The 113,639-nt window shown below is 65.3% G+C and carries 106 protein-coding genes, 1 pseudogene, 1 CRISPR repeat array and 2 riboswitches (2 of these 110 running past the window's edge); of the genes and pseudogenes, 74 read left to right on the top strand and 33 right to left on the bottom strand.

The window, feature by feature from the left end:
* The 4 genes from thiO to BM357_RS01050 all read right to left on the bottom strand — a co-directional run.
* Nucleotides 1-381 carry the beginning of a glycine oxidase ThiO gene (gene thiO / locus BM357_RS01035; protein ID WP_074948709.1) on the bottom strand. Its footprint begins 870 nt before the window's first position, so 381 of the gene's 1,251 nt are visible here — the first part of the coding sequence; the start codon lies at nt 379-381; the stop codon falls past the left edge of the window.
* Nucleotides 365-1,021, bottom strand: coding sequence for a thiamine phosphate synthase (thiE, locus tag BM357_RS01040; RefSeq protein ID WP_074948711.1), 657 nt, complete (start codon nt 1,019-1,021; stop codon nt 365-367). Before thiE ends, thiO begins: the two co-directional genes overlap by 17 nt.
* Before the next feature lie 152 nt (nt 1,022-1,173).
* On the bottom strand, nt 1,174-1,737 hold the full coding sequence (locus BM357_RS01045; RefSeq protein ID WP_074948713.1) for a DUF6199 family natural product biosynthesis protein: 564 nt from the start codon (nt 1,735-1,737) through the stop codon (nt 1,174-1,176).
* Nucleotides 1,738-1,890: 153 nt separating this feature from the next.
* Nucleotides 1,891-2,841: an SPL family radical SAM protein gene (locus BM357_RS01050; protein WP_074948715.1), complete on the bottom strand. Its 951-nt coding sequence runs from the start codon at nt 2,839-2,841 to the stop codon at nt 1,891-1,893.
* A 207-nt stretch (nt 2,842-3,048) separates the two neighbouring features.
* Here BM357_RS01050 and BM357_RS01055 point away from each other — a divergent pair, with 207 nt between their 5' ends.
* Together BM357_RS01055 and BM357_RS01060 are read left to right on the top strand one after the other, a co-directional pair.
* Nucleotides 3,049-3,261 (top strand): hypothetical protein, encoded by a 213-nt coding sequence (locus BM357_RS01055; protein ID WP_074948716.1) that lies wholly within the window; start codon nt 3,049-3,051, stop codon nt 3,259-3,261.
* 39 nt (nt 3,262-3,300) lie between these two features.
* Nucleotides 3,301-4,332, top strand: a complete 1,032-nt coding sequence (locus BM357_RS01060; protein WP_074949237.1) for a ThiF family adenylyltransferase — start codon at nt 3,301-3,303, stop codon at nt 4,330-4,332.
* A gap of 48 nt (nt 4,333-4,380) precedes the next feature.
* Here the strand turns inward: BM357_RS01060 and BM357_RS20420 are convergent, their stop codons facing one another.
* The 5 genes from BM357_RS20420 to BM357_RS01080 all read right to left on the bottom strand — a co-directional run bounded on the left by BM357_RS20420 (nt 4,381) and on the right by BM357_RS01080 (nt 10,984).
* Nucleotides 4,381-4,512, bottom strand: coding sequence for a hypothetical protein (locus BM357_RS20420; protein ID WP_281245544.1), 132 nt, complete (start codon nt 4,510-4,512; stop codon nt 4,381-4,383).
* 102 nt (nt 4,513-4,614) lie between these two features.
* Complete coding sequence (mnmA, locus tag BM357_RS01065) at nt 4,615-5,838, bottom strand: tRNA 2-thiouridine(34) synthase MnmA (RefSeq protein ID WP_083430052.1); 1,224 nt, start codon at nt 5,836-5,838, stop codon at nt 4,615-4,617.
* An 813-nt stretch (nt 5,839-6,651) separates the two neighbouring features.
* A complete protein-coding gene (gene aceB, locus BM357_RS01070; protein ID WP_074948717.1) occupies nt 6,652-8,253 on the bottom strand; it encodes a malate synthase A in 1,602 nt (533 codons plus the stop codon).
* A gap of 333 nt (nt 8,254-8,586) precedes the next feature.
* Complete coding sequence (locus BM357_RS20140) at nt 8,587-9,108, bottom strand: hypothetical protein (RefSeq protein ID WP_245783787.1); 522 nt, start codon at nt 9,106-9,108, stop codon at nt 8,587-8,589.
* Nucleotides 9,109-9,331: 223 nt separating this feature from the next.
* Nucleotides 9,332-10,984 (bottom strand): L-lactate permease, encoded by a 1,653-nt coding sequence (locus BM357_RS01080; RefSeq protein WP_074948718.1) that lies wholly within the window; start codon nt 10,982-10,984, stop codon nt 9,332-9,334.
* Nucleotides 10,985-11,113: 129 nt separating this feature from the next.
* Here BM357_RS01080 and BM357_RS01085 point away from each other — a divergent pair, with 129 nt between their 5' ends.
* The 12 genes from BM357_RS01085 to BM357_RS01140 all read left to right on the top strand — a co-directional run bounded on the left by BM357_RS01085 (nt 11,114) and on the right by BM357_RS01140 (nt 28,744).
* Entirely contained in the window at nt 11,114-12,433 is a 1,320-nt protein-coding gene (locus tag BM357_RS01085; RefSeq protein ID WP_175511392.1) for an FAD-binding oxidoreductase, read from the top strand.
* Between the two features lies 1 nt (nt 12,434).
* On the top strand, nt 12,435-13,772 hold the full coding sequence (locus tag BM357_RS01090; protein WP_074948720.1) for a (Fe-S)-binding protein: 1,338 nt from the start codon (nt 12,435-12,437) through the stop codon (nt 13,770-13,772).
* The gene (locus BM357_RS01095) at nt 13,769-15,271 is read left to right on the top strand and encodes an FAD-linked oxidase C-terminal domain-containing protein (RefSeq protein WP_074948721.1); all 1,503 of its coding nucleotides are present in this window, start codon (nt 13,769-13,771) and stop codon (nt 15,269-15,271) included. The genes BM357_RS01090 and BM357_RS01095 overlap by 4 nt, the downstream gene beginning before the upstream one ends.
* 10 nt (nt 15,272-15,281) lie before the next feature.
* Nucleotides 15,282-16,067, top strand: coding sequence for an IclR family transcriptional regulator (locus BM357_RS01100; RefSeq protein ID WP_074948722.1), 786 nt, complete (start codon nt 15,282-15,284; stop codon nt 16,065-16,067).
* A gap of 633 nt (nt 16,068-16,700) precedes the next feature.
* Complete coding sequence (gene cas3g, locus BM357_RS01105; RefSeq protein ID WP_083430054.1) at nt 16,701-19,295, top strand: type I-G CRISPR-associated helicase/endonuclease Cas3g; 2,595 nt, start codon at nt 16,701-16,703, stop codon at nt 19,293-19,295.
* Entirely contained in the window at nt 19,292-21,535 is a 2,244-nt protein-coding gene (gene cas8g1, locus BM357_RS01110; protein WP_074948723.1) for a type I-G CRISPR-associated protein Cas8g1/Csx17, read from the top strand. The genes cas3g and cas8g1 overlap by 4 nt, the downstream gene beginning before the upstream one ends.
* On the top strand, nt 21,522-22,475 hold the full coding sequence (gene cas7g, locus BM357_RS01115; protein ID WP_074948724.1) for a type I-G CRISPR-associated RAMP protein Csb1/Cas7g: 954 nt from the start codon (nt 21,522-21,524) through the stop codon (nt 22,473-22,475). Before cas8g1 ends, cas7g begins: the two co-directional genes overlap by 14 nt.
* A gap of 41 nt (nt 22,476-22,516) precedes the next feature.
* Complete coding sequence (csb2, locus tag BM357_RS01120; RefSeq protein WP_074948725.1) at nt 22,517-24,079, top strand: type I-G CRISPR-associated protein Csb2; 1,563 nt, start codon at nt 22,517-22,519, stop codon at nt 24,077-24,079.
* 399 nt (nt 24,080-24,478) lie between these two features.
* Nucleotides 24,479-25,480: direct repeats of the CRISPR family, unit length 37 nt; unit sequence GTTGATCCGCAGGCGGAGCCTGCGGCCCCATTGAAGC.
* Nucleotides 25,481-25,989: 509 nt separating this feature from the next.
* Nucleotides 25,990-26,613 (top strand): CRISPR-associated protein Cas4, encoded by a 624-nt coding sequence (gene cas4, locus BM357_RS01125; RefSeq protein WP_074948726.1) that lies wholly within the window; start codon nt 25,990-25,992, stop codon nt 26,611-26,613.
* On the top strand, nt 26,610-27,647 hold the full coding sequence (gene cas1c / locus BM357_RS01130; protein WP_074948728.1) for a type I-C CRISPR-associated endonuclease Cas1c: 1,038 nt from the start codon (nt 26,610-26,612) through the stop codon (nt 27,645-27,647). The genes cas4 and cas1c overlap by 4 nt, the downstream gene beginning before the upstream one ends.
* Nucleotides 27,648-27,662: 15 nt before the next feature.
* On the top strand, nt 27,663-27,953 hold the full coding sequence (cas2, locus tag BM357_RS01135; protein WP_074948742.1) for a CRISPR-associated endonuclease Cas2: 291 nt from the start codon (nt 27,663-27,665) through the stop codon (nt 27,951-27,953).
* A gap of 215 nt (nt 27,954-28,168) precedes the next feature.
* Nucleotides 28,169-28,744: a CcdC family protein gene (locus BM357_RS01140; protein ID WP_074948745.1), complete on the top strand. Its 576-nt coding sequence runs from the start codon at nt 28,169-28,171 to the stop codon at nt 28,742-28,744.
* 198 nt (nt 28,745-28,942) lie between these two features.
* Here BM357_RS01140 and ric read toward each other — a convergent pair whose 3' ends face one another.
* On the bottom strand, nt 28,943-29,662 hold the full coding sequence (gene ric / locus BM357_RS01145) for an iron-sulfur cluster repair di-iron protein (RefSeq protein WP_074948747.1): 720 nt from the start codon (nt 29,660-29,662) through the stop codon (nt 28,943-28,945).
* A gap of 178 nt (nt 29,663-29,840) precedes the next feature.
* On the opposite strand from ric, the gene BM357_RS01150 reads away from it, so the two are divergent.
* The 3 genes from BM357_RS01150 to BM357_RS19615 all read left to right on the top strand — a co-directional run bounded on the left by BM357_RS01150 (nt 29,841) and on the right by BM357_RS19615 (nt 31,883).
* Entirely contained in the window at nt 29,841-30,788 is a 948-nt protein-coding gene (locus tag BM357_RS01150; protein ID WP_139234499.1) for an NAD(P)-dependent oxidoreductase, read from the top strand.
* A gap of 132 nt (nt 30,789-30,920) precedes the next feature.
* Nucleotides 30,921-31,054: riboswitch (cyclic di-AMP (ydaO/yuaA leader) on the top strand.
* A 108-nt stretch (nt 31,055-31,162) separates the two neighbouring features.
* Nucleotides 31,163-31,750: a hypothetical protein gene (locus BM357_RS01155; RefSeq protein ID WP_074948751.1), complete on the top strand. Its 588-nt coding sequence runs from the start codon at nt 31,163-31,165 to the stop codon at nt 31,748-31,750.
* Nucleotides 31,722-31,883, top strand: coding sequence for a hypothetical protein (locus tag BM357_RS19615; protein ID WP_175511393.1), 162 nt, complete (start codon nt 31,722-31,724; stop codon nt 31,881-31,883). Before BM357_RS01155 ends, BM357_RS19615 begins: the two co-directional genes overlap by 29 nt.
* On the opposite strand, the gene BM357_RS01160 is transcribed toward BM357_RS19615, so the two are convergent.
* Nucleotides 31,844-32,614 (bottom strand): HAD family hydrolase, encoded by a 771-nt coding sequence (locus BM357_RS01160; protein WP_175511394.1) that lies wholly within the window; start codon nt 32,612-32,614, stop codon nt 31,844-31,846. The genes BM357_RS19615 and BM357_RS01160 overlap by 40 nt on opposite strands.
* On the opposite strand from BM357_RS01160, the gene gnd reads away from it, so the two are divergent.
* Nucleotides 32,573-33,469: a phosphogluconate dehydrogenase (NAD(+)-dependent, decarboxylating) gene (gene gnd, locus BM357_RS01165; RefSeq protein WP_074948755.1), complete on the top strand. Its 897-nt coding sequence runs from the start codon at nt 32,573-32,575 to the stop codon at nt 33,467-33,469. The genes BM357_RS01160 and gnd overlap by 42 nt on opposite strands.
* A 66-nt stretch (nt 33,470-33,535) precedes the next feature.
* Nucleotides 33,536-33,790, top strand: a complete 255-nt coding sequence (locus BM357_RS01170; RefSeq protein ID WP_175511395.1) for a hypothetical protein — start codon at nt 33,536-33,538, stop codon at nt 33,788-33,790.
* Between the two features lie 30 nt (nt 33,791-33,820).
* Here the strand turns inward: BM357_RS01170 and BM357_RS01175 are convergent, their stop codons facing one another.
* The 3 genes from BM357_RS01175 to BM357_RS01185 all read right to left on the bottom strand — a co-directional run bounded on the left by BM357_RS01175 (nt 33,821) and on the right by BM357_RS01185 (nt 36,550).
* Nucleotides 33,821-34,474, bottom strand: a complete 654-nt coding sequence (locus tag BM357_RS01175; RefSeq protein WP_074948756.1) for a cyclase family protein — start codon at nt 34,472-34,474, stop codon at nt 33,821-33,823.
* A 78-nt stretch (nt 34,475-34,552) separates the two neighbouring features.
* A complete protein-coding gene (gene zwf, locus BM357_RS01180) occupies nt 34,553-36,124 on the bottom strand; it encodes a glucose-6-phosphate dehydrogenase (RefSeq protein WP_074948758.1) in 1,572 nt (523 codons plus the stop codon).
* A gap of 102 nt (nt 36,125-36,226) precedes the next feature.
* Nucleotides 36,227-36,550, bottom strand: coding sequence for a hypothetical protein (locus BM357_RS01185; RefSeq protein WP_074948759.1), 324 nt, complete (start codon nt 36,548-36,550; stop codon nt 36,227-36,229).
* 118 nt (nt 36,551-36,668) lie between these two features.
* Between BM357_RS01185 and BM357_RS01190 the strand changes: the two genes are divergently transcribed.
* The 9 genes from BM357_RS01190 (at nt 36,669) to BM357_RS01225 (ending at nt 45,912) form a co-directional block, all read left to right on the top strand.
* On the top strand, nt 36,669-37,499 hold the full coding sequence (locus BM357_RS01190; RefSeq protein ID WP_074948761.1) for a sulfurtransferase: 831 nt from the start codon (nt 36,669-36,671) through the stop codon (nt 37,497-37,499).
* Between the two features lie 135 nt (nt 37,500-37,634).
* Nucleotides 37,635-38,708, top strand: coding sequence for a phosphodiester glycosidase family protein (locus BM357_RS01195; protein ID WP_139234500.1), 1,074 nt, complete (start codon nt 37,635-37,637; stop codon nt 38,706-38,708).
* A 486-nt stretch (nt 38,709-39,194) separates the two neighbouring features.
* Complete coding sequence (locus BM357_RS19135) at nt 39,195-39,581, top strand: hypothetical protein (RefSeq protein ID WP_139234501.1); 387 nt, start codon at nt 39,195-39,197, stop codon at nt 39,579-39,581.
* Nucleotides 39,571-39,966, top strand: coding sequence for a type II toxin-antitoxin system PemK/MazF family toxin (locus BM357_RS20625; RefSeq protein WP_175511396.1), 396 nt, complete (start codon nt 39,571-39,573; stop codon nt 39,964-39,966). Before BM357_RS19135 ends, BM357_RS20625 begins: the two co-directional genes overlap by 11 nt.
* 361 nt (nt 39,967-40,327) lie before the next feature.
* Entirely contained in the window at nt 40,328-41,845 is a 1,518-nt protein-coding gene (locus BM357_RS01205) for a carboxypeptidase M32 (protein ID WP_281245545.1), read from the top strand.
* 65 nt (nt 41,846-41,910) lie between these two features.
* The gene (locus BM357_RS01210; RefSeq protein WP_074948767.1) at nt 41,911-42,249 is read left to right on the top strand and encodes a thioredoxin family protein; all 339 of its coding nucleotides are present in this window, start codon (nt 41,911-41,913) and stop codon (nt 42,247-42,249) included.
* Nucleotides 42,246-43,466: an acyl-CoA dehydrogenase family protein gene (locus BM357_RS01215; protein WP_074948769.1), complete on the top strand. Its 1,221-nt coding sequence runs from the start codon at nt 42,246-42,248 to the stop codon at nt 43,464-43,466. Before BM357_RS01210 ends, BM357_RS01215 begins: the two co-directional genes overlap by 4 nt.
* A 65-nt stretch (nt 43,467-43,531) precedes the next feature.
* Nucleotides 43,532-44,161 (top strand): DsbA family oxidoreductase, encoded by a 630-nt coding sequence (locus BM357_RS01220; protein ID WP_074948771.1) that lies wholly within the window; start codon nt 43,532-43,534, stop codon nt 44,159-44,161.
* 167 nt (nt 44,162-44,328) lie between these two features.
* Entirely contained in the window at nt 44,329-45,912 is a 1,584-nt protein-coding gene (locus BM357_RS01225; protein WP_425426467.1) for an acetate--CoA ligase, read from the top strand.
* Between the two features lie 52 nt (nt 45,913-45,964).
* On the opposite strand, the gene BM357_RS01230 is transcribed toward BM357_RS01225, so the two are convergent.
* The 3 genes from BM357_RS01230 to BM357_RS01240 are packed head-to-tail and all read right to left on the bottom strand — an operon-like array spanning nt 45,965 to nt 48,680.
* Nucleotides 45,965-47,158 (bottom strand): glycosyltransferase family protein, encoded by a 1,194-nt coding sequence (locus tag BM357_RS01230; RefSeq protein ID WP_074948775.1) that lies wholly within the window; start codon nt 47,156-47,158, stop codon nt 45,965-45,967.
* A 12-nt stretch (nt 47,159-47,170) separates the two neighbouring features.
* Nucleotides 47,171-47,929, bottom strand: a complete 759-nt coding sequence (locus BM357_RS01235; RefSeq protein WP_074948777.1) for a CDP-alcohol phosphatidyltransferase family protein — start codon at nt 47,927-47,929, stop codon at nt 47,171-47,173.
* Complete coding sequence (locus BM357_RS01240) at nt 47,922-48,680, bottom strand: phosphocholine cytidylyltransferase family protein (RefSeq protein WP_245783788.1); 759 nt, start codon at nt 48,678-48,680, stop codon at nt 47,922-47,924. The genes BM357_RS01235 and BM357_RS01240 overlap by 8 nt, the downstream gene beginning before the upstream one ends.
* Nucleotides 48,681-48,881: 201 nt before the next feature.
* Nucleotides 48,882-49,001: riboswitch (SAM riboswitch) on the top strand.
* A gap of 139 nt (nt 49,002-49,140) precedes the next feature.
* Between BM357_RS01240 and BM357_RS01245 the strand changes: the two genes are divergently transcribed.
* Nucleotides 49,141-50,439: a bifunctional o-acetylhomoserine/o-acetylserine sulfhydrylase gene (locus BM357_RS01245; protein ID WP_074948779.1), complete on the top strand. Its 1,299-nt coding sequence runs from the start codon at nt 49,141-49,143 to the stop codon at nt 50,437-50,439.
* A 35-nt stretch (nt 50,440-50,474) separates the two neighbouring features.
* Nucleotides 50,475-51,653 carry a homoserine O-acetyltransferase MetX gene (gene metX, locus BM357_RS01250; protein WP_083430058.1) on the top strand — a complete coding sequence of 393 codons (1,179 nt, stop codon included), beginning with the start codon at nt 50,475-50,477 and terminating at the stop codon, nt 51,651-51,653.
* A gap of 3 nt (nt 51,654-51,656) precedes the next feature.
* On the opposite strand, the gene BM357_RS01255 is transcribed toward metX, so the two are convergent.
* Together BM357_RS01255 and BM357_RS01260 are read right to left on the bottom strand one after the other, a co-directional pair.
* A complete protein-coding gene (locus BM357_RS01255) occupies nt 51,657-52,073 on the bottom strand; it encodes a hypothetical protein (RefSeq protein WP_139234504.1) in 417 nt (138 codons plus the stop codon).
* 26 nt (nt 52,074-52,099) lie between these two features.
* Nucleotides 52,100-52,789, bottom strand: a complete 690-nt coding sequence (locus BM357_RS01260; protein WP_074948783.1) for a peptidylprolyl isomerase — start codon at nt 52,787-52,789, stop codon at nt 52,100-52,102.
* Nucleotides 52,790-53,131: 342 nt separating this feature from the next.
* Between BM357_RS01260 and BM357_RS01265 the strand changes: the two genes are divergently transcribed.
* Complete coding sequence (locus tag BM357_RS01265; RefSeq protein ID WP_074948785.1) at nt 53,132-54,943, top strand: AMP-dependent synthetase/ligase; 1,812 nt, start codon at nt 53,132-53,134, stop codon at nt 54,941-54,943.
* A gap of 72 nt (nt 54,944-55,015) precedes the next feature.
* On the opposite strand, the gene folE is transcribed toward BM357_RS01265, so the two are convergent.
* Nucleotides 55,016-55,615, bottom strand: a complete 600-nt coding sequence (gene folE, locus BM357_RS01270) for a GTP cyclohydrolase I FolE (protein WP_074948787.1) — start codon at nt 55,613-55,615, stop codon at nt 55,016-55,018.
* A gap of 225 nt (nt 55,616-55,840) precedes the next feature.
* Here folE and BM357_RS01275 point away from each other — a divergent pair, with 225 nt between their 5' ends.
* The 4 genes from BM357_RS01275 (at nt 55,841) to BM357_RS01290 (ending at nt 60,216) form a co-directional block, all read left to right on the top strand.
* Nucleotides 55,841-57,982: an ATP-dependent helicase gene (locus BM357_RS01275; protein WP_074948789.1), complete on the top strand. Its 2,142-nt coding sequence runs from the start codon at nt 55,841-55,843 to the stop codon at nt 57,980-57,982.
* A 102-nt stretch (nt 57,983-58,084) separates the two neighbouring features.
* On the top strand, nt 58,085-58,681 hold the full coding sequence (locus BM357_RS01280) for a hypothetical protein (protein WP_074948791.1): 597 nt from the start codon (nt 58,085-58,087) through the stop codon (nt 58,679-58,681).
* A 156-nt stretch (nt 58,682-58,837) separates the two neighbouring features.
* Entirely contained in the window at nt 58,838-59,542 is a 705-nt protein-coding gene (locus BM357_RS01285) for a GNAT family N-acetyltransferase (protein ID WP_074948793.1), read from the top strand.
* 110 nt (nt 59,543-59,652) lie between these two features.
* Nucleotides 59,653-60,216, top strand: a complete 564-nt coding sequence (locus BM357_RS01290; RefSeq protein ID WP_074948795.1) for a DNA-3-methyladenine glycosylase I — start codon at nt 59,653-59,655, stop codon at nt 60,214-60,216.
* Here the strand turns inward: BM357_RS01290 and BM357_RS01295 are convergent.
* Nucleotides 60,190-60,789, bottom strand: coding sequence for a hypothetical protein (locus tag BM357_RS01295; RefSeq protein ID WP_074948797.1), 600 nt, complete (start codon nt 60,787-60,789; stop codon nt 60,190-60,192). The genes BM357_RS01290 and BM357_RS01295 overlap by 27 nt on opposite strands.
* A 200-nt stretch (nt 60,790-60,989) precedes the next feature.
* Between BM357_RS01295 and BM357_RS01300 the strand changes: the two genes are divergently transcribed.
* The 4 genes from BM357_RS01300 (at nt 60,990) to BM357_RS01315 (ending at nt 64,751) form a co-directional block, all read left to right on the top strand.
* Nucleotides 60,990-61,220: a NifU family protein gene (locus BM357_RS01300; RefSeq protein ID WP_074948798.1), complete on the top strand. Its 231-nt coding sequence runs from the start codon at nt 60,990-60,992 to the stop codon at nt 61,218-61,220.
* A gap of 270 nt (nt 61,221-61,490) precedes the next feature.
* Complete coding sequence (locus BM357_RS01305) at nt 61,491-62,453, top strand: RluA family pseudouridine synthase (RefSeq protein WP_074948800.1); 963 nt, start codon at nt 61,491-61,493, stop codon at nt 62,451-62,453.
* Nucleotides 62,450-63,334, top strand: coding sequence for a YihY/virulence factor BrkB family protein (locus BM357_RS01310; RefSeq protein WP_074949250.1), 885 nt, complete (start codon nt 62,450-62,452; stop codon nt 63,332-63,334). The genes BM357_RS01305 and BM357_RS01310 overlap by 4 nt, the downstream gene beginning before the upstream one ends.
* Before the next feature lie 94 nt (nt 63,335-63,428).
* The gene (locus BM357_RS01315) at nt 63,429-64,751 is read left to right on the top strand and encodes an MFS transporter (protein WP_083430060.1); all 1,323 of its coding nucleotides are present in this window, start codon (nt 63,429-63,431) and stop codon (nt 64,749-64,751) included.
* A gap of 96 nt (nt 64,752-64,847) precedes the next feature.
* On the opposite strand, the gene BM357_RS01320 is transcribed toward BM357_RS01315, so the two are convergent.
* Nucleotides 64,848-65,300: an OsmC family protein gene (locus BM357_RS01320; RefSeq protein ID WP_074948802.1), complete on the bottom strand. Its 453-nt coding sequence runs from the start codon at nt 65,298-65,300 to the stop codon at nt 64,848-64,850.
* Nucleotides 65,301-65,412: 112 nt separating this feature from the next.
* Here BM357_RS01320 and BM357_RS01325 point away from each other — a divergent pair, with 112 nt between their 5' ends.
* Together BM357_RS01325 and folB are read left to right on the top strand one after the other, a co-directional pair.
* A complete protein-coding gene (locus BM357_RS01325; protein ID WP_074948804.1) occupies nt 65,413-66,237 on the top strand; it encodes a glycosyltransferase family 2 protein in 825 nt (274 codons plus the stop codon).
* 27 nt (nt 66,238-66,264) lie between these two features.
* Nucleotides 66,265-66,657, top strand: a complete 393-nt coding sequence (folB, locus tag BM357_RS01330; RefSeq protein WP_074948806.1) for a dihydroneopterin aldolase — start codon at nt 66,265-66,267, stop codon at nt 66,655-66,657.
* Here the strand turns inward: folB and BM357_RS01335 are convergent.
* On the bottom strand, nt 66,639-67,697 hold the full coding sequence (locus BM357_RS01335; RefSeq protein WP_074948808.1) for a tetraprenyl-beta-curcumene synthase family protein: 1,059 nt from the start codon (nt 67,695-67,697) through the stop codon (nt 66,639-66,641). The genes folB and BM357_RS01335 overlap by 19 nt on opposite strands.
* Nucleotides 67,698-67,755: 58 nt before the next feature.
* A complete protein-coding gene (locus tag BM357_RS01340) occupies nt 67,756-68,184 on the bottom strand; it encodes a hypothetical protein (protein WP_074948810.1) in 429 nt (142 codons plus the stop codon).
* A 232-nt stretch (nt 68,185-68,416) separates the two neighbouring features.
* Here BM357_RS01340 and BM357_RS01345 point away from each other — a divergent pair, with 232 nt between their 5' ends.
* Genes BM357_RS01345 through BM357_RS01360 form a run of 4 tightly spaced genes read left to right on the top strand, consistent with a single transcriptional unit; the run spans nt 68,417 to nt 75,473 of the window.
* Nucleotides 68,417-69,940 carry a dynamin family protein gene (locus BM357_RS01345; RefSeq protein ID WP_074948812.1) on the top strand — a complete coding sequence of 508 codons (1,524 nt, stop codon included), beginning with the start codon at nt 68,417-68,419 and terminating at the stop codon, nt 69,938-69,940.
* Nucleotides 69,927-71,987 (top strand): dynamin family protein, encoded by a 2,061-nt coding sequence (locus BM357_RS01350; protein ID WP_074948814.1) that lies wholly within the window; start codon nt 69,927-69,929, stop codon nt 71,985-71,987. The genes BM357_RS01345 and BM357_RS01350 overlap by 14 nt, the downstream gene beginning before the upstream one ends.
* A gap of 18 nt (nt 71,988-72,005) precedes the next feature.
* The gene (locus BM357_RS01355; RefSeq protein ID WP_074948816.1) at nt 72,006-74,132 is read left to right on the top strand and encodes an alpha/beta hydrolase family protein; all 2,127 of its coding nucleotides are present in this window, start codon (nt 72,006-72,008) and stop codon (nt 74,130-74,132) included.
* Nucleotides 74,133-74,144: 12 nt separating this feature from the next.
* Nucleotides 74,145-75,473 (top strand): S1C family serine protease, encoded by a 1,329-nt coding sequence (locus tag BM357_RS01360; protein ID WP_281245546.1) that lies wholly within the window; start codon nt 74,145-74,147, stop codon nt 75,471-75,473.
* Here the strand turns inward: BM357_RS01360 and BM357_RS01365 are convergent.
* Nucleotides 75,436-78,075, bottom strand: coding sequence for a YfhO family protein (locus BM357_RS01365; RefSeq protein ID WP_074948820.1), 2,640 nt, complete (start codon nt 78,073-78,075; stop codon nt 75,436-75,438). The genes BM357_RS01360 and BM357_RS01365 overlap by 38 nt on opposite strands.
* A gap of 105 nt (nt 78,076-78,180) precedes the next feature.
* On the opposite strand from BM357_RS01365, the gene BM357_RS01370 reads away from it, so the two are divergent.
* Nucleotides 78,181-78,723 (top strand): RNA polymerase sigma factor, encoded by a 543-nt coding sequence (locus tag BM357_RS01370; RefSeq protein ID WP_074948821.1) that lies wholly within the window; start codon nt 78,181-78,183, stop codon nt 78,721-78,723.
* Nucleotides 78,701-80,185: a hypothetical protein gene (locus BM357_RS19140; RefSeq protein ID WP_139234505.1), complete on the top strand. Its 1,485-nt coding sequence runs from the start codon at nt 78,701-78,703 to the stop codon at nt 80,183-80,185. Before BM357_RS01370 ends, BM357_RS19140 begins: the two co-directional genes overlap by 23 nt.
* 95 nt (nt 80,186-80,280) lie before the next feature.
* Here the strand turns inward: BM357_RS19140 and sigK are convergent, their stop codons facing one another.
* Nucleotides 80,281-81,027 carry an RNA polymerase sporulation sigma factor SigK gene (gene sigK / locus BM357_RS01380; protein ID WP_425426471.1) on the bottom strand — a complete coding sequence of 249 codons (747 nt, stop codon included), beginning with the start codon at nt 81,025-81,027 and terminating at the stop codon, nt 80,281-80,283.
* Between the two features lie 548 nt (nt 81,028-81,575).
* Here sigK and BM357_RS01385 point away from each other — a divergent pair.
* The 4 genes from BM357_RS01385 to BM357_RS01400 all read left to right on the top strand — a co-directional run bounded on the left by BM357_RS01385 (nt 81,576) and on the right by BM357_RS01400 (nt 86,114).
* On the top strand, nt 81,576-82,589 hold the full coding sequence (locus BM357_RS01385; protein ID WP_074948824.1) for an LLM class flavin-dependent oxidoreductase: 1,014 nt from the start codon (nt 81,576-81,578) through the stop codon (nt 82,587-82,589).
* Between the two features lie 153 nt (nt 82,590-82,742).
* Entirely contained in the window at nt 82,743-83,714 is a 972-nt protein-coding gene (locus tag BM357_RS01390) for an aliphatic sulfonate ABC transporter substrate-binding protein (protein WP_245783800.1), read from the top strand.
* Nucleotides 83,715-83,748: 34 nt separating this feature from the next.
* The gene (locus tag BM357_RS01395) at nt 83,749-84,633 is read left to right on the top strand and encodes a VOC family protein (protein WP_074948826.1); all 885 of its coding nucleotides are present in this window, start codon (nt 83,749-83,751) and stop codon (nt 84,631-84,633) included.
* Between the two features lie 110 nt (nt 84,634-84,743).
* A complete protein-coding gene (locus tag BM357_RS01400) occupies nt 84,744-86,114 on the top strand; it encodes a glycosyltransferase family 2 protein (RefSeq protein WP_074948828.1) in 1,371 nt (456 codons plus the stop codon).
* Nucleotides 86,115-86,255: 141 nt separating this feature from the next.
* On the opposite strand, the pseudogene BM357_RS20630 reads toward BM357_RS01400, so the two are convergent.
* Nucleotides 86,256-86,822 (bottom strand): annotated as a pseudogene (locus tag BM357_RS20630) (SGNH/GDSL hydrolase family protein); the annotation flags it as partial.
* A 384-nt stretch (nt 86,823-87,206) separates the two neighbouring features.
* On the opposite strand from BM357_RS20630, the gene BM357_RS01410 reads away from it, so the two are divergent.
* Together BM357_RS01410 and BM357_RS01415 are read left to right on the top strand one after the other, a co-directional pair.
* On the top strand, nt 87,207-89,321 hold the full coding sequence (locus BM357_RS01410; protein ID WP_074949258.1) for a prolyl oligopeptidase family serine peptidase: 2,115 nt from the start codon (nt 87,207-87,209) through the stop codon (nt 89,319-89,321).
* Nucleotides 89,322-89,329: 8 nt separating this feature from the next.
* Nucleotides 89,330-90,037: a sulfite oxidase-like oxidoreductase gene (locus BM357_RS01415; RefSeq protein WP_074949260.1), complete on the top strand. Its 708-nt coding sequence runs from the start codon at nt 89,330-89,332 to the stop codon at nt 90,035-90,037.
* Here the strand turns inward: BM357_RS01415 and rnz are convergent.
* From rnz to BM357_RS01435, 4 genes are all read right to left on the bottom strand, one after another.
* Nucleotides 89,982-90,944, bottom strand: coding sequence for a ribonuclease Z (gene rnz / locus BM357_RS01420; protein WP_074948830.1), 963 nt, complete (start codon nt 90,942-90,944; stop codon nt 89,982-89,984). The genes BM357_RS01415 and rnz overlap by 56 nt on opposite strands.
* 38 nt (nt 90,945-90,982) lie before the next feature.
* The gene (gene iadA, locus BM357_RS01425; RefSeq protein ID WP_074948832.1) at nt 90,983-92,320 is read right to left on the bottom strand and encodes a beta-aspartyl-peptidase; all 1,338 of its coding nucleotides are present in this window, start codon (nt 92,318-92,320) and stop codon (nt 90,983-90,985) included.
* Between the two features lie 254 nt (nt 92,321-92,574).
* Complete coding sequence (locus tag BM357_RS01430; RefSeq protein WP_074948834.1) at nt 92,575-93,186, bottom strand: superoxide dismutase; 612 nt, start codon at nt 93,184-93,186, stop codon at nt 92,575-92,577.
* 94 nt (nt 93,187-93,280) lie between these two features.
* Complete coding sequence (locus BM357_RS01435; protein ID WP_074948836.1) at nt 93,281-94,357, bottom strand: quinone-dependent dihydroorotate dehydrogenase; 1,077 nt, start codon at nt 94,355-94,357, stop codon at nt 93,281-93,283.
* A 213-nt stretch (nt 94,358-94,570) separates the two neighbouring features.
* Here BM357_RS01435 and BM357_RS01440 point away from each other — a divergent pair, with 213 nt between their 5' ends.
* The 14 genes from BM357_RS01440 to BM357_RS01505 all read left to right on the top strand — a co-directional run bounded on the left by BM357_RS01440 (nt 94,571) and on the right by BM357_RS01505 (nt 106,520).
* Complete coding sequence (locus tag BM357_RS01440) at nt 94,571-96,178, top strand: APC family permease (protein WP_074948838.1); 1,608 nt, start codon at nt 94,571-94,573, stop codon at nt 96,176-96,178.
* 202 nt (nt 96,179-96,380) lie between these two features.
* Complete coding sequence (locus tag BM357_RS01445; RefSeq protein WP_245783789.1) at nt 96,381-96,929, top strand: sigma-70 family RNA polymerase sigma factor; 549 nt, start codon at nt 96,381-96,383, stop codon at nt 96,927-96,929.
* Nucleotides 96,916-97,890, top strand: a complete 975-nt coding sequence (locus BM357_RS01450; protein ID WP_074948842.1) for a hypothetical protein — start codon at nt 96,916-96,918, stop codon at nt 97,888-97,890. Before BM357_RS01445 ends, BM357_RS01450 begins: the two co-directional genes overlap by 14 nt.
* 15 nt (nt 97,891-97,905) lie before the next feature.
* Nucleotides 97,906-98,175, top strand: a complete 270-nt coding sequence (locus BM357_RS01455) for a hypothetical protein (RefSeq protein WP_074948844.1) — start codon at nt 97,906-97,908, stop codon at nt 98,173-98,175.
* A 155-nt stretch (nt 98,176-98,330) separates the two neighbouring features.
* Complete coding sequence (gene ald / locus BM357_RS01460; protein WP_074948846.1) at nt 98,331-99,446, top strand: alanine dehydrogenase; 1,116 nt, start codon at nt 98,331-98,333, stop codon at nt 99,444-99,446.
* A 72-nt stretch (nt 99,447-99,518) separates the two neighbouring features.
* Nucleotides 99,519-99,893 carry a cupredoxin domain-containing protein gene (locus BM357_RS01465; RefSeq protein WP_074948848.1) on the top strand — a complete coding sequence of 125 codons (375 nt, stop codon included), beginning with the start codon at nt 99,519-99,521 and terminating at the stop codon, nt 99,891-99,893.
* Nucleotides 99,894-99,964: 71 nt separating this feature from the next.
* On the top strand, nt 99,965-100,276 hold the full coding sequence (locus BM357_RS01470; RefSeq protein WP_074948850.1) for a metal-sulfur cluster assembly factor: 312 nt from the start codon (nt 99,965-99,967) through the stop codon (nt 100,274-100,276).
* Nucleotides 100,277-100,424: 148 nt separating this feature from the next.
* Nucleotides 100,425-101,210: a Fe-S cluster assembly ATPase SufC gene (gene sufC, locus BM357_RS01475; protein WP_074948852.1), complete on the top strand. Its 786-nt coding sequence runs from the start codon at nt 100,425-100,427 to the stop codon at nt 101,208-101,210.
* A gap of 13 nt (nt 101,211-101,223) precedes the next feature.
* A complete protein-coding gene (locus BM357_RS01480) occupies nt 101,224-102,510 on the top strand; it encodes a SufB/SufD family protein (protein WP_074948854.1) in 1,287 nt (428 codons plus the stop codon).
* On the top strand, nt 102,507-103,739 hold the full coding sequence (locus BM357_RS01485) for a cysteine desulfurase (protein WP_074948856.1): 1,233 nt from the start codon (nt 102,507-102,509) through the stop codon (nt 103,737-103,739). The genes BM357_RS01480 and BM357_RS01485 overlap by 4 nt, the downstream gene beginning before the upstream one ends.
* Nucleotides 103,726-104,166 carry a Fe-S cluster assembly sulfur transfer protein SufU gene (gene sufU, locus BM357_RS01490; protein WP_074948858.1) on the top strand — a complete coding sequence of 147 codons (441 nt, stop codon included), beginning with the start codon at nt 103,726-103,728 and terminating at the stop codon, nt 104,164-104,166. Before BM357_RS01485 ends, sufU begins: the two co-directional genes overlap by 14 nt.
* A 69-nt stretch (nt 104,167-104,235) precedes the next feature.
* Nucleotides 104,236-105,633: a Fe-S cluster assembly protein SufB gene (sufB, locus tag BM357_RS01495; protein WP_074948860.1), complete on the top strand. Its 1,398-nt coding sequence runs from the start codon at nt 104,236-104,238 to the stop codon at nt 105,631-105,633.
* A gap of 13 nt (nt 105,634-105,646) precedes the next feature.
* Nucleotides 105,647-105,952, top strand: a complete 306-nt coding sequence (locus BM357_RS01500; RefSeq protein WP_074948862.1) for a non-heme iron oxygenase ferredoxin subunit — start codon at nt 105,647-105,649, stop codon at nt 105,950-105,952.
* 115 nt (nt 105,953-106,067) lie between these two features.
* The gene (locus tag BM357_RS01505) at nt 106,068-106,520 is read left to right on the top strand and encodes an RrF2 family transcriptional regulator (protein WP_245783790.1); all 453 of its coding nucleotides are present in this window, start codon (nt 106,068-106,070) and stop codon (nt 106,518-106,520) included.
* An 83-nt stretch (nt 106,521-106,603) separates the two neighbouring features.
* Here BM357_RS01505 and BM357_RS01510 read toward each other — a convergent pair whose 3' ends face one another.
* Nucleotides 106,604-106,891 carry a hypothetical protein gene (locus BM357_RS01510; RefSeq protein ID WP_074948864.1) on the bottom strand — a complete coding sequence of 96 codons (288 nt, stop codon included), beginning with the start codon at nt 106,889-106,891 and terminating at the stop codon, nt 106,604-106,606.
* A 169-nt stretch (nt 106,892-107,060) separates the two neighbouring features.
* On the opposite strand from BM357_RS01510, the gene BM357_RS01515 reads away from it, so the two are divergent.
* From BM357_RS01515 to BM357_RS01535, 5 genes are all read left to right on the top strand, one after another.
* The gene (locus BM357_RS01515) at nt 107,061-107,600 is read left to right on the top strand and encodes a peroxiredoxin (RefSeq protein WP_074948866.1); all 540 of its coding nucleotides are present in this window, start codon (nt 107,061-107,063) and stop codon (nt 107,598-107,600) included.
* Between the two features lie 156 nt (nt 107,601-107,756).
* On the top strand, nt 107,757-108,218 hold the full coding sequence (locus BM357_RS01520) for a TlpA family protein disulfide reductase (protein ID WP_083430066.1): 462 nt from the start codon (nt 107,757-107,759) through the stop codon (nt 108,216-108,218).
* Nucleotides 108,219-108,387: 169 nt separating this feature from the next.
* A complete protein-coding gene (locus BM357_RS01525; RefSeq protein WP_281245551.1) occupies nt 108,388-108,984 on the top strand; it encodes a fatty acid metabolism transcriptional regulator FadR in 597 nt (198 codons plus the stop codon).
* Between the two features lie 16 nt (nt 108,985-109,000).
* Entirely contained in the window at nt 109,001-109,771 is a 771-nt protein-coding gene (locus tag BM357_RS01530) for an electron transfer flavoprotein subunit beta/FixA family protein (RefSeq protein ID WP_074948870.1), read from the top strand.
* 22 nt (nt 109,772-109,793) lie between these two features.
* Entirely contained in the window at nt 109,794-110,771 is a 978-nt protein-coding gene (locus tag BM357_RS01535) for an electron transfer flavoprotein subunit alpha/FixB family protein (protein WP_074948872.1), read from the top strand.
* 48 nt (nt 110,772-110,819) lie between these two features.
* Here BM357_RS01535 and BM357_RS20425 read toward each other — a convergent pair whose 3' ends face one another.
* A complete protein-coding gene (locus tag BM357_RS20425; protein WP_269320505.1) occupies nt 110,820-110,954 on the bottom strand; it encodes a hypothetical protein in 135 nt (44 codons plus the stop codon).
* A 309-nt stretch (nt 110,955-111,263) separates the two neighbouring features.
* Between BM357_RS20425 and BM357_RS01540 the strand changes: the two genes are divergently transcribed.
* Both BM357_RS01540 and BM357_RS01545 read left to right on the top strand, forming a co-directional pair.
* The gene (locus BM357_RS01540) at nt 111,264-111,530 is read left to right on the top strand and encodes a hypothetical protein (RefSeq protein ID WP_139234506.1); all 267 of its coding nucleotides are present in this window, start codon (nt 111,264-111,266) and stop codon (nt 111,528-111,530) included.
* A 116-nt stretch (nt 111,531-111,646) separates the two neighbouring features.
* On the top strand, nt 111,647-113,639 hold the 5' portion of the coding sequence (locus BM357_RS01545) for a S9 family peptidase (protein WP_074948876.1). It continues 113 nt past the right edge of the window; only the first 1,993 of its 2,106 coding nucleotides appear in the window; it begins with the start codon at nt 111,647-111,649; its stop codon lies beyond the right edge, outside the window.

A 113,639-nucleotide genomic window follows, 5' to 3' on the forward strand; every position in this document is an offset into this window, starting at 1 on the left:
CGGATCCATCCACTCGGCCCGCCCGCCCTGCGCCGTCTGCCAGGCCATGGCGCGCCGGAGCGCCTCTGCCTCCTCCGGGCGGAGAGCGATCTGCAGGATGCCGTTGTGCACGTACTGGATGTCGATCCCGGTCTCCTCCAGCAATGCTGCGGCGAACGCGGGGTACATTCCGCGGCTCTCCAGGCACAATTCGTAGAACGGCCCCGGTGCGCCCACCTCCAACTGGGCGCCGAGCATCCCGGCCGCCGCGCCCGACGCCTCGCCGCCGATGCGTCCGCGCTCCAGCAGCAGCACCCGTCGTCCAGCCTGCGCCAGGCGCCAGGCGACGGTGCAGCCGATGGCCCCGCCGCCCAACACGATGGTGTCATATCCCCGGCTCATCCGGTCTCCCCCTCTCGGCTCGCATCTGCGCCACGATGCGCGCGGCCGCCGCCCGCGGGTCGGGCTGGTTCAGGACCGCCCCGATGACCGCGACGCCGCGGCACCCCGTGGCGAGGACGGCGGAGACGTTGGTGTGATCAATTCCGCCGATGGCAATCACCGGAATGTTGACCGCCTCCACCACCCGCCGTAAGGCGTACACCCCGCGCGGCGGAACCCCCGGGTGGGACTCGCTGGCATACACGTGGCCGAAGGTGACGTAATCGGCCCCCGCCGCCTCGGCGGCCACGGCTTCTTCGAGGGAGTGCACAGAACAGCCGATGACCCCTGGCCAGCCGCTCTCTTTCGCGATTCGCCGCACCACCGCCACCGGCAGCGACTTTGCCGCCAGATGCACCCCGTCCGCGCCGATGGCGATGGCGATGTCGATCCGGTCGTTCACAAACAGCTTCGGCCGCACTCCGGCTTCCTCGCATCGGGCCCGCACCTCCAGGCACAGGTCGTACACCTCGGCGGCGGGGGCTTTCTTCTCGCGGATTTGGAGGACGTGCGCGCCGCCTTGCGCGGCCAGCGCCAAGGCCTCCGGCAGGGGCAGGGTGTGCCGATGGCGATCGCTCACGACGTGCAGAACCGGTTCCACACCACCCCTCCTCCGTCTTTCGGTTGGTCTGCATGAAAAACGCCGCACCCAAAGCGGGGTGCGGCGGGCTTCCACTCTGAACCCAGCAAACGCAACCGGTGCAGGTTGTCTGTGAGGATCGATCCGTAGGCTATCACGCACCGGCGACGACGTCAACTCAGGCTGTGGCCGAGCACCTGGTCAATCCAGTCGTGCAGTTCGCCGCTGAAACCGGCGAAAGCGGGCGCCGTCGGAGCGTTCCCGACGGCGATGCCGATTTCGCTGTCCGGGTCCAGTTGCATGAGGGTCACTTGAAAGCCGTCCTTGCAGGTGATGGTGACGGAGCCGAACGTTTGGAACGACCCGGAGTCCGCGTGGAAGCGGGTGGGGGACAGGTCTCGAATGTCCCGATCCAGGGCGTCGAGCTCCTCCGGTGTCATCTCCACGGCCTGTCCGGAAGACGTCCGGACGGAGGCGATGTTCCCCGCGGCCAGATGGCTCTGCACCGGCTGCCAGGCGGCGTCGTCGCTCGCCTCGGCCCGGGATTGAATCCCGCTCACCAAGAGGACCGCCAGCCCGGCAATTCCCGCGAGGCTCCCCAGGAAGCGTGACACGCCGAGGTACAGGTCACTCGGTTCGGCATCGCGAAGCTTCCAACCGACGGACAGGAACCAACAGAATCGCGGAAACAGGGCGTGCACTCCGCCCACGATCAACAGCAGCAAGCCGATGCCCAAGTCGGATCACTCCTCGGAGGGTCACCGGTCCGCCTTGCCCCGAGTACCGCGACGCACACGTGACGTACAGAGGTCCAAAGGGGGCCCGTCGCTCCCCCGGATGTCGGACGTCCCGGCAACGAATGGCCGTTCTGCTCCCAGAATATCAGAAGATTACAATCCGAGGGAGAGTTGGATCCCCTCTTCCGGGCGGCCGGGTGGCGAAACTTTCGGCGCGACCTTCGGGATCCGCTCGGGCACGCCGTGGCGGACGGTGAGGTGGTGGATGCGGTCGAGGAGCGGATCGACATAGGCGGCGGGCGGGTACGCGCGCGTGTACAGCCGCCGCAGGGCCGGCAGGTGCTTCGGATAGTGCGCGCCGACGACGGAGAAGAACCACCGCTTGACGTCGGGCGTCAGGCGCAGCACGGATGGGACCACGAAACGGGCGCCGTGCGCGACCGCCGCTTGGATGACCGCCTCCAGGGCGGGCGTGCTGTCGGTGAGACAGGGCAGGATGGGGGCGAGGAAGATCCCTGCGTTCAGTCCGTGATTGACCAGCGTCTGCACGGTCTCCAAGCGCTTTTGCGGGTGGGGGGTCGCCGGCTCGAGCCGCCGCCAGATCTCCTTGTCAAGCGTGTGGACGCTGAGGTGGATGGAGCGGACGTCCATCTCGCGCAACAGGTCGAGATCCCGCAGGATCAGCGGCGAGCGGGTGGTGATGGACACAGGAACCCGGTAGCGGGCGAGCACCTCCAGGCAAGCGCGGGTCCGCTTCGCCCGAGCTTCCACCGGCTGATACGGGTCCGTGGCGGTGCCGATGGCGAGCACCCCGATCTCCTCGTGCAACGCCGACAACCGTCCGCCGTGGCGGCGCAGCATGCGCCGCAATTGGTCCTCGAGGGCTTCGGCGGCGTTTTCCTTGACGAGGATGTGCGTCCGGAACGAGTCGTCCGCCTCCATGCCGAGGTACACGTGCGTCTCCCGGGCGTAGCAGAAACTGCAGCCGTGGGCGCAGCCCCGGTACGGATTGAGCGACCAGCGAAACGGCATGCCGGGACTGTTGACCCGGTTCATCACCTGTTTGGACGTGATGGGCTCAAACTGCGGTGCGTCCACCGGCATCGGCTCACTTTCCTGAATCAGATCCAGAACGTATGTTCGTATGTGTAGTGTACCACCCGCGGGGAGCGGCATGCAAGGGAGGCGGGCGCGGCCGAGAAACAGGGATACCCGGACGGCAAGAACCCGCGGCCCCGGGTCGGGTTTCCGGTCATGGTGTGCGCGCCGTGATGGGACGCGGTAAGATAGAGGCGAACTGGAGGGATGGCGATGACCATCGCGCTCGATGATCTGGAACAGCGGTGCTGGGAGTGTAACGGGTCTGGCCGCGTGCCGGCCGTGGACGGTGAACGGACGGCCGGCGAGCGGAATGACGGCGAGCGAATTGACGGCGAGCGGGTTTGCCCGAAATGCGGGGGCAAGGGCGTCGTGCTGACCGCCCTCGGTCAGACGCTGCTGGATTTCATCCGCCGCCACCTCTGACAGGCGGCTGAAGTGGCGACAGGGAGGGATGGGGTGGTGATGGACAGCATGGATCTGCGGCAGGGGCGGTACTCGCGCCAGGTGTTGTTCCGGCCCATCGGGGAGGCGGGCCAGCGGCGGCTGATGCAGGCGAGGGCCGCGGTGATCGGCATGGGAGCGCTCGGTACGGCCATCGCCGCGCAGTTGGTGCGCGCCGGCGTCGGGTTCGTGCGCCTGGTGGATCGGGACATCGTCGAGCCGTCCAATCTGCAGCGGCAGTCGCTGTACGACGAGCGGGACGCGGAGGTCGCGCTGCCGAAGGCGGAGGCGGCCGCCGCCAAGTTGAGGCAGGCGAACGGGGACGTGCGGATCGATCCGGTCGTCACCGACCTCACCTGGCGCAACGCGGAAGATCTCTTGGCGGATGTGGACGTCATCCTGGACGGAACGGACAACTTCCAGGTCCGGTACCTGATCAACGACGTGGCGGTCAAGCACGGTATCCCGTGGGCGTACGGTGGGGCGGTCAGCTCCTACGGGACGGCGGCGTTCATCCGCCCGGGCGAGACGCCCTGCCTGGTCTGCCTGTTCGGGCCGGACCCGGGCGGGGGGCACGACACGTGCGACACGGTCGGGGTGATTGCGCCCGTGGTCTCCATCATCGCGTCCCTGCAGGTGGCGGAGGCGTTGAAATACCTGACGGGCAATGTGGATGCGCTCCACCCGGGGCTCGTGCATGTGGACGTGTGGCACAACGCCTTTCGATCCGTCTCCTTCGGCCCCCGCCGCCCGGATTGCCCGTGTTGCGCCGGACGTACGTTTGCGTCGCTGGAGGCGCGCACGGACGGCTTGACGGTGTCGATGTGCGGCCGCCACACCATCCAGGTGCGCCCGGAGCGGCCGGGTGTGGGGATGGAGCGGATCGCCGAGCGATTGCGCCAAGTGGGGGAGGTGCGGATGAATCCGCACCTGCTGCGCTGTGACCTGGGCGCGGTGCGGATCACGCTCTTCCGCGACGGGCGGGCGCTCATCCACGGCACGGACGATCCGGTCGAGGCGCGCAGCATCTACGCCCGTTACATCGGGATGTGACAAGGGGCTGGCTCCCGTTCGGGAACCAGCTCCTTGTCCGTGACGTCCTCAATACGCAGCGCCAGGCGCCCCAGCCGCGCCGACCCCACCGTAGTAGCCCGGAACGAGCAGGAAGAACAGGACGAAGATGATCAGAAACACCACCGCCCAACGGGTGTACCCTCCGAACACTCCGTACATGCGATTCACCTCCAGACCGAGATGGTCCAGGATATGAACCGGACAATGAACTGGGAGGGGCACCCGCCTGGGTGACGGTGCCTGTTTTTTATCCTGCCTCTGTCACCACACCACGTCCGCGGCAAAGGCACCCTCCCGGCGGGGGGCCGATGCCGCGTGGGCCGGTACCTCCTGGGGCGTGTGGGCTGCAGCCGGTGCGTGTGCTGCGGTGGGATGGGCCCCGTCCTCTGCCACGCGTTCCGCGCGATGGATGATGCCGCCCCCGAGGCACACGTCCCCGTCGTAGAAGACGACCGACTGGCCTGGGGTGATGGCGCGCTGCGGCTGATCGAAGACCACATGCGCACGGCCGCCGGGCAGCAGATGCACGGTCACGCCCTGATCCTGCTGGCGATAGCGGAATTTGGCGGTGCAGTGGAATGTCTCCGCCGGGGCCTCGCCACGGATGAACGCCACATCGGTGGCCCACAAGGCGTCCGCGTACAGGGCGGGGTGATCATGCCCCTGCACGACGATCAGCACGTTGTTCACCAGGTCCTTGTCCGCGACGAACCAGGGTTCGCCGGTCCCGGATCCGCCGATGCCAAGCCCGTGCCGCTGTCCGATGGTGTAGTACATGAGCCCCTGGTGGTAACCCTTCAGCTCGCCGTCGATGCTTCGGATCTCTCCGGGCTGCGCGGGCAGGTACTGCTGCAGGAACTGGCGGAAGTTGCGCTCGCCGATAAAACAGATGCCGGTGCTGTCCTTTTTCTCGGCGGTCGGCAGGCCGGCTTCCCGCGCCAGGCGCCGGACCTCCGGCTTGGTCAGGTGGCCGATGGGGAACATCGCCCGGCTGAGGGGCTCCTGGCTCAGCATGTGCAGGAAGTAGGTCTGGTCCTTGTTCGCATCGGCGGATCGAACCAATTCGAACCGCCCGTCCCGCTCGCGCACCTGGGCGTAGTGGCCGGTGGCGAGCCGGTCCGCGCCGAGTTCCATCGCGCACTGCAGCAGCTCCTTGAACTTGATCTCGCGGTTGCACAGCACGTCCGGGTTGGGCGTGCGCCCTCGCCGGTACTCCTCCAGGAAATATCGGAACACGCGATCCATGTACTCGCGCTCGAAGTTGACGCTGTAGTACGGGATGCCGATGTGATCGCACACCCGCCGGACGTCCTCGAAGTCCTCCTCGGCGGTGCAGTGGCCGAACTCGTCCGTGTCGTCCCAGTTTTTCATGAACACGCCGATCACGTCATAGCCCTGCTGCTTCAGCAGCCACGCCGCCACGGAGGAATCGACGCCGCCGGACATGCCGACCACCACGCGCGTCTCCTGCGGGGCCTTCGTCATCGGAATCCCTCCTCGCGGGTACGGTTGTCGGGCGTGTTGCCCATGGTTGAGGTGGTCCCCATTCCGTTCATTATACCGCATGGATGAGCCATGCCGAAGGCACCTCACGTACGCTGGGTTCTGGCAGTCCACGGTCACCTGGGGGACTGGGTGCGCGCTGGGCACCCGCGTCGAAGGGGATTATGAACGAATCGACTTTAAGCGACTGGCCTCGTGTGGGGATTGCAACGGTTTTGTACTTATGCGCACGGTCGGGGGTGTGCATAGGAACCGTTCTGGCTTTATCCGTGCTCGCCGAGGCTGTCAGTCACCGAATTAAAAAGAATTCTCCGTTTTATCTGTCAGGTAGGGCTTAGGATAACGTCGAAATGGTTTCTGTCGATCCCGTCGTCCACCCATATACCGTCAAATTGTATGTTACCACTTCGCACCTCGGCCCGGACCTCTGTCGCGCTCCCATGCACGTCGCATCCCGCACCCGGGATCAGGCCATCGACCTGGCTTCATCGCCAACATCTCCGTCTCCGGCCGCCCCCCAAGTCGACGACGCCAAAGCTGCCCTGCATTCAGGTCACACGGCCGCAGCTCTCTGGCATCCAAAGGTCCGACCACATGGCTCTCACCAATTCAACGGCAAACGGTCGCCCGCTGCCCCCAAGAGGGATGCGGGCGACCGCACCGCGATCGAAAACAGCTTTCCAAGCGTCACATCAAGCCCTCACGTACATCCGCCTTCCCGGGTGCGCCTGACCGGCACACCGATACACCGACACACCGATACACCGGCATGCCGCGCCGCACGGGATCTTCCACTCACAGATAGTTGTAGCCCGGCAGCGTGAGGAATTCGACGAAATCGTCCGCCGTGGTGATCTCGTCCAACAGGGCGGCCGCCCGTTCGTACTGGCCGTTTGCGAACGCCGTCTCCCCGACCTGCTGGCGGATCTTCTCCAACTCTTCGGCGAGGGTCTGCCGGAACAATTCCACCGTCACCTTTCGGCCGTCCTCGAGCACGCCTTTCGGGTGGCGGATCCACTGCCAGATCTGGGCGCGGGAGATCTCGGCCGTGGCGGCGTCCTCCATCAGGTTGAAGATCGGCACCGCCCCGGAACCGCGCAGCCACGCCTCGATGTACTGCAGGGCGACGCTGACGTTGATGCGAAGGCCCGCCTCCGTAATGGTGCCCTCGGGGACGGCGACGAGATCGGCTGCGGTCACGTGCACGTCCTCCCGCTTGCGGTGGACCTGGTTGGGGGTGGGCATCAGGCGATCAAAGACCTCCAACGCCACCGGAACCAAGCCGGGGTGGGCGACCCAGGTGCCGTCGTGGCCGTCCTGCGCCTCACGTTCCTTGTCGGCCCGGACTTTGGCCAGGGCTTCCTCGTTGGCCGCGGGATCGTTCTTGACCGGGATCTGGGCTGCCATGCCGCCCATGGCGAACGCGTTGCGCCGGTGGCAGGTTTGGATGGTCAAGAGCGTGTACGCGCGCATGAACGGCACAGTCATCGTCACCTGCGCGCGATCCGGCAGAATGACCTCCGGATGGTTGCGGAACTTCTTGATGTAGCTGAAGATGTAGTCCCAGCGCCCGCAGTTGAGGCCGGCCGCGTGATCGCGCAGTTCGTACAGAATTTCGTGCATCTCGAACGTCGCGAGGATGGTTTCAATCAACACCGTCGCTTTGATGGTGCCCCGTGGGATGCCGAGCCGGTCCTGGGCGCAGACGAACACGTCGTTCCACAGCCGCGCCTCCAGGTGGCTCTCCATCTTCGGCAGGTAGAAGTAGGGGCCGCTGCCGCGGGCAATCAACTCTTTCGCGTTGTGGAAGAAGTAGAGCGAGAAATCAAACAGCGCCCCGGACACCGGCTTGCCGTCCAGCAGCACGTGCTTCTCCGGCAGGTGCCAGCCGCGCGGGCGGACAATCAACGTGGCGATCTCGGGCTTCAGCGCGTAGTGCTTGCCCTCCGGGCTGGTGTACTCGATGGTGCGGCGAATTGCGTCGCGCAGGTTGATCTGGCCCTGGATGGTGTTGGCCCAGGTGGGGGAGTTGGCGTCCTCAAAGTCGGCCATGAAGCACTTGGCCCCCGAATTGAATGCGTTGATGACCATCTTGCGGTCGCTGCTCGGACCCGTGATTTCCACGCGGCGGTCCTGCAGGTCGGCCGGGATGGGTCCCACCGTCCAGTCGCCCTCGCGGATGTGCTTGGTCTCCGGCAGGAAATCGGGCCATTCCCCCGCGAGCAACCGCTCTTCGCGTTCTTTGCGCGCCTCCAGGAGCTGTTCGCGCCGCGGCCCGAACCGCCGCTCCACCTCGGCCACGAACGCGAGCGCCTCCGGTGTGAGAATCTCCGCGAATTCTGGCGTGTACGCCCCTGTGATCTGCATGCCTGGCGGGCAGATGTACGATCCGCTCATTTCTCCGACCTCCCGGAATCATTGGAATCCTGTGTGCGCTTTCAACCAGCGCCATTCGCGGCCTCGATCCATGGCCCGGGCTGGTTGGTCCAACCTGTCAGCGCTATCATCATACCATATGGTTGTGTGATGTGAAATACTGTTCTGAATTACGGAACGGATAGGGCTGAACGCGCACAAAGGGGGTCACTCGGCAGAGGGTCGGGGGGCCTTGCCAGCGCGGGGGATGCAAAAACAGAAATGGAGGGGGCTGTTCGAATCGGCCCCCTCCGGTAGGGTCCTTTCGTTTCCGCAACGTCAAAGGAACACCTGGGTCCGTCAATCGGCGTCAGTTCAGTAATGACCGTACCGGTGGCATCCCTTCCCTGGGCACCCTGGATCGACCACCACATGTTTGCTCATGCGCTGCACGTAATGCCTCGGCACATTGACAATGACGTGCCTGTTGACGGTCACCACCGGATGAATGACGGGCACTTCGCGCGGAACGTAACGATCCCGGATCACATACTGTGGATCGCAGACGATGGGTGGACAGTGCGACGGCCCATGGTGAGCGGGCGCATGTGCTGGCGCATAGTGACCTGTGTAGTATGCTTTTTTCTTCTTCTTGACCACCTTGTGAACGCCATACGGAATGTACTGCGGTTTCACATGCACGGCGGGCGATTCATCGTCGTACTTGTGGATTCCATGCGCAGGGGATTCGTACTCGTGCTTCGGCGCATATCCCCAATGCGACTCTTCGTCGTGCCCGTCGTGATCCGGGACAGACTCCGATTCGTGCGCGTGCGGCTTGTGCCACGGAGACGTTCCATCCATGGAATACTTGTGCTTCCCGTGGTGTTCTGTCATTGTGGGTCATCACCCCTATCGTGAAGTTACCCCAATGTATGAACACCCACTGAGCGATTGTCGTAGTCATTCGGCCATTTTCCATAGGCGGCTTTGGATTTGTAGGCTTTGTATACGTAGATGAGGGGATGCCAGCGTGCACGGCACGTCTGACATCCCCGGCATGGTATGCGAGCGGTACGTTCGTCCCCGGATCTCGCCGCGCCTGAGCGCCGTCACGCCGTCACCCCTGCGGGATGGCCCCCGGGAAGACGTAGGCGTAGACGCTGGTGACGATGGCGATAAAGATGACCAAGGCGACGCTGTGTTTGAGCGTGAACCGGTACAGGTCGCCCTCGCGGCCCACCAGCCCCGTGGCCGAGGCGCCCACCGCGATGGACTGCGGGGAGATCATCTTGCCCATGACGCCGCCGGCGGAGTTGGCCCCCATCGTCAGGTACGGGCTCAAGTGCAGCTGTTGCGCGGTCAACTTCTGCAAGCCCCCGAACAGCAGGTTCGACGACGTGTCGCTGCCCGTCAGGAACACGCCAATCCAGCCGAGGAACGGCGAGAAGAACGGGAACAGCACGCCCGTCGCCGCCAAGGCCATGGCCATGGTCGCGGACATGCCGGAGTAGTTGAACAGATCCCCGAAGCCTACGACCAAAGCGATGGTCAAGAGCGGGTAGCGCAGGTCACGCAGGTTGTCGGCGAAGGTGCGGAGCCAATCGGAGAACGACTGGCCGCAGATGAACATGGCGATCACGCAGGCAATCAGGATGGACGTGCCCGTGGCGGCCAAAATGTCGAATTTGTACGTCACCGCCATCGGCGTGGTCTGGGCGACAATCGGCGCCGTCTGCGCGACCAGCTTGTTCAGGTCGGGCCAGTTGAAGATGATGGTCGCCTTGCCGAGGACATTTTTCACGGCGGGCAGCGCCCACAGGATGATCATGACGCACAGCACCAAGAACGGCGACCAGGCGTGGAACACCTGGCGGCCCGTCAGCTTCGGCTCGGCGCCGCGCTCGCGGGTGGCCGCCATCTCGGCCGCACTCGCTTCTCCCTTGAACCGCCAGATCTGCTTCGGCTGCCAGAACCGCAGGAGGATGATGAGGCAGACGATGGAGACGATGGCCGCCAGGATATCCGGCAGCTCCGGACCGATGAAGTTCGACACCAAGAACTGGGTGATGGCGAAGGACAGACCGCAGGTGAGGGCGGCCGGCCAGACCTCTTTCATCCCTTTCCAACCGCTCATGACGACCATCAGCCAGAACGGCACGAGGATGGACGCGAACGGCAGGATACGCCCGACCATCTGGCTGATGAGCAGAGAGTCGGCGTGCGCCGAGGCCGCCATCGCCGTGATGGGGATGCCCACCGCGCCGAACGCCACCGGCGCCGTGTTGGCCAAGAGGCAGATGCCCGCGGCGTAAAGTGGTTCAAACCCGAGGCCGGCGAGCATCGACGCCGCGACAGCCACCGGCGTCCCGAACCCAGCCGTGCCTTCGAGGAAGGCCCCGAAGGAGAAGGCGATGAGCAGGGCTTGGATGCGGCGATCGTCCGTGATGCTGGAGATGGACCGGCGGATGATGTCAAAGTAGCCGGTTCGCTCGGTGATGCGGAAGAGGAAGACAGCGGTGAACACAATCCAGCCGATGGGCCAGATGCCGGTGAGCATCCCGTGAACGGTCGCTGAAAGCGCTTTATCGACGGGCATGCGGAACACCAGCCAGGCGTCGAGGATGGCGAGCAGCACCGTGAGGGCCGCGGCGACGTGACCTTTCATTCGCCGGACGGCCAGCGCCCAGAAGAAGAACAAGATGGGGATCAGTGCGACCAGGGCGGACCATCCCAGGCTGCCGAAGACGGGCTTGTAGACTTGGGTGAACAACGTTGCGCCTCCTTTTGAATGAATTTGGAATCTCCTTACGATCACATTGTATTTGGAAAGTTTCTTCCTTACAATGAAGTCGAACGTTATTGGGAACACAATTCTGTCATCCGGAACGGAGGAACCTGCTTGAAAGCGCTACAGACTCGCATGGCGCCGGAGGACATTTCGGAGATCATCATCCGTGCCGCCGGCGTGATCGCACAGGTGCAGTCAGACCTGGGGCGGGGCGTCACGGAAGCAGGCCCCGCGGTGTGGGTGGAGCCCGAGGACGAGGCGCAGGTGGCGGAGGTCATGCGGCTTTGCGACGAGCACGGTTGGTGCGTGCTGCCCGTGGGGGCCGGCACCCAGCTCGACGCCGGTCACCCCGTCCCGCGTCCGGAGGTGTGGCTGTCGCTCGGGCGCCTGAACCGCATCGTCGATTATGCGCCGGGCGATCTCGTCGTCTCCGTCCAACCCGGCCTCCCTCTGGCGGCGTTGCAGGCGCACCTCGCCGAGCAGCGGCAGATGCTGCCCATCGATCCGCCGGTCGGCGCAGAGGCCACCGTCGGCGGCGTCACGGCCACCGCCGCGAGCGGGCCACGGCGTGCCCTGTACGGGACCCTTCGCGACATGACCATCGCCCTGCGGACGGTGTGGGCGGGCGGCCGCGTGGTGAAGACCGGCGCCAAGGTGGTCAAGAACGTGGCCGGGTATGACATGACCAAGCTGTTCGTCGGCTCGTTCGGCACCCTGGCCGTCCTCACCGAAGTGACGTTCAAACTGCGTCCGCTTCCCTTGCACCGGGAGACGGTGTTTTTGTCCGGCGATGTCGCGCAGGTGCAGGAGCTGCGCCGGCGCGTGGTCGGATCGCATTTGATCCCGAGTCGCCTCGAGGTCATCGGCGGGGCGTTCGAGCCGCCGCTCGTCTCCGGATCGGGCGCCTGGACCCTCGCCGTTGACTGCGACGAGAACCCGTCCGCGTCCGCCGCCCAGACCCGGCAACTGCTCGCCTGGGCCGGGGAGATGGGGATGGCGGCGGAGGTGGTGCAGGGCGACGCCGCCGATGAGGTGTGGGAAGCCTACCGCCGCCAGTTGCTCACCGGGGAAGTGTGCGTTCGTTTCCAAGCCAAGCCGTCCGCGATGGCGGGGATCGCCGAGCGGCTGCAGCAGTACGCCGAGGCGCGGGCGTGGACCAGCCGCGTGAGCGCGGGGGCCGTCAGCGGGGTCGGGCGCTGGAGCGTCGCGGGCGGAGATGTGCCCGCCTACGCGGAGGCCGTCCGCTTCTGCCGCGGCTTGGCCGCGGAGGAAGGGGGAGCCTGCGTGGTGGAACGCGCCCCACTGGCGGTCCGGTCGGCGGTCGATCCATTCGGGCCCGCGCCGGCCGCCCAGACGTTGATGCAACAGGTCAAGCGCACCATCGACCCAAACGGGATCATGAGCCCGGGCCGTTTCGTGGGAGGGATCTGACATGGCGAAGACAGAGCCGGAACTGCTCTCGGCGGGGCGGCAGACGGCCTTTCTGTGGCCCGATCCGCCGGAGGAAGACAAGTACTCCGTGTGCGTGCACTGCGGCTTCTGCCTGGAGGTGTGTCCCACCTACCAGGAGTGGAAGGACGAGAACCACTCGCCGCGCGGGCGCGTGTTTCTCATCAAGGAAGCGGCTGAAGGGAAGTTGCCGTTGGATGCATCCGTGATCGATTCGGTGTTCACCTGCCTCGACTGCCGCGCCTGCGAGACGGTCTGCCCGTCCGGCGTGCAGGTGGGCGCCCTGATTGAAGAAGCGCGCGGCCAGGTCCATCACGCCCAGCCGAAGACGGGGATGAAGGGCGCCATCGAACGCTTCTTCCTGCGCGGGGTGTTCCCGCACCCCAAGCGCTTGAAGACGCTGCGCGGCCTGATGCGTTTCTACCAAAAGTCCGGTCTGCGCACCGCCGCCCGAAAGACGGGGGCTCTGCGGGTGCTGCCCAAGCACCTGCGCGAGATGGAGGCGGTCATCCCGGACATCCAGCCCAAGGCCGCCATCGACGCGCTGCCCGAGCGCATGCCGGCGCAGGGACAGAAGAAGGGGACCGCCGCCCTCTTCACCGGCTGTGTGATGGACGTGTTCTTCTCCGACGTCAACTGCGCGACGGCGCGCGTCGCCAACCGCAACGGGCTGGAGGTTCTCGTCCCGCGGGATCAGATCTGCTGCGGCGCTCTTCAGGTTCACGCGGGCGATCGCGAGCAGGCACGCGCGATGGCCCGTCACAATATCGACGTGTTCGAGCGAAGCGGCGCCGACTACGTGATCATCAACGCCGCCGGGTGCGGTGCCGCCCTGAAGGAATACCCGGAGCTGTTCAAGGACGATCCGGTCTACCACGAGAAAGCCGTCGCCTTCTCGAAACGGGTGCGCGACATCTCGGAACTGCTGGTGGAAGTCGGCTATGACCCGCCGCGGGGCAAGGTGGAGCGGACCGTCACGTACCACGACGCGTGCCATCTGTGCCACGCCCAGAAGATCCGCTCGCAGCCGCGCGAGTTGCTCCGGTCCATCCCAGGGCTGCGGGTGATTGAGATGCCCGATTCGGAGCGTTGCTGCGGCAGCGCCGGAATCTACAACCTGACGCATCCGGAGATGGCAGGGACGCTGTTGGAGCGCAAAATGGACGACATCCCGGCGGGGGTGGACGCGGTTGTCATGGGGAACCCCGGCTGCATGATGCAGATTCGGGCGGGTGTGCACCGGCGCCAGGCGGACCTGGACGTGCTGCACACCGTGGAATTGCTCGATCTCGCGTATCAAAAGGAGGAAAACCGGCGATGAACGACGCCCAACTGGCGCGCGCCCTGACCGAGATCCTCGGGCCGCGGCGGGTCCTGTGCGAACCGAATCAACTGCACGCTTACGCCTGTGACGGCTACACGGCCCACCAGGCCCTGCCACGGGCGGTCGTCTTCCCGGAGACGACGGAGGAGGTCGCGGCCGTCGTCAAGCTGCTGCACGACAACGACATCCCGTTTTTGCCGCGCGGCGCCGGAACGGGCCTCAGCGGCGGCGCCATCCCGCTCAACGGCGAGGTCATCATCAGCCTGGTGCGGATGAACAAGCTGTTGTCGGTCGACTTCGACAACCTGCGCGCCGTGGTGCAACCGGGCCTGGTCAACCTGACGCTGACCAAGCGCATCACCGGGCAGGGCTTCTACTACGCGCCCGACCCGTCGAGCCAGTCGGTGTGCACCATCGGCGGCAACCTGGCCGAGAACGCAGGCGGCAGCCACTGCCTGAAGTACGGCGTGACCACCAACCACATCGTCGCAGCGAAGTTCGTGTTGCCGGACGGGAGCGTGATGGATCTCGGCACGCCGTACGGAGACGCCCCCGGCTACGATCTCCTGGGGCTCGTCGTCGGATCCGAAGGCACGCTCGGCATCGCCACGGAGATCACCGTGCGCATCCTGAAGAAGCCGGAGGGGGTGAAGACCGCGCTGGCGATGTTCGATCGCGTCGCCGACGCCTCCGACACGGTCTCCGGCATCATCGGCGCGGGCATCATCCCGGCGGCCATCGAGATGATGGATCAGCTCGCCATGCAGGCGGTGGACAAGAGCAACTACCACGTCGGATACCCGGCCGACATCGAGGCGGTGCTCTTGATTGAAGTGGACGGCCTGGCGGCAGGCGTCGACGAGGTGATGGACAGGGTGGTCGAGATCTGCCGGCGCCACCACGTGCGAACGGTCAAAGTGGCGCAGAGCGAGGCGGAACGGGCCCTGTGGTGGAGCAGCCGGAAGATGGCGTTCGGCGCCACGGGGCGCATCTCGCCCGACTACATCGTGCAGGACGGCGTCATCCCGCGCACCCGCCTGACCGAGGTGCTCCAGCGGATCGCCGAGATCAGCCGCAAGTCGGGCCTGCGCATCGCCAACGTGTTCCACGCCGGCGACGGCAACCTGCACCCGCTCATCTGCTACGACTCGCGCATTCCCGGCGAGACGGAGAAGGCCATCCAGGCCGGTTCGGCCATCCTCAAAGTGTGCGCCGACGTGGGCGGCACCATCACCGGCGAACACGGGGTGGGCATCGAGAAGTTGGAGGAGATGCGGTTCATGTTCTCCGATGACGACCTCACGGCGCAACTGGCGGTGCGCTCCGTTTTCAACCCGAAGGACTTGTGCAACCGGGGCAAGCTCATCCCGCAGCCGTCGCGCTGCGCGGAGGTGCGCAACGCCCGCCACATCATCGAAGAGAACTGGCAGATCTTCGGCACCTTCCCGGAGCACGCGCGCGTGATGGGGCCGGACGAAGTCGGAGCGCAGGGCTGAGGTGACAGCGGTGGACGATTACACGGTCAAGTCGGTCGACAAGGCGTTTTGGCTGCTGGAAGTGGTCAGCGATCATCCCGACGGGATCGCCATCACCGAACTGGCGAAACGGGTCGGCATGTACAAGAGCACGGTGCACCGCCTGCTCGGCACGATGATGCGCCGCGGCTACATCGAACAGGACCCGAAGACCGGGCGCTACAAGCTCGGCTACACGGTGTTGGACCTGGGCATTAAGCTGCTCTCTTCCATTGATCTTCGGCGGGAGGCCCTCCCGTATCTGCAGGAGCTCGCGCACCTGTCGAACGAGGTGGTGCATCTGGCGCTCTTGGACCGGGGCGAGGTGGTGTACATCGACAAGGTGGAGAGCGCCAACACCATCCGCATGCACTCCCGCGTCGGCACACGCGTGCCCGTGCACGCCACCGGCCTCGGGAAGGCCATCCTGGCGTTTCTGCCGCGGCGCGAGGTGCAGGCCATCATCGACCGGTACGGGCTGCCGAAGTTGACCGAGCACACCATCACGAACCGCGATGCCTTTCTGCAGTCCCTGCAGGAGACGCGCCGCACGGGCTGCGCGTTTGACATCGAGGAGCACCAGGTGGGGGTGTGCTGCGTCGCGGCGCCGGTGTTCGAGCACAGCGGGCGGGTGGTGGCGGCCTGCAGCGTCTCCGGCCCCAGCAATCGCATGGGGCCGGACCGGCTGCGCGACCTGGTGCCGCTGGTGAAGGAGGCGGGGCGGCGCATTTCGGAGCGGCTCGGGTACGGCGATGGGGCCGCGCGGGCGCGGGGGTAGCTGAGGCAGGCGTTGTGATGCGATGTCCGCAGCGGGGATGGGGTTCCGATGGGGATTTATAGGAGGGGCATTGGCGGCAGATGCCGCCAATTTGTCGATTGTGGCCGCCAGTTGGTCGATTGCCGCCGGTTGGTCGATTGTATCGAAATCGTTCTTAACTGGCTGAACTCGTCTCAGATTGCGACGGATTCGTATTTATGCAACCGACCCCAGGCACGGATAGCGACGGCTTTGCATTGAACCGGGTGCGCAGGGGCATGGCTCGTTCGAAATAAATCACATTCTTCATTCTCATCCGCGGGCGCGGCCAGACGTAACATCGAAATGTCCATTCACGCCCGATACGCCCTGGCCGATAAGTGAGAATCTGTTTTTACTGGCCGGCGCCCCGACGCCCTGCACTTTCTGAAACCGGTATCATCGCACGAACAGGCGGTGGCGGCCACCGGAAACGGTGGACGACACCGTTCCATTCGGGGCCACGCGCAAGATTTCCAGGATACTTCACGCAGAGATGGGAAATTGAGCTTTGGTATAGGAGGAAAATGACGGATAGTGGCGAAAGAAATACCCATTTCCACCCGCTGAACTCATGAATCGCTTTAAGTACCGTTCCCGCGTCATCACGAGGGGGTGCTGCAGCGTTTGATTCGCTTCGAAGAACTCTTTCACCTCGCGCTCGGCGTCGATCCGTATCCCTATCAGCGTCGCCTGGCCGAGGCCAAGGCGTGGCCGGAGGTGTTGGCCGTACCGACCGGTTTGGGCAAGACCGCGGCCGTGGTCCTGGCATGGCTGTGGCGGCGGCGTTTTGCGGATGCCGCGACACGGCAGGACACGCCGCGCCGACTGGTCTACTGCTTGCCGATGCGGACCCTCGTGCAGCAGACGGCCGACCAGATCCGAGAGTGGTTCCTGAGACTGGAGTTGTTGGAATCCGATGACTTACCGGAGTGGATCGGAGGACCCCGTGATTCCGCCCGAATCCCGGTCCATGTGCTGATGGGCGGAGACCTCGCGCAGGGGTGGGATGCGCGGCCCGAGGATGATCAGGTCATCGTCGGGACGCAGGACCAATTGCTCTCCCGGGCGCTCAATCGCGGATACGGGGTCAGCCGTTACCGTTGGCCGATGCAGTTCTCCATGCTCAACAACGACTGTCTGTGGGTTGTTGACGAACCGCAATTGTTCGGCGATGCGCTCGCCACCACCCGTCAATTACAGGCGTTTCGCCAACAGATGGGGACCTACGGCCCGACGCGCACCGTGTGGATGTCGGCCACGCTCCACCCCGATTGGCTGCGGACCGTCGACGCCCCGGACGATGCGGTGGTGCTCCGCCTAGACGACGACGACCGGGCCCAGGCCAGGACGCGATTGACCGCCGCAAAACCCTTGGTGAAGGCGGGGGTGTCCCTCACCGAGCGCGGTGCGGACCATCCGTACACGTATATCCAGGAACTCGCCCAGTACGTGCAGGATGTCCATCGCAAGGGCACATTGACCCTCGTCGTGGTCAACCGTGTGGCGAGGGCGCAGCGGTTGTTCATTGCACTGCACGGTGCGAAGGCCGCGAGCGAAGTTCAGTTGGTACACGGACGGTTTCGGCCGGGCGATCGCGATCCCATCCACAAAACCTTCCGGGAGTTTCAGGACAAAGACGCCATCCTCGTCGCCACCCAGGCGGTGGAGGCCGGGGTGGATTTGTCGGCGACGACGCTCGTCACGGAACTGGCCCCGTGGCCGAACCTGGTCCAGCGCTTCGGCCGCTGCAACCGGGACGGACGGGCGACGAATGCGCAGGTGCACTGGGTGGACATCGAATCCAAGGAGCACGCTGCACTTCCCTATCCCCCGGAATCCCTGGCGGATGCCCGTGCGGTGCTTCAGAGCCTCACGGACGTAAGCATTGACCGGTTGCCGGACGTTCGTCCCCAGATGGAATATGGTCACGTCCTGCGCCGGCGGGATCTGCTCGCGTTGTTTGACACCACGCCGGATTTGACCGGTTTTGACATCGACGTGTCGCCGTACGTGCGCGACGCGGAGGAAAGCGACGTCCAGGTGTTCTGGCGAATCTGGGACGACGGCCAGGAGCCTCCGGCGGACCTGCCACGCCCCGATCCGCGCGAGGTGTGCCGCGTTTCTCGCCGCATGCTGCGCGATTATCTCCACCACAAGGCGAGAGGAAAAGAGACTGCACGCAAGGTGTGGGCGTGGGACCCCCTTCGGAGACGGTGGCGAGAGGTGGACAGGAACGGGATCGTCCCCGGCCAACTGCTGTTGCTCGACGGGAGGATGGGCGGATACGACCCGCATCTCGGCTTCTACCCGGACAGCTGGACGCTTGTACGGCCTGTGCCCCAGGCGATGGAACAACCGAATCCACCGTTTGAGGCGCATGATCAGGACAACGACAATGGTCCTGTGAACGGCACGGTGGTCGAATTGGGACGGCATCTGCTTGACGTGGCCCAGGCCGCTGAGCGTGTTCGGCAGGCCTTTCCCGAGGTCAGGGAACTGTCCGTTTTGGCCGAGGCCGCCCGGCAGCATGATCGCGGCAAGGCCCACATCCTGTTTCAGACGCGTCTGCGTCAACAGGCGTGGCCCGATGGAGGGGCGCCGGTGTCCCAATCCCAGCTGTTGGCGAAGGCGCCGGTCCGGCGAGATGGAACCGGAGAGGACAAGTCCCAGGGGGCAGGGGAAAGTGCATCTTCTTCCAGGGCCGTCGCCGCACCAGACGATGCCGCGCCGGACGATGCCGCGGCTTCCCGGCGCCCGGATACGCGCAGCGCGGACGGGTTTCGCCACGAACTGGCATCGGCGCTCGCCTATCTGGCAGATCAGGCGTCGGATCGGCGCAATGACTGGGACGTCAGATTGACGGCCTACCTCATTGCGGCCCACCACGGCAAGGTGCGCCTGCACATTCGGTCTGTGCCCACGGAGCCGGTGCCTCCGGATGACACCCTGTTCGCGCGCGGCGTCTGGGACGGGGACATGCTTCCGTCTGTGCCGTTGCCCGACGGATCGACGCTGCCTGCCGCCACGCTGCATCTGGACGTGATGCGATTGGGGCAGGTCGTGCGCGAAGGCGCAGCGCTGGACAGTTGGGTGCTCGGGGTAGAGCGGCTCTTGGACCGGTTTGGCCCATTCCGCCTGGCATGGCTGGAGACCCTGTTGCGGGTCGCCGACTGGCGGGCGTCCCAGGAGGAGGTGGATCTGGCGTGAAGCACACGGTGACGCTGACCGGCTGCTCGCCCATTCCCCTTGCCGGGTATCTGAAGTCGATCGCGCTGCTGCGCCTCGTCTCCGAACAGGTGGACGAGGAAGCGGAAGGATGGTGGCGGGACGAGACGTTTCATCTGCGGTCCGCGTTGGATGCGGATGGATTGATGGACTTCCTCCTGGAAGCCTACCGGCCGAGCCCGATTGTGGCGCCGTGGAACCGGGGCAGCGGATTTTACAGCCATCGGGAGAGCGCGATGGCAGTCGTGAATCAGCTCCGGCATGCGCAGGCAGACCGGTTGGCGTCGTACCGGCGGGTGATTGGGGCCGTCGACGGGGTGATGCGGCGGCTCGGCGTGGACGGCAAGCCGAAGGAAGACGACAAGGACCGATTGATTGGCGCGTGTCGGAACTATGTGCCGGATGAAGCCGTGGAATGGATGGACACCGTGCTCGCCCTCACTCCGACTGGAGTTGATTTTCCGCCTCTTCTGGGCACGGGCGGAAACGACGGGAATTTGGAGTTCACGAACAACTTCATGCAACGCGTGTTGGACGTCATGGATCCGGAGACCGGGCAGCCAACCCCTGAGTCGAGGCGATGGCTGATGGCGGCGCTGTTCGCACAGTCCATCGCGGGACTGAAGGACGTGTCCATCGGCCAGTTCGCTCCGGGGTCCGCAGGCGGACCCAACAGTACCACAGGATATTCCGGCTCGCCGTCGGTCAATCCATGGGAGTACGTGTTGATGTTGGAAGGGGCCATCGTGTTTTCGGCTTCGGCGACCAAACGGTTGGAAGTGGGAACAGCGTCCGTGGTCAGCTATCCGTTCACCGTGGCGCCGTCTGCCGTTGCGAACGGTGGGTTGGCGGAAGAGGAGGAAGCCTCGGCCCGTGCCGAGATGTGGTTGCCCCTGTGGGAACGTCCGGCGCGCTTCCGCGAGGTGGCAGCCATCTTCCGCGAAGGCAGGGCGCAGATTCAGGACCGGGCCGCGCGCAACGGGATGGAGTTCGCCCGGGCGTGTGCACGGTTGGGGGTGGACCGCGGGATCGACAGCTTCCAACGGTACGCGTTTGTGCAACGCATGGGCAAGGCGTACTTGGCCGTGCCGCTGATCCGCTTTCGCGTCCAACGGCGGGCGGAGGCCGATCTGCTCGACGATCTGAGCCGCGGCGGCTGGTTGGACCACCTGGCACGGGCCGCCCGGTCGGCCGGCCACGAGGTCCAAAGTGCGTATCGTCGCGTGGCGGAAGCGGTGTTTGCTGTGTGTCAACACGGGGGTGCGTTGCGCATCCAGCGGTTGCTCATCGAATTGGGGCGTGTCGAACGGATGTTGGCGCATCGGCCGGCCCTTCGTGAGGCGTTGAATCCGCTGGTGCTGACCCATTCGGGTTGGTGGCAGGCCGCCGCGGACGGATCTCCCGAGTTTGCCCTGGCGGCAGGGTTGGTGAGCCTGCGCTGGCCGCGGGGACCTGCTTTGCGGGCCTATCTGTCCCCTGTCGATCCGCTCGCTCCGCACCGTTGGATCGAGCAGGATACCACGCGGGTGGTGTGGCACCATGGCGATCTGGTGCGAAACCTGACATCGGTCTTGCATCGGCGTCTGCTCGATGCGGCGAGTCCGCAGTGGAAGGCGACCTGTGAGGACGGAAAGCCGTTCACCGGATGGCGGCCCGCGCCGCTGGGGCACGTGATCGCGTTTCTCAGTGGCCGGGTGCACGATGCGCGGATTGAGGCGCTGATCTGGGGACTGTTGCCCCTGGCCAGTGTGAGGGACGAGGTTCAGAAGACTCGTATCGCGGCGGCGGTACCGAAGCCCGATTGGGTGCCTTGGGCATTTGCGGTGAGCAAGTTGGTGTTGACCCCGGATTCAGACCTGGAACGGGCTGTCTTTGGACCATCGGGGGTGGCCGAAGGGGAGGGTGCAGATGAGCGCCGCCTTCGTGTGCCCGTGCCGCGCGGTTGGTTGTACAACCTGGTTTCGGGTGATGCCCGGCTGTTGCACCGCGCCGTTCTGACGGCAGAGCGAAGGTTGTTCGCAAGCGGTTTGGTCCCTCGGTTGGAACGGGTGCAGACCATGGGGCTGCCGCCACGCCGGATCGCTGCGGCGACGCTGTTTCCTTTGTCATCGCAGGACGTGCGCCGATTGCTGGATCTTGTCGCGGAACGTGAAGCGTTGGAGCAGTTGGGTGGACAGGTTTTCACTGAACACGGAGGAGGACGAGCAGATGTTGGACTTTAGGCCGTTGCGAGAGGTCTCGAGACTGTTGTTGGAAGCCAAACTGGAGCCGCTGCAGGGAACGCGGTTCCAACCCACCGGGTTTCCTGATCTCGGCCCCGCCGAGTACGACGCCCCCGACGGGCAACGGCGAATGCTCCTGGTGGAGTCGGCGCAGAGCATGGCAAACCGCCTCGAGGCGGTCTGTTGGGATGAGGCGAACGATGATTGGGTGGAGCCCCTGCGCGGTCTTCCGCTCGTTCGCGTGCTGGATGCCGAGGGCCGGCCGTTGACCAATTCGGTGCTGGAGGCGCATCGGTTAAACTCGCCGTACATTCTGGAGGGACCGGATAAAAGCGTGTTCCATCTGCTGCAATCGGAACTGACAGGAGCAGAAGAGGGGCCGGTGAACCTGCGCAAACTGGCCGAGGTGTTGTTCCGGTACGATACCAACGCGGTCCTGCACGGCGTGTTCCTGGCCAAACCGCAGCTCGCCGGTGGACGCTTTCGCCTGCCGCGAGCGCTCTCGGCCTTTATTGAGGCAGAGGACGTACGTGTCGCCCAGAGCGGCGGGGTGAAAAACGACCGCGTAAATCCAAGCGGGTCAACAAAAGAGGGCTTCGGCAACGTGCCGTTTCACCGCGAGGAATTCGTGGCGCGGGAGATCACGGCATACTTCAACTTGGATTTGGCGCAGATCCGCGCCTTTGGCCTGGGAGGCCTGGCGGAGGACTTCCTCACCGCCTTTGCGCTCTTCAAGGTCTTGCGTTTCCTGGCGACAGGCCTTCGGCTGCGAACCGCGTGCGATCTGCGCTGCAAGCAGGTCATCGTGACCCAACCGACGGGGTGGGAACTTCCCTCACTGCAGGAGCTGTCGGAAGTGCTTCCCCAGTGGATTGCACAATTGAAGGCGGAGGGAAAGTTTGCCGAGCCACTGGTGGTGACCTACAGCAAGAAGCCTTGACGGCGACCTGGACGAGCCCGTAAACAGGAGGAGGGACTGCAGTGATCGGGTTGGAGTTTCGGTTTCCCGCCGGCACGTATCACGCGACGCCGTGGGGAAGGCACGTGAATGAGGCGGAAGTGGAGTGGCCTCCCTCGCCCTGGCGGCTGCTTCGCAGCCTCGTGGCGGCGTGGCATCGGTATCACTTGGCGCCGGAATATCCGGAGACGCTTCTGCGGGACACCATCCTGCTGTTGGCGACAGAGTCACCGGTATACGCGCTTCCCCTTGCCGTGCACGCGCACAGCCGGCATTACATGCCGGCCCATGGCGGGACCACGACGCTGGTGTTCGACGCCTTCCTGCGCGTGGCACGGGACGCCGTGCTCGGGGTCTACTGGCCGAGTCTCAGTGCCACGGACGAACAGTTCGACCTGTTATCCAAACTGGCCGAAGTGCTGGGTTATCTCGGCCGGGCGGAGAGCTGGGTGCATGTGCAAGCCGTGCGTCAAGCCACGCAGAAGATCAACTGTGGTCCGGCGGGATCGCAGATTGCTGAAGTGTTGAGCGCGACGGAGGATGTTGAGCCGGTGCAAATTCTGGCCCCGGTCCCTCCGCAGTTGTACGCCGAGAGTGTCCTGGCAGCTCCGCAACAGGCTGCCCAGGGCGAGCGCGGGCGGCGCCGCGGAACCGCGGTATCCCACCTGCCGCGGGATATTTACGAGGCGATTCAGGTGGATACGGGTTCGCTTCATGCCGAGAAGAGGAATCTGCCGGTGGGCGCGCGATGGGCCGTGTACTATCGGCCGATGCTCCATCGCGCAGCCCCCCGAACCGTTCTCTTCACGGACGACCATGGGGCGGAGGCGAACGTGGCCCGTCTCGCGTTGACCAGCCGTGTCAAGCCGCGCGTCGAAGACGCCCTGGATGTGACCGAGGTGCTTCACGTGGCGTTGGTAGACAAGTGCGGAGAGGGAGCGCCCCTGCTCGTCACCGGGAGAGAGGAGGACGGTTCCGTGAGCGAACGGGGGCATGAACACCTGTTCTTGTTGCCGGAGGATGCGGACGAAGACGGACGGATTGATCACGTGGTCCTCTACGCCCGGGTTCCCTTCTCCCCAGAGGTGGTTCGTGCCACGCAGCAGATCCGGCGGCTGTATACACCCGCCTGGTGGCCGGGTCCGTCACGGGAATGGGCGGTTTACCTCGAAGGGATGTTTTCTTCTGCAAGTGCTCCCGACGACGTGACGCCGCTCATGGGGGTTTCCCAGGTGTGGGAGTCCGCGACGCCCTATTTGCACCCTTGGCACAGCAAACGCAACGGACGGTTTGGCCCGAAAGAACAGATTGCGAAGGAACTGCGCCTGCGCGGTTTGCCGGAACCGGTGCGCATCGAGATCTTGGAGGCCGTGGAAATCCGCGGCAAGTTGGTCCCGCCTCACCAATTCCGTCGCCTTCGCCACACGAAGCGCCAACATCTCCCCGACATGCGGGGGAGTTACTGGCGTCTCGAGTTCGACACGCCCGTTCACGGGCCCATCGCCCTCGGTTCCAATTGCCATTTTGGCATGGGGTTGTTCAAACCCGTTCGGTTGAAAGCCGCAGATCGGGATGCGGGAAGCTAAGCGCGCCGGTCCAGTGAGTCATTCGGTGCCGGGTTCCGCGCTGAACCTGGCGAACTCGCCATCGAGATGCACGCCGTGGGCGATTGGGGCTCTGCATTTGTGACGGCGGGATGGAGGCGTATGGCGGGACTTGGGTGCTCCTGGATGGTCCGTTGGATATGTTTGTTCCGGCCAGATTCTCGGCCCTGCTTGGGTGTGCGTGAAAGGGTTTGCGTGAACCCCAAGTGGCGGTGATTTCCCAGGGGATTCGCGGATCTCGTGCGAGTCGACAATTCCGGCCGATCTTGGCTTTTTGGGAGCACAGCCTGTATGATTGGGGCATCCAGCGGCCATGCCAACAACAGGGGTTCGCGCAAAACGCGTGCGAAGCCTTGTGTCAGTAGGACCGAGTGGGGAAGAGTTGATCCGCAGGCGGAGCCTGCGGCCCCATTGAAGCATGATTGGAACGGGCTTTCTCAATTTGCTGGAGCAGTTGATCCGCAGGCGGAGCCTGCGGCCCCATTGAAGCTGAGTCTGGCGTACGCACTGGGGCGGCCGCCGTGGGGCCGTTGATCCGCAGGCGGAGCCTGCGGCCCCATTGAAGCTTCAACGGGGTCGTGGGGTAATCGTGGGGTATGTCGCGACGTTGATCCGCAGGCGGAGCCTGCGGCCCCATTGAAGCTGCATGTCCTGTGCATTGTAGTAACCGAACAGCATCAGGTTGATCCGCAGGCGGAGCCTGCGGCCCCATTGAAGCATGCCGCATGCGTACCAGCAGCACGCCATCGAGCACGTTGATCCGCAGGCGGAGCCTGCGGCCCCATTGAAGCATGAGTTTCGCAGGCAGTTGGAGTACAAGGTGCAGATGTTGATCCGCAGGCGGAGCCTGCGGCCCCATTGAAGCTGCATGTCCTGTGCATTGTAGTAACCGAACAGCATCAGGTTGATCCGCAGGCGGAGCCTGCGGCCCCATTGAAGCTGCGAAAAATATGGACCGTCCTGCCCTCAAACAACTGTTGATCCGCAGGCGGAGCCTGCGGCCCCATTGAAGCTGCCCATCCACGCGCCACCTCCCTCGGCTTGAAAGTTGATCCGCAGGCGGAGCCTGCGGCCCCATTGAAGCGCAAGCCAGGGATCAGTCTCTGCTCAACCGCATATCGGGTTGATCCGCAGGCGGAGCCTGCGGCCCCATTGAAGCATCGTTCCCGTTGGGGCCGTTGAGGCAACGGCCCGTTGATCCGCAGGCGGAGCCTGCGGCCCCATTGAAGCCAGAGGCATTCCGCGAGTTGATCCTCCCTGCGTACCGCAACGTTGATCCGCAGGCGGAGCCTGCGGCCCCATTGAAGCCGCTTGCGTGCGTGCCTGAGTCGACTCCCTAAACTCACGTTGATCCGCAGGCGGAGCCTGCGGCCCCATCGACACGCCCCGACCACGGTCAGGGTGACCATTCCAAGTCAATCCGCCTCCTCCAGCGGCCTCCGTAGAATCCCGCGCGCGGACTCCGAATGAGGTTTTCGAGACGCAGCGCCACACATCAAGATTTTTCACAGCCGCAAGAATCCCGTCCCGAGCCCTGTCGTTGCGTCGACGCCAACCGGAGCATGGGCCGGATCACGAGCCGGACATCCCAGCCGACGGGCCCACCGGACACTCCAGCCGACATCCCAACCGCTCCCAGAACGGACACTCCACCGGACACTCCAGTCGACCGGCCGGAAAAACCACGCCTCGGCGCTGTCCTCCTAGCCGACGACGATTCCATCCCGTGCACGATACGCGGCCCTTTCCTATCCATCCGGCAAGGGCCGCTCTTCTTCGCTCTTTTTCTCCTTGCGCCCATCCGCCAAACCGGTATAAACCCCGTCCCTCCCGGTGAAGACTCTTACTAAAACAAGCGATAGTCTTAGTCGAATCCAAGGAGGGCCATAGACTTGGAGGAGGATCAACTCATTCCAATCTCCGCCCTGCAACACTACGCCTATTGCCCGCGGCAGTGTGCGCTCATCCACATTGAGCAGGTGTTCGTGGACAATATTTGGACGGCCAAGGGCAAATGGTCCCACGAACGAGTCGACGAGGAGCATGTCCTCTCGTCGAAGGGGTACACCATCACAACGTCCCTGCGGGTATGGTCGGAGCGGCTCGGGTTGACAGGCATATGTGATGTCGTCGAATGGCACGGGGACACCCCATATCCGGTGGAGTTCAAACATGGTCCGCGCAAGGGACACCTCTGGGACGACACTCAGTTGTGCGCCCAGGCGATGTGTCTCGAAGACATGTGCGGAGTTCCGGTACCGGAGGGTGCCATCTACCACGTTTCGTCCCGGCACCGACGGGTGGTGACGTTCACACCCGAGTTGCGTGCAAAGGTGGAAGAGATGGTACAAGCCGTTCGCGCCTTGTATACTGCGGAGGCGCTGCCGCCGGCCGTCCACGACCAGCGATGCACGCACTGCTCGTTGCAAGACGTCTGCATGCCGGAGTGGACGGACGGGACCGCACCGCGTTCCTGGTACGATGTGCTGGCGCAGGTGGGGGAGGACATCGGATGAACGTGGCATTTCAAACGTTGTATATACAGACGGACGGCGTTGTATTGCGGCTCGATCACGATACGGTTGTGGCCACACGCGAAAAAGAGGTGATCTCGCAAATCCCCCTGCACCATGTCCAATCCATCGTGGCGATTGGCCGGGTGTCGTTGACGAGCCCATTATTGGAACGGTGTGCACGAGACGGGCGCAGCGTGGTTCGTCTGGACGGGCGGGGCCGTTTCTTGTATCGGTTGGAGGGTCCCAAATCGGGCAACGTGCTGCTCCGGACGGCCCAGTACCAGGTCTGGATGGATAGAGCACGGTCCGTGCCGATTGTGCAAGCCATCGTCGCCGGCAAGATCTACAATGCACGACAGTGTCTGTTGCGAACCGCACGCGACACGGCACGCAAAGCGTCCGAGGAGGCCCTTCGGCAAGCCGCGCACGACATGGCGAAGGACCTCCGTCGGCTGCGCGCAGAGACGGATCTGAATGCCCTGCGGGGGATCGAGGGCATTAATGCGAAGCGTTATTTCTCTGTGTTTGCGGAACAATTGACCGACCAGGTCGACAGCGGGATTGTCTTCGAGGGACGCACCCGCAGACCGCCGCGTGACGCGGTCAACTGTGTTCTGTCGTTTTTGTACGCCTTGCTCTCGCACGATGTGGTGTCGGCCGTCGAAAGCGTGGGGTTGGATCCGCAGATCGGGTACCTCCATACCCTGTGGCCAGGGAGACCCTCACTTGCACTTGATCTTATGGAGGAGTTGCGACCCATTCTCGCCGACCGGATTGCGATCACGCTGTTCAACCGGCGTCAGTTACGCGAGACCGACTTTGAACTGTTGCCCGGCGGGGCCGTGTCGCTGGGTGAGCGGGGGAGGCGGACCGTGATCGCCGCCTATCAAAAGCGTAAGCAGGACGAGGTGGAGCATCCCATGCTCCGCACGAAAGTATCGCTCGGGCGGGTGCCGGTTCTGCAGGCTCGCTTGTTGGCCCGAGCCATTCGACGCGACCCAGTCTCCTATGTGCCCTTCTTGTACAAGGGCTGAGCGGGGGGATCTCCCATGTATGTCGTCGTGGCGTATGACATCCGTACTGACACCAAGGCGGGCCAGAAACGGTTGCGCCGGATCGCGCAGGTCTGCGTGAACCATGGTCAGCGCGTTCAGAAGTCGGTGTTTGAGTGCCAGGTGGACGAACTGCAGTTTGCTGATTTGGTGCGGCAATTGCGAGACGTCATTCACCCGGCGGAAGACAGTATTCGCATTTACCGAGTGCACGACTTCAGCAAGCGAACCCTGGTCAGCTTGGGGCGTGAGATCGGCATCGATTTCGAGGAACCGATGATTCTATAGCGGATGTGCGTCACCACCCAACCATGCGATGATACCGCAACTGTCACATGCCCCTCTTATTTTGCAACTGCGATGCAATAACGATACTCACCCTGCACGGCGTAGGATCTTTGCTGACCGTTTCGCATATTACATAAAACGTTCGAAATCACGCCTTCCTTGCGCCGGCCAGACTCGTTGACGCATACTATACTGGGGACAGGAAGGTGTTTATCATGTCCAGCCATATGGCTCAAATCGTCAGCACGCTGATCACGGTGGTGTTCGCGCTCACCGTCATATTCGTGCGCACCCGGGGATCGAATAAACCGGTCAACGCCAAAAAGATCCTCATCCCGCCGCTCGGTATGAGCACCGGGTTTCTCATGTTTCTTGCGCCGCAAACCCACGATCCGTGGCTCTATGCGGCTCTCGCGTTCGCCGCTGGGCTGGTACTTTCCTACCCGCTCATCCTGACGTCGAAAATGCATGTGGTGAACGGGGAGATCCGTTTGAAGCGATCCAAGGGATTTGCGTTCATCCTGCTCGCACTGTTGGCTTTGAGGATCGCGCTTCATCAGTATGTTGAGGAGTACGTGACCATCGCCCAGACGGGATCCCTGTTCTTCATCCTCGCGTTTGGCATGATTGCCCCGTGGCGTATTGCCATGTTTGTTCGGTACCGTCGGTTGCTGCGCGGACTTCGTCAGGAAATGGACCGTTCGCGTAGAGACGCTTCGGCCTTCGACGCGCGGGTTGAAGAGAGGACCGAGGTATCTTCTTACCATGCTCCGCCAATGAAATCTGTGTAAACCGCCAACCGTTGCAGGTGCCAACGTCTCCTGAAGGAGCAAAACCATTCCTAACCGCTTGGATTTCGAGTTTCAGGGGTGAGTCGGCCAAAACGCCGGCCTTGCCCCTTCCTCGTTACCGAGATGACGGGGGGCCTCATCGGCCCCCGACTTCTTCTGCTCGCCACGGATCCCGAGGTTTCAACCCGCCTGCTGCGTCTACTTCGCCCGCAGCCGCGGGAAGAGCACGTTGTTCTCCAGGTGCATGTGAAGGAATGTCTTGCCTTCGATTTCCTCGAGCTTCTGGAACACGTAGTGGTACGTGCCGCAGCCGTCGGCCGGGACCGAGTAGCCATCGGTGACCTGCCGCAACTGCTTCAGGAGTGCGCCGGTGCGGTCGTGATCGGCCTCCAGCGTTTGGAGATCGCGGACGAGGGCGTCGAGATCGACGGGATCCGCGGCTCTGGACGTTTCGTTCGCCACGGCATGGGACCACGCGATCACGCGCGGGAAGATACGCGTTTCCTCTTCGATGAGGTGCTGCTCGAGATCCGTTTTCAGCTCGTGGAACAGGCGGTGCACCGTGGCGAGCTCCGGGTGGCGGGCGCCGTGCACGCCCAGGATCTTCGTCACCAATTCACTCATCACAGGCAGCGTGGTGTGCAAATACGCGTGGTGTTCGTTGACGATGTGATCGACGAGATCATTCAAGGACTGGACCGACCAATCCACATCCTGCTGCGCCCGATCCTTGGCCTCCGCGTACTGCTCGTTGATCTTCACCACCAGTTCGTTCACGGAAATCCCTTGTTCCTTGGCCGCCTCCGCGATGGATCGATGGCCGCCACAACAGAAATCCACACCGTACGCACGAAACACGTTGGCTGCGCCGGGAAAACGGGTGACCACGTCGCCCACAGCCTCTTCAGGTTTGAACATCGTACCTGCCTCCCCTGATTGGGACTCGGATTCGTCTCCTTCATCATGGTCCACGGCCGTTCCAGAGATTGTGACCGGGGTCACGACCGGCCGCGAAGCCCGCAGGATGGCCGGCGGGATCGATCCCACGGGCAAGATGGACGGACGAGGCAGCAGGGGGATTCGTGGCGCGTGGCGAATGAATGCTACGGTAAGAGGAACGCGGGAGCCGCGCGACGGACGGGCACGCGGAAAGGAGTGGCGAGCGTTGGCATTGACACCGCAGAACACGGTGATTGGCTTCATCGGCACCGGCGTCATGGGCAAGAGCATGGCGCGGAACTTGATGAAAGCGGGCTATTCGCTGGTGGTGTACAACCGGAGCCGGGAGAAGGCGGAGGAACTGATACGAGAGGGGGCCCGGTGGGCCGGCAGCATCCCGGAGTTGGCCGCCCAGGTGCAGGCCGCCATCACCATCGTCGGGTATCCGAAGGACGTCGAGGAGGTGTATCTCAGTGACCACGGGATCGTCCGCCACGCCAAACCGGGGACGTACCTCATCGACATGACGACATCGACGCCGTCGCTGGCCGAGCGCATCTACCAGGAGGCGAAGGCACGCGGCCTGCACGCCCTGGACGCGCCGGTGTCCGGCGGGGACACGGGCGCCCGCAATGGAACCCTGACCATCATGGTGGGAGGAGACGAAGACGCGTTCGCGGCCGTGCAACCCATCCTGGCGGCCATGGGCAAGAACATCATCCTCCAGGGCGGACCGGGTGCCGGCCAGCACACGAAGATGTGCAATCAGATCACCATCGCGGCCAACATGATCGGCGTGAGCGAGGCGCTGGCGTACGCCGTCAAAGCCGGGCTGGACCCGTTCCGGGTCCTCCAGAGCATCGAGGCGGGTGCGGCCGGCAGTTGGTCTCTCAGCAACCTCGGTCCGCGGATGCTCAAAGGCGACTTCGCGCCCGGTTTCTACGTGAAGCACATGATCAAGGATATCTCCATCGCGCTGGAAGAATCCCGCCGCATCGGCCTCGACACGCCCGGCTTGGCGCTGGCCAAGTCGCTGTATGAGAAGTTGGCCGCCCAGGGCGGCGCTGAAGAAGGCACGCAGGCGTTGTACAAGCTGTACGAGTGACGGATTTCGGGTACCTAGACAGGATGAATGGCAGATGCGCCAGGTGCGAGCACATTGCTCAGCTTTTTTCTATGGTGTTGCCAAGGGGCTTCCCAAATTCCGACGAGTATGATAAACTTATCTGAAACTGCATCTCATTTTCCGCTGAATTCCGCAAGGAAGCGGGGGACCCATTCTTCGGGGGTGAGTCCGGCGTCTGCCGGTAGGGCTATCCTCTTCTGGCCCGAACCCGTCAGCTAACCTCGTAAGCGTAAGAGAGGAGAGAGTGCCATGGTGCACTGTGCGTGTGTTCCAACTCGTCCCCCGCAGGCGTGAGACCTGACGGGGATTTTTTGCTGGGCTCACGAGTCAAACCGAACCCTGGGGGGATGGAGATGGAGCGTCTGTCTGCGGCCATGCAGGAAGCCGAGCAGCACCTGGCTTGGATGATGGCCGAAGAGCAACTGTCAGGCGAGTATTACCTGGCCGCCGTCGTCCAGGATTCGTTGGTGTTCTCGTTGCACGAATTCGCAGGTGCGTCCAATTTGCCGCGGGTGGCCCACCTGGCGGCGGAGATGGCCGTCCGCAGCGCCCTGCGTGTGGTCGGCGGTCACCGATTCGCCGTACACGAGGCCGTGCGTGGCACGTACCACGCCGTGATCAACCTCGGGGGCGACGCCACCGTGATGGCGGTGCCCGTGGCCACGGGTGCCGTGCGCGCGTTGGATGTTGTGCAGGCGGCAGAGGAGGCCTCGTGGCCCTCCGTCCGTCCGGGCATCCACGGCGCTTCTCCGCTCACCGCCGATCTCGCCGCCGCCATCGTGTCAGGACTGTGCGCCGCGGCCGACGACCTCGGCGTCGACCATCAGCGCATCCGCGCCATGGCGGAACATTTGGTGTCTCACCTGGGGGCAGACCACCTGGCGCCCCGGGCGGTGTGGAGGGGGGAGAGCGATGGAGCCGCAGCGGAATCCTGTGTCTGAATCCCGTCCGGAGCTGTCCAAGCTCCTGCGCGACGAGGCCATCGCCGCCCGCCTCAAGGAGTTGGCCGAGGCGGCCAGCCACCGTACGCACGCTCAGCCCGGAAACAACGACAGCAGTTCGCGCAGGTCGTGAATCACGGCCTGCGCTCCTTCCAGTTCCTCAGGATCGCCGAAGCCAAACCGGCACCCGATGGCCGGGATGCCCGTTTGCTGGGCCGCTTCCACGTCCGATTTCCGGTCGCCGATCATCCAGGCCCCGGCGCGTCCGAATCGCCGCACGTGGCGCGCCAGGATGTCCGCCTTGCTCCGCCCGCCGATGCCTCCGAGGCAGAGCGGTTCGGTAAAATACTGCCCGATGTTTTGCGTCGTCAGGACCGCTTCCAGATAGGCCGGGCCGCAGTTGCTCGCCACCGTCAGGGTGTGGCCGTCATCGCGCAGCGCTTTCAGCACGTCCCGGGCGTGCGGGAGCAGCACATCGGCGTGCCCCATCGCTTCACAGACGAAGCGTTCGCTCAGATGAAAGGCAGCGTTCCGCTCCTCCTCTCCGGCGTTCGGCATGAGCACTCGCCAGATCTCCGCATCGGGTAAGCCAAAGGTCTTTCGCATCACGTCTTCGCTGGGGACCGGGGTGCCGGGAAAAGCCGAAAGGGCCCGCCGAAACGCGGGCAACACCAAGGGTGACGTATCCACCAGCGTCCCGTCCAAGTCGAATATGAGGATGGCCATGGTTACAGTATAATCGAAACGGACGCGGCTTTGGCCGACGACACGGCGAGCGACCTGCACGGTTTTCGCCGACGACGAACGGATGGAGATGGCAGCATGCGGCTTGGACTGATTGGTCTTGGGAAGATGGGATTTCATCTGGGACTGAATCTGATGGAGCACGGCCATGAGGTGGTGGCGTACGATCTGTCGTCTGACGCCGTCCGCCGGTTCACGGAAGCGGGCGGCCGCGGCGCGGCGTCGGTGGCCGAGTTGGCGGACACCCTGCCCGCTCCGCGGGTGGTCTGGCTGATGGTGCCGCACGGCAAACCGGTGGATGATCTGTTGACCGCCATCACGCCACGCCTCGCGCCGGGCGACATCGTGATTGAAGGGGGCAATTCTCACTACCAGGACTCGGTGCGGCGCGCCGCCGAATTGAAAGAGCGGGGCATCCACTTTCTCGACGTCGGTACCTCTGGGGGCATCGAGGGGGCCCGTCACGGGGCATGCTATATGGTCGGTGGCGATCCCGATGCCTTCGCGCAGGTGGAGGTGCTCTTCCGCGACACCGCCGTGCCGGGCGGGTACCTGTACACCGGCCCTTCGGGCAGCGGCCACTACGCAAAGATGGTCCATAACGGCATCGAGTACGGCATGATGGCGGCCATCGGGGAGGGCTTCGAGATCCTGGAGAAGAGCCGCTACGACTACGATTTTGCCGCGCTGGCCCGCGTGTGGTCGAACGGCTCGGTGATCCGCGGCTGGCTGATGGAGTTGACGCAGCGCGCCTTCGAGAAGGACCCCAAGCTCGCGGGCATCCGCGGGGTGATGCACTCCTCGGGCGAGGGCAAGTGGACCGTGCAAGAGGCGTTGGAGCTGCAGGCGGCCGCGCCGGTCATCGCGTTGTCCCTGCTCATGCGTTACCGCTCGCTGGAGGACGACACGTTCACCGGCAAGGTGGTGGCGGCGCTGCGCAACGAGTTCGGCGGCCACGCGGTGGAGCGGGCCTGATGGGATGCCGGCCCGCCGCCGGGCCGGAATCACCTGCTCCAATCACCTTCGGGGAGGGGAAACGCCGTGATTGTCGGATTTGGTTTCGGCAATCCGCTGACCGCGCTGCTGATGCTCATCGCCACGAGCCTCCTCAGCTACGGGCTGTGGCGCTTCGTCTCCAAAGACCGGCCGCCGCGGGACCCCGAGGAGCGGCGGGAGCAGCTGCGCCGCTACTACATGGAGCAGCGGCAGATGGCCCGCCGCATGGCGCAGGAGTACGACATCAGCGACGAGGAGATTGAGCGGCGGATTGAGGAGGAACTCAGGCGAGAGCGCTGACGAACGTGGCTCGTGCGGGGCGCCGGGGGATCAGGCGGGCGCGCCCAGCGACTCGCCGGGTTCCAGATCCAGCAGGAGGGCGCGCGCCGGCGCAGCGTCCGTGCCCAGGAGGCGCAGCGGCGCCGCCACCAGCCAATAGGATTTCGCTTTGACCCCCGTCAATCGCAGCCCTTCGAGGATCACCACTCCGTGTTCGAACAACACCTTGTGCGTCTCATGGCCGGGCTGCGACCGCTCGATGCCGAGCGCGTCAATGCCGACGCCGCGTACGCCTGCCTCTGCCAAAAAACGCGCCCCGTCTTCGGCCAGGTACACGAACGCCGGGTCAAACCCTTCCGCGTCAGAGTTTCGCGTCTTCAACAGAATGAACTCCCCGGCCTGGATGGCGTGCGGCGCCAGGTCCGCCCCAGTGATGCCGCCCTCGACGCCGGTGAGGTCAATCACGCGGCACGGCCCGAGCCATTGCGTCAGCGGAATGGCCTCCAGCGTTGCGCCTCCCGGGATCATGTGCAGAGGAGCGTCCACATGGGTGCCCGTGTGCGCGTCCATGCTGATACGCGTCTCGTGCGCGCTCCCCGTCGTAAAATCGGACGTCACCTGAAAGCTCGGCTGCTTTTCCGGTTTGTTCTTGTACACCGGCATCCCTTCGTAGATCGGTGCGGAGATGTCAATCACCCGCGGCATACGTCTCCTCCTTCCATAGGCCGCCCGTCCGCCGGCGAGTTGGCCGGCGGGGTTTGCGGCCTCCCGGTGTCCGGCCGTTCAGACGCCCACCGGGCGCGCCTGATGATGCTCCGGCCCCGTTTCGTCCACCGGCGTGTCCTGGCCCTGCACCGGCCACCAGCGAAAGCCGTCCTCGGCCAGCAGCCGGTCGCTGGCTGTCGGGCCCCAGGAGCCGGCCGGATACGGGTGCAACGGCGTGTCTGGGCGCGTGAACGCGGCGGCGATGGGATCGACAAATTTCCACGCCAGCGAGACCTCGTCCCACCGGGTGAAGAACGTCGAATCGCCCTGCATGGCGTCCCACAGGAGCCGTTCGTACGACTCCGGCGACCGGTCGGGCGCCTGGCTGAACTCCATGGCGATGGGCACGATGCGCTCATCCGTCCCCGGGTGCTTGGCGTTCAACTGAATGTACACGCCTTCCTGCGGATTGACGCGGATGACCAACAGGTTGGGGCCGAGACGGCCGCCCGTGTTGAAGTACAGGTCCTTCGGCATGTCCCGGAACTGGATGACAATCTCCGTCGCCTTGGCCGCCATCCGTTTGCCGGTGCGCAGGTAGAACGGCACCCCCGCCCAGCGGAAGTTGTCGATGTACAGGCGCGCGGCGACGAACGTCTCCGTGTTGGATCCCGCCGCCACCCCGGGCTCCTCACGGTAGCCGCTCACATCCTGGCCCTGGATTCGGCCGGCCGTGTACTGGCCGCGCACCACGTGGTGCACCGCCTCCTCCGGGCTGTAGCGGCGCAGGGAGCGCAGGACCTTCACCTTTTCGTCGCGGATGGCCTCCATCTTGAGGCGGCTCGGAGGCTCCATCGCCACCATCATCACCATCTGCAGCATGTGGTTCTGGACCATGTCACGCAGGGCGCCGGCGGCCTCGTAGTACCCGGCGCGGTTCTCGACGCCGACCGTCTCGCTCGAGGTGATCTGCACGTTGGCGATGGCCCGGTTGTTCCACAGGGGTTCGAACACCGAGTTGGCGAAGCGCAGCACTTCGATGTTCTGGACCATCTCCTTGCCGAGGTAGTGGTCAATCCGGTAGATCTCGTCCTCCTCGAAGACCTTCCGCAGGGCGTCGTTGAGGGCGATGGCGGATTGTTGATCATGCCCGAACGGCTTTTCAATGACCAGGCGCCGCCAGCCCCGGCAGGCGGTCAGGCCGCTCTCCCCGAGGGCGCGCGCCGTCGGGGCAAAAAAGTCGGGTGCCAGCGCCAAATAGAACAGGCGGTGTCCGGGCAAGCCGTGCTCAGTTTCCAGGGATTCGGCCCGCGCGCGCAGCCGCGCGAAGTCCTCCGGACGTCGCGCATCCGCCTGGACGTAGTGGAAATGGCGCAAAAAGGCCGGCCAGTCCTCTCCGGCGTCGGCGTTGCGGCCAAAGCGCAGGGCAGCCTCCCGCACCAGGGACCGGAACGTCTCGTCCGTGAGATCCGCGCGTGCCACCCCAATCACCACGAACCGTTCCGGCAGACGCTTGTCCACAAACAGGCTGTGCAGGGCGGGCAGGAGTTTGCGCTGGGCGAGATCGCCCGTGGCGCCGAACAAAAACAGCGTATGCGCAGGTGCCTGACCGCCCGGGTCAAGCACCGGCGCCTGAAGATCAACGGACATGCGGCAGTCATCCTTTGCAGCAGTTGATGGGCCCGGACCGGCACACGCTATCTTATTCTACCCGCACCCCTGCCGCTGCACCAGGGAGATCTTCACTTTCCTCTACAGTTCGGTGACTTCCTGCACCACCCAGATGCCGCGCGCCCCCTGCCGCTGCGGCTGGTACAGCTCCACCAAATACACGCAGTCCCGGTGGCGCACCCGCACCACCGCGTGCATGAGGCCGTCCCCGGCATCGCGGTACTGTTCCACGAAGGTGTACACGTCCTGCGGGCGCAGGCCGAGATGGCTGGTTCCGACCACCTGCGCGGTACGCACGGGGCTGAGACGCCACAGGTTCTGCCCGGCGTCGGCCGCGCGTTGGATGCGGTCATAATCTTCTCCGGGGATCTCGACGCGTCCGGTCACCACCTCTGGGCACGGCATGAAACCCCTCCTTTCGCCGCAAGGCGCTCGGGTTGTGCTACAGTGTATGTGTTCGGGCTTGGCAGAAAAGTCGGGCACCCGCCCAGGCGGACGGGCGCCCGAAGTGAGGTGAGCGAAGTTGTTGATCACGGTGGAAGCGTTGCGGTCGCGCCTCGGGGAGGCTGGTCTGGTGGTGTTCGACTGCCGGTTCGTGCTGGGCCAACCGCATGCGGGCCGGGAAGCGTATCTGGACGGACACATTCCGGGGGCTTTCTATCTGGACCTGGAGCAGGACCTGTCCGGCCCGCGCCAGGCGCACGGCGGCCGGCACCCCTTGCCGGACCCGGCGGAACTCGCGGACAAACTGGGGGCCGCGGGGGTGACGGACGGCGTCCAGGTGGTGGTCTACGACGCGGGCGGCGGGATGGCCCAGCGCGCCTGGTGGCTGATCCGTTACCTCGGCTTGGACACGGTGTCCGTCCTCGATGGCGGATTTCCGGCGTGGCAGGCGACAGGCCTGCCCGTGACGGCGGAGCTTCCCAAACCGCGTCCGGCCCGGTTTCCGCTTCGGGTGCGCCGGGAGTGGGTGGTGCCGGTGGAAGAGGTCCGCGCGGTATCGGCCGGCCACAAGCCTGGCCTTCTCGTCGATGCGCGCGCCAAGGCCCGCTTTCGGGGCGACCTGGAGCCCATCGACGCGGTGGCTGGCCACATCCCGGGCGCCCGCAACGCCCCGTGGGAAGAAGGAGTGGCTCCCGACGGGCGGTGGAAGGGGCCGGAGGCACAGCGGGATCGATTCCGGTTCGTGGACGATCCGCGCCAGGTCATCGCCTACTGCGGTTCCGGAGTGACGGCGTGCGCGAACCTGTTCGCGATGGCATTGGCGGGCCTCGAGGGCGCGCGGTTGTATCCCGGCAGTTGGAGCGATTGGATCTCGTATCCCGAGCATCCGGTGGCCACCGGCGATGCCTGAACCCTGATGGCGGGCTGCCCGCGCCCGTCCCGGTCCCTCTCAGAACGATGAGAACATCCAGTCGCCTCTGTCACGCGGGTGCCCGCGGCTTCGTCTGAGAGACAGGACCGTATTGACGGAAGGGGGGACGGCCGCGTGCAGTCACGAACGATGATGCCGCAGGGTGCGGCACCGCCCTCCCGCCGGATGCGCAGACGGGAGGCCAAGCGCCAGCGCCGGCGGGTATGGCGCAACCGCATGCTGGTGGCGACCGCCGCGATGATGGCGACGGCGGGTGGATTGGTGGGGGTGGGCTTCGGCACGCCGTGGGGCAACGACGCCCGACTGGTATTGGCGGAGACCATCATCTCCACCCGGCACGCGTACCTGGCCCGTTACATCACGACGGACGCGGAGTACCGCAAGTTGATGGAGCAACTCAACCCGGTGGTGGTCAACAGCGAGAAGCCGGATCTGATTCAGGTTCAGCCGGTCAGCCAGACGGTGGACCGGCCGGTGGTGGAGATCCAGCCGGTGAGCGGCGACGGCTACACCGGATACGTGATGCAGGTGCACAATCCCCGCTTGGTGCGGCTGGTGGCCGCCCGCGTGGTCGCGGGCAAAGGGGAGTACGTGACCGACATGTTGCAGCGCACCGGAGCCGTGGCCGGGACCAACGCCAGCGGGTTCGAGGATCCGAAGGGCGAGGGATGGGGGGGCGTCCCCGTCGGTCTGGAGTATATCGACGGAAAGGTCCTGAATCCGCCCCAACCGGGCTGGACGACGGTGGGCTTCACAAAGGACGGCATCCTCGTGATGGGCGATTACACCGTCGCCCAGCTCAGGCAGCTCGGCGTGCGCGACGCCATGCAGTTCCACCCGGAACTGGTGGTCGACGGAAAGCCGATGATCACCGAGGGGGACGGCGGCTGGGGCTACGGGCCGCGCACGGCCATCGGCCAGGCGAAGGACGGCACGGTCATCTTCGTCGTCATCAACGGCCGCTTTCACGGCGGCTCTGGCATGGGCGCCAGCCAGCGCCAGGTCATGGACCTGATGCTGCAGTACGGTGCGGTCAACGCGTGCGCGATGGACGGGGGATCGTCCAGCGTGCTGGCCTACGAAGGCAAGGTGGTGAATGCGCCTTCGACGCTCGATCCGAACGGACAGCGCCACCTCCCGGACGCGTGGCTGGTCTTCCCGACGGAGGCGTCGGCCGACTTGGCGTAGGCGCCCGCAGGAGCGGGAGTTTCCGATTAAAACGTCCGCAGTGGAAGGGTCGACGGGCAGTCAACAGCCCGGCCGCATATGCAAACGGCCGGGCCGTTGGCGTCTTTTGAGTTTCGCTGCCCATTAGGTGATGTTTTCCATTTTGTAGGACAACGATCGGGCGGCTTTTGCGCGAGGTGCAGCCGGTTGAAGGGTGAGATTTCATGGCTGATTGTGAGTTCTGCGGTTTAGAGCCAGCGTCCCGTACGTTCGTCAGTGTGGAAGAGAATCTCATGCGCGCATGTCACCTGTGTGAAGGCTCGTTTACAGAGTGGGAGAACGCCGCTGAGCAACAAGGTAGATGGGATGCGTTCTAAGTTCCGATAATTGAAGCGTATCGGAAGTTAGGGCCGTCGGCATGGGCGGAAAGACGGGCAGGTATTCCGATGCAGCCGTTTGCTACATGATGTACACTATAGGCACTACAAGAGGGCGGGGGGTCAAGTGATGCCAACCGAACGCGAATCGAAAGCCGGTACTCAGCCTCAGCCACAAAACGGCGAAAAGGTTAAGGCAGTTGTAGTTGTGCGACGTTCCGACGTTACAGCCAACCGCCACGGATACCTGCATGCTTCGACATTGGCTGCGTTACGGAGATTGAGGAAACGGCAACAGCAAAGAGTGGCGGCATATGCCAAACGGAAAGGTGGAAGACAAATCGTTTTGGACGATAAACGACCCACCATTGAAGAAATGCGCAAAGCCATGGGTCTAGGACCAATCCAACCCATTCACGTTTCTCCCGGCGCACAGGAAACGATGAGTGGCGCTGATGAAATGTGGAAGTGGTACGAAGAAGAACTCAGTGAGGTTTACGCAGAGTATGAGGATTGACGAACGTCGGAAGCGCCAAGTCGAACATGATAGAGCCAATGCTGACCAAGGCGATTTCTTTTTTGCCTTCCTCGCAGATGAAAACGGAAAGCCTATTCCACACCCCGTATTCGTGCTTGGAAAGCACAATGATTCCAATGACAATACGGATGTAATCATATGTAAATGCACCAAACAGGAACACGGAAGCAGAGGGGCTTATGACATCCCAGTTAAACTTCGATATGACTCATTCGTTCGTACCAACAAGATTTATACAATCTCTCGAAACCAACTGGATTTCAAAATCAAGACTCCATATGTTGACGAGAACCAGAAACGTGCAATCGTCGATCAGGCGATAAACGCAATCTTCCATAAGGAGATGGAGTCCACGGGACCGTGACCTATGGACTCTTTTTATATGCACTTTATGAATCATTCTATGTGGCGTAATAACAAGCGATAAATGTGGTTCTCCGAAAATCACGGAAACCTTAACCTTGACAAAGTCGCCTGTTTCGAGATGGCTAAAACATTCGACTAGCCGACTGCGTTTGACGCCTTTGACGACGAAATGAGCGACTTTGTAAAGGCTATGTTGCTCGCCATGGCGACGAGATGGTGGTTCGGAAGGAATTTCGCGGTTATGAAAATTGGGTTACCTTTATGACCACGGTGAAAACGCTCATGTCGCTGCGGCAGGGGCACGGACGATTTCGGTATAATAAGGGTTGGTCACACGAAACCGGAAAGGTGGGGTTGCCTTGGCAAAGACCGCAACCGATTGGGCGACCGAGTTCCGCGAGTACGTCCGCAAGATGCTCCACTTCGAAGAGGCCATCAACCTGATGTACTGGGACCTGCGCACCGGCGCTCCGAAAATGGGGGTCGAGCTGCGTTCCGAAGCCATCGGTACGTTGGCCGCCGAGGTGTTCGCGATGCAGACCTCCCCGCAGATGGAGGAATACCTCAACGTCCTGAGCGAGCCGGGGACGTTTGAAACTCTCGATCCCGTCACTCAGGCGACCCTCCGGGAGGTCAAAAAGGAGTTTGACCGCAACCGCAAGATCCCGGCGGATCGCTTCAAGGCGTACGTGGTGTTGACCTCGCAGGCCGAGTCCGTCTGGGAGGAGGCGAAACACACCGCCGACTTCGCGTTGTTCCGGCCGTACCTGGAGAAGATTGTGGCCATGAAGATCGAGTTCATCGGCTACTGGGGATACGAGGGGAACAAGTACAACACCCTGCTCGACCAGTACGAGCCGGGGCTGACCGTGGAACAGCTCGACGGCATCTTCGGTCCGCTGCGGGAGGAGACGGTGAAGCTGGTGCAGGCCATCGTCGATTCCGGCATCCGCCCGGACCTGCGCCACTTCCGCGGCCACTATCCCAAGGACAAACAGCGGGCCCTGTCGCTGGAACTGCTGCGGAACATGGGGTACGATTTCGCGGCGGGTCGGCTGGACGAAACCGAGCACCCGTTCCAGACGACCATCAACCGGTACGACGCGCGCGTCACCACCAAGTTCCTCGAGGACGACGTGCGCTCGGCCATCTCGAGCACGGTCCACGAGGGCGGACACGCCCTGTATGAGCAGGGGGTCTCCCCGGATCTCATCGGGACGCCGCTGTGCACGGGGGCTTCCATGGGGATCCACGAGTCCCAGTCGCGGTTTTACGAGAACATGATTGGCCGTTCGCGGGAGTACTGGGAGTCGCATCTTCCGGTGGTGCGCCGTTTCTTCCCCGAGTTTGAGGAGGTGTCGGTGGACGAGTTCTACCGGGCGATGAACGACGTGTCGCCGTCGCTGATCCGCATCGAGGCGGATGAGGTGACCTACAACCTGCACATCATGATCCGCTATGAGCTGGAGAAGGCCCTCATCAATGAGACCCTGCGGGTCGCCGACCTGCCCGGGGTGTGGCGCGAGAAGATGCGCGAGTACCTCGGGGTCGAGCCGGACTCCGACGCCACGGGGGTCCTGCAGGATGTGCACTGGTCCGGCGGAGACTTTGGGTACTTTCCGTCCTATTCGCTGGGCAACATTTACGCCGCCCAGTTCCGGCACCAGTTGGCCAAGGAGATCCCGGATTACATGGAACAGGTGCGCCGCGGCGAAATGCTCGAGATCAAGCGCTGGCTGAACGAGAAGATTCACCGTTTCGGCAAGACCCTGACGCCCGGCGAAATTGTCCGCCAAGTGACCGGCGAGGACATCAACGCCAAGTATCTGATTGATTATCTGCATGAGAAGTTCGATCCGCTGTACCACCTGGCCTGATCCTGACGGGGCCGGCGGGCCGGCCCCTTGGCCTGGGGTGCGACGGGAGAGGAGATGCATATTTTATGGATGAGATCCAGTCGCTCGATCAGTACTTCACGGTGGTGCGCGGCGCCCGGCCCGCGGTGATGATCTTCTCCGCCGGCTGGTGCCCCGATTGCCGGTATTTGGACACGTTCATCGACGAGGTCATCCGGGACAATCCGGATTTCGACTTCTACAAGGTGGACCGGGATCAGTTCGGGGAGCTGTGTGAGACCCTCGACATCCTCGGCATCCCGAGCCTCGTGGCCTACCGCGATGGCCAGGTGGTGGACCGCTTTGTCAGCAAGCTGCGCAAGACCAAGGAGGAAGTGCAGTCCTTCCTGGACGACGTCCGCGCGAAGGTGGCGCCGGCGTCGTGACCGGAGGAGCGGGGACGGACAGCCGGTCGTGGTTTTTGCGCGACGAAGGCGAGCGGGCGCGCCACCAGGTGGTGGCGAAGTTGTCCGCCGCGTTCGCCGAACGGGCGGCGCGCTACGATGAGGAGGGCCGCTTCCCCCACGAAAACATCGAGGCGCTGCGGGCCAGCGGTTACGTCCGGTGGACGGTGCCGAAGCGGTTCGGGGGAGAGGAGATCTCGCTGTACGAGATGCTCCTGCATCAGGAGGAACTGGCGCGCGGCGACGGATCGACCGCGCTGGCCATCGGCTGGCACGTGGGCATGATGCTGAACCTGCGCGCGAGCGGTGCCTTCCCGGAGCCGCTGTTCGAGGAGGTCTGCCGGTCGGTGGTGGCGCGCGGGGCGCTCATCAACAGTTGCGCCAGCGAGCCGGTGACCGGCAGCCCGAGCCGCGGCGGTCGACCGCAGACCACGGCGTACCCCGAGCCGGGCGGCTACCGCATCCGCGGCCGCAAGACGTTCAGCACCCTCAGCCCGGCCCTCGACTGGATCCTCGTCACCGCGGGCATCGACGGATCGCAGGACGTCGGGGAGTTCCTGCTGCGCGGTGAGGACGTCCAGGTGGTGGAGACGTGGAACGTCATGGGGATGCGGGCGACCGGGAGCCACGACATCGTGATGGACGACGTGTTCGTGCCCGCAGAACGCCTGGTCAGCCGCCTCCAGCCCGGGCAGAAATCGCCGCGGAACCGCGACGGCGGAGGCTGGCTGCTGCACATCCCGGCGACGTATCTGGGCGTCGCCCTGGCGGCCCGAGACGCCGCGGTCCGCTACGCCGCCAGCTATCAACCGAACAGCCTGCCGCATCCCATCGCAAAGGTGGAGCACATCCAGGAGAAGATGGGGCAGATGGAGCTGAAGTTGTTGGCGGCGCGCACGCTGATGTACGACCTGGCGCGGCGCTGGGACGAGGCGGACGCCCAGGCGCGCGTGGCGATGCGGCCGCAGCTCGGCGCCGTGAAGACGCTGGCGACCAACAGCGCCATCGAGGTGGTCGATCTCGCCATGCGCATCGTCGGCGCGCGCAGCCTGTGGAAGGACCTTCCGCTGGAGCGATTCTACCGGGATGTACGGGCCGGTCTGCACAATCCCCCGATGGACGACGTGGTGTACCGGATGCTGGCGGACGCGGCGGTGGAGGACGTGACGCAGCCGGGCTTCTCCCGCTCCGGAAACTGAGCCGACTCAGTATCAGCAAACGGCCCCGCATGAGCGGGGCCTGAACTAAAGGAGGGGATGTGCCCGTGCGGATCGACATTTTCCAAGACACCGTCTGCCCGTGGTGCCGCATCGGCAAGGCACACCTGTTTGAAGCGTTGAAGCAATGGCAGGACGAGCCGGTGGAGATCCACTGGCGCGCATTTCTGTTGGACCCCGGGATGCCGGAAGAAGGCCGCCCGTTCTCCAGCCTCGCCGAAAAGCTGGGGGGCCCGCAGCGGTTGCAGCAAATGCACCAGCGCGTCTGCGAGATCGGGAAGGCGTGCGGGCTCGACTTCAACTTTACCGCGATTGAGCGGTTGCCGAATACCCGCCTGTCCCACCAACTGATTCGGCTCGCGCCGGAGCCGCTGCGGACGGGCATGGTGGAGGCCATCACGCGGGCCTATTTTGTAGAAGGCCGCGACATCGGCCGGATGGATGTCCTGCTCGACCTGGCCGAGGGGCTCGGCCTCGACCGGGATCGGACGAAACGCCAGTTGGAGGAGGGCGCAGGGCTCCGAGAAGTGGAGGAAGACCTGGCCTTTGCCCGTGACGCCGGGATCAGCGGTGTCCCCTTCTTCATCTTCAATGGACGCCTGGCCGTGTCCGGGGCGCAGCCGGTGGACGTGTTCGTGGAGGCCCTGAACGAAGCGAAGCGGTTGTCCCAGGCATGATAGAACGAAGCCCCCACCCGGTAACGGGCGGGGGCCTATCGGTACAAATCTCTGAATCCTCTGTGTTATAATGAGCGGGTGCAAGCGGTGCAACTCGCGCATGACAACGTTCAGCGTCGTTCGGAATTCCGCAGGGAACAAGCCGGCTTGTGAGAGGGGGACTTATGGTGGGATACAATTTTGCGAGAGCCGTTGATGAAATCGCTAACAAGACGCCGGAACGCGTGGCAGTGCTGTGTGTGGACGAGGACGGTCGGGAACAGCGGCTGACCTACGGGCAGCTTCGGCGGGAGACGAACCGCCTGGCGAGCGCTCTGGCGCGGGTCGGCGTGGGGCGCGGGCAGCGGGTGTTGGTCCTGTTGCCGCGCGGCGTGGAACCGTACGTGGTGTACCTGGCGCTGTTGAAGTTGGGGACGACCGTGATGCCGGGTTCCGAGATGCTGCGCGCGGGGGACATCCGCTACCGCGTGCAGCACGCCGAAACCAGTGTGGTCATTGCCCACGCCAAACTCACGGGAGAGGTCGATGCGATCCGCGGCGATTGTCCGAGTCTGTGCCATTTCTTCTCCGTCGGCGGCGCGGTGCCGGAGTGGACGTCTCTGGAGGATACGATGGAGCTGGGCTCAAGCGCCGATTTCGTGGTGTCCACGGCGGACGACGACATGGCGTTTTTGTCGTACACCAGCGGGACCACCGGCGGGCCCAAAGGGGTTGTGCACACCTACCGCTGGCCGCTGGAGCACCTGAAGGTGGCGGGGACGTATTGGTTTGACGCGCAGCCGGGCGAGGTGGCCTGGGCGACGGCGGGGCCCGGATGGGCCAAGTGGATCTGGAGCCCCTTCGTGTCGGTCCTCGGAAACGGGGCGACGGCGTTCGTGTACCAGGGGCGGTTCCAACCAGAGCGCTATCTGGAACTGCTGGAACGCTATCAGGTGTCGCTGCTGTGCGCCACACCCACCGAGTACCGGCTGATGGCCAAGGTCCGGGGGCTGGAGCGCTACCAGGTGCAGCTCCGCTCCGCCTGCTCGGCCGGGGAGCCGCTCAACCGCGAGGTGATTGACACCTTCCGGCGGGCGTACCGCGTCACCGTCCGGGACGGCTACGGCCAGACGGAGAACACCCTCCTCGTCGGAACCCTGCGGGATATGGAGGTCAAGCCGGGGTCGATGGGCAAGCCGTTCCCCGGCATGCCGGTGGCCATCGTGGACGACGACGGGCAGCCCGCGGGGATTGGCGAGATCGGTCATATCGCGGTGCACCGGTCGCACCCGGCCCTGTTCCGCGGATATTTGAACGATCCCGCGCGGACCGCCAACGCGTACCGCGGCGAGTGGTACATCACGGGGGACAAGGGCCGCATGGACGAGGATGGCTACTTCTGGTTTGAGGGGCGTTCGGATGACATCATCATCTCCGCGGGGTACACCATTGGGCCGTTCGAGGTGGAGGACGCCTTGGTCAAGCACCCCAAGGTGGCGGAATGCGCGGTGGTGGCGGCGCCCGATCCGGAGCGCGGGCACATCGTCAAGGCCTACGTGATCCTGCGCGATCCGGAGGACGCGAAGGACCCGAACCTGATCACCGAGCTGCAGGAGCACGTGAAGCGGGTGACGGCGCCCTACAAGTATCCGCGGGCCATCGCGTTCGTCGACAGCCTGCCGAAGACCACGAGCGGCAAGATCCGCCGCGTGGAGTTGCGCGAACGGGCCGCCATGGAGGCGCAGGTGGCGGCCGGCGGATCGGAGGGCTGAACCCGGGCCGGGCTCGCCTGTGGACAGGAGCCCGGCCCGCACGGCCCTCTCGTCACGGCTGAGGATGCAGGTGCTTCGGAAGCGCCGCCCGAAGGATCTCATCCACCTGTTCGACGCGCGCCTCCCAGGAATTGCTTTGAACGAAGGCCTGCCGTTTCGCGTCATCGCAGCGGCGGGCGCCGGCGAGGACCTGGCGGAGCATCTCCAGCCCTTCCGCGGGGGTGCGTGCGACCCAGACGTAATCGGACAGCTTGTCGATCTCGTCGGTCGACGTCGCCACGACTTCCTTGCCCGCGGCCAGGTACTCGAACACCTTGATGGGGTTCACGCTCCGGGTGAGATCGGTGTTCACGAAGGACACCAGGGCCGCCTGGCACCCGGCCAGATACTGCGGCAGTTCCCGGTATGGTTGCAGGCCGAGGAAGTGCACGTTCGGCAGGGCGGACAGCATCGACACGTCTGTCTCCACAGGGCCAATCATGACGAACTGCACGTCCGGCAAACCTTCTGCCAGGGTGCGCAGGAACCCGTAATCGACCCAGTGGCCGAACCCCCCGATGAGGGCGACGCGCGGGCGGGGGATTCCGGCGAGGCGCGGGTGCTCGGGGACGGACGCGGCCGCGGCGAAGTGACGCACTTCGGCGGCGTTGGGCACCAGTCGCACGTCCGGGTGCAGCGCGCGCATGCGTTCGGCCAGGGCGTCGGCGGTGGCGATCACGGTGCGCGAGACAGCCGCGAGATCGGCCTCCATCCGGTCGACCACCTCCGGCCGGACGAGGCCGGAGAAGCCGGCGTGCAGATCGACGCAGTCGTACACCACCGCCGCCGGGTGCAGGGCGGGCACGAGGTCCACCGAATTGGGCAACTGGGGCAGCAGCACGTACGGACCGGGCGCTGCGTGTGCAATCTGGCGGGCCAGCAGCGCCTGGTTCCACCGGTTGACCGTCCGGTACATGTTCAGGAAGGGCAGGCAGGCGAACGGGTTGAGCACGCGCAGGCGCCCCGTTCGGCCCGTCCGAACCTCCGCGCCGTGCGTGTCGTCGAGCGGGACTTCCGTCACGGGGACGGCCGGAATGAGGCGATTCCACAGCGCCGGGTTTTTCAACGGCGCAAGCAGGGTGACGGGGGCGCCTGCGAACAACACGTCCCAACCGCGGGCCGCCAGGCCGCGCGCGAAGTGATGCGGGCGGGCGGTGGTGCCGTCCCAGGGGACGGCGGCGGTGATGACGACAGTCGCGCTTCCCATATCGACACCCTCTCAGGATGGTTGTGGCGGATTCGCGGTGGCGTGGCGATGCTTGATGAACTGCACCAGCGGCCGGTACACCGCCATCAGGAGACCGAGCACCGAGACGAAGACGAAGAACGAGTACACCCAGCCGAAGGCCAGAAACACCAACTGGGCGAAGTACTGCTCGCCGATGATGAAGCCGCGGAACGGGACGAGGGCCCGCCAGCGGCGCATCTTCTGGAACGCGTCGTCCGCGCCGGGGGCGGGTTCCGCCTCCACCGGCACGCCGTTCTCATTCACCTGGAGAACGCGTCCCTTCACGCGGAACATCTCAATCTGGCCGAGGTATTCGAGGAGGTACAGCGCGAACAGGGCCACCATCGCCCACGGCCAGATGCGGCCGCCCTCCGGGTGCACCCGCACGTAGCCCCAGGCGAGGCTGAAGTACAGGGCGAATTCCTTGACCCGGTCGGCCACCTGGTCGAGCCAGCCCCCGATGGGGGAGTATTGCTGCCGGTAGCGGGCGAGCTGTCCGTCGGCGCAATCGAGCACGTAGGACACCTGGACCAGGATGAGGCCGGTGACAATCGCCGCGCGATCGCCCCGCGCGTAAAACAGGCATCCCACCAGCGCCAACAGCAGGGACCCCAACGTCAGCGCGTTGGGCGTCACCCGCGTGTTGCGGATCAGATACACGAGCCGCAGAGAGAACGGGTAGTACAGATAGTTGGTCCAGATGTCCACGGGCCGTTTGGCACAGGCGTTGATCTTCCGGAACTCACTCATCCGCGCCGACCGTCCTGAACGTACGCAGGACCTCCCGCACCGCGTACTCGTAGTCCTCCGGGAAATCCACCTCGACGCACGGCAGGCCGGAGATGTCCACCGCGGTCAGGCCGGTCTTGTCCGGCATCACGTCGAGGGCGTGTTCGAAGAACTTCATCTCGTTGCCGGGGACCGCCTCGTGCAGCACGGAGGCGCGGAACCGGCCGGCAAAGGCGCCGCTGAACTTCGCCACGCCGATGAATTCGCCAAAGCATGCGTCCGGGTTGAGGTGTTTGCCGATGGCGGTCACCTGTCCGCCTTCCACCAATACCTTGACCTCTTCCTCGCGGCACTGTTTACGGTCCACCGCGAGAAAACCGCCCTCCTCGCAAGGGGAAAGCCGGCGCAGAATCTGTTCGTCGAAGACCACGTCCGCGTTGAGATAGTAAAAATCACCGTCGTACGCCTCGAGGGCGCGCCGCAGGGAAAAGAGCGTGTTCGTGTGCCGGTATGCGTCATTGATCACGTAGGTCACCCGCATCGCGGGATGATGCTCGGCCACGTGCGCCTGTATCATCTCCCGGCGGTAGCCGACGACCAAGGTCACGTCGCGGACCCCGATGGCCGCCAACGACTCGAGCTGCCAGTCGAGGATGGTCTTCGGTCCCATGGGTAACAGGCACTTGGGCCGGTCGTCCGTGAGCGGACGCAGGCGAGCCGACTGTCCGGCCGCCAGGATGACGGCGCGGATAGGCGTCATGGAGGAAGCCATGAAGGAAACCCCTTTTCAGACTGACATCTTTCTTATTTAAACCAATCCTCGTCCATGGCGTCAAGCAAACGGGGGTTGCTGGAGATCTCGCAATTGACAGACGTCGGGGCCGGTGGTATATTACCGCTAACAAAATTCGGACCGTTCTCTGGACGGTCTGAGAAGTGGCACGCAAAGCAATCAACCGCATAGGCAGAACTGCTCTTATCCAGAGTGGCGGAGGGACTGGCCCGATGAAGCCCGGCAACCATCGGCGAAGCGAAAGGCTCGCCGAAGAGGTGCCAATTCCTGCAGCCCGCGGTGCGGGCTGAGAGATGAGAGGAGTGTGCCTGATCCGCCATCCCACTGGCCGGCTCGCCGCTCCTCTCGGAGCGGTTTTTTCATGGCCGCAGCGGCGTCTGGCTGCGGGCGGTCCTCCACCCGAGGCCGTTTCAATCTCATGGGAAGAGGAGCTGGTGACATGGCGGACAGACCTCTCGGATTCGAGACCATCGCGTTGCACGGGGCGTTCACCGGAGACCCCGCGACCAAGGCGCTCGCGGTGCCGGTCTATCAGACCACGTCGTACACCTTTGACGACGCGGATCACGCGGCCGATCTGTTTGGGCTCAGGCGCCCTGGCAACATCTACACCCGCATCATGAATCCCACGCAGGACGTGTTCGAACAGCGCGTGGCCGCGTTGGAGGGCGGTGTCGGCGCGCTCGCGCTGGCGTCCGGCCAGGCGGCCATCACCCTGTCCATCCTCAACATCGCCCAGGCGGGCGACCATCTGGTCAGTTCGTCCAACCTGTACGGCGGGACGTACAACCTGTTCGCCCACACCCTGAAGAAAATGGGCATCGAGGTGACGTTCGTCGATCCGGACGACTTCGCCGCCGTCGAGGCGGCCATCCGGCCGAACACCAAGGCGGTGTACGCGGAGACCATCGGGAATCCGCGCCTCGACGTGGCCGACCTCGCGTCACTGGCGGACATCGCCCATCGGCACGGGGTGCCGCTCCTGGTCGACAACACGTTCGCCACTCCGTACCTGTGCCGGCCCATTGAGTACGGCGCGGACATCGTCATCCACTCCGCCACCAAGTACATCGGCGGGCACGGAACCTCCATCGGCGGCATCATCGTCGACAGCGGCCGGTTCCCGTGGGACAACGGCCGGTTTCCGGGGCTGGTTGAGCCGGATGAGAGCTACCACGGGGTGTCGTACGTGCGCGACGTGGGCGCGGCCGCCTACATCGTCAAGGCGCGTGTCCAGCTGCTGCGGGATATCGGGCCCGCCATCGCGCCGTTCAACGCCTTCCTGTTCATCCAGGGGCTCGAAACCCTCGCGCTGCGGGTCCAGCGGCACAGCGAAAACGCTCTGCGCGTGGCCCGGTTCTTACAGGCGCACCCACAGGTCGAGTGGGTCCACTATCCGGGGCTGCCCGACAGCCCGTACTATGAGCGGGCGCGAAAGTACCTGCCGCGCGGCCAGGGCGCCATCCTCACCTTCGGCATCCGCGGCGGCGTGGAGGCAGGGAAGCGGTTGATTGCGAACCTGCGTCTGTTCAAGCACGTCGCCAACGTCGCGGACGCGCGCAGCCTAGTCATCCACCCGGCCAGCACGACGCACCAGCAGCTGTCCGAGGAGGCGCAGCGGGCGGCCGGCGTGACGCCGAATCTCGTGCGCCTGTCCGTGGGATTGGAGGACGTGCAGGATTTGTTGGACGATCTCGACGCGGGTCTGAAGGCGGCCGCGGCCGGGTCAGACCGCTGAACGGACGGAATTTCGGAGGCGGGGAGGTGCGGTGTATGGCGGAAACGCTCCAGGTCCGTCGCACGACCGGCTCGGCCGCCCTGCAGTGGGCGGCCCTCAGCACCGGTCAACGGCCGGATACAGAGGCTGGGCAGCACGCCTGCGGGTGGTTCCACCTGGACGACGTCGTGTTCGAGTGCGGGGCGCTGCTGCCGCGCGTGCGGGTGTACTTCGAGACGTGGGGACGCCTCAACGCGGCAGCGGACAACGCCGTCGTCGTCTGCCACGCCCTGACCGGGGATGCCCACGCCGCCGACGGCGGCGGGCGCCCCGGCTGGTGGTCCGGCCTGATTGGCCCGGGGCGGGCCATCGACACGAATCGGTACTTCGTGATTGCGAGCAACGTCATCGGCGGGTGCGCGGGATCGACCGGGCCGAGCGATCTGGCGGAGGACGGCCGGCCCTACGCAATGCGATTCCCCGCGGTAACTGTGCGTGACATGGTCGCGGTGCAGATGCGGTTGCTCGACGCGCTCGGCGTGCGGGAATTGGCGCTCGTCATCGGGGGATCGCTCGGCGGGATGCAGGCCTGGGAATGGGCGGTCATGGCCTCCGGGCGGGTCCGGCACACCATCGCCATCGCGGCGCACCCCGCCTTCCCGCCGCTCGGCATCGGGTACAATGAAGCGATGCGCATGGCCATCATGGCGGATGCGGATTGGCAGAACGGGGAGTACTACGGGACGGGGCGGACGCCGCAGGCGGGGCTCGCGGCGGCGCGCGCCATCGGGATGCTGACGTACCGCACGGACCTGCTGTTCGAGGAGCGGTTTGGCCGCCGCACGGCCGAAGCGGGGGACGGCGCGCCGGCGTCGCCCCGCTTCGCGGTGGAATCCTACCTGCGGCACCAGGGCGACAAACTGAACCGGCGCTTCGATGCCAACAGCTACCTGTACCTCACGCGCGCCATGGACAGCCACGACATCGGCCGGGGCCGCGGGGGGATGGAGGCCGCCCTGCGCCAGGTGCGGGGCCGGCTGACGGTCATCGGGATCGACACGGATTATCTGTACGCGCCCCGGGACCTGCGGCGAGCGGCGCGCCTGGCCGCCGATTGCGGGGTGGCGAGCAGCTACCGGGAGCTGTCTTCCAAGTACGGCCACGACGCCTTCCTGATTGAATTCGAACCGCTCTCCCGGATGGTGGAGGAGGCGCTGCGCGAACCGGTTCGGTGAGGCTCAGGGCTGGCTGTTGCCGGGCTGCTCCTGTACCAGGACGAGGTAGCCGGACTGGCCGTCGGTGTTGACGTGGATGCGTTCGGCCCGATACCAGGTGCCGTCGAGCTGCACCCGGCCGCCCGCCTGGTAGTCGGTCCCTTCCGGGCCCTGGGTGGGCGGGCCCTCGGCGGGGAACTCGTCCACCACGCGCCGGGCCTGCGAGACCTGGACGACGTACGTCTGCCCGCCGCGCTTGGCCAGGTTCCAGTGTTCCTCCGGGGTGTCGGCCGGGGTCATGGTGACCGGAATCTGCACGGTCACGCCCTGGTGGCGGGCTTCCGGCGGCATCGCCAGACTGGGCGGCCCGCCGCGGCGGAAGAAGAGGAGGGCCGCCACCGCCAGGGCGACGAGGATCCAGTGGGTTCGTTTCACAGACATCCCTCCTGCGGGCGCCGGTTTCCAGATCAATGGACCTGGATGTCGATGGTCTGGATGACGGCGTCCTTCGTCGGGAAGCTCTGTTCGCCGGTCATCGGGTTGGTGGTTACGGGGATGGCGGCGATCTTCTGCACCACGTCCATGCCGCTCGTCACCTGTCCGAACTGGGTGTAGTTCGGGTTTTGATCCAGGGACTTAGCGTCCGGGCCGGTGCAGATGAAGAACTGGCTCCCGTTGGTGTTCGGCCCGGCGTTGGCCATGGCGACAATTCCCGGCGCGTACGAGTGTTTGGGCGGCAACTCGTCGGCGAACTGGTAACCCGGGCCGCCGGTGCCGTTGTTGAGCGGATCTCCCGTCTGAATCATGAACGGCTGAATGATGCGGAAGAACTTGTCATTGTCGTAAAAGTGGTGTTCGCACAGGAACACGAAGTTGTTCACGGTTCGAGGGCTCTCTTTGGCGAAGAGGGAGACGGTGAAATCCCCGTAGTTGGTGTGGAACACCGCGTCATACTGCTTGGCGGGGTCAATCTGCATCGCCGGCGGCTGGGACCACTGGGGTTTGCCGGCCGCGGTCCCGGTGGAACCGTTGCCTTCACTGGCCGTGTTGCCGGCCGAACCGTTGCCTGCATTGGCCGCGTTGCCGGCCGAACCGCAGCCGACGAGGCCGAGGAACAACAGCGCCGCAGCGCCCATGCGCCATTTCGGATGAAGCATGCTCAATCCCTCCTGTCGGTCGCCTGACGCGCGACATCCCCTTTTTGCATTCCAGGCCGGTGGAACGACTCCTGCCGCTCCGGGGAAAATGTGCGGATTTTTTCACAGGCCAGGCAGGAATGTCGAATGGTGTCGCGAATGTAACCATAGGATTCAATGAAACCGCTTCCCGGGGGAACGGGTGTCTCCGCGACCAGCCGACCGGTCGGTTGATTGGTGCCCCGGTGGCGGCCGGGGGAATTCGGTTCGGGTCGTGCAAGCGTCGTCCATCGTGATCGTCGGTTTGGCAAAATGGGAATGCGGGTATGTTTGCCTGGATCCTGTCCCGGAGGCGCATGAATCATGCAGGAAGCGCGAAACTTGCTGGAAATGCTCCACACGTCGGTGGAACGGTACGGAGAGCGCACCGCGCTGTGGGATCCGCTGCAAGACGGCAGCTACGCCACGTGGACGTACGAACAACTGTGGCGGGACATCCACCGCGTGGCGTCCCGCTTGGCGGAATGCGGGGTGGGGCGGGGCGATTACGTCGGTCTCATTGCCAACACGCGGGCCTGGTGGCCGATTGCGGACTTCGCCATCATGAGCCTCGGCGCGCACACGGTGCCCGTGTATCCCAGCGTCCCGTCCAACCAGGCGCAGTTCATCCTGGCGCACGCCGGCGTGCGCGCGGTGTTCGTGGAGAACGCCGAACAGTTGGACAAGGTGGTGGCCGAGCAGGCCCAACTGCCCGCACTGGAGTTCGTCGTGGTGCTCGACGAGGTCGCCGACGGGCCGCTGGACAGGGCGCGGGCGTTTTGGCCGGTGTACCGGCTGCGCGACTGGCTGCGCGGGCGCGCGGGCCTGCGGGAGGCCGAGTGGGAAGCGCATTGGCGCGCCCTGGGGCCGGAGCACGTGGCGACCATCGTGTACACGTCCGGCACCACCGGGTTTCCAAAAGGGGTTCAGCTCACCCATGGCAACCTGGTGGCCAACGTGGAGGGCATCCGGCAGGTGGTGCGCCTCCGTCCCGAGGATCGATCCCTCTCCTACCTGCCCCTGTCCCACATCTTCGAGCGCACCGCGGGGCAGTTCGTCCCGTTGCAGGCGGGCGCGTCCATCGCGTACTCGCGCGGGATGAAGTACATCACGGAGGATTTTGTGCGCATGCCGCCGACGGTGTTCACGACGGTGCCGCGGCTGCTCGAGAAGGTGTACGAGGCGGTGCAGGCCCGGGTCCAGGCCGCCCGTGGGCTGCAACGGCGGATGATGGAGCGGGCGCTGGCCGTGGGAACGGCGGCGCGCGTCGACGGCCGGCCGGTGCCGGCGTGGGAGCTGGCGCTGTACGACCGGCTGGTGCTGCGCAAGGTCCGCCGGGCGTTGGGGGGCAGGCTTCGGGCCGTGATTGTCGGGGGGGCGCCGATGCCCTTGTACGTGGGCCGCTTCTTCACCGCCATCGGCGTCCCGGTGGCGGAAGGATACGGGATGACGGAGACCTCGCCGGTGGTGAGCGCCAATTTTCCGGAACGACCCCGGCTCGGCACGGCGGGCAAGGTGCTGCCGAATCTCGAGGTGCGCATTGCGGAAGACGGCGAGGTGCTGGTGCGGGGGCCGAGCGTGACGCCCGGGTATCTGCACAACGAGGAGGCCACGCGAGAGGCCATGGACGCCGACGGCTGGCTGCACACCGGAGACATCGGGGAACTGTCGGAAGACGGATACCTGCGCATCACCGACCGCAAGAAGAACCTGCTGGTGCTCTCGACCGGCAAGAAGGTCACGCCTGCGCCCATCGAGGGGGCCATCGTGCAGAACCCGTACATTGACCAGGCGATGCTCATCGGGGCGGGATACAAGTACGTCAGCGTGATCGTCGTGCCCAATGAGGAGGCGGTCGGCCGGTGGCTGGCGCAGCGGGGGCGGCCCTTACCGCGCGCGCAGTGGTCCCACGACGCCGAGCTGGCGGATTTCCTGCTCGCCCAGGTGACGGAGGCCACGGCCGCATTCGCCCCGTTCGAGCAGCCGAAAAAGGTGTTGGTGGCGCGGGAACCGTTTACGTTGGAGAACGAACTGCTGACGCCGACGTTGAAAATTCGCACGCGCCACGTGTTGGCGTTGTACGCGAAGGAGATTGAAGCGTTGTACGGCGAGGCGAAGGAGACATCCCCCGCGTGACACGGAGGCGGGGCATGGGAGCGGCGGCCGGATCGTACCAGATCCGGCCATTTCCATCTTCCATGCAACGGTTCAGCCGCGGCCGATCATCTGCAGGAACTCGCGCCGCAGATCCGCGTTGTGCTGGTACTCGCCGCGGGTCGCGACGGTGATGGTGCGCGACCCGGGCTTGCGGATCCCGCGTGCGCACATGCACGTGTGTTCCGCGTCAATCAACGCCATCACGCCGTGGGGCTTCAGCACCCGGTCGATGGTGTCGACAATCTGCTCCGTCATGCGCTCCTGGACCTGCAGCCTTCGGGCGAAGACGTCCACCAGCCGCGCAATCTTGCTGATTCCGACGATGGTCTGCGACGGAAGGTAGGCGACATGTGCCTTGCCGAAGAACGGCACCATGTGGTGCTCGCACAGGCTGTAGAAGGTGATATCGGAGACAATCACCGGGCCCTGCGCCGTCTCGTCAAACGTCGCGCTGAGCACGCTCTCCGGGTCCATGCGCATGCCGCCGAGCATCTCTTCGTACATCTTGGCCACCCGCAGGGGCGTATCCACGAGGCCGTCACGGGTGGTGTCTTCGCCGAGTAACCGGAGGATCTCCCGCACGTGCTCGGCGATCTGATCCCGCTCGTGCACCGGCGCCGGGATGACCTGCTGGTTCGTTTCTGTCCGCATCGGTGACCTCCTCCACCGCCGTCAGCGGGCGATGATACTTACGATGATGAACGTTTTTTGCCGGGTTGGCAAGCTCGTCCGCCCGGTTGCCCGCCCATCCCGCCTCCGGGGGTGCCCCATCGCGCTTGACCGTTCGTCCTGGCCGGCAGTATGCTGGACGTCTGTCGGCGTTCCATTTCACAACGCATCGTGCGGACACCCACAAGCGAGAGGAGCGAAGACCGGATGAGGCCAGCGAGGACAGCCACTCCCGCGGCGGGGGCAGGCTTGCTGGACGGGCTCAATCCCGAGCAGCGGCAGGCGGTGACGACCGTCGAAGGCCCGCTCCTGGTGGTTGCGGGCGCGGGCAGCGGGAAGACAAGCGTGTTGACCCGGCGGATCGCCTATCTCCTGCAGGTGCATCAGGTTCCCGTGCATCACGTGCTCGCCATCACGTTCACCAACAAGGCGGCGCGCGAGATGAAGGACCGCATCCGGGCGCTGGTCGGCCGGCAGGCGGACGACCTGTGGATGGGCACGTTCCACAGCGTGTGCGTGAAGATCCTGCGCCGGGAGGCGGAAGGAATTGGATTCACCCCGGCGTTCACCATCCTCGACGCCGATGATCAAAAGAACGCCATTCAACAGGCGATGCTCGACCTCAACCTGGACCTCAAGAAATTCGACGCGGGCGCCATCCAAGCCGCCATCTCCCGGTGGAAAAACGAACTGCGCGGCCCGGACCAGCTCCGTGCAAAAGACATCAAGCGCCTCGGCGACCAGGTGGCCGCGCAGGTGTACCAACTGTATCAGAAGCGCCTGTTCGCCGCCAACGCGATGGACTTCGACGATCTCATCGGCCACACGGTGCATCTGCTCGAATCCCGGGCCGATGTGCGGGAGCGTTACCAAGACAAGTTCCGCTACATCCACGTGGACGAGTACCAGGACACCAACCACGCCCAGTACCGGCTGGTCCGGCTGCTCGCCGGCAAGCACCGCAACCTGTGCGTCGTCGGAGACTCCGACCAGGCCATTTACGCCTGGCGCGGCGCCGATATCACGAATATCCTCCACTTCGAGCGGGATTATCCGGACTGCACGACCATCACCCTCGAGACCAATTACCGGTCCACCGAGATCATCCTCGAGGCGGCCAACGAGGTGATCCGCCACAACACGCGCCGCAAGGAGAAGAATTTGCGCAGCGTCCGCGGCCGCGGGGAGCCCATCCGCGTGACGGCGTTGACCGACGGCGAGGACGAGGCCCGCTACGTGGCGGATCAGATCCGCATGCACGTGGAAGCGGGCGGCCGCTACGGGGACTGCGCGGTGCTCTACCGGGCCAACGCCCAATCCCGGTTGATAGAGGAAGCGTTGATGCAGCAGGCCATCCCGTACACCATCGTCGGGGGCCTGACGTTCTACGACCGCCGCGAGATCAAAGATGTCATGGCGTACCTGCGGGTGCTCGCCAATCCAAAGGATGAGATCTCGCTGTTGCGCATCATCAACACGCCCAAGCGCGGCTTGGGGGAACAGACCGTGGGCAAGCTGTTGGAGTTCGCCCACGGGGAGGGGTTGACCCTGTTCGATGCCCTCGGCCGGGCGCGAGAAGCGGGCGTGGGCGACAAGGCCGCAGACGCCGCCGAACAGTTCCACGCCATGATGGAGGAGCTGATGGCGTGGATGGAAGGCATGCCGGTCAGCGAGTTTCTGGCCGAGGTGCTGCACGCGACCGGCTACCGGCGCATGTACGCGGAGAGCCCCAAGAAGGAGGACCAGCAGCGGCTGGAGAACATCGACGAGCTGTTCAGCGTGACGAAATCCTTCGATCGCCGCCGGCAGGGCAGCCTGTTGGAGTTCCTGGCGGAGGTGGCGCTGCTGAGCGAGGTCGACAAGGAGAAGGGAAAGCCTGAGAACGCGGTGCGGTTGATGACCCTGCACGCGGCGAAGGGGCTGGAGTTCCCGGTGGTGTTCATGATCGGCATGGAGGAAGGCGTCTTCCCGCACGCCCGTTCGATGGACGATGAGATGGGCGTCGAGGAGGAGCGGAACCTGTGCTACGTCGGCATCACCCGGGCGCAGGACGTGCTGCACATGACGTACTGTACGGAGCGCACGCTGTACGGGCAGGTGGCGGTACGCGAACCGTCGCGATTCTTGGCGGAGCTGCCGGCGACGCACATCGTGCATCAGTCCCTGACGGCCGCCGAGCTGTACACGTGGAAGCCGGGGGATCGGGTGCGCCATGCCCAGTTCGGCGAAGGCATCGTGACGGCGGTGTGGCCGGCCTCCGACGGCGGGGAGGAGGAGCTCGAGGTGATGTTCCACCCGTCCGTGGGGATGAAGCGGTTCCCCAAACGGTATGCGAAGCCCGCCGGATGACGGGATACGGGATTGGTCAGCCGCCAGGGAAGATGTTAGAATAGGACAGACACGACGGTTCGTGACCATGGCCTCGGGGCCCGGGTGCAGGAGGAAGATGGGGTGCGCTGGATTTGGATTGTTGTCGTCATCCTGGTGTTGGCGGGCTTGTACATCTGGATGTACAGGTATGCCCGGAAGCGGCAAGAGGCGTTTGACGCCCAGTACGAGGCGGCCAAGGAGCGGCGCGAGGTGTTCGTGTTGCACAAGCGCATCGTGCGCGAGCGCCCGCAGTCCGGTTGGCTGAAGTTTGCCCGTTTCAAGACCTACCAGGTGGTGGGGCGGGTCAATGTCTCGCAGTCGTTGCGGGGCATCCAGATGAGCCGCATGCAGACGGTGACCTTTCAGACGACCAAGTCGGAGTATGACAAGATTCAACCGAACCACAAGTACAAGATGGATATCGCCGGCAACTACATCGGTTACGTGCTGGCACCGCCGCCTGTGAAGGAGAACAAGAAGGACCGCACCAAGGCGAAGGAGAAGGGGACCGACAAAGGGGCTGCCAAGAGCAAAAAGACTTCAGCGGCGAGCCAGGGCGGACCAGGCGGCCGGGGCTTGCGGGGCGGCCAGGAGAATGCCGCGGAGGCAAAGGGCCGCCTGCGCCGTCTGGTGCGCCTGGGCCGGCGCGGCAAGGACGGAGACACCGATCACTCATAGAGATCACAGGACATACAGATCACGGGGCGGCCGCCGATGTCAGGGCGGCCGCTTCCGGTAAGGCGTGCTGCCGGCGCACCTCGGCATGGCAACCGCCCGCACGCGCGCATAAGCTGTGGTGAACATCTCGGTGTTTGACAGAGGAGGTTCACGCAGATGCGGGCAAAGGGAAAGGGACGCACCCGGGGCCGTCCGGCAGTTCGCGTTTCAGCGGAGTTCGCGTCCGGGCCGGCGCAGCGCGCCGGCGGTGCAGGCGCCAGGACCGGGCGACGGAAGACCGGCAAGCGGCGGACGCATGGTGCGCGCCCCGGCAAACCGGCGGAGGTGCTGTTGACGTTTCGGGCGCGAGAGCCTGGCGACGACGCGTTCATCCTGCAGTTGACGGAAGCGGAGTTGGACGATGTGCATCAACAGTCGTTCGGGGTGCCGTTTCCGAGGGAGCAGTTTCTCGCGTATCTGAGGTCCGGCGCGCCCACCGTGGTGGTGGAGAGAGACGGAAAACCCATTGGGTATTACTCGTATCTCATCGCGCCGGATGGAAAGATGCACGTCAGCGCCATGGTGATTGACCCGGCCCATCAATCCGAAGGCATCGGCACACGGGTGATGCAGCACATGGAGGACGAGGCCAGGGCGCACGGCGTGCATACAATGGAGGTCTTCGTGCAGGCCAACAATGAGAAGAGCCTGGCCTTCACGCGCAAGTTGGGCTTCGTGGAGCGATTTCGGGTCGCGCCCCACTCCATCTGTTTTCAAAAGCCGGTGGCGGGCGTGGCCGGGCCGGAGGGCCCCGCACCGGGGACGGGGGTGCAGCCGGCTCAACAGGTTCCCGGCATACCGCTGGGTGTCCCGCCCATGTGAAAGGGAGGCGGCCGTACGGCGCGTGTGCGGCCGCCTTCCGGGTGCCGCCTGGTGGACAAGGGCCGGAACCGGGAGGATCAGCGAACGACGGGTTCGGGGGGAACGTGCACATGGCGTCGACGGAGGACAAGCCTCGTTGTCGGTGGGTGACCGACGAACAGTTGGCGCGGTATCACGACGAGGAGTGGGGCCACCCGCCGCAATCGGATGCGGGATGGTTCGAATTCGTCGTCCTCGAGACCTTTCAAGCGGGGTTGAGCTGGCGGACCGTCTTGCACAAACGGGAGGCCTTCCGTCGCGCTTTCGCAGGCTTTGAGCCCGGCTCCGTCGCCCGTTTCACGGACGACGACGTCCGCCGGTTGCTGTCCGACCCCGGCATCATCCGCAACCGCAAGAAGATTGAAGCGGCGGTGGAAAACGCCCGCATCGCGCTGCAGTTGGCGGAAGCGCACGGGTCGCTTGCGAGGTTCTTTCACGGGCTGGCGTCCTGTCCGGACCCCCTGCGCGTCTTGCAGGAGACCTTCCGGTTCGTCGGCCGTACGACGGCGGAGAGCATCGCCTTTGCCACCGGTCTCCTCGCCCCGCCCCACGATCCGGGGTGCTGGAAGGCTGACGCGGAGCGTGCGCAGGCGGGAGGTGCGCCAGGGTCAGGGACCGGCTCCGCCTCCGTTTGACGCGCCGGGGCTCGGTACGGTGGGGCCGAGCGGGGGGAGGTTCCGCGCGGTTTCTTGGGGATTCGGCCGGTAGCTCTCGCCCGTCCGGCTTGGGCGATTGCCCACGCGCTGCAGCAGGTCGTTCAGTTGCGCCTGCAGCTCGGCGTGCATCCGGGTGAGTTGTTGGTGAGTGGCCTCCAACTGCGCCAACTTTTCCTGGGTCTCGTGCAGCTCCTGCAACACTTTCGCATAAGCGGCCGACGCGCCGGGCGCGGGTGAGTTCCCGGAGCGCGCCGAAGCGGGGGATTTGCGCCGGACGGACCCGCGCGGCCGTGCGGATGCCGTGGACGCAGCCGGCGCGGGCCGGACGGGCGGCCGGTCATGGGAGCCGGCGGTCGGGCGGTTCGCCGTACGGTGGGTGAATTCCCGCGCCGGTGGCCCGGAGACGCCCCCGGCGTCGCGCGCAGCTTCGCCCGCCCCGCCGCGGGCATCCGGCGGCGGGGCCGCACGCCGCTGCGCTTGCGTCGCCCGGACCGCCTGGTTGTAGGCTTTGACAATCATCGGGATCCACTTGAAACGGTCTAACCCGGGCATTCCTCGGTCCTCCCCGTCCGTGGGGTGCTGGCGTATTATTGTATGGAACGGCGGGCGAGGGCGGCTGGGCGATGGTCAGAGTCGGCAGGTGCACGAGGGTGTGGACGCCGGTCCTCCTGCAGCCGTTCGGGAAGAGGGAACGCCCGCCGCTTGTCAAGAATCGCATGGATTCTGTAACATAAAGGGCGGAGGGATCTGCGATGTCGGTTGAGGATCGAATTCAGGAGGCGCTGGCGGGCATCCGGGACGCCATTCAGATGGATGGCGGGGATGTGGAGTTTGTGTCGTATGACGACGAGACCAAGACCGTCTACGTCTCTTTGACGGGGAGCTGTGTCGGGTGTCCTGCGAGCGTGCTGACGCTGAAGATGGGCGTGGAACGGGCCATCAAAGCGCAGGTCCCGGAGGTGGAGAACGTCGAGGCCTACTGAACCTGTGCCCATCCGGGTTCATCTTGTGAGCGGTTTCCAGCGCGGCCGGGTGTTCGGCCGCGTTTTTTGTCGCACCCGACATGGGCGTTCGTGCTGACGCACGACCTGCTCCGTTTGTGCTACGCAAGACACTTCGCGAAACGCCCATGCAACGGGTGAAGGAGTGGGGCGGAGCGGAGCGACTTGCGCAGCGGAAGCGGAGCGCCGCCCTCCACCCCGCAGGTTGGCAGCAGGGGCGGATGGCGATGCTGAAGGGTGGAGGGATGGATCATGGAGGTCGCCGTGCAGGGAGACGCGTTGGTGGTGACGGTGCCGGCGGAGATGGCCGGGGCGCCGTGCCGCGAGGTGTTGCGCGCTCTGTCGCTGCCGGAGGGATTCATCCGCCGCCTGTTCCAGGACGGCGCCGTCCGCGTCGGCCGTGCAGCCGCGCATCCGGACGATTCGCTGGTCCCCGGACAACGGGTGCGCATCGCCGGGGGCGTGGAGGAAGACGAGCCGCTGTTGGAGCGCATCCCCGAGGGGGCGTCGGGCTGGCCGCCCGTCGAGGTGCTGTTCGAAGACGACCATCAGCTTGTCGTCCATAAGCCCGCTGGCGTTCTGGTGCACCCCGGCGGGCCGGAGGATTCGGACACCATGGCGCACCGCGTGGCGTGGTATCTGCAGTGGCAGGGGTTGCGCCGGCGGGCGCGTCATGTGCACCGGCTTGATCGCGATACCACCGGCGCGCTGGTCTACGCCAAGCACGCCTACGCGGCGCGGGCGTTGGATCAGCAACTGGCGGACGGGGCCCTCACGCGGGTGTACTGGGCGCTCGCGGCGGGGCGCTTGGTCCCGGACAGCGGCGTGATTGACGCGCCCATCGGACGGGACCGCCATGTGGCCGGCCGGTACCGTGTCTCGCCTGGCGGGAAGCCGGCGCGTACCGAATACGCCACCCTCGTCGCGGTCCGTCAGGCGAACGGCTGGGTGTCCCTGGTGGAGTGCCGCCTGGACAGCGGCCGCACGCACCAGATCCGCGTCCACCTGGCCAGCCGTGGCTGCCCGGTGGTCGGGGACGTGTTGTACGGGGGCGGACCGGGGGCGGGCGCGATTCGGTGGCCGGGCGGGCACGCGCTGCACGCCAGATGGGTGGCGTTCCATCACCTGTATAGCGGCCGCCGTATTGAAGTGGAGGCGCCGCTGCCGGAGGCGTTTGCGACGGTTTTGGAACGGCTGGAGCTGTGGCCGCGATGAAACCGGGGAGGCGGAAGGGACTCGCCGGGGGCGTGCGGGCGGCGTGGGGCTTCCTGTGGGACTTGGCGATGTCCGTGGCCAGGCACGACATCGCCTCCTTGGCCGCGGTGATCTCGTTTTACGCCTTTTTCTCCCTGTTTCCTCTTCTGCTCCTGATCATCTACGCGGTGTCGCGCCTGGTGCCGGACGCGCAGATGGCCCAACTGCTGATGTCGATGTTGCATCCGTATTTCCCGGCGCTGGAAGAGGAGAAAGAGGTGATAGAGGTCAACATCGGGTGGCTGTCGGCGGCGGGCCCGCGCGTGGGGGTGTTGAGCGCCATCACCCTCCTGTGGTCGGCGACCAGCGGTTTCATCGCCGTGCAGCAGGCCATGGATGTCATCTGGGAGTCCCCGCAGCGTTCGTTCCTGGCGCGCCGGTGGATTGCCTTCCTCATGCTGTGCGTATTGCTGCTCCTCGGCCTGGGGTCGGCGCTGGTCATGACCGTATACCCGGCCACACACCGGTTTGTCACAGACAATCCCGCGCTCGCGGTGCCGCTGCACGTCCTGCACGGCCTGTCGCGGGTGGTGTTCCCGCTGTCGCTGTTCCTCGGCTTCTTGGTGTCGTACCGCTATCTGCCCTCCCGAAAGCCGCCGTGGGTCGCGCTCGTGCCGGGCGCCCTGACGGCGACCATTCTGCTCGACAAGGGGCGCCAATTGTTCCTTTGGTACGCGGGCCTGGCCATCGGTCGCTATCAATTGGTGTACGGGACCCTGACCGCCGTGATGCTGTTCTTGTTGTGGTTGTACATCGGCAGCATCGTGACGCTCTTCGGGGTCGAGGTGGCCGCGGCCATCGACCGCGCGCTGGAAGACGAGGGCGGCGGAGAAACGGCGTAAAGGAGCACGCGGAGCGCTTGGCCGCCCGTCCTCGGCCCACACCGCCCGCAGGGCGCCGGCACGCCGGTTTACAAGCGTACGGCGTGTTGGCAAGATGGGAGTGTTGCCCGGCGGCGTGCGTCGGGTCTCGGCTGAGGTCGACAGGGCGGTGAACGGGTTGCGCGTGCAGTGGGACAACGAGCGGTTGAGCATCGCCAACGGCAGCTTCGCGTCCATCAGCATGAATATCGTGAACGGCTTTGTGGCGATGTATCTGCTCGACAGCCTGCACGCCACCGACGCGGAGATGGGGTTGCTTAACTCGCTGCCTTCGCTCGTCAACCTGTTTGCGATGTTGGCCGCCGCCCTCGCATTGACGCGCGTGCGGAGCAAGAAGCGCTTCTGCGTCGCGGCGACCACCGTGTCCCGCACGTTTTACGTCTGGATGGCCCTGGTGCCCTGGCTGCCTCTCGCGCATCCAGCGCTGTGGGTGGTGTGGCTGGTGGCGCTGACCCGGGTGCCGCAATCGTTCGGGGATCTGTCGTGGCAAGCCCTCATGGGCGACCTGATAGCGCCCGAGCGCCGCTCCGCGTTTTTCAGCGAACGGTACCGGGTGCTGACCATTGTCGGGCTGGTGGCGACGTTCGCCACCGGATGGGTGCTGCAGCAGTTCGACAAGCATTGGGCTTTGCCGTACCAGATTGCGTTTCTGTCGACGGTCTTCTTTTCCATCCTCGAAATCTGGCTGCTGATGCGCCACGACGAATCCAAGGCGGAAGGGCTCGCCGAGGGCGGGGCCGTACCGGTTCGGCTGTTCGATCGCGCGGGACTCACGGCCCTGCGCCGGGATCGCCGCTACTGGCTCGTGGCCGGGGCGATGCTCCTGTTCAACTTTGGGTGGCAACTGTCCTGGCCACTGTTCAACATCTATCAGATCTCGACCGCGCACGCGCCGGCTTTTTGGCTCGGACTGTTCACAGTGTTCAACCAGTTGAGCCAGGTTCTCACCTATCGCTGGTGGGGGAGGATGGCCGAAAAACACGGCAACGGGCGGATGATGGCGCTGGCCGCGCTGGGGATGGCCTCGGCGCCCGCCCTGACCATCGTCTCGACCAACCTGTACTACCTGTGCGCCATCAACGTCTTGACCGGCATCCCCCTGGCGGGGGCCAATTTGCTGTTGTTCAACTACCTGCTGGAAGTCAGTCCGCCGCAACGCCGCACCACTTGCATCGCGGTGTACAACGTGCTGCTCGCGGTGGTCGGTTTCGCCGCCCCCGAGTTCGGCATCTACTTGCTCGGACAGGCCGGGATGACCGCCGGCATGCTCACCTCGACCCTCCTGCGCGGCGTCTCCGGCCTCGCGTTGTGGTGGGTGGCGGTGCACCTGGCATCCCCGGTGTCCCGCCCGGTGTCGTCCGTGCCCCACGGCTCCTGACCGTACGTGTCTCGCGCCGCGCGGCGCCGGAGGATAACCGGGATGGCCGCAGGGCGCAGCGCCGGACCCTCTCCGTACGCCGCCGGCCCACGTCTCCTAGCGCGACGGGGCGGTCTGGACCTGCACCTCCGGCATCACCTGGACCGCGACGTTGCCCCGGAGCGCGCTGGAGACCATGCATGCGTGCTCCGCGTGTTCGCACAGGATGCGGATGTGTTCCTCGTCGGCCGGGTCATCGACTAGGACCACCGGACGGTGTTCAATGCGGTCAAACCGCAGCCCGCGGTCATTTTCGACGAAGCCGCGGGATTCGAGCCGGATCTCAGAAAAGGGGATGCGGCGGTTGCGGAGCAGTTTCCCGAGCGTGATGAGGTAACAACCGGCGGCTGACGCCAGCAGGAGTTCTTCGGGATTGGTGCCGAGGCCGGGGCCGCCCAGACCGGCAGGGATGCTGAATGAAACGGACAGGCCGTCGGCCGAGAGTGTTCCGCCTTGGTGAAAATCGGCCGGCCAGCGGCCGGTGACGGCAAAGGTGTGGATCTCGCTCATAGGACGCGGTCCCTCCAGGTCAAAGCAGATGGGGAATCGAAATGTTAAGGCAATTGTACACCGTGCCGACGGGGATGACCAGCGGTGTACATAAGAACAGGGGGAATGGCGCATGCACCGGGTCAGTGCCCTCGTGGCGACGCGCAACCGTCCGGACGCCCTCGCGGGGTGCCTGGAGGCGATGGCGGCGCAGACCTGGCGGGGTCCGCTGGAAGTCATCGTGGTGAACGACGGGGGCGCGCCCGTGGACGCGGTGTGCGCCGCGTTTGCGGATCGCCTGGACATCCACTGGGTGAATCTGGATGCCCCCGTGGGGCAGGTGGCGGCTCGCAATCGCGCACTGGCGCTGGCGCGCGGGGACCTGGCGGCGTTTTGCGACGATGACGACCGCTGGCTGCCCGGCCACGTCGCTGCGCTCGCCGAGGCGCTCCTGGGCCGCCCGGACGCGGTGGCGGCCTTCACGGACACGGAGCTGGTCGAGGTCTCCCGCGGCGGAGGGGGTTGGCAGGCCGGGCGGCGGCACGTCTTCGCTTGGCGGGATCCGGCGCGGCTCCTGCAACGGTACAATCCGGTGGTGCCTTCGAGCCTCATGTACTGGACGCGCGTGCACGAGGAGATCGGAGGATTCGACGAGGCGATGTCGCACTACTGGGATTGGGACTTCCTGTTGCGGATCGCCCGCCTGGGTGAACTGGTGCGCGTTCGCTCCTGCCTGACCCTGTACGCGGTCGACAGCGCCGGAACGAACCAATCGGCAAACCCGGAGCGGATGTCGGAAGCCCGCTGGGCGCTGTTGGAAAAGCACCATCTGCCCGACACGGGGCCGAGCAACTTTTGGCGCATGTGCGAAGACCCGGATCTGGCGAATGAGCGGGACGCGTCCGAACGGGTGTGGGACGGCGATCCGGGCATCTGGACGCCGCTTTCTTCCCGATAAGGCCCTCGGACGGGGAGGGAGGCTTCGATGGACAGCATTCTCCTTCGGAACATGACGTTTTACGGGTATCACGGCGCGTTTCCCGAGGAAAAGGCGATGGGTCAGCGGTTTGTGGTCAGCCTGGAGCTGTACCTGGACCTGGGACCTGCGGGCGCGTCGGACCAGCTCGGCGACACGGTCAACTACGCCGCAGTGTACGAAGACGTGCGGCAGGTCATGGAAGGCCCTGCCTACAACCTGCTCGAGCGCGTGGCGCAGCGGATCGCGGAGGAAGTCCTGGCGCGCCATCCGCGGCTGCAGGGCATCCGTGTGGAAATTGAAAAACCGTCCGTCCCCATCCCGGGGGCTATCGAGGCGGTGCGAGTGGCGATGGAGCGCTGGCGGCCGGGCGGCAGCGCGGGTCAGCGCACGCGGCGGTAGAGCAGGCAGGCGGCATAATACGCCCACGCCGTGGGACCGAACGACCACACGAGACGGCGGGCCTGGCGCACCTCGCGTTGCCTGCCCGCCTTGCCGTCCGACAGGTACATCGCCAACAGCCCCCGCACCACATCCTGGTGGATCCGCTGCCCAGGCAAGGTCTTGGCCGCGCGCCAGCTCTGCTCCGCGAACCAACCGATGCGCCGGTGCGCCTCCGCCATCGAGGGATAGCAGCGGACGAAGTTGAAGTCCCCCGCCTGCCGGTCCTCCTCCAGGTCAATCAGGTAGTCGAGCAGGATGTGCAGGCCACAGATCCACGGGAAGTAAACCTGTGTCAGCGCGTGGATGTCCGGTTCCTGAACGTCGGACGCAGCGGCCAAGAAGAGGGAGAACACGCCGAGGGTCGATCCGGTGGCCGCCGCGAACTCCCACCAATACACGCCGGGGCAGCGCGACTCGTGAGAACGCCACCAATCGGTGAGCCGGTCCCGCCGCTCGGCGGGATGCACGTGCTTGTGCACCTGCAATTCGCAATACCGGTCTATCAACCATTCCACGAACGGTTGCACCCGGCCATAGGCGGGCAACGTCCGAACGGTCTCCTGGCATGTGCGCACCAGGTCCCGGAGATAGCCTCCGTCGTCTGCGTGGCCGCGCAGGCGGTAGTAGGGCTGGACCGGCTGTCCGGGCCGGATGGCATCGCGCATCGCCTGGTGCAGAAGGGTAAAATCCTCTTCGTCATACCGGCCGCAGCGGTCGCACAGGTTGTCCAGGTAGTCGCTGATGGTCTGCAGGGCCACGATGAGCCGCACCAGGTCCGGTGCGCAGGCGGGGTGGCACGCCGCGTAGACGCAGCCGCCGTCCGCGTGAAACCGCTTGTGGCGGATGCTCTCCAGCGCCTGCTCGCGCAGCCCGGGGTCCGGGATGGCCATGGCCCGTCCGGTCCAATGGACCATTTCAGCGCGTGCCAGCGGGAGCACCTGGCGAAACAGGCGGTACAGGAACTGAGGTGCCGACTTCGGGGAGACGTCCGGCTGCACATTGCACCTCCAGCGTTCGGTGCACCCGGCGGGCGGGTCGCCCGCACCGGGGCACCCATCATTTCATCAACAGTTGGCTCAATTCACCCGCCCACGTCAGCACCTTCTTGGCGTTCTTCCCATTGAGGTAGGTCTGCCAAGGGATAGGGGCGCCGGGCAGCGGCCCCGGACCGGGAACCGGGGCGCCCGATTTCGCCGGGCTGGGCTTTGGCGGCGCGTAATGGGGCGCAAACGGAATCGGATGGGGAGAAAGGTTCGCCTTGACCGGCTGGCCGTCCGCCGACCCCTGCGCCGACCCCTGCGCCGACCCCTGCGCCTGGCCCTGCGCCTGGCCCTGCGCGAAGCCTGTCGGCGGTGGTCCAGGCGGCACAATCCATCCCCGGCGCTTGGCGCCCTGGTGGACCATCGTGAACAGTTCCTTCACCTTCTCGTCCTGCGCCACATGGAACATGAGCGATCCCAATTTCACAAACGTATTCCACTGCATGCGCATGACCCCCGTGCATCGGTGTCTGTGCCTGGCATCAGGGTATGCCGATGCCCCCAGTCCCGACGCCGCGCGTGTCCTGACGCTATCTTATCCGCGCGCGCCGGGCGGTAGTCCTCCGGTTTCGCGGGGGCGCGGGACGGAATCCGTGGCACCTCGGCCCCAGCCTGTGCTACTGTAGGATGGAGGCCACCGAGGCCTGGTGGCAAACGCAGGGGAGAGGAACGGAGACATGCGGGAAGCTGTGGCCACACACCATCCACGAGTGCAAGCATTGCGCGACCTTCAGGCGCGGATGCGCGAGGCGGGAGACGCGGCGACCGCCGACCGGCTCGGCGACGTGATCGGCCGGCTGGAGACGGCCGACGCCCGTCCGCACATCGCCTTCTGCGGCCTGTTTTCAGCCGGGAAGTCCAGTTTGATCAACGCCATCGCGCGGACCGACGCCCGCCCGACGGGCGCTGTGCCGACCACCGCCGCGGTGGAGGCGCTGGTTTACGAAGGGCCCGCGGGTCCGTTGGTCCTGCTCGACACCCCGGGCATCGACTCCACGGACGCCGCCCACCAGGCGGAGATGGAGGCGGCGCTGCACCGGGCCGACGGCGTCGTCCTGGTGATGGACTACCAACACGTCGAGGCGGAGGAGAACCTGAACTTGGCGCACGCCCTGCTCCAGCAGGGCAAGCGGCTGATCTTGGTGGTCAACCAGGTGGACAAACACGTCGACTGGGAGCTGGATTTTGACGAATACCGCCGGCGGGTCGAACAGACCTTGGCGGACTACGACATCGCCGGCGAGGGGCTGTATTACACCTCGACGCGCGGTTCCGCCTACAACCAATTGGACGAATTGCGCCGGCATTTGGACCGCTGGGCGGCGGGATCGGACGGGGTGGCCGAGGCGGGCATCCGGCAGAGCCTGCGCGAGCTCGTCCGCGAGCACGCCGCGTTCCGGTTTGGCGAGGCGCTGGAGGCGGCCTGGCAGCGGGTGTGCGAGACGACGGGATTGCTCCCGGAGCCGGATGCCATCCCGGATCTGCGGGAGGCGCTGGCGCAGGAATGGGCGCGTGCGGCCGAGGCGCGGGACCGCCGCCTGCGGGAAGTGTCCGCCCTTCGGGAGGAGGTGCGGCAGTCGTTGCTGCGCCTGATTGATCTGGCGCAGATCGCCCCGTACGAGACCACCGAGCTCGGCCGGCTGTACGTCGAGAGCCTGCGGCCGGACTTCAAGGTGGGGTGGTTCGGCGCCCGGGAGAAGACCGCGCGGGAGCGGGAGGCGCGCCGGACCCGTTTCGTGGCCGACCTCGCCGAGCGGACGGAGAAGTTTCTCCTCGCGCCGTTGCACAACGGGCTGCGCGAGTGGATCCGCACCACGCCGTGGGCCGACACCGCCTGGCTGAAGTCGGTGGATGCCATCCAGGTGACGGTGGACGCGGCGCTGGTGGACGGCCAGGTACGCCAGGGCGCGCTCGTCTCGGACCAATACCCGTATCAGTACGTCAAGGACGTGGTCGCTGCCATCAAGCGCCAGGCGTATGGCGGGCTCACGCGGGTGCTCGAGGGCTTCTGGCGCGAGGCGGACGGGCCGCTCCAAGCCGAGCTGGCTCCGCTGGAGGCCAGGATGGCCGAGCTCGAAGCACAGGTGGACGCCATCACCGCATGGCAGGGCGTGGTGGCGGAGCGGGACGCGTTCATCGAGACCTTGTGGCGGGAGATCGCGTCGGACGAGGAAGGGGGGATGGCGGATGCAGCCTGTTGATGGCGTGGCGGCGGATGTGCGTGGCGTCGCGGATCGCAGCACTCTGACGGACCGGGAGGCCGGGGGACGGGAGGCGCTGCTGCGCGAGCTGGACGAGGCCGCGTCGGTGCTCTCCGCCGCCGGGGCGCCCGGCGCGTGGTTGGCGGAGGTGGCAGAACTTCGCGCGCGCGTGCAGTCGGAGTCGAAGATGATTGCCGTGTTCGGCGCGTTTTCGGCGGGCAAGTCGTCGCTCATCAACGCCTTGCTGGGCGATCCGGTGCTCGTCGTCTCCCCCAATCCGACGACGGCGGCCGTGACCCAGGTGGCCAGTGGCGTTCCGGGCGGTGCCGACGCGGTGATCCACTTCAAGTCGGAAGAACAATTGTGGGACGATGTGGCCCAGGCGATGCGTTTTCTCCACCGGCCGGTGAAGGACCTGGAGGACGCGCTGGGCCAGGCGGCGGCCTGGAAGATGACGGAGTTTCCGCCGTCGGCGCGCCGCCACGCCGCCTTCGTCAAGGCGGTCGCAGCTGGGTACGCGGAACTGGCGCAGCGGCTCGGTACCCGGCAGCCGGCCGGTGGCCAGGAGGTGCGCCGGTACACGGCGGAGGAGCGGTTCGCCTGCTTTGTGCATCGGGTGGATCTCGCCCATCCGGCGGCGTTCCTGCAGCGGGGCGCCGTGTTGGTGGACACGCCCGGCGTGGATTCCATCCACCGCCGCCACACGGATGTCGCCTTCGGCTACATGCAGGCGGCCGACGCCATCGTCTTCGTGTTGTATTACACGCACGCTTTCTCCCGGGCGGACCGGGAGTTCCTTCGCGAGCTGGCGCAGGTTCAGGACATCCTCGGGACCGACAAGCTGTTCGTCGTCATCAACGCGGTCGATCTCGCCACGGACCGCGACGAGCGCGCCGCGGTCCGGGACCGGGTGGCGGAGGAGTTGCGCCGGCTCGGGGTGCGGCAGCCGCGCGTCTACGAGGTGTCGAGCCAGATTGGGCTGGCCGCGTCCATGTGGGCGCGTCACCCGGAGGACGGGCGGTTCGCCGCGCTGCTGCGGCAGCGCCTCGGCCTGGCCGACGGAGACCCCCTGCCGGATGCGGACCGGCTCCGCGAGGAATCGGGCGTCCAGCGCCTGGCGGAGGACCTGACGGCCTTCGTCGAGGGCCGGTCGCTCGCCATCGCTGAGGACGCCGTCCAGCGGCTCTTGCAGGCGCGGGGCGTCGATGTGCAGCGCGTGCATCAGGCGCTCTCCGCCCAGCGGGCGGCCGACGCGGCCACGCATGCGGCGTGGCGGGCGCAGCAGCAGGCGCTGGCGGACGAATGGCGGCGTGCGGCGGACGTCGCCCTCGCCGGGGCGGACGAGGTGGAGAGCGCCCTCCGGGCCGAATGGGAAGAGCTCGCCTTCCACATCGGCGAGCGCGTGCGCCTGCGTTTCGGGGACACCTTCCGGGAAGCGTTCCACCCCGGGCGCTTTCGCGCCGCGACGGGGCGGGGCCCGTTGGAGGAGGCCGCGTCCGAGCTGGCCGACGCGTTGGCCCGCCAGTTGTCGGCGGAGCTTCGCACCTTCGCCCTGCGGGCCCAGCGGCAGGTGGCGCGGGCGTTGGCGGAACGGCGGGATCGGATGGCCAAGCGGCTGGACGACGTGCACGCGGATCCGGGCCTGCTGCCGGAGGCACAGGATGTGCCCGCCCTGGAACCCGGCCGTGCGCAGTTGGATCCGGAACTGGCGTATCCGGCATTTCGCCACTTCAGCAGCGCGAGGCAGTTTTTTGAAGGCGGCGGGCAGCAGACGATGCAACAGGAGCTGGAGGGCGTCTTCGTCGCGGCGGCCCGGACGGAGGTGGCCGGCCTGACCGATGCGGTGTGCCGCCAGGCGGCGGATGTGTATCGCCGAGCGACGGCCCGGCTGCTCCGGGCCGCGGCCGAGGGGCTGGTGCAGGCCAGCCAGCCGTCCGATGAGGCGGGGACGTCCGCACAGGACCGGTTTGCCGCCTGGGAAGCGGCGGCGGCGTGGTTCGCCCGCCGGACGGTGACGGAAGGGGAGGCCGCAGCGGCCAGATCGTGAGAGAGGCAGGGGATCCGGGTGAAGCGGAAAGTGACGGCGGAGGATATCTTTCGCATCGCCCTCGTCGGGGACGTGGCGATGCATCCCGGCGGCGGGCAGGTGGCGGTGACGGTGACGCGTCTCAACCCCGAGGACAACCAGTACCACACCCACATCTGGATGGTGTCCGCCTCGAGCGGGGAGGTCGTTCCGTTCACGGCGGGCGGCAAGTCGGAGACCCGGCCCGCCTGGTCGCCGGACGGCCGGTACCTGGCGTTTCTGTCCAAGCGGGGCGGGGACACCGACCAGGTGTACGTCATGCCGGCCGGCGGCGGGGAGGCCGTGGCGGTGACTCGCCACCCGTCGGGGGTGGAGGCGTTCCGCTGGAGCCCGGACGGCCGGCGGATTGCCTTCGTGGCGCGGACATCCGAATGGGCGCGGGACGAGGCCGCGAGCGCTGAGGAGCGGGAGAAGTCGCCGCGGGAGCGGTTCACCGCCGACGTGAAGGTGATCCGCCGCCTGCAGTGGCGGCTCGACGGCATCGGGGAGTTCGGCGACCGGCGCCGCCATCTGTACGTGGTCGATCTCGCCGATCTCCTCGCCCACCGCCGGCACGTGGTCTGGTCGTTCGATCCGGACGGGCAGAGCCCCGCCATCACCACCCGCCGTTTGACGGAGGGGCCCTTCGACATCCACGACTTCGATTGGATGGCGGACAACCGTCACCTGCTCGTGGTGACCAACCGCGAGCCGGACGCGGATAGGACCCTGAAACAGCACCTCTGCCGGGTGCCCGTCCCGGAGGATCTGGCGTCGTTCCACGCGCCGCATCCCCCCGAGGCCGTCGAACGGCTGCCCGGGACGCCGGACTGGGTGGAGGGGCCGCGGTGTTCGCCGGACGGCCGCCATGTCGCGTTCTACGGCCACCAGATGGCGCACGGGTGGTACACGCAGGCCGGCGTGTGGCTGTACGACTTCGAGGAAGGCCGGTGCTGGTGCGTGACCGAAGGAATGGACGAGGCCTTCGGCAACGAGGCGCTGACCGACACCCGGGCGGGCCATTCGGAGGGCCTGATGTGGGCCGAGCACGGCCGGTCGCTCTATACCCTGGTGTCCCGCCGGGGGACGGTCCAGCTTGCGCGCATCGACGTGCGGCGCGGCCAGCTCACGTTCATCACCGAGGGCGAGCACTGCGTTTTCACCTACGCTATCAACCAAAAAGGGTCCGTCGCGGCGATTGTGCGCGGAACCCCGGTGGAACCGGCCAACGTGTTCCTGATGGACCTCCCGGCGGGCGAAGAGGAGCGCCCGGCGCTCCGCCGGTTGACACACTGGAATCACGACTGGCTGGCGGAGGTCGATCTCGCCGTCCCCCAGCGCTTCCGGTTCTCCTCCGGCGGCCTGGATCTGGACGGATGGGTGATGCTGCCCAACACGCCGCCCCCGCCGGGCGGGTACCCGGCCGTGGTCCAGGTGCACGGCGGGCCGATGGCGATGTATGCGGATACGTTCTTCCTGGAGTTTCAGCTGATTGCCGCCTCCGGCATCGCCGTCGTCTACAGCAATCCGCGCGGCAGCCGCGGCTACGGCGAGGCGTTCTGCCGGTCCATCCGCGGCGCCTGGGGCACCCTCGACTTCGAGGATGTGGAGGCGTGTGCGGACGCGGCCCTGGCGCGCTTCCCGCTGTCTCGCGAGCGCCTCGCCATCGCGGGCGGGAGCTACGGCGGCTTCATGGCGGCCTGGGCGGTTGGGCATACAAACAGGTACAAGGCGGCGGTGGTCATGCGCGCCTGCGTCAACGAGTACAGCATGTTCGGCACGTGCGACCTCGGCTACGCGGATCTCGACGACCTCGGCTGCGCCCCGTGGGAGGACCCGAACCGCTACCTGGCGATGTCGCCGCTCGCCTTCGCGGACCGCATCGAGGCCGAGGTGCTCATCCTGCACAGCGAGAACGACCTGCGCTGCCCCATCGAGCAGGCGGAGCAACTGTACACGGCACTGCGCGTGCGCGGTGTGCCGGTGGAGTTCGTCCGCTTCCCGAACGAGAGCCACGGCCTGTCGCGCAACGGCCAGCCGTGGCACCGGGTCGTGCGGTTGGAGAAGATTCAGTCCTTTTTGGAGCGGGCGCTGCAGGCCGGGGCCGAGGCGCCCGGCAACCGGTGAGGGGGGACGGGCATGGCGAGACGTTGGATCGGGGATGACGGTTGGGACCGCGGGGCGCGGGAGGCGCGTTGGCGCAGGCGGCTCGGCGCCGGCGCGGCCATCTTCGTCCTCGGGGCCGCGGCTGGGTCGGCTGGCACCGCCTGGCTGATGGCCGGCATGCGCGATCGCGCGGCCGCCCTGGGAGCGGGTGCCTCCGTGCCGTCGCCGGCACCGTCCGCGAATCAGGGGGCGCCAAGCCCCTCCGTTCCGGGCGCGGGCACGCCGGGGAGCGCCGGTCTCCCGGACACCGGCGCGGCGGGCGCGGGTGCGCCCGGCGCAGGGAACGCCCCGGGGATGGCGGGCGCCGGCTCTGCGGGCGGCGGCTCGTTGACCGGCGGGATCGACGTCGCGGCCATTTACCAGGCGGCCGCGCCCAGCGTGGCAACCATCACGGCGGTCACGCCGTCCGGGCAGAGCGATAATCCGCAGGAGGACATCGGCACCGGGTTCCTCATCGATACGAACGGGGACATCGCCACCAACGAGCACGTGGTCAGCGGCAAGAAGCAGGTGTCCGTGAAGCTCGGCGGCCAGACCTACACGGGCCAGGTCGTCGGGACGGATCCCATGGACGATCTGGCGGTGGTGCGGATCACGCCGCCGCCCGGGGTGCGCCCGCTGTCGCTCGGCAGCGCCAAGGGGCTGCAGCCGGGGGAACCGGTCGTGGCCATCGGCAACCCGTTCCAATTGACGAACAGCGTGTCGGCGGGCATTGTCAGCGGCCTGAACCGATCCATGCCGACGGAGAGCGGCCGTCTGATGAGCGGCCTGATTCAGATTGACGCCGCGCTCAACCCGGGCAATTCCGGGGGGCCGCTGTTGGACGCCAGAGGTCAGGTGATTGGCATCAACACCGCGATTGAGAGCCCGGTCGCCGGGTTCGTCGGCATCGGCTTTGCCGTGCCCATCGACCGGTTCGTGGCGCTTCTGCCCAACCTGTTGCAGGGCACCGCGGTGGACCATCCGTGGCTCGGCATTCGCGCGCTCGACATCGATCCCGCCGTCCAGCAACAGTTCAAACTCCCGGTCTCCCAGGGGGTGCTGGTCATCAGCACGGTATCGGGCGGCCCGGCGGCCAAGGCGGGCCTTCACGCCGACAGTGGCGGAGCGAACAAACCGGTCGGGGACGGGGACATCATCACGGCCATCGACGGGCATCCGGTGGCGGACGTGGCCGAGCTGACGGCCATCGTCAACCAGGACCGCGTCGGCCAGACCGTCACGCTGAGCGTCCTGCGCCGGGGCAAACCCATCTCTGTCCGGGTCACCCTCGCGCCCTGGCCCGCGGGCGGGGGCGGCTGATGCCCCACAGCATCCAGACGACGCCGGCGAGGAGCGCCGCCCCGCCGAGGCACAGCCCCAGGGAAAACGTCACGGGGCGGTAGACGAGGCGCACATCGTGCGAACCTTGGGGGACGCGGACGGCCGTCAACACCCCGCCGTATCCCGTCCCCGCCGCCTCCACCGGCGCAGGTTGGCCGTCGACGGACGCGCGCCAGTTGGGATCATACGTCTGCGCCAACACCAGCCATCCGCCCGTCTCCGCGTCCACGCGCCATTCCTGTTGATTCGCCGTCCAACGCACCGATTGCGCGGTGCCGGAGGCCGGTTGCACCCCCGACAGATCGGTGGTCATCCACGCCGGACGGGGGCTGTCCGGATTCTCCCAGACCGTCTCCCGGCTGTCCTGGTACACCGCCCGCCACGGCCGCGGACCGAGCGTTCGGTGAACCGGCAGCACCGTGTGCGCCGCCGAGCCGCTCGCGTCCACCCACCGCAGGTCCGCGATGGTGAACGATCCGCTCCATGCCTCGCTGCGGATGGTGACGCGCGTCGCCGCGTCCTGGGGCCAATCGGCGGGCAGCGTGACGTAGTAGTCCTCCGTGGGGTAGCTGTAGATCCAGTGGGTGACGGTCCGGGTGCCGGCCGTCAGCGTGATGGAGCACAGCGGGCGGCCGTCCATGACGCTGGCCGGCGCCTCCAAGTGCATCTGCAGGCCGATGGCGCCCCTGGGCACGCTCGGCAACCAGTGGGTGTACGACGTCTCGGCGCCCGGCAGGCCGAAGACCGGTTCATCTCCGGCAGGCGTGACGACGTAACGGACGTCGTACGCGTCGAGGATGGACGCGGGCTCCGTCTTGAGCACGGCGTCGGTCCAGGTGAGCGCGACCGATTGGTCGTACCACGCCGGGACGAGCGAATCGTACCCGTTGAGCGCGGGGATCGGATACGCGGCCGCCTGGTCGTAGGAGATGGACGTCTCACCGAAGGCGGCGGCGCGAGCTAGCGGATCGTCCTTCGGCAGATGGGCCTGAAGGTATTGGACGGCGCCGCTCGGGGTCTGGTAGGGTGCCTGCGCCACGAGGACGAAAGGCGACAGCAGCGCCGCCTGGCCGACGCTGGTGAGGGCGGCGACGCCCCACAGGCCCCACCCGTACAGGCGGTCCCGCTGGGCGAACACGACGCTGAAGACCACGATGGCGGCGCACAGCGCGGCGGGGTGGGTAAACGCGGCGCGCGGGGCGTGCCCCAGCGGTCCCCACAGGCGGGCGGTCGCCAGGACCGCGAAGAAGACGGCGCACCAGACGGCCACCCAGCGGCGAATGGGGGCGTCCAGGCGCGCCGCGCCCAGGCCGGCGAGGGCGCTGAGCGTGAAGTCCACGAGGCCGATGTACCGCGCCGGGATGCGGAACAGGTCAAACCCCGGGACGCGGGTCAGGACCACGTCGAGGAACCCGTAGCTGCCGAGGGCAAACACCGAGCACACCAGCGCGATCGCGGTGAGGCACCGCACCTCGGCCGACGTCCGGAACCGGGTCACGGCCGCTGCCAGGGCGAGTGCCAGGGCGACGATGCCGATGCCGCCGGTGAATTCCCAGAACAGGTTGCTGTGGTCGATGGGTAGCAGCGTGGACAAGGAGATGGGCACGCCGGTGTCGCCGCCGCCGATGGCAAACGGGCTGAGAAATTGCAGCCAGGCGCTCGGCGGCATGGACCCTTCGAGCAAGAAGCCGGCGGCCGGGTGCTGGCGGTCGGAGTAGGCGACCAAATCTGCGGTCGGCAGCCACTGGGGCGCCGCGAGGAGCAGGCCGAATGCCACCGACCCGGCGATGGCGCCCAGGCGGCGCCACGGCACGGATCGCCGAGTTTCGACGGCGCACAGCAGGAGATAGAGGGTCAGGTAGAGAAACGTGTAAAACGTGACCTGGGGATGGCCGGCGTACACCATCAGCGCGAGGGTGCCGGCCAACACGCCGGCATACCGGCGCCCCGGGGATTTGCGCCGCCCGGCGGAGGGAGCAGGGTGGCCATGCCCCGGGGACCGGAGCGCCTCGGGGGAGCGGAGCAGGCCGCGCGCGGCCCAGGCGATCCAGGGCAGCCAGCTCATGGCATCGAACATCTGGGTGTGCACCTGGTGGCCGATGAAAAAGCCGCTCGCGGTGAAGGCGATGGCGCCCGCCGCGGCCCCGCGCCGGCTGTTGCAGATGGACCACACGAAGAGGTACATACCGGTGGCGGCGACGAGTTCGTGAAAGAGATAGGAGAGCTTCATCGCCAGGGCGACGGGGGCAAGCAGGAAGAGCGCATTGGGCAGGTACAGAGGCCCCGACTGCCCGGCGGCGAGAAACGGCTGCCCGCCGAAGCTGAACGGATTCCACAGGGGCCACTGGCCGTGGTGATAGAACCAGGCCAGCAGCGCGCGTTGCGGGGCGTTGAGCCGGGACAGATCGTCGTAGCCCATGGCGTCGGACGACGCCCAACTGGGATAGGCCACCATCGCCAACACCCATACCACAGCCAGAGCGGCGGCGTGCCGGGCCCAGCGGTTCAGGTGGCCCGCGAAGCGCCCTTCGCCGGCGGGATGGGATGGAAGATGGTGTCGGTCAGGATACCAGCGTGCCAATCGTGCCCCTCCGTGATCCCTCGCGTGGTTTCAGGTAGACGGATTGGACGACAGGGTCCGGTTTCCCTGCGCGGGTTCCGGCCCCTGTGACCGGGGAGTGTCGCCATGGGGTGCTGCTTCAATGTCAATTGTCAGGAACCTTTTTGCGCGTACGGATGCTTTCGTGAACACGCGGCCATGGTTCGCCACCTAGTCTACCACATCACCCGGGACGCGAACGACGTGGAAGACTTGACGCAGGAGATCATGCTGAAGGTGTACCGGTCGTTGGACGGCTACCGCGGAGGCAGCTTTCGCGCTTATGTGGCGCGCATCGCGCGGAACCATTGTTACGACGTGTTGCGCCGCCGCCAAACGGGCGAGCTGCCGCTGGCCGACGAGATGCTGGCCACCGTGGCGCCAGGCCCGGAGGAGCTGGTGGTTCAGCGGGAGGCGGTATGGGAGGTGGCGCAGGCGATCAACCAACTGCACCCGCTGGACCGCGAGATCCTCCTGTTGCGCCATGTGCACCAATTCAGTTACGACGAAATTGCCGCGGCGGTCAACATGCGTCCGGGCGCCGTCCGCACGCGGGTGGCGCGGGCCCGGCGCAAACTCGTGGACCTTGTCAACGGGAGGGAAATGCGTGAGGCACCTGAGTTGGGATGAAGTGTGGGAGTGGGCGCAGGGTGCGGAACTGCCTGCCGCCAAGCGATCGCATGCCCATGGGTGTCCCGTTTGCGCCGAACGGGTTCGCCGATGTGAGGAATTGCATCGGGCATTGGTCTGCACGCTGACGGCAGGGGTGGGGGTGACGGCCGGCGACGACGACGCCCTGTTGGCCTTCCTGCGCCAGGAGGCCGGACCACTGCTCGTTTCGGCTCAGGCGGCGGGTTTCGCGGCCCGGGCCGCGGACGGGTCTGCGAGCTTGCTTGCGGGGGCATCCGCGGACCCGGTCGAGGACGCATCTGCGGGCTCGGGTGCGGGTTCGTCTGCGGGCCCCGTCGCCGGCAGATCTGCAGGCTTGGTCTCCGGTGTATCGGCAGGCCAGGTCTCCGGTGTATCGGCAGGCCAGGTCTCCGGTGTATCTGCAGGCCCGGTTGCGAGCCCGTCTGCCAGTGGGGTCGCGGGTTCATCGGCGGGATCGCGGCCAGGTCGTGCGAACCGTACCCGCCGACGCTGGATCCGCGCTGCCATTGGCATCGGGGCCGCCGCGTGCGCCGCCGCGGGGGTGTCCTGGCCCAGTCTGGAGGCGCGGTGGGTGCATGGGGTGGACGATGCCGGCTCGGCGGTGGCGGTGGCCACGGCGGGCAGGGAGGGCTCCGCCGTCGGTGGCGCCTCGGACGTGTCGTCTTCCACAACCGGGTCGGCTGCCACGGGCGATGCCGAGGGTACCGCCGGCGGGCGACACGCGGCCGGGCGTTCCGGGCAGGGCACATCCGCCGGCAGCACCGCCCTCGCGGCCGCGGATGGAACCGGGGGTGTCGGCAGGACCGCGGGGACCTTGGGCGCCGCTGCCCCTGCGGACCGCATCGCGGGTGCGTCCGGCTCCGCCGGCGGCGTCACCCGTCAGGCCACGCAGTCGGCGGCCAACGACGGGAGCGCGGGGAGCGCGTCGTGGGTGCAGACGGCGGGACCGATGGAGGAGGCGCCGTCCAGCACGGGGGCACCCACGGCGTCGTCGAACGGCCCGCGGGCAGGGGGCGCTTCCACCACGGCCACCAAGGCCGTGCAAAATGGCGGGCCGGTGCGGGTTCAGGGGCGCGTTCAGGTACGGGCCTCCGACGGGCGGCTTCTCTCCGGCGCGACGGTGACCTTTTCGGCCGGCGGCCGGGTCTTGGCCACCGCCCGAACCTCGGGAGACGGATGGACACCGGTGCTGTCGTTCGTGGCGCCGGCCGATCCGATGTTGTCTTCGTCCACGCCGTCGACCTCCGGGGCACCGGGGGTGGCGGTGGTGACCGTCGAATGCCCCGGATACCGCCCTGCCGTCGTTTACGAGGTCGGGTTGGCGGACGGGGCCTGGATGGCTCCGGTCGTGACGTTGGAGCCGATCCCATCGGCCACCCCGAACCCCGTGCGGCCGAACCCGATCCCGGTCACATCCTCCTCCGCGACATTTCAAGCCTAGCGAGTCCTGTGCCGGTTGTGCGTGTGACGGTCGAAGGTCCATCCACGGGGCCGGGGGTGTCCCTGCTCCCGGCTCTCGACGGTCAGCCCGTGATGCTAGTGTTCTCGGCGTCCGCTGGCTTTCGGGTGATACACGTACGGCTTGCGCCGCCGCCGTCCTGCGTAGGATTGGTGGAACATCTTGAGGAGCGCCCGTTTTTCGAGCCGTGAGACGTACGATCTGGAGATGCCGAGCATGTCTGCGACTTCGTTCTGTGTCCACTCCTGCCCGTCGACCAGGCCGAAACGCAGCTCGATGACGCGGCGCTCCCGTTCGTCCAAGGTGTCCATCAGCTTCAGGACATACCGGATCTCCATCCGCTTGCTGACCTCTTCCTCGGTATCGTCCGCGTCGGTGCCGAGCACATCGCCAATCGTGATTTCGTTACCTTCTTTATCCATTCCAATCGGACTGTTGAGGGACACATCCTTGCGCGTCTTCTTCAAGGCCCTCAACTGCATCAAGATCTCGTTCTGAATGCACCGTGCCGCGTACGTGGCGAACTTGGTACCTTTGTCCGGCTGAAAGGTCTCGACGGCCTTGATGAGGCCTACCGTGCCGATGGAGATGAGATCGTCGTGATCGATCCCGGATGAGTCGAACTTCTTCGCCACGTGGGCGACCAGCCTGAGATTGTGTTCGATGAGCTCCTGGTAGGCGGCGCGATCGCCCTTCAGCCATCGTTCAAAGCACTTGCGTTCCTGCTCTTTGTCCAACGGTTGGGGGAAGGACTGGTGCATGTAACCGGTCACCAGGGTGATGTCCCGGAGGACGGACGCCATGGCCATGGTGAGAGACAACACTGCCGCTGCACCTCCGAACCGTGGAAAATGCACAGCATGTTGCAGCGTATGCGGGCGAATGGGATGTGTGCGGGCGGATGAAGGGGGATCTTTATTTGTTGCGCCGGGCTCGACTTAACGCCGAAACGGTTTTTATGCCCTCCCATGGTCGTTTCGATAACGATAAAAGATTCGTTACGGCCATGGCGAGGTCGCACCTGCCGGAATTGGATACGGATGCGTGATCGCGGCCACTTGACGGAACATCACCAACCGTCGTACAATGACCGCATAAATTTTACATAACACATAGGTTTTATATACTTTTAAGACGCCATGTGGTCCATGTCCATGACGGAGGTGGACGCATGGCGATCCGCCTGGAGGAGGTGGTATAGCACCTGGGGACATGTTCATCACATGCGGCCGATCGGATCTCCGAAGGCCCTGTCACGGCGCCAATCACGCCGATGACAGGGCCCGTTTGATTTCCGGACCGGCGCGAGAACGGACGGGATCTAGCTCCCGCGGGGGAGCGCGTTGCTTTGTCTGGAAGAAAGGAGAGAAGCATGAGATTTTCCTTATTCTACAACTGCGACATCACACCCGGCACGTCGGTGCCCGAACTCTACCAAGAAATTGTGGCGCAGACAGTCCTGGCGGATCAGCTCGGCTTCGACGCCGTGTACCTCGCGGAACATCACTTTGAAGTGTACGGACGGCAACCCGCGCCTCTCATCACCTTGGCCCGCATCAGCGGGTTGACCCAGCGGATTGCTCTGGGCACCGCCGTCGTCGAGGCGCCCTACTATCATCCGGTGCGCCTGGCTGAGGACGCGGCCTTGCTGGATGTCTTGTCCGGGGGCAGGGTGAGGCTCGGCATCGGCTCCGGCAGCCGGAACAAGACGGCCGAGTTCACAAAGTTTGGCATTCCGGTGGAAGAGAAGACAGGGCGGACGTTGGAGACCATTGAGATTCTGCGACAGGCGTTTGACACCGGTGTCATCGATTTTGACGGCGACTTTTACCGGTTCACGGACGTGGAGATTTGTCCTCGTCCACGCAACAGGGCCAACGACCTCATCTGGTTGGCAGCCAGCGATTCGACCGTCGAGCTTGCAGGGACCTGCGGATTTCCCTTGCTCATTCCTCGAGTGGGGACGTCTGATCGCCACCGGGAGTGGATCCATCGCTACCGGGCGGCCTTGCAGGACCGGCCTGGGTGGGTCGCCCAATTGAGGTTTGTCTACGTGGCGGAGACCACCCGGGAGGCGCAGGAGAGGACCAAACGAACGTTCGCCCGTTATGCGGAGTACGAGTGTGGGGTCACCTGGGATGGCCGCACGGGGACGCGTGAGTACAGGGACCTCATGCAGCAGATGAACATGGTCATCGGGTCTCCGGACGAAGTGGTCGCTCAGTTGAACGCGTGGCGCGACGAGTTCGGGTTCGACGAGATCATCTGTCAGGTTCATGCAGCGGGAAGCGATCATGCGGCTTCACTCGAGGCCATTGAGCTGCTCGCGCGCGAGGTGATGCCTCACTTCCTGCCGCAAACAGCGGCGGAGACAAAGGGGACATGAGCAAGACGAGCGGCGGGATGTTTAAGTGCCGCGACGACCCACCGATGACCATGGCGGTGTCGTGGAGGACGATTGGAAATGGAGGCCTGTTCGGCGATGCATGCTCTGCGCAAGACTTCTTGGTTCATTCGGCTGCTGTTCCTGGCCGTGGGGATGTTGTCCGTCGTCGCGTTGTTGGCTTCTTGCGGTGGCCGTGGTTCACCTGCACCGACGGCTTCATCGACATCGGAGGGCGGCAAGAATCCATCGACGGTTCGAATTGGCTTTCAACCCCCTTACATTCCTGTCATCGCGATGAAAAATCAAAAGCTGTTGGAAAAGACGTTCGGGGATTCATCTCCCGCGATTGAGTACAAGGAGTTTTTGTCTCTCACGCCCATCGCGGAGGCGGTCTCCAGCGGCGCACTCGATCTGGCGATAGGCGGTACTCCGGTGACCGCGATCGCCGCAGGTGCACCCATCCGCATTTTGGCCTTGACCGAACGAAGCCCGAAAACCCACGCCATTCTCGTGCGGCCCAATTCTCCCATCAAAAGTGTTGCCGATTTGAAAGGGAAGAAGATCGCCACGCCGATGGGGAAGGCATACTTCTTTCCACAAAAAGTGCTTCAGAGTGCCCACATCAAAGACTCCGAAGTCAAGTGGGTTCAACTGGAGAATGACGTAGGCCGCTCCGCGCTCCTCAGTGGATCGGTTGACGCCTGGGTGACATGGGACCCTTTTTACGCCAGCGCTGAATTGAACAAAGAGGCCGTGCCTCTGGTGGATGGAAACCATTATTTTCAAAACTATGTCGTCTTGTTCGGGAATGCCGACTTCGTCGAAGCCCATCCGGACATCGTGACTCGGTTTATCCAAGCGTACCAGCAGGCCCTTGATTGGGTGCAATCGCATCACGCCGACGCGGTGCAGCTCTTTGCGTCCGAAAACAAGGTGAGCCAGGAGGTCGCGGAATTGACGATGAGCCGGCGGAATTATCTTCTCGCTCCTCCGGATCTCAAGGAGTATCTGAACGAATGCACGGAGCAAGGAAAGTTCTTTCTCGAGATTGGCGTGACGAAGCAGGAGCCTGATTGGAAGACGGTGATTGTGCCTCAGATTGCAAAATCGGTGCTCAACCACTGACATGACTATGCGAGCGTTGAGGAGGTATCGGCTGATGACCATCACTCATGTGGACCACGTGCTCATTGCCGTTGAGGATCTGGATGTCGCTGCTGCACAGTATCGGAAACTGGGATTCCACGTTACGGCCGGAGGAACGCATCCGGGGCGAGGGACGGCGAACCGACTCGTGGTGCTGGATGACGGGTATTTGGAGCTGATTGCCGTACAGGATCGGACGGTGGCATGGCCGGAACTGGTTCGGCATCTGGAACGGTATGGTCCTGGTCTGTTCACGTTTGCTCTGGCCAGCGACGACCTGGATGCAGACGCCGCCCGGTTTCGGTCGCGTACGGCAGCCGCCGTCACGACGCTCCAGGCGGAGGACCCCCAGGAGGGCGCACTGGTTACGCTTGGCGGCAAGCGTCGGGGATGGCGGAGTTTCCGTGTGTCTGGTGGCGGGGGCGTCAACCCGTTCTTGATTCAGCATGACAGCACCGGTGAAGAGAAGCGGCGCCGGTTGTTCGGTGACGAGACACCGGAACCGCATCCGCTGGGTTACCGGCGACTGGAGCGTATTGAGGTGGTCTTCCCGTCGCTTGAGGACGGAGAGGCCTACTTCCGTGACGGCTATGGACTCACTCGCGCCGGGGAGCCCTCTGTGTGCCCCAGCCGCCTGGGAGACCGGGTTTTCTTTCCCCTTTCGCATGGCGATATCGAGGTCATTGCCCCGAATTCCCCAAGCAGCCCGTTGAATGACTTCGTGCTGCAGCGTGGATACGGGGTACGCGGAATCGTCCTCTCGGTCCCCGACCTCGAGGTGGCCGCTTCGGATTTGATTCGGCAGGGGATTCGCTTCACACGTTCACAAGTGTCGGGAGCCATCCAAATTGACCCGTCCGATGCCTTGGGGGCAAGGTTGGTTCTCGTGAGCGGTTAATATTGGTTCACGTGGCCTTGGCGCAACGGCTCGTGCCATCCCCCTCCCCGGACTCGCCTCGGAGGGTTATCCTGGAGATCGGCAAGTCCATCTGCGGGAGGGAACCCGAATTGGCCTTGAACGGTTGGCTGTTGGCCGTGGTGTGGTCCATTTTGGCGGCGATCACGCTGCCGGGCTTACTCCGCGTGCCGCGCCTGTCGCGGGTGGGCGAAGCGGTCGGGGCGGGTCGGAGTGAGCATCCCAATAACGGGACCGGTCGGCGCGAGCCATCCACGGCGGCGCCTGGCCGGGTGTCCGTGGTGATTGCCGCCCGGGACGAGGGCAGTGCACTGGCGGACACGCTGGCGGCGCTGACGGCGCAGACGCTGGCGGATGTGGAGATCATCGTGGTGGACGACCGGTCCCAGGACGACACCTGGACCGTCATCTCCCGGTTTGCTGCAGCCGATCCGCGCGTTCGCGGCATCCGAGTGACCGAATTGCCGGAGGGATGGATTGGCAAGAACCACGCCCTGTACCGGGGAGCGCTGGCGGCGACGGGGGCGTGGCTGGTGTTCATGGACGCGGATGTGCGCCTGCATCCCCGCACCCTGGAGGAGACCGCCGCATTCTCGCTTCGGCAGGGATTTCAGCACGTCACCGCGATCCCGAGGTTAAAGGCGGGATCGACCCCCCTCGCGACGTTGATGTTGGTGTTCGCGCTCAACCTGGTGATGTTCCTGCGCCCCCAGAACGCGTGCCGGGGGCGGTGGGGGGTGGCCGGAATCGGGGCGTTTCAGTGGGTGGATCGATCCCGCTACCTGGCGTCCGGAGGCCACGCGGCCATCCGCATGCGGCCGGACGACGACGCCGCGCTGGGCCGGCTGCTCAAGCGGTCCGGGTGCCGGCAGTGCCTGGTGCGGGCCGGGGACCGCGTGTCCTTAGCGTGGTACGAGCGGACGTGGGAGATGATTGAGGGCCTGGAAAAAAGTCCAATTGCCGCCTTTAGGTACCGTCCGTGGGCGCTGGCCGCGGTGATGCCGCTGCTGTTGGCGCTGTACGAGGGGCCCGTGATCGGCACCGTCACCGGCGGCCACGCCGCTTGGGGATATGGAGTCGCTTGGGCGGTCGTGACCGGGTTGTGTGCGGTGGTCGCGCGCGGGCTGTTCGCAGGCGCGGTGGACGACGTGCCTGCAGACACCGCGGGGATGCCCGCGGGCGGGGCGAAAGAGACACGCGAAGGCGCTGCGGATAGGCCGGCGGGCGGGGCGGCGCAGACGACCGCAGGTGGGAAGGCGCGGCGCAGCCGGACGCGGTGGCGTGCGGCCGCAGCCGTTCTGTTGTGGCCGGTGGGCGCGGCGCTGTTGGCGTTCGCCTACCTGAGGGCCGCCTGGAAGGTGTGGCGACACGGGGGCCTGATGTGGCGGGGGACGCTCTATCCGCTGGAGGTCCTGCGCAGAGAGGGACGCTGGCCCACCGGAGCGCCGGGGGCTCGGCGGTGACTCGCGAGACCGGGCACGGCAATGACCCGTGAGACCAGGCGCGCACCACGACAGGTATGGCCACAGATTTGCCGCAATGACGCTGTGTCCGCGGTCATTCGGATGCACCGGCAGAACGGGGCATCGCAGGGCGTCCTCCAGGCGCCCGGTCCGGTAACCGTGGATGAGTTCCGCCTCGCGGCCGGCGAACCAGGTGTCCGCGGGAGCCACGGGAACCGCTGCGCGTCTGGCGACGGCGCGCGTGGCGTCGTTCAGTCCGGCCATGGCCTGGACAGCCAGGGGGCTGTTGGGGAAGGGATTGTACTGGGCGCAAACCACCAGCCGGGCTCGGGTGACGGAGCCGAGGAACCGGAGCAGACCGGCGAGATGGGCCTGATGGCTGCGGATGGCGGCGGTTACCAGGGCGGCCGCGTCCCTGCGCGGGCCTTCGAGCAACCGGAGGCCCGCCTGGGCCAGGTTGTCGCCTCCAATCCAGACGATGATGGCGGTCGCCCTGGCGAGGGGACCGATGTCGTTCGCGCGGACGGCCATGTCGAGCGCAGCGGTGGTCCACCAGGGACGGGCGAGGATGTGCAGACAGGCGTTCTGAGGGACGGCGCGCGCGGCGCTGCGGCGCAGGATCTGTGCCGGATACGCCCGCCACGGCGCGCTCGCCCCGGAACCGGCGGTGATGGAGTCGCCGAGGGCGGTGTACCACATGTACGTCATCTCCCGGGAAGCTGAGATCACGACCTGCCAGCAGGTCGAGCGCCACCTGCGGCCTCTCGAATCCCATGCAATGTCTGTATGGCAGTCGAGAGGCGCACCGTTTGGCCGTTGCGACCCGCGGCCTTTCGATGCAGCCTCTTGAATCTCATGGTATCTCTATGTGCGCCTGGGTGCCTGGGACACGGTTCATACCCAATCTGGACGGGATACGGGTAACCGCCGGCCAGCCGACCCTCTTTGCAGCGATGTATCCTGTCGTCCGGCATGAGGGGACGGCGTGACGGGACGGGGGTCTTCGTTCCTTCCCTCTTCCTGGAGGATGCGGGGGCGCCGGTGTCGAAGTGGGAGGTGGGAACCGACGCCGATGCGAAGGAGGAGACAGACATGGCAGAACCAGAGCGGCCGGCGGTGGTCGAGGACTACCACGGCACGCCGGTGGCGGACCCGTTTCGTTGGCTGGAGGACCTGACGAGCCCCGCCGTGCAGGCGTTCGTCGCCGAGCAAAACGAACGCACGCGGGCGTACCTGGACGGGACCGGGCTGCGGCCCGCCGTTCGGGCGCGCCTCGGCGAACTGTGGAACTTCCCGCGGTATTTCGCGCCCAAACGAAAGGCCGGGCGCATGTTTTACCTGGAGCACGACGGGATGCAGAACCAAGCTGTGTACTGGGTGCAGGAGGCGGATGGGACGGCGCGGGTCTTGATAGATCCAAACCCGCTCAGCGAGGACGGCACGGTCGCTCTGATGACCACCGCCGTCAGCCCGGACGGGGCGCGGGTGGCCTACACGTTGTCGGAGAGCGGCAGCGACTGGCAGACCATCCGGGTGCGCCGCGTCGCCGATGGTTTGGACGATTCCGATGAGGTCCGCTGGTGCAAATTCACGAACATCGCCTGGCATCCGGATGGCAGCGGATTTTTCTACACCCGGTTCCCGGAGCCGGGGACGGTGGCGCCGGTGGAGGAAAGCCGCCATGCGCGCGTGTGTTTCCACCGGTTAGGGACCCCTCAATCGGACGATCCGGTGGTGTACCAGCCGTCTGATCCAGAGCTGGTTCCGCACGTGTCCGTCACCGAGGACGGCCGGTACCTGTGCCTGTCGCTGACGCGCGGCACGGACAAGCGCAACGGGTTTTTGTCGCGGCCCTTGGCGTACGACGCACAGGCGTCGCAGCACGCGGGCGATCCCGCCGCAGAGGCGGGGCCGGGGGTGGTCCGGGACCAAGGGTTCACCGTGTGGTTCCCGCCCGAGCGGGCGGCGTACGACCTGTTGGGCAACGCCGGCAGCGTGTTTTACTTCATCACCACCGAAGATGCCCCGAAGGGGCGCGTGATTGCCCTCGATGTGTCGACCCATGGGCAGCCGCCATGGGAGGTGGTGCCCGAGGGGGAGGACGCCCTGTCCTTTGGGCGTCTGGTGAACGGAGCGCTGGCGCTGGTGTATCTGCACAACGCTCACCACCGGTTGGTGTTGTTCAGCTTGGATGGACGGCGGCTCGATGAACCGGCGTTGCCGGCCATCGGATCCATCCCGGCCATCACCGGCGGGCCCGCCGACGGCGAGATGTTCGTCGAATTCACGTCGTACTTGCATCCGCCCCAGGTGTGGCGGTACGATTTCGCGTCGCGGCGCCTCGCTCCTTACCGGGTGCCGGAGATCCCGTTCGATCCGGCGGCGTACGAGACCGAACAGGTGTGGTTCTCGTCATCGGATGGCACCTCGGTGCCGATGTTCCTCACGCACCGGCGCGGGCTTGCCCGCGACGGAGAGCGGCCGGTGCTGATGTACGGGTACGGCGGGTTCAACCTGGCGCAGACGCCGCAGTTCTATCCCGCGCACCTGATGCTCCTGGAGCGGGGCGGGGTGTTCGCGGTGGTGTCCCTGCGCGGGGGCAGCGAATTCGGCGAGGCATGGCACCAGGCGGGGATGCTCGATCGCAAGCAGAACGTGTTCGACGATTTCCATGCGGCCGGGCGCTGGCTGATCGATGCCGGGTACACCCGTCCGAAACGGCTCGCCATCATGGGGCGCAGCAACGGCGGTCTGCTGGTGGCTGCCACCATGCTGCAGCGGCCGGAGCAGTACGGGGCCGTGGTGTGCCAGGTCCCGGTCATCGACATGCTGCGCTACCACCGGTTCACCGTCGGCCGGTTCTGGGTGCCGGAGTACGGCAACGCGGAGGAGAACCCGGATCACTTCCGGTTCCTGTACGCCTATTCACCGCTGCACAACGTGCGCTACGGACGCGTCTACCCGCCCATCCTCATCACCACGGGCGACCGGGATGACCGCGTCGCTCCGCTGCACGCCTACAAATTTGCGGCGACCCTGCAGGCGGCTTCGCCGGGGGTGAATCCCGTCTTGCTGCGGGTGGATGAACGGGCGGGCCACGGTCTCGGCAAGCCGACGGCGAAGCTGCTCGACGAGTGGGCGGACATGTATACATTTTTGTTCCACGCTTTGGCCATCCCAGTGGAAGAAGGCCAGCACACGGAGTGAAGTTGCGCATGGAAGGAGGAGTTCCGTTGTCTGAACGTACGAGCCGGGAATGGGGCGACCGCCTGCCGCCGGGGCAGATCTTGACGGAAAAGTGGCCGGTGCTGCATGCGGGTACGGTGCCGCACGTGGACCTCGATACCTGGGATTTCCGCATCTTTGGCTTGGTCGAGGAGGAGCGGGTGCTGACCTGGCCCGAGTTTCTCGCGCTGCCCAAGTACGAATACACCAGTGACATCCACTGCGTCACCACCTGGTCGAGATTTGACAACCACTGGGAGGGCGTGTCCTTCCGCGACGTGATGAACTTGTTCCGTGTGCGCCCGGAGGCCAAGTACGTGTTGGTCCACGCGGAGCAGGGCTACACCACGAACCTGCCGTTGGAGGACCTGCTGCAGGACGGGGTGATGTTCGCCTACCGGCACGACGGCCGCGACCTCACGCCGGAGCACGGTTGGCCGCTGCGCCTGGTGGTGCCGCACCTGTACTTTTGGAAGAGCGCCAAGTGGGTGCGGGGGATTGAGTTCCTGGCCGAGGACCGGCCCGGCTTCTGGGAGCAGTACGGGTATCACCTGTACGGCGACCCGTGGCAGGAACAGCGCTACCGGGACGATCCGGAGTGGCTCGGCGCGGGCCGGACGACGGACGACTATTACCGGACCATCAGGTCGCGCGTCCGGCGCGCGATGCAGGAACGGGGTACGACCACAGATCGCTAGCCAACCGCGTGTTCGGGAAGATGGCGCGCGCCTCCGCCAGGAGGCGGTCGGCGCCATCGCCGCTGTAACGGGCGCTGATGTGGGTGAGAATGAGCGCCTTCGCGCCCGCGTCGTGCGCGGTCCGGGCAGCGTCGGCCGCCGTGCTGTGGCCGTAGGCCGGGGCGAGCGCTGACCTGTCGGCCGCGAACGTGGCCTCGTGCACCAACACGTCGGCGCCGGACGCCAGTTCCACCGCCGCCTGGCAGGGCCGGGTGTCGCCGAGGATGGCCACGACGCGCCCGGGGACGGGCGGGGCGAGGACTTCGTCCGGGTGGAGGGTGCTTCCGTCGGGCAGCGGGATGGACTGGCCCTGTTTGAGCCGGCCGTAGAGGGGGCCGGGCGGCACGCCGAGGGTGGCCAGGCGGTCGGTCAGGAGCCGTCCCGGCCGGTCGCGCTCCACCACCCGGTATCCCAGCGTCGGGATGGTGTGCTCCAACCAGTCGGCGTGCACCTGAAACCGCTCGTCGGCATGAACGATGCCGGGAGATTCAATCTCCACGATCCCGAGCGGATAGGTGAGATGGGTCTGGCTGACCTCGAGGCTCGTCTCCAGGTAACGGCGGGTACCTGGCGGGCCGTATACCGTCAGCGGCGTGTCCGCGGCCTGAAAGGAGCGGGTGCCGAGCAGGCCGGGCAGCCCAAACAGGTGGTCGCCGTGCATGTGGGTGAGAAACACCCGTTCCACCTGGCGGGCCCGTACCCGCGGGCCGGCCGCGGCGGGGGCGCGCAGCAGTTGGTGCTGCGTGCCCTCGCCGCAGTCGAACAGCCAGACGGCACCGCGTTCGGGCCACAGGGCGATGGCGATGGCGGTGACGTTGCGCGCCGTCGTCGGGACGCCGGCGCCGGTGCCGAGGAAAACCAGTTCCACGCAGACTCCCTCCTGGACCAGGGTGTCGGGGCGGCGCGTCAACAGCAGTAGTGGCGGCGGCTTTTGCGCTTGCGCTCGGCGGCCTCCGGGAAGTCGTCCGGATGGTCCTCGCCGGCTGCCATCATGAGCCGGCCGCGCTCCGGGTTCACGGTGCCGGCGGCCCCTTTGATGTCCGGCGAGCCGGGGACGCGGTGGACGTTCTCGAACGTGCCGAACACCACCGGCTTGCCGTCCTCCACCATCTGGCGGCCTTTGGCGAACACGTGCCGGATCTCGAACCGGTCGTTGGTCAGGATCAGGTCGGCCGCCAGGCCTTCGCGGATGCGCCCCTTATGCCCCAATTTGAGCACCCGTGCGACATTGCGGGTGACCATGCTGACGGCGACGTCGACGGGGACCTCCTCCTGCACGATGGCGTCCCGGGTCTCCTCCCAGAGGGTCGCGATGGACCCGATGCCCATGGCCACCAGTCTCCCGCGGTCGTCGAAGATGGGGGAACTGCCGTTGCTGTCGGAGCTCATGGTGATGAGGCGGGGATGGACTCCCGCGTCCAGCAACCGCCGGATGGCCTGGGACGGCTTGACGGAGACGTGATCGTGGGCGTCAGGACGGATGCCGGAGGTGACGTCGACAAAGCCGCCCTCCTTGCCGTAGCGGATGGCGTGCTGCAGGAGGTCCGGATTGCGGTTCAGGTGGGTGGGCGTGAACATCTCCCGCGGCAGTTCCGTGCGCCGCAACAGATGGAACAGAACGGAGAGGCCGGCGTCGTCGTCGCCCACGTGCAGGTGCAATACGCCCGCCTTGCCGGCCAACAGGCCCCCGACGCGCGCTTCGCTGGCCAGCTCGGCCAACTCCTGCTCACTGGGATGGCTGGAGCGGGAGTCCGAGATGGCGATTTCGCCCACGCCGATGACCTTGTCCACCATTACGATGTCCCCGCGCGGCGTGCCGGTGATGGTACGCGTCGGGACTTGGTAGGCGCCGCAGTAGATGTAGGTGGTCACGCCCTCAAGCGCCAACCCGTTGGCTTTCGCAAGCAGCTCCCGCGTGTGGCGTGTGATGCCGTCGGTACCGAGGACGCCGACGAGCGTCGTGACCCCGGCGGTGGTGATGTGGCTCAGCGAGATCTCGGGCGTCCGGTAGTGGAAGCCGCCTTCGCCTCCGCCTCCCGCCATGTGGACGTGTTGATCGATCAGCCCGGGGAACATCATCAGGCCGCGTGCGTCCACCTCTCGCACCAGGGGCACGGTGCCGTGGAAGGACAGGTCCTCCCCGATGGCGAGGATCTGGTCGCGGCACAGGAGAACGTCCTTCTCGCCGAGCGGATCGGGTGCATACACACGGGCCTTTTTGATCAGGGTGAGCGGTGCCTCCATCCGCCTGCCTCCTCCGACATCCGGCGCCCCTGCCGTGCGCCGGCGTGTCCGGCGGCAGGAAACGCTGCCAGCCGGGTCCAGACGTAGTGTTGCCCGGCGGTGCGAAAGGATTCCCGCGGCGCCCATTTGCCCGGCGTTTCATCGCCGGCAGAAGCGTTGACACGAGCTGCCATGCGCTGTGTGCCCGCTGCTGAGGGGGAAAAAGCAGACCGCCCGCACCGTGGCGGTGGGGCGGTCCGTTGCCTTCACAGCGATCACTTGACGGCCGCTTCATAGCGCTTGCCGACCTCGGCCCAGTTGACGACGTTCCACCAAGCGGCGATGTAGTCCGGGCGCTTATTCTGGTACTTGAGGTAGTACGCGTGCTCCCACACATCCAGCCCCAGGATGGGCGTCTTGCCCTCCATCAGCGGGCTGTCCTGGTTCGGGGTGCTGGTGATGGCCAGCTTGCCGTTGTCGACGACCAGCCACGCCCAACCGCTGCCGAACCGGCCCGCCGCGGCTTTGGAGAACTCATCCTTGAACTTCTCGAAGCTGCCGAACGTACTGTTGATGGCGTCCGCCAGGGCGCCCGTCGGCTGTCCGCCGCCGTTCGGGCTCATGATCTCCCAGAACAGGCTGTGATTGGCGTGCCCGCCACCATTGTTGCGCACCGCGGTGCGAATGGACTCGGGCACGCTGTTGATGTTGCGGAGCAGCTCGTCCAACGATTTCGCCTGAAGATCCGGGTGACCTTCGAGCGCAGCGTTCAGGTTGTTCACATATGTGCCGTGGTGACGGTCATGGTGGATGCGCATCGTCTGCTCGTCGATGTGCGGCTCCAGCGCGTTGTAATCGTAAGGAAGCGGTGGGAGTTCGTGCGCCATCAGCGGATCCCTCCTATGTAATCGTAGGATTGGGTAACACATCCTCATCTTAACGCAATCGATCCGCAATTGCCAGCACGCCTGGAAAAGGGTTTCATCCACGGTGGTCGGCACCGATGGCTTCCCGGATATGGGTAAATCCGTCGCGGGCGAGGCGCTCCGCAAGGCCGTCGACCATCTCCCGCACCAACCGGGGGCCTCGGTAGATGAATCCGGTGTACACCTGCACCAGACTGGCCCCGGCTCGGATCTTCTCATACGCGTCGTCCGCGGACATCACGCCGCCGCTGCCGATGATGGGCAGCCGTCCGCCGGTGGCCCGGTACAGCAGCCGGACGACTTCGGTCGCGCGTTGCCGCAGAGGGCGGCCGCTGAGACCGCCTGTCTCCTGCACGCCGGGCGTGGTGAGCGCGGGCCGGGTGATGGTGGTGTTGGTCGCAATCAGGCCGTCGACACCCGCCTGTTCCAGCGCGATGGCCAGGTCCTCCAGGTCGGCGTCCGCGAGATCCGGGGAGAGTTTGACCAGCAGCGGCGGCCGGCGATCCGCTAGGGCGAACCGGTCACGCGCCGCAGACACCGCCTGCACCAACGGCAGCAGATGCTCCTGGGTCTGCAGGTCGCGCAGGCCAGGGGTGTTCGGCGAACTGACGTTGATGACGAGATAGTCGGCCAAGGGCGCAAACACCTGTACGAGCGCCAGGTAATCGTCTTGCGCGCGCTCGTTCGGCGTCACCTTGTTCTTGCCCAGATTGACCCCGATGACGCCCATGCCTCTCCAACGCCGCACCCGGCCGGCCACCGCGACGGCGCCGTCGTTGTTGAATCCCATCCGGTTGATGAGGGCCTCGTCGGCCGGCAACCGGAACAGGCGTGGTTTTGGATTGCCTGGCTGCGGACGGGGGGTCACGGTGCCGACCTCAACGAACGAGAATCCGCACCGGAACAGGGCGGCGACGGCGATGGCGTTCTTGTCCAGACCGGCGGCGAGACCGACGGGATGGGCGAAGGCGCGGCCCCACAAGGACTGACGGAGCGACGGGTGTTCTCGCACGTTGCCTGCCGCCAGGCCCGCCGCCGACGGGACGCGGGAGACCGCGGCCAGGGTGAGGTGGTGTGCGGCTTCGGGATCGATCCGAAAGAGAATGGGGCGCAAGAGGCGGTACACGAGCATTCCTCCGATCCTGCCGCGGGCCCGGCCGGCCCGCGGTGCTTCCTCTGGGAGTGTACCAGCTTGACCCGGAGGAGGAAAGAGAAGGCGGAGATCCGCACCGTTTTGAGAAAAATCTTATATGAATTAAAGTTTGACTTATTGGAATCATGTCATACAATAAATTTAACCCGCTTTGGGGCCGTCTGGATTTCCAAATGGAAAGGAGAGCAGCGTATGGATGATAGGTTCAAGAAGAAGCTGACCCTGCTCGACCTGACGTTTCTCGGGCTTGGGTCCATCATCGGGTCCGGCTGGCTGTTTGCGTCCATGAACGGCGCGCAGTTCGCCGGGTCCATCGCCTGGTTGGCGTGGGTGGGTGGCGCCATCGCGGTCTTATTGATTGGTCTCGTCTATGGGGAGTTGGCTGCTGCCCTGCCTCGCGCCGGCGGATTCGTGCGGTATCCCGAATACACGCACGGATCGCTCGTCGGGTACATGACCGGGTTTGCCTCGTTGATGGCCTACTCCAGCGTCGCCGGCATCGAGGTCGAAGCGGTGGTCAGCCATGCATCCTACTACGCGCCGTGGCTGATGGGAGAAAAAGGCCCCTCTCTGGTCGGCACCCTCGTCGAGATCCTCCTCCTCGCCGTCTTTTTCCTGCTCAACTATTGGAGCGTCAACGTGTTCGGCAAGGTGAACACCATCGTCACCGCGTTCAAGTTCATTGTGCCGACGTGCACGGTCATCGCCCTGCTGATGTATTTTAAGGGGTCGAACCTCGCGGTTGCCGGTGCGGCGCCGGGTGGTGCGGAGGGCGTCTTCACGGCCATCGCCGGAGGCGGCATCGTGTTCGCGTTCCTCGGCTTCCGGCAGGCGGTCGACTTTGGCGCAGAAGCAAAAAACCCGCAGCGGGACATTCCCCGGGCCATCATCATCGCCGTGTTCCTCGGGACGGCGGTGTACATCTTGCTGCAGTTGGCGTTCCTCGGCGCGGTCCCGTCGAGCGCTCTCGGCCAGGGGTGGGGCCACATCCAGGATGCCATGCCGAAGACGGTCAACTATCCGTTCGTCTGGGTGGCCTCGTCCCTGGGTCTCACCTGGCTGTCGACGCTGCTTTTGATTGACGCGGTGATCTCGCCCGCCGGTACAGGGAACATCTACCTGTCGGGGACGGGGCGCGTGCTGTACGCCTGGTCCAACAACCGGCACTTCTACTCGTACTTCTCGAAGGTTCATCCAAAGACCGGCGTTCCTCGGGCAGCCCTGTGGCTCAGCTTCATCCTCGCCATCGTGTGGATTCTGCCCGCGCAGTTTGACACGTGGAGCAAGTTGGTGGATGCGGTCACGTCGGCGACCGTCATGACGTACATGGTCGGGCCCATCTCGATGATGTCCATGCGCCGCACGCTGCCGAACATGAAGCGGCCGTTCCGCCTGCCGGGCGGTCAGATCCTCGCTCCCTTGGCGTTCATCGCTGCGACGTGCATCATCTACTGGGCCGGGTGGGAGACCGACCAGTTCTTGATTGGTCTGACGCTCGCGTCTCTCATTCTCTACTTCGCTTTCATGGACAAGAGCGATGAGACTCGGGCGCGCATCGGCCGCGACTGGATGGCGGGTGTGTGGTTGGTGGTGTATTATGTCTTTATTCTCATCATGTCGTACATCGGTGCTTACGGGCCGCTGAAGCATCCTTGGGTCCCGGGGCCGTATTTGGACACGATTGTGGTCGTCATCGGTGCCATTCTCTTGTACTTCTGGGGCTTGAACTCCGCGCTGCCGGAGCCGTCCTTTGAGACGGATACCGCCGGAGAGGCGCCGCCGGAATTCGTGCAGGCATAACAAGTGGGTTCCGGGCGCGTACAGACGGTGCGCGTGTACGTGATCGGTCACCGGGGGGCAAGCCGGAGAGGAGGATCCTCTCCGGCTTCGGCCGTTGTAGAGGGAGAGAGGCGGTGCATCATGGCCGGCCGGGTCATTGTCACATCCAGGCCGCCTGCTCCGTCTGGTTTCACGGAGGTGTCTGGCGGGAGGTGACATGACATTGGGACGGACTTCCGCGCCCGGTCCAGACGATACCCTCGCCACCTTGGAGGCCTGGATGGCCGCATATGGGGCGGACGTGTTGAACGTGGCGTATGCGTACGTCCGCAACTACCACCAGGCGCAGGACATCGCACAGGATGTGTTCCTGCGTGCGTTGACGAAAATGGAGTCGTTCCGGGGGGAGAGCAGCGTCAAGACCTGGCTGTTGTCCATCACCGTGAACCGATGCAAGGACTACCTGCGGTCATGGGCCGTCCGGCACGAGGTGCAGGACGAGGAGCAGATGGCGCTTCGCGAGGCGGCCTCCGACACGGAAGCGGAGGCCGTCAACCGGCTGGAGCGGGAGCGGATTTGGCAAGCCCTGCAACAGCTTCCGTTAAAGTACCGCGAAGCGGTGGTGTTGTACTACATGCGCGGCTTGCCGGGCCACGAGGTGGCCAGGGTGCTTGGGATTTCCGAACAGAACGTGCGTACGCGGCTGCACCGCGGTCGCGCCATGCTTCGCCAGATGCTCGAGGAGGAGGTGGACAGGCATGAACGACTTTGACGAGGAACTGCGGCGGCGTCTGCGCGCCTTGCCGGAGCTGCCGTTCACACCCGAATTGGCACAGCGCATTCAGCGGGCGGCCCGTGCACCGCGGCATCGGCGCCGGGCCGGGCGTTGGTCCGGTTGGCTGGTCGGCGGATGCGGTGTCGGCGCTGCGGTGATGATGACCTGGCTGGTGTGGAGCGGGATGGACGTGGGGACGACGCCTCAGGGGCGTATGAAAGGCACGTTCGCCACCGCCAACGCGGTCCCGCAAGGTTCGTCCATCGGGCTTGTGGCAGCCCCCCTCAGCGTCGGATACATCGGCGTCACCGGAACCGGATCAGGACGCCTGGATACCGTCACCGCGACACTGACGAACGTCGGCACTCAGCCCCTCAGCGCGGACGATGTGTTCGGGGTGCTCTCGTTCCAGCAGGGAGACGACGGGGAACTGCTGTCCTCCACCCGTTGGATCACGCTGGTTGACGCGCCCGACACCCCCATTCAACCGGGGCAGACGGTGACGTGGACGTTCCGGCCCATCGGAGCGCCCGAGGACGCGAACGGAAACTTGACGCTGACGCCTCGGCTCATATTCTTTAAGAAGGGATTGGTGCCGGCCGCGCAGGCGGATGTGGTCTGGCAGGTCCCCGGCGCCGAAGTGCGACGCGTGCGGGTTCAGCCGACTTCCGAATGGCCAAATGGGGAATCCTTTCAGGTCGAGGCGGAGCTGGTGAACACCAGTGGAGCGCCGCTCCCCTTGCATAACCTGCTGGCCGTCATCTGGTTCACCCCGCGCGGCCAAGCCGGGGATTGGACGGCGCCCAATCCGGTGCGATTCATGGCTCAAGTCGAACCGGACCCGGCGTCGGGACGGGTACTGGCGCCCGGCGCGTCGGCTCAGGTCGTGTTCCGGCTCATCGGACCGCCTGCGGACTACGCGTCCATGGATCCGCACATCCAGTGGATTCTTCGCTGAAAAGGAGAGAGCGGTGTGACCACCCGCTTCAGCTTGGCTGAACTGGCTGAAATGATGCACACCCAGGTCGATGTCATCCGGCTTGCGGTCGACACGTTGGCTGCGGAAGGGAAGCTCACGGCCGAGTCGTTTGTATTTGGGGATCGAAATTGGCGGATTGCCCCCACCGACATCAAGCGGATTCAGGATTGGATTGAGGCTAGAAAAGCCGCCGGTGTGCTGGCCGAGCAAGCGCCTCGCCGGAGGGTGTTGAAAAAACAGATTGTCCGCCTACCGGATGCCTGACGGACGGACCGCGGCACGCGCCGCGGTTCGATGTGCTCAATCGGCTGCGTTGCGCCTGCTCCGGGCGTGATCTACACTGAGGACGGAATGGCGATCCCCCTGCGCAGGATTGGACATGCTTGGATGGGACATGCCGGAAAGGAGTCTTGTCAACCGTGATCATTGGGGTTCCGAAAGAGCTCAAGGACAACGAGAACCGAGTGGCCATCACACCAGCCGGGGTGCATGCCTTCGTCAGCGCTGGCCACGAGGTGCTGATTGAAACGGGCGCCGGCGAGGGCAGCGGCTTCTCGGACGCCTCCTATGAAGACGCGGGCGCGCGCATCGTGCCGACGGCTGCGGACGCGTGGAACCAAGCGGACATGGTGATGAAGGTCAAGGAACCGTTGCCGGTGGAGTACGCGTATTTCCGGCCGGATCTCACTTTGTTCACGTATCTGCACCTGGCGCCGGAGCCGGAATTGACCAAGGCGCTCATGGACAGCGGCATGATGGCCATCGCGTATGAGACGGTGCAACTCCCGGACGGCAGCCTGCCCCTGTTGACACCGATGAGCGAGGTGGCGGGGCGCATGTCCATCCAGATTGGCGCACACTTTTTGGAAAAGGCCCATGGCGGGCGTGGTGAGCTCTTGGGCGGAGTGCCCGGGGTGCCGCCGGCCCGCGTCGTGATTGTCGGCGGCGGCATCGTGGGGACCAACGCCGCCCGCATCGCACTGGGCATGGGCGCGCAGGTGACCATCCTCGACACGAACGTCGGCCGCCTTCGCCAGCTGCAGGACATCTTCGGAAGCCAGTTGCGTACGGTGGTGTCGAACGCCTACAACCTCCACCAGGAGTTGGAGGGGTGCGACCTGCTGATTGGCGCGGTGCTCATCCCGGGTGCGCGCGCGCCGAAGATCGTCACCGAAGAGATGGTCAAAAGGATGAATCCCGGGGCGGTCGTGGTCGACGTGGCGATTGACCAAGGGGGATCCGTCGAGACCATCGACCGCATCACGACGCACAGCAATCCGACCTACGTGAAGCACGGCGTGGTCCATTACGCGGTCGCGAATATCCCGGGTGCGGTGCCGCGGACCTCGACGTTGGCGTTGACCAACGTCACGGTGCCGTACGCGCTGCAGTTGGCCAATCTCGGGCCGGCATCGGCCGTGCGCGCAAACGCGGCGCTGGCCAAAGGCGTCAATGTATACAAGGGCAAGGTCACGTATGAGGCGGTGGCCAGGTCCCTGGGTCTCACGTATACGCCCCTGGATGAGGTGCTGTGATCGGTGTCTCGTCATCCGTGCCAGACCATGGTATGATGGGCACATCTGGAGTCGGTGCTGGGGGGAGTCGGCATGAAATGGTTGTGGTTGGGTGTGGCTGCCGCGGCCGGACTCGCGGCCGGGTGCGGAGCGGCTTCGAGCGGCGGGAACACGGCACCGCCGGCCGATGCGGTCAAAGTGAATGTGGAAGCGTCCAACTGGAAGTGGACAATCGATAAAACCACGTTTAAAGTCGGACAGCCGATTGACTTCCGCGTCAGAGCCACCGAAGGCGCACACGGATTCTCCATCGCGGGGACGAACATCAACCAGACCGTGGCGCAGGGGCAGGACCCGGTGGATGTGGTCTGGAAGCCGGACAAACCGGGGACCTACACCATTCAGTGCGATGTCTACTGCGGGACCGGTCATGGGTCGATGCAGACGCAGATCACGGTCACGCCGTGACGGCGCCGGCATGACGTCGCGGAACGGCTGAGAAGCGGCCAGACGCACGGAGCGGGAAAGGAGGCGTTCGGATGCAGGTCACGGAAGAGATGGTGCGCGGGGTGCTGACCGATGTGCTCGATCCGGAGATCCAGATTGACATCGTCAACCTCGGCATGGTGTATGGCGTGGACATCTCGGAAGACGGCAAGAAGGTGACGGTCACGATGACGCTCACCACCATGGGTTGCCCGATCTTCGATGATTTGAAAGACCAGATCATTGAGAAGGTCAAGGCGCTACCCGGGGTGGAGGACGTGGAGGTCATTCTGACGTTCGATCCGCCGTGGGACAAAGAGATGATGTCCGAAGAGGCGAAACTCGTATTCAAATATCTGTTCTGACGGGCGGCAGCCCGGTGTCCGCGGCAGCGCGCCAGAGGGTGCACTGCCGCGATTGCATTTTTCTTGCGGTGTGATAAGCTAAGGAAAGAAAACATGACTCAATGAGTCAACATTGCAGGAGAACACACTCGGGAAAGGTTGGTACGGTATGGCTGGTCCGTTGTTTCATATTGAAGACCTGCACGTAAGCGTTGAAGACAAAGAGATTGTCCGCGGTTTGAACCTGACCCTGAAGGGCGGCGAGATCCACGCCATCATGGGACCGAACGGAACGGGGAAGAGCACGTTGGCGTCCGCGTTGATGGGCCACCCGGCGTATGAGATCATCGGCGGCAAGGTCACCCTCGACGGAGAGGACGTCCTTGAGATGTCCGTGGACGAACGGGCCCGCAAGGGGATGTTCCTCGCGATGCAGTATCCGGCCGAGGTGCCTGGGGTGTCCAACGCGAACTTCATCCGCACCGCGTTGAATGCGCGGCTCGGAGAGGGCAACGAGATCCCCGTGATGAAGTTCCATCGGGAGCTGCAGGCGCAGATGAAGCGGCTCAACATCGACCCGGTCTTCGCCGAACGCTACCTGAACGAAGGGTTCTCCGGCGGCGAGAAGAAGCGCAACGAGATCCTGCAGATGGTCATGCTCAAGCCGCGCGTCGTCATTTTGGACGAGATTGACTCCGGATTGGACATCGATGCGCTCAAGATTGTCGCGGAGGCCGTCAACTCCATGCGTTCCCCGGAGGTGACGTTCCTCATCATCACGCACTACCAGCGCCTGTTGCAGTACATCGTGCCGGACTTTGTGCATGTGATGATGCAGGGCCGCATCGTCCGTTCCGGTGGCCGTGAACTGGCGGAGCGCCTCGAGGCCGAAGGGTACGATTGGCTGAAACATGAATTGGGCATCGAAGACGAGACCGTCGGAGTGCAGGCGTAAGGGGGGGCGAGCGATGGCGGAACAGACGACCACAATCGTCTCGGTGACGGCGGAAGCACTCTCCGTCCGGTACGTGGAACCCGACTGGTTGCGCAAGATGCGCGCCGGCGCTTGGGAAATCTTCCAGGCGGCACCGTCCCCGAAGTTGGAGAAGACGGATCTGCGCGACCGGAGCTGGGATATCGGTCCGTACGCGGACGAGCCGGGAAGCCCTTCGGAAGAAGCGGAGGCGTTGGTCGGTGAGCTCGCCGGGCAGGCGTATGTGCACGTGCGCAACGGTGTGGCTGTGGCCGTCCATCTTCCGGAGGCATTGGCCGCCCAAGGCGTCGTGATGACCGACCTGCACACCGCGGTGCGCGATCACGCGGATTTGGTGAAGGCCCACCTCGGCACGGTGGTCAAGCCGGATGAGGGCAAGTGGGCGGCGTTGAACGCGGCCCTGTGGCACGGCGGCATCTTCGTCTATGTGCCGAGGAACGTCGTGGTGGACACGCCCGTGCACTTTGTCTACGAGGAGACGGGACAGGCCGCCGGCGGCGCGCCACGCGCCCTCGTCGTCGCCGATGAACACAGCGCGTTGTCCTACGTGGAGGTGTTTCTGACCGCCGGATCGCAGCCGGACAAGGTACACACCGGCGTCACCGAAGTGATCGCCAAGACGGGCGCGAAGGTGACGGCGGCTGCGGTCGGAGGATATCGAAAGGGACCGGCGAATTTCTCCGTACGGCGGGCACACATCGGGAACGACGCATCGGTGGACTGGGTGTTTGCGGATATCGGCGACGGGTTTTCCGTGGTGTTGTTGGAGAGCGACCTGGCGGGCGATGGATCGGCATCGACCGTCCAAGGCATCGGTATCGGCACGGGGCGGCAGCATCTGGATCTCACGGCGAGCGTGCTGCACCACGGCCGGTACTCGACGAGCGACATCCAGTTGCACGGTGCCATGAAGGATCGAGCCAACGCGATTTACCGCAGTTCGACGCACATTTTCAAGGGTGCGGTCGGCGCGGGAAGCGAGCAGCACGACCGGATGTTGATGCTCGACAAACGGGCGCGCGCCGACGCCATTCCCATGCTGCTCATCGACGAGAACGATGTCCAGCGTTGCGGCCATGCGGCGAGCGTGGGGCGGATTGACCAGAACCAGGTGTACTACCTGATGTCCCGCGGCATCCCCCGTTCGGAGGCGACGAAGATGATCATCTGGGGATACCTGGAGCCCACGGTGCAGCGCATACCGTCCGAGGTGGTCCGCACGCACCTGGTGCGCCGCATCGACAGGGAGTTGGAAGCATGAACGCCGAAGAGATCCGCAAGGATTTTCCCATCCTGCAGCAGGAAATCAACGGTCATCCCTTGGTCTATCTGGACAGCGCCGCCACGTCCCAGAAGCCGCGGCCGGTGATTGAGACGCTGCGCCGCTACTACGAGTGGGACAACGCCAATGTCCACCGGGGTGTGCATACGCTGGGTTCGCGCGCCACGGAGGCGTATGAGTTGGCACGTGAAAAGGTGGCGCGGTTCATCCACGCGCCGAGCCCGGAGCAAGTGGTGTTCACGCGCGGGACGACCGAGTCGCTGAACATGGTCGCGTACGGGTATGCGCGCCTGAAGCTGAAGGAAGGGGACGAGATTGTCCTCACGCCGTCAGAGCACCACAGCAACCTCATTCCGTGGCAGCAGGTGGCGCGCTTCACGGGGGCCAAACTCAAGTACATTCCGCTTCAGCCGGACGGTACCATCCGGCTGGAGGATGTGCGGGCGACCATTGGGCCCAACACGCGGCTGGTGGCCATCGCCCAGGTGTCGAATGTGCTGGGGACCATTCACCCCATTCGCGAGATCGCGGCCATCGCCCATGCGCATGGCGCGGTCCTGGTGGTCGACGGGGCGCAGAGCGTTCCGCACATGCCGGTGGATGTGCAGGATTTGGACTGTGATTTCCTCGCCTTCTCCGGACACAAGATGTGCGGCCCGACGGGCATTGGGGTGCTGTACGGCAAGCGGAAGCTGCTGGAGGAGATGGAGCCGACCTATTTCGGGGGCGAGATGATTGATGTCGTCGAGCTGTACCAGGCGACGTGGAAGGAGCCGCCCTGGAAGTTCGAAGGGGGCACGCCGATCATCGCCGGCGCCATCGGCCTCGGAGCGGCAGTGGATTACCTGACGGCCATCGGCATGGACGAGATCCGCGCCCACGACCGTCAATTGGCGGCGTACGCGTTGGAGAAACTGAGTGCCATCCCCGACATCGAGGTGTACGGACCGGGCCAGGGGACGGACCGCGGCGGCTTGGTGACGTTCAACCTGAAGGGGGTTCATCCCCACGATGTCTCCACGGTGCTGGACGCCGAGGGCATCGCCATCCGGGCGGGCCATCACTGTGCCCAACCGCTGATGCGTTGGCTGAACGTCGCCGCCACCGCGAGGGCGAGCTTCTATCTGTACAACACGGAGGCGGACATCGATCGGCTCGCCTCGGCGTTGCAGACGGCAAAGGAGTTTTTCCAACATGCAATTGGATGATCTGTACCGGCAAGTCATCATGGACCATTACCAGCGCCCCCGCAATCTGGGGGACCTGGAGGGGGGGACGGTCACCGTCGATCTGCGCAATCCGAGTTGCGGAGACGAGATCCGCCTGCAATTGTTGGTCGAGGATGGCATCGTGAAGGACGTGCGTTTCCGCGGTGCGGGCTGTTCCATTTCGATGTCTTCCGCATCCATGATGACCGAGGCCATCAAGGGCAAGCCGGTGGCGGAAGCTCTCCGCCTGTCACACACGTTCCGCGCGATGGTGCGGGGGGAGGACGTGGACAGGGACGATCTGGGCGACCTGGAGGCACTGCAGGGCGTGTCGAAATTTCCCGCGCGCGTCAAGTGCGCCACGCTGGCGTGGCAGGCGCTCGAACGCGCCGTCGGCCACGACGAGGCGGACGGCGGGACGAACTGAATCCGCGCCTGCGATGGCGCGGTGGGATGGATGGTATTCAGACGGAAGGGGATTAAGGAGGGAGACACGATGGCGAAAGTGCTGCCCGAACTGGAGGAGTACCAGTACGGTTTTCGCGACCGGGACATCTCGGTGGTAAAGTTCCAGAAGGGACTCTCGCGCAAGGTCGTCGAGGAAATCTCGATGATGAAAAACGAACCCGGGTGGATGACCGACTTCCGCCTGCGCGCGCTCGACATCTTTTATCAGAAACCGATGCCGGGCTGGGGCGCCGACCTGAGCGAACTGGACTTCGACGACATCACGTATTATGTGAAGCCGGCGGAGAAGAAGGGTAAGTCCTGGGAAGAGGTGCCCCAGGAGATCAAGAACACCTTCGACCGCCTCGGCATTCCGGAAGCGGAGCAAAAGTTCCTGGCCGGTGTATCCGCGCAGTACGAATCCGAAGTGGTCTACCACTCCATGCGCGCGGACTTCGAAAAGCTGGGCATCCTGTTCACGGATACGGACACGGCGCTGCGCGAGTATCCGGAGATCTTCAAGGAGTACTTCGGCACCGTGATTCCGCCTGAGGATAACAAGTTCGCGGCGCTCAACAGCGCGGTGTGGTCGGGGGGCAGCTTCATCTATGTCCCCAAGGGTGTCAAGTGCGAGATCCCGCTGCAGGCGTACTTCCGCATCAACTCGGAGAACATGGGCCAGTTCGAGCGGACTCTCATCATCGCTGACGAGGACAGCTTTGTGCACTACGTGGAGGGGTGCACGGCGCCGATCTACAGCACGAACTCGCTGCACAGCGCTGTGGTCGAGATTATCGTCAAGGACCGGGCCCGCGTGCGTTACACCACCATCCAAAACTGGGCGCCGAACATCTATAACCTGGTCACGAAACGAGCGGTGGCGTACAAGGACGCGACCATGGAGTGGGTGGACGGCAACATCGGATCGAAGGTGACGATGAAGTACCCGAGCGTCTACCTGATGGGCGAGGGTGCGAAGGGCATGGTCCTGTCCATCGCGGTGGCTGGCCGCAACCAGCATCAGGACACGGGGGCGAAGATGGTGCACATGGCGCCGAATACCACGTCCACCATCGTCTCCAAGTCCATCAGCAAGCACGGCGGCAAGACCACCTATCGCGGGCTTGCGAGCTTCGGGCCGAACGCCGTGTCTGCGAAGGCGAACGTCAAGTGCGACACGCTCATCCTAGACGACGACTCGACGTCCGACACCATCCCGTACAATGAGATCCGCAATGACGACGTCACCCTCGAGCACGAGGCGAGCGTCTCGAAGGTGAGTGAGGAGCAGCTGTTCTATCTCATGAGCCGCGGCATCTCCGAAGAGGACGCGACGCGCATGATTGTGATGGGCTTCATCGAGCCGTTCACGCGCGAACTTCCGATGGAGTACGCGGTGGAGATGAACCGGCTGATCAAGTTCGAGATGGAAGGTTCCATCGGCTGACAGAGGTGTCTGCATGGCTTGGGTGAACGTGGCCCGGGTGGACGAAGTGCCCCCCGGGCACATGATCAAGGTGACCGTCGACGGGGACGACCTCGCGGTGTACCATACAGATGAAGGGTTTTTCGCGACATCGGACGTGTGCACGCACGCAACGGCATCGCTGTCCAGCGGCACACTGAACGGGTGCATCGTCAGCTGTCCCAAGCACGGGGGCAAGTTTGATGTCCGCACAGGGGCTGCGGTGGCGCTGCCGTGCGTGTTCCCGGTCGAAACCTATCCGGTCGAGGTGCGGGGCGACGAGATCTGGCTGGACGTGTGAAGGGGGCAGGGCGGTGGTCGGCGGCCGCTGTCCATGCCGAATCCACATGCAATTTCAGGCCATCTTCTTTGGACCGGACCGCTCCGCGGACGGTCTGAGGAGGGGCACTGGGGGTATGGCCGTGAAAGTGTCGAGACGGACGGAGTACGGCCTGCGAGCGATGGTGGCGTTGGCGGAGCTGGCGGGGGACAGACGCCCTGTGTCTCTGCCCACCATCGCGGAGATGGAAGAGATCCCAGAACAGTTTTTGGACCAGATTGTAGTCAAGTTGCGCAAGGCGGGATTCGTGAAGAGCGTGCGGGGGGTCAATGGCGGATACCTGTTGGCCCGGCCGGCGGACGAGATCTCGGTCGGCGCGCTGGTGCGTCTGTTGGAGGGTTCCCTGGCGCCGATTGAATGCATCGGGGAAGGCGTTACCGATCCGGGGGCCGTCTGCGGCCGCGCGCGCGGTTGTCATACGCGGAGCGTATGGCTGCGCGTGATGGAGGCGCTGACAGAGGCGCTCGATTCCATCACGCTGGCCGACGTGATGCGGGATGAGGTCCCCGCGCCCGAAGCATCCCGCTGACTGAGGGTAGGGAAAAACCTGGATGAGACGGAGGCATCCGCTCATCCAGGTTTTTTTCTGGTGCATGGGTACGCGGGTGCCCGTCAGTTGGCGTCGAAGCCGAGATCCATCTTGGGCAACTCCTGAATGCGCTGCACCGCCACGCTTCGCTCCCGGCACGCGGCCACATAGTCCCGGTACACCGCCATCAGTTGCGGGTGTTGCCGAAGCAACTGGTCATCCAAGCGAACGTGGTGCTCGTCGTGATCGTAAGAAATGTGATAACTGGGGTTGTAGCCCAGGTCCCGCAACGTGTTCAACAACAGGGACAACAGTTCATTCACACGGTGATGCGCGCGACTCCACTCTTCGGACGACTGCATAAGGTCCATCCCATTTCCCCCTTCCGTTTTTCAGAGCCGGGTGTGGGCCTGCACGTTCGTTGTGGTGCTGCGCGAAATTTGAAACCAGTCCTGTTTCCATAGTATAATCCTTCATGTGCATCACCGCCAGTCACAGCCAAACTAAACCAGATACAGGTAAGCAGGAGGAGGGAGCCCAATGCCACTGGTAGGTCAGCCAGCACCCGATTTCGACATGCTGAGCACGAAGAACATGAAGACGCTGGACGAGCATGTCCGCCTGTCCGATTACCGCGGCAAGTGGTTGGTCATGTTCTTCTATCCGGCCGACTTCACCTTCGTCTGTCCGACGGAGATCATCGCGATGAACGAGCGCCTGCAGGAGTTCAAGGACCTGGACGCGGAAGTCCTCGGCGTCAGCTGCGACTCCGTCCACAGCCACAAGGCGTGGATCAACACGCCGCGGTCCGAGAACGGTCTCGGCGGGCTGGACTATCCGCTGGCCGCGGACTTCACCAAGGAGGTCGCGCGCAAGTACGACGTCCTCGTGGAAGAGTCCGGGCAAGCGCTTCGCGGCCTGTTCATCATCGATCCGGAGGGGATCCTGCGTTACCAGGTCGTGCACGATATGAACATCGGCCGCAGCGTGGACGAGACCCTGCGAGTGTTGGAGGCGCTCCAGGCGGGCGGGCTCTGCCCGGCCAACTGGAAGCCTGGGGACAAGCTGTTGGAGGTTTGAGCCGGTTTGACTCCGCGTCCGGCCGTGCACCCTGTGGGTACGGCCGGCGGGATCGCCTGTAGAGGCGCGAATCCGAGTGGGTTCGCGCCTTCTTTTCAACGGCAGACCCGGACCGCGTGCGATGTTCTTTGAAAATCCACGGAGGAGGGATACGGCATGCCGATGCGCTTGGGAACCCCGATGCCGAGTTTGGAAGGCGCCACGGAGTGGTGGCACACCGACGGGGCGGCGCCGAAGCTGGAACCGGGGAAGGTGACCCTGGTGCATTTCTGGGCCGTCTCGTGCCACATCTGCCACGAGACGATGAACGACGTGATGGCCATCAAGGAGAAGTATGAACCGGAAGGGCTGCAGGTGGTGGCGTTGCACATGCCGCGCTACGAGGAGGATGCGGACGCCGAACGGGTCAAGAAGGATGTCGAGACCTACCACATCACGCAGCCCGTTGGGCTCGACCATCTGCACAAGGTGGCGAACGCGTTCCAAAACGAGTACGTGCCGGCGTTCTTCGTCTTCGGCCGGGACGGAAATCTCGCGTTTCGCGCCGCGGGGGACAAGGGGTTCCAGAAGGTGGAGCCCAAGATCCGCGAGGCGCTGGGCCTTCCCCCTGAAGCGTGAACACGTTCGCACTCCCGGAGCGGGTTTCCACAACCGCCCGGGAGTGCGATTTCATTGACAGCGCCTTGCTTTTCTCGTACAATGGCATCGTATAAATGAATGAGAATTCATTCATCAGGAGGGGCAGGATATCGCAAATCGCCGCGATGAATCCAAGTATGACGCGATTCTGGCGGCCGCCGTCCAGGTCATGGCCGAGCAAGGCTACCACCATGCACAGATCTCCAGGATTGCACGCACCGCGGGCGTGGCGGACGGGACGGTGTACCTGTACTTCAAGAACAAGGAAGACATCCTAATCTCCTTGCTGCGCCAAGCCATCGGGCGCATCGTCGAGAAACTGCAGGAGCGGATGGACGGGGTCGAATGCGCGGAAGACCGGTTGCGCGTTCTCGTTCGCCTGTATCTGGAGGAGCTTGGCGGACATCCGCAGATGGCGATGGTGACCCAGGTGCATCTCCGTCAGGTGGATGCGAACATTCGGCGGCAGATCGGCGACATCATGAAACCGTTTTATCGGGCGCTCGACGACGTGATCGCGCTCGGGATGCGCCAAGGGGTGTTCCGCGAGAACGTCAATCCTCGCATCGCGCGGCGACTCATCTTCGGGACGTTGGATGAAACGGTCACCGCGTGGGTGTTGCCCGGCGGAAAGTACGACCTGGTGAGTTTGGCGGACGACGTGGTGGACGTGCTGCTGCACGGCTTGTCCCGGGCGCCCGCCGGCATTCCCTCCGGCGAGGCGATGGACGACCGCCCAGGTTGAGGAGAGGAGAGAGACCGTGAACATTCTGGTGTGTCTGAAGCAGACGTTCGACACCGAGGAGCGCATTGTGGTCGAAAACGGCCGCGTCAAAGAGGACGGCGTGAAATTCATCATCAACCCGTACGACGAATACGCCGTGGAGGAAGCGCTTCGCCTGAAGGAGGAGCACGGCGGCGAGGTGACGGTGGTGTCCGTGGGGCCCTCCCGCTTTGAGGAAGCCATCCGCACGGCCCTGGCGATGGGGGCGGACGAAGCCATCCTGGCCGACGACCCGGCGCTGTTTGGCGACGAATACACGGTGGCCAAGGTGTTGGCCGCCATCATCCGGCAGCGGCCGTTTGACATCATCCTGGCCGGCAATCAGGCCGTCGACGACGGCTCCGGACAGGTGGCGGTACGCCTCGCGGAAGAGCTCGGGATCCCGCACATCTCCACGTTGACGAAGCTGGTGGTCGAGGGGAACCAGGTCACCGGGTACCGCGACGCGGAGGGGGACGTCGAGGTGGTGCAGGCGACGCTTCCGGTGTTGGTGACCGCGCAGCAGGGATTGAATGAACCCCGGTATCCGTCGCTCATCGGCATCCGCAAAGCCAGCAAGAAGCCCTTGACCCATGTCACGGCAGCGGACCTTGGCCTGAACCCGGAGGAGATCCGGCCGCGCACCAAGGTCGTGGACACGTTCCTGCCCAAGCCGAAACAGGCGGGCAAGATCCTGCAAGGGGACCTGCAGGAACAGGTCCGCGAGCTGGTTCAGTCGCTGCGCACGGTCGACAAGGTGATTGGCTGAGGACGACGGGAGGGACCGAGAGATGGCGAAGAACGTGTTGGTATTGGCGGACGTCCGGCGCGGCAAGCTGCGCAACGTCACTTACGAGATGGTGTCGGCCGCTCATCGCATTGCGGACGGCGGGGCTGTCTCCGTGGCCCTGCTGGGCAAGGACGTGGCAGCCCTCGCCGCCGGGTTGGGCGACTTCGGCGCGGACCGGGTCTATGTGGTGGATGCGCCGGAGTTGGAACACTACACGCCCGACGCTTACAAAAAGGCGTTCATGGAGTGCGTGCGGGCGGCGAACCCGGACATCCTCCTGTTGGCCCACTCGGCCGTGGGGAAGGACCTGGCGGCCGTGATGGCGACCCGGCTCGGCGCGGGCCAGGTATCGGACGTGATTGACATCGAGGGCAGCGGGGACCACCTGACCTTCACGCGCCCGATCTACGCCGGCAAGGCGTTCACGAAAGTCCAAGTGACGGAGGGCGTCGTCGTGGCCACCGTGCGCCCGAACAACCTGCCGCCGGCGGAAGGCGGCCTCGGCAAGGCGGGCCAGGTGGAAACGCTGGCTGTGACGTTCGGACCGCAGGATCTGGCCACGGTGGTCAAGGAGATCGTGCAGAAGACGTCTTCGGGGGTGGATCTCTCCGAGGCCAAAATCATCGTCTCCGGCGGCCGCGGCGTGAAGAGCGCGGAAGGCTTCAAACCCCTGTACGAACTGGCGGAGGTGTTGGGTGCGGCGGTCGGCGCCTCACGCGGCGCGTGCGACGCGGGGTACTGCGACTACGCCCTGCAAATCGGGCAGACGGGCAAGGTGGTGACGCCGGACCTGTACATCGCGTGCGGTATCTCTGGGGCGATTCAGCACCTGGCCGGGATGTCAAACTCGAAAGTGATCGTCGCCATTAACAAAGACCCGGAGGCGCCGATCTTTCAGGTGGCCGACTACGGTATCGTCGGAGACCTGTTCGAAGTGGTGCCGATGATGACCGAGCTGCTCAAGAAGGAACTGGCCTGAAACGGAGCAGGGCGGGGATGTCCCCCGCCCTGGTGCTCGCGTCGGCCGTCAGCGCAGCAGACTGGCCGCGACGGCGGCGAAGTACGACGTGTCCACCTTCGGAAACGGCGGTTGAGGGCGGAACGTCTCAATCGCCACGATGATGAGCGCGATGACGAATAAGGCCAGGAAAAACTTGCGCATCGTAAACGTCCTCCTTTGACGAGTCCAAGTTCACCGGACACCCGGGCACGGCGGACGCCGTGATGCGGCGCGCCCTGGGCGTTGTGCCGCAAACTCCCAATCCATTGTAGCAGAGCGACCGTCTGGTACACAAAGCGGCGTCTCCGGCACCGCTTGAACCGGAGCCGCAACATGGTTACACTGGGGCTGTGAGAATCCGGCAAAGCGCCCGATTCGCGCGACAACGTCCGGGATTCGGCAAAGGGGTCAGAGACTGAGGTGCATGCGTTCGATCCGCTGGATTGGATCCACCAATGGGATGATTTTGAGATGATGATGTACGCCCGCCACGATGTGGACGAGCCGGGGATCTTCATGCAAGTCTCCCGCCGCCTGCAGCGGGAAGGTGCTGAAGAGTGGGAGATTTTGTATGATCGCAAAATTGCCGACGTCCCGGAGGGCATTGCGGAGATGCCCGGCACCGACGCGTGGGAAGAACGGGTGCTGCGCCGCCATCTCACGGATCATCCGCAGTTGGTGAATGAAGAGAAGCAGCATTTGGCTGAATTCCTGGCCAATCGGGACGGCCGGGCGTAGGCGTCCGACCGGGCCCGCATCTGCCGATTCAGCCGAACCGGGCCGGGGTTCCGCTCGCCGAGCGGGCCCCTCCTGTATCCTGGGCCGCCGGCCCTGTTGGACTGGGAGCGTGAACGATGAGCAAACGCAGAATCACCGCGCAGGACGTGCAGAAGTTTGAATGGCCAGGCAATCCGGTGTTCTCTCCCGACGGGCGTTGGGTGGTGTATGAACGGACCGTCGCCAACGTGAAGGACGACGATTACGAGACGCACCTGGTGCTGGCGGCCGCCGACGGATCGACCTCCCGCACCCTGACGCACGCGGGCAAGCGGAACTGGGGAGCGGTGTGGTCCCCGGATGGGAAGACGCTGGCGTTCCTGTCCAATCGCTCGTTTGGCACGCAGGTCTGGCTGCTGCCGATGGAGGGTGGAGAGGCGCGCCGCCTGACCCGTTTCCGCCGCGGCATCCACGCGCTGACATGGGCTCCGGATGGCAGCCGCCTGTACGGGCTGGTGCCGGTGCCGAAGGAGGGCAGCGTGGAGCTGTACGACGAGGGGCTTTCGGACAAGGAAGCCAAGGAGCAGGCCGACAAAGACCGCGAAGAGTGGGAACAGAATCCGAAGCGCTACGACTGGCTCTATTACAAACGCGACGGCGGGGGCCTCACGCGCGGGTTCAAGAATCAACTGGTGGCCGTCGACGTGGCGACGGGCGAGGTGCAGCAGTTGACGAGCGGGCCGTACGACGTCGGAGAACCGGCCGTGTCCCCTGACGGGAAGTACATCGCGTTTCCCTCCAATCGCGCGGCCAATCCCGAGCTGGAGTACCGCTCGGACCTCTACCGGGTGCCGGCCACCGGCGGCGAGCTGGAGCTCCTGTGCAATGATGCCATCGTGTATCAGTTGGCGTACTCCCCGGACGGCAAGTCCATCGCCTTTTTCGGTCATCGCAACGAATACTGGTTTGCCACCCACACGCGCCTCTTCCTGGTGCCGAGCGAAGGCGGCGCGTCGGTGGACCTGTGCACCGACTTCCCGGACACGCTGGGGGACGATTGCGTGTCCGACATGCGCAGCCATGAGCACACCCCGGGTCCGCTGTGGTCGAAGGACGGCCGGTTCATCTACGCCCTCAGCACGCGCGAGGGCCGCTGCGAGGTGGTCCGTTTCACCCTGAACGGCACGACGGCGACGGGTGAGGTGGTCATCGGCGGTGACCGCGAGGTGTACGGACTGTCGTACGACGGCGGAACGCGCTTCGCCATCGCCTACGCGACGCCGGTGCATCCGGGCCGGGTGGCGACGGTGGACATCGCGGGCCAGCCGGTGCGGTCGCGGCCGCCGCGGGCGGTGACGGAGCCGATGAGCGCGGAGCGGGTGGCACCGTTCCCAAACGGCGAAGTGCGTCTCGATACGTGCAACGACGCGCTGTTGGCCGAGGTCGAGGTGGTGGAGCCGGAGGTGTTCTTCTACACGTCCGAGGACGGCTGGCAGGTGCAGGGGTTTGTCCTCAAGCCGGTCGGCTTCGAAGCGGGGAAGAAGTATCCGGTGATCCTCGAGATCCACGGCGGGCCGCACGCCATGTATGCCTACTCGTTCTTCCACGAGATGCAGTGGTTTGCGGCAGAAGGGTATGCGGTGGTGTACGTGAATCCGCGCGGCAGTTCGGGATACGGGCAGGAATTCGTCAACGCGGTGCGCCACCACTACGGGGAGAAGGACGCGGCCGACATCCTGAACGGGCTCGACGCGGCGCTGGAGAAGTTCGACTTCCTGGATGGCGATCGCGTGGCCGTCACGGGCGGCAGCTACGGCGGGTTCATGACCAACTGGCTGGTGGGCCACACGGACCGGTTCTTCGCCGCCGTCTCGCAGCGGTCCATCTCCAACTGGATTTCGTTCTACGGCGTGTCCGACATCGGGCCGCGCTTCACGGAGACCGAGGTGGGCGGCGACGTCCTGCATGACTTCGAGAAGTTGTGGAAGGCCTCGCCGCTGGCGTACGCGGAGCATGTGAAGACGCCGCTGTTGCTGAAGCACGGGGAGAACGATCTCCGCTGTCCCATCGAGCAGGCGGAGCAGTTCTACACGGCCATCAAGCGCAACGGCGGCGAGGTGGAGCTTCTCC

Source organism: Paenalicyclobacillus macrosporangiidus (assembly GCF_900116805.1).
Classification (GTDB): domain Bacteria; phylum Bacillota; class Bacilli; order Alicyclobacillales; family Alicyclobacillaceae; genus Alicyclobacillus_H; species Alicyclobacillus_H macrosporangiidus.

What these genes read in the sequence shown, in the direction of transcription:
- BM357_RS01540 (WP_139234506.1), top strand. Translation starts at nt 111,264, where the DNA reads ATGATGATGTACGCCCGCCACGATGTGGACGAGCCGGGGATCTTCATG.
- BM357_RS01430 (WP_074948834.1), bottom strand. Translation starts at nt 93,186, where the DNA reads ATGGCGCACGAACTCCCACCGCTTCCTTACGATTACAACGCGCTGGAG.
- BM357_RS20420 (WP_281245544.1), bottom strand. Translation starts at nt 4,512, where the DNA reads ATGTACGGAGTGTTCGGAGGGTACACCCGTTGGGCGGTGGTGTTTCTG.
- BM357_RS01505 (WP_245783790.1), top strand. Translation starts at nt 106,068, where the DNA reads ATGGCCGTGAAAGTGTCGAGACGGACGGAGTACGGCCTGCGAGCGATG.
- BM357_RS01350 (WP_074948814.1), top strand. Translation starts at nt 69,927, where the DNA reads ATGCAGCCTGTTGATGGCGTGGCGGCGGATGTGCGTGGCGTCGCGGAT.
- folE (WP_074948787.1), bottom strand. Translation starts at nt 55,615, where the DNA reads ATGCGGACAGAAACGAACCAGCAGGTCATCCCGGCGCCGGTGCACGAG.
- cas1c (WP_074948728.1), top strand. Translation starts at nt 26,610, where the DNA reads ATGAACGTGGCATTTCAAACGTTGTATATACAGACGGACGGCGTTGTA.
- BM357_RS01240 (WP_245783788.1), bottom strand. Translation starts at nt 48,680, where the DNA reads ATGGCTTCCTCCATGACGCCTATCCGCGCCGTCATCCTGGCGGCCGGA.
- BM357_RS01390 (WP_245783800.1), top strand. Translation starts at nt 82,743, where the DNA reads ATGTTGTCCGTCGTCGCGTTGTTGGCTTCTTGCGGTGGCCGTGGTTCA.
- BM357_RS01160 (WP_175511394.1), bottom strand. Translation starts at nt 32,614, where the DNA reads ATGAAATCCCATCTTCCCAAGACCAATCAGTCCAAGCCGCATGCTGCC.
- BM357_RS01245 (WP_074948779.1), top strand. Translation starts at nt 49,141, where the DNA reads ATGGCGGACAGACCTCTCGGATTCGAGACCATCGCGTTGCACGGGGCG.
- BM357_RS01520 (WP_083430066.1), top strand. Translation starts at nt 107,757, where the DNA reads ATGCCGATGCGCTTGGGAACCCCGATGCCGAGTTTGGAAGGCGCCACG.
- ric (WP_074948747.1), bottom strand. Translation starts at nt 29,662, where the DNA reads ATGTTCAAACCTGAAGAGGCTGTGGGCGACGTGGTCACCCGTTTTCCC.
- BM357_RS01290 (WP_074948795.1), top strand. Translation starts at nt 59,653, where the DNA reads ATGGCGTCGACGGAGGACAAGCCTCGTTGTCGGTGGGTGACCGACGAA.
- BM357_RS01500 (WP_074948862.1), top strand. Translation starts at nt 105,647, where the DNA reads ATGGCTTGGGTGAACGTGGCCCGGGTGGACGAAGTGCCCCCCGGGCAC.
- BM357_RS01515 (WP_074948866.1), top strand. Translation starts at nt 107,061, where the DNA reads ATGCCACTGGTAGGTCAGCCAGCACCCGATTTCGACATGCTGAGCACG.
- sufU (WP_074948858.1), top strand. Translation starts at nt 103,726, where the DNA reads ATGCAATTGGATGATCTGTACCGGCAAGTCATCATGGACCATTACCAG.
- BM357_RS01435 (WP_074948836.1), bottom strand. Translation starts at nt 94,357, where the DNA reads ATGCTCGTGTACCGCCTCTTGCGCCCCATTCTCTTTCGGATCGATCCC.
- BM357_RS01090 (WP_074948720.1), top strand. Translation starts at nt 12,435, where the DNA reads ATGGCGAAGACAGAGCCGGAACTGCTCTCGGCGGGGCGGCAGACGGCC.
- aceB (WP_074948717.1), bottom strand. Translation starts at nt 8,253, where the DNA reads ATGAGCGGATCGTACATCTGCCCGCCAGGCATGCAGATCACAGGGGCG.
- BM357_RS01235 (WP_074948777.1), bottom strand. Translation starts at nt 47,929, where the DNA reads ATGAGTGAGTTCCGGAAGATCAACGCCTGTGCCAAACGGCCCGTGGAC.
- BM357_RS01210 (WP_074948767.1), top strand. Translation starts at nt 41,911, where the DNA reads ATGGATGAGATCCAGTCGCTCGATCAGTACTTCACGGTGGTGCGCGGC.
- BM357_RS01260 (WP_074948783.1), bottom strand. Translation starts at nt 52,789, where the DNA reads ATGCTTCATCCGAAATGGCGCATGGGCGCTGCGGCGCTGTTGTTCCTC.
- BM357_RS01485 (WP_074948856.1), top strand. Translation starts at nt 102,507, where the DNA reads ATGAACGCCGAAGAGATCCGCAAGGATTTTCCCATCCTGCAGCAGGAA.
- BM357_RS01410 (WP_074949258.1), top strand. Translation starts at nt 87,207, where the DNA reads ATGGCAGAACCAGAGCGGCCGGCGGTGGTCGAGGACTACCACGGCACG.
- iadA (WP_074948832.1), bottom strand. Translation starts at nt 92,320, where the DNA reads ATGGAGGCACCGCTCACCCTGATCAAAAAGGCCCGTGTGTATGCACCC.
- sufB (WP_074948860.1), top strand. Translation starts at nt 104,236, where the DNA reads ATGGCGAAAGTGCTGCCCGAACTGGAGGAGTACCAGTACGGTTTTCGC.
- BM357_RS01310 (WP_074949250.1), top strand. Translation starts at nt 62,450, where the DNA reads ATGAAACCGGGGAGGCGGAAGGGACTCGCCGGGGGCGTGCGGGCGGCG.
- BM357_RS01535 (WP_074948872.1), top strand. Translation starts at nt 109,794, where the DNA reads ATGGCGAAGAACGTGTTGGTATTGGCGGACGTCCGGCGCGGCAAGCTG.
- BM357_RS20140 (WP_245783787.1), bottom strand. Translation starts at nt 9,108, where the DNA reads ATGACAGAACACCACGGGAAGCACAAGTATTCCATGGATGGAACGTCT.
- BM357_RS01470 (WP_074948850.1), top strand. Translation starts at nt 99,965, where the DNA reads ATGCAGGTCACGGAAGAGATGGTGCGCGGGGTGCTGACCGATGTGCTC.
- BM357_RS01175 (WP_074948756.1), bottom strand. Translation starts at nt 34,474, where the DNA reads ATGCCGCGGGTGATTGACATCTCCGCACCGATCTACGAAGGGATGCCG.
- BM357_RS01340 (WP_074948810.1), bottom strand. Translation starts at nt 68,184, where the DNA reads ATGCAGTGGAATACGTTTGTGAAATTGGGATCGCTCATGTTCCATGTG.
- BM357_RS01395 (WP_074948826.1), top strand. Translation starts at nt 83,749, where the DNA reads ATGACCATCACTCATGTGGACCACGTGCTCATTGCCGTTGAGGATCTG.
- gnd (WP_074948755.1), top strand. Translation starts at nt 32,573, where the DNA reads ATGCGGCTTGGACTGATTGGTCTTGGGAAGATGGGATTTCATCTGGGA.
- BM357_RS01300 (WP_074948798.1), top strand. Translation starts at nt 60,990, where the DNA reads ATGTCGGTTGAGGATCGAATTCAGGAGGCGCTGGCGGGCATCCGGGAC.
- BM357_RS01465 (WP_074948848.1), top strand. Translation starts at nt 99,519, where the DNA reads ATGAAATGGTTGTGGTTGGGTGTGGCTGCCGCGGCCGGACTCGCGGCC.
- BM357_RS01095 (WP_074948721.1), top strand. Translation starts at nt 13,769, where the DNA reads ATGAACGACGCCCAACTGGCGCGCGCCCTGACCGAGATCCTCGGGCCG.
- BM357_RS01060 (WP_074949237.1), top strand. Translation starts at nt 3,301, where the DNA reads ATGGACAGCATGGATCTGCGGCAGGGGCGGTACTCGCGCCAGGTGTTG.
- BM357_RS01055 (WP_074948716.1), top strand. Translation starts at nt 3,049, where the DNA reads ATGACCATCGCGCTCGATGATCTGGAACAGCGGTGCTGGGAGTGTAAC.
- BM357_RS19615 (WP_175511393.1), top strand. Translation starts at nt 31,722, where the DNA reads ATGGAGCCGCAGCGGAATCCTGTGTCTGAATCCCGTCCGGAGCTGTCC.
- BM357_RS01155 (WP_074948751.1), top strand. Translation starts at nt 31,163, where the DNA reads ATGGAGCGTCTGTCTGCGGCCATGCAGGAAGCCGAGCAGCACCTGGCT.
- BM357_RS01265 (WP_074948785.1), top strand. Translation starts at nt 53,132, where the DNA reads ATGCAGGAAGCGCGAAACTTGCTGGAAATGCTCCACACGTCGGTGGAA.
- BM357_RS20425 (WP_269320505.1), bottom strand. Translation starts at nt 110,954, where the DNA reads ATGCGCAAGTTTTTCCTGGCCTTATTCGTCATCGCGCTCATCATCGTG.
- BM357_RS01230 (WP_074948775.1), bottom strand. Translation starts at nt 47,158, where the DNA reads ATGGGAAGCGCGACTGTCGTCATCACCGCCGCCGTCCCCTGGGACGGC.
- BM357_RS01320 (WP_074948802.1), bottom strand. Translation starts at nt 65,300, where the DNA reads ATGAGCGAGATCCACACCTTTGCCGTCACCGGCCGCTGGCCGGCCGAT.
- BM357_RS01325 (WP_074948804.1), top strand. Translation starts at nt 65,413, where the DNA reads ATGCACCGGGTCAGTGCCCTCGTGGCGACGCGCAACCGTCCGGACGCC.
- BM357_RS20625 (WP_175511396.1), top strand. Translation starts at nt 39,571, where the DNA reads ATGAGGATTGACGAACGTCGGAAGCGCCAAGTCGAACATGATAGAGCC.
- metX (WP_083430058.1), top strand. Translation starts at nt 50,475, where the DNA reads ATGGCGGAAACGCTCCAGGTCCGTCGCACGACCGGCTCGGCCGCCCTG.
- BM357_RS01305 (WP_074948800.1), top strand. Translation starts at nt 61,491, where the DNA reads ATGGAGGTCGCCGTGCAGGGAGACGCGTTGGTGGTGACGGTGCCGGCG.
- BM357_RS01150 (WP_139234499.1), top strand. Translation starts at nt 29,841, where the DNA reads ATGAATGCTACGGTAAGAGGAACGCGGGAGCCGCGCGACGGACGGGCA.
- BM357_RS01295 (WP_074948797.1), bottom strand. Translation starts at nt 60,789, where the DNA reads ATGCCCGGGTTAGACCGTTTCAAGTGGATCCCGATGATTGTCAAAGCC.
- BM357_RS01360 (WP_281245546.1), top strand. Translation starts at nt 74,145, where the DNA reads ATGGCGAGACGTTGGATCGGGGATGACGGTTGGGACCGCGGGGCGCGG.
- sufC (WP_074948852.1), top strand. Translation starts at nt 100,425, where the DNA reads ATGGCTGGTCCGTTGTTTCATATTGAAGACCTGCACGTAAGCGTTGAA.
- BM357_RS01255 (WP_139234504.1), bottom strand. Translation starts at nt 52,073, where the DNA reads ATGTCTGTGAAACGAACCCACTGGATCCTCGTCGCCCTGGCGGTGGCG.
- BM357_RS01140 (WP_074948745.1), top strand. Translation starts at nt 28,169, where the DNA reads ATGTCCAGCCATATGGCTCAAATCGTCAGCACGCTGATCACGGTGGTG.
- zwf (WP_074948758.1), bottom strand. Translation starts at nt 36,124, where the DNA reads ATGTCCGTTGATCTTCAGGCGCCGGTGCTTGACCCGGGCGGTCAGGCA.
- mnmA (WP_083430052.1), bottom strand. Translation starts at nt 5,838, where the DNA reads ATGACGAAGGCCCCGCAGGAGACGCGCGTGGTGGTCGGCATGTCCGGC.
- cas2 (WP_074948742.1), top strand. Translation starts at nt 27,663, where the DNA reads ATGTATGTCGTCGTGGCGTATGACATCCGTACTGACACCAAGGCGGGC.
- BM357_RS01440 (WP_074948838.1), top strand. Translation starts at nt 94,571, where the DNA reads ATGGATGATAGGTTCAAGAAGAAGCTGACCCTGCTCGACCTGACGTTT.
- BM357_RS01510 (WP_074948864.1), bottom strand. Translation starts at nt 106,891, where the DNA reads ATGGACCTTATGCAGTCGTCCGAAGAGTGGAGTCGCGCGCATCACCGT.
- BM357_RS01285 (WP_074948793.1), top strand. Translation starts at nt 58,838, where the DNA reads ATGCGGGCAAAGGGAAAGGGACGCACCCGGGGCCGTCCGGCAGTTCGC.
- BM357_RS01385 (WP_074948824.1), top strand. Translation starts at nt 81,576, where the DNA reads ATGAGATTTTCCTTATTCTACAACTGCGACATCACACCCGGCACGTCG.
- BM357_RS01480 (WP_074948854.1), top strand. Translation starts at nt 101,224, where the DNA reads ATGGCGGAACAGACGACCACAATCGTCTCGGTGACGGCGGAAGCACTC.
- cas7g (WP_074948724.1), top strand. Translation starts at nt 21,522, where the DNA reads ATGTTGGACTTTAGGCCGTTGCGAGAGGTCTCGAGACTGTTGTTGGAA.
- folB (WP_074948806.1), top strand. Translation starts at nt 66,265, where the DNA reads ATGGACAGCATTCTCCTTCGGAACATGACGTTTTACGGGTATCACGGC.
- BM357_RS01275 (WP_074948789.1), top strand. Translation starts at nt 55,841, where the DNA reads ATGAGGCCAGCGAGGACAGCCACTCCCGCGGCGGGGGCAGGCTTGCTG.
- BM357_RS01050 (WP_074948715.1), bottom strand. Translation starts at nt 2,841, where the DNA reads ATGCCGGTGGACGCACCGCAGTTTGAGCCCATCACGTCCAAACAGGTG.
- BM357_RS01315 (WP_083430060.1), top strand. Translation starts at nt 63,429, where the DNA reads ATGGGAGTGTTGCCCGGCGGCGTGCGTCGGGTCTCGGCTGAGGTCGAC.
- BM357_RS01345 (WP_074948812.1), top strand. Translation starts at nt 68,417, where the DNA reads ATGCGGGAAGCTGTGGCCACACACCATCCACGAGTGCAAGCATTGCGC.
- BM357_RS01415 (WP_074949260.1), top strand. Translation starts at nt 89,330, where the DNA reads ATGGAAGGAGGAGTTCCGTTGTCTGAACGTACGAGCCGGGAATGGGGC.
- BM357_RS01450 (WP_074948842.1), top strand. Translation starts at nt 96,916, where the DNA reads ATGAACGACTTTGACGAGGAACTGCGGCGGCGTCTGCGCGCCTTGCCG.
- BM357_RS01370 (WP_074948821.1), top strand. Translation starts at nt 78,181, where the DNA reads ATGGGGTGCTGCTTCAATGTCAATTGTCAGGAACCTTTTTGCGCGTAC.
- BM357_RS01185 (WP_074948759.1), bottom strand. Translation starts at nt 36,550, where the DNA reads ATGCCGTGCCCAGAGGTGGTGACCGGACGCGTCGAGATCCCCGGAGAA.
- BM357_RS19135 (WP_139234501.1), top strand. Translation starts at nt 39,195, where the DNA reads ATGCCAACCGAACGCGAATCGAAAGCCGGTACTCAGCCTCAGCCACAA.